The organism is Rhizobium sp. 01N48, from assembly GCF_056399145.1.
On record NZ_JBFTQT010000004.1, the window covers coordinates 53504 to 165201 of the forward strand.

General features: G+C 61.6%; 110 protein-coding genes and 1 tRNA gene (2 of these 111 running past the window's edge). 41 read left to right on the forward strand and 70 right to left on the reverse strand.

Going from position 1 to position 111698, the window contains the following annotated elements:
• Positions 1 to 1174, forward strand: partial view of a bifunctional [glutamine synthetase] adenylyltransferase/[glutamine synthetase]-adenylyl-L-tyrosine phosphorylase gene (locus AC1DOG_RS09475; protein WP_477927560.1) — the 3' end only. 1781 nt of this gene lie to the left of the window's left edge; the window shows 1174 of its 2955 coding nt (coding positions 1782-2955); its start codon lies off the left edge, out of view; its stop codon occupies positions 1172 to 1174.
• 52 nt (positions 1175 to 1226) lie between these two features.
• Here AC1DOG_RS09475 and AC1DOG_RS09480 read toward each other — a convergent pair whose 3' ends face one another.
• The 3 genes from AC1DOG_RS09480 to AC1DOG_RS09490 all read right to left on the reverse strand — a co-directional run bounded on the left by AC1DOG_RS09480 (position 1227) and on the right by AC1DOG_RS09490 (position 7651).
• On the reverse strand, positions 1227 to 3548 hold the full coding sequence (locus AC1DOG_RS09480; RefSeq protein ID WP_477927562.1) for a PAS domain-containing sensor histidine kinase: 2322 nt from the start codon (positions 3546 to 3548) through the stop codon (positions 1227 to 1229).
• A gap of 180 nt (positions 3549 to 3728) precedes the next feature.
• The gene (gene pepN, locus AC1DOG_RS09485) at positions 3729 to 6377 is read right to left on the reverse strand and encodes an aminopeptidase N (RefSeq protein ID WP_477927564.1); all 2649 of its coding nucleotides are present in this window, start codon (positions 6375 to 6377) and stop codon (positions 3729 to 3731) included.
• Between the two features lie 164 nt (positions 6378 to 6541).
• Positions 6542 to 7651: a cache domain-containing protein gene (locus AC1DOG_RS09490; protein WP_477927566.1), complete on the reverse strand. Its 1110-nt coding sequence runs from the start codon at positions 7649 to 7651 to the stop codon at positions 6542 to 6544.
• Between the two features lie 302 nt (positions 7652 to 7953).
• On the opposite strand from AC1DOG_RS09490, the gene AC1DOG_RS09495 reads away from it, so the two are divergent.
• On the forward strand, positions 7954 to 8847 hold the full coding sequence (locus AC1DOG_RS09495) for a DMT family transporter (protein ID WP_477927568.1): 894 nt from the start codon (positions 7954 to 7956) through the stop codon (positions 8845 to 8847).
• Between the two features lie 261 nt (positions 8848 to 9108).
• On the forward strand, positions 9109 to 9975 hold the full coding sequence (locus AC1DOG_RS09500; RefSeq protein ID WP_477927570.1) for a hypothetical protein: 867 nt from the start codon (positions 9109 to 9111) through the stop codon (positions 9973 to 9975).
• A 184-nt stretch (positions 9976 to 10159) separates the two neighbouring features.
• Here the strand turns inward: AC1DOG_RS09500 and AC1DOG_RS09505 are convergent, their stop codons facing one another.
• The 6 genes from AC1DOG_RS09505 to AC1DOG_RS09530 form a co-directional block, all read right to left on the reverse strand.
• Positions 10160 to 10351 (reverse strand): hypothetical protein, encoded by a 192-nt coding sequence (locus AC1DOG_RS09505; RefSeq protein ID WP_113199233.1) that lies wholly within the window; start codon positions 10349 to 10351, stop codon positions 10160 to 10162.
• 139 nt (positions 10352 to 10490) lie between these two features.
• Positions 10491 to 11372 (reverse strand): uracil-DNA glycosylase, encoded by an 882-nt coding sequence (locus AC1DOG_RS09510; RefSeq protein ID WP_477927572.1) that lies wholly within the window; start codon positions 11370 to 11372, stop codon positions 10491 to 10493.
• Between the two features lie 59 nt (positions 11373 to 11431).
• Positions 11432 to 12724, reverse strand: coding sequence for an Hsp70 family protein (locus AC1DOG_RS09515; protein WP_477927574.1), 1293 nt, complete (start codon positions 12722 to 12724; stop codon positions 11432 to 11434).
• 164 nt (positions 12725 to 12888) lie between these two features.
• On the reverse strand, positions 12889 to 16005 hold the full coding sequence (locus tag AC1DOG_RS09520; protein ID WP_477927576.1) for an efflux RND transporter permease subunit: 3117 nt from the start codon (positions 16003 to 16005) through the stop codon (positions 12889 to 12891).
• Complete coding sequence (locus AC1DOG_RS09525; RefSeq protein WP_477927578.1) at positions 16002 to 17273, reverse strand: efflux RND transporter periplasmic adaptor subunit; 1272 nt, start codon at positions 17271 to 17273, stop codon at positions 16002 to 16004. Before AC1DOG_RS09525 ends, AC1DOG_RS09520 begins: the two co-directional genes overlap by 4 nt.
• Before the next feature lie 201 nt (positions 17274 to 17474).
• On the reverse strand, positions 17475 to 18263 hold the full coding sequence (locus tag AC1DOG_RS09530) for an SDR family oxidoreductase (RefSeq protein ID WP_477927580.1): 789 nt from the start codon (positions 18261 to 18263) through the stop codon (positions 17475 to 17477).
• 255 nt (positions 18264 to 18518) lie between these two features.
• Between AC1DOG_RS09530 and AC1DOG_RS09535 the strand changes: the two genes are divergently transcribed.
• Positions 18519 to 20183 (forward strand): electron transfer flavoprotein-ubiquinone oxidoreductase, encoded by a 1665-nt coding sequence (locus AC1DOG_RS09535; RefSeq protein WP_477927582.1) that lies wholly within the window; start codon positions 18519 to 18521, stop codon positions 20181 to 20183.
• 10 nt (positions 20184 to 20193) lie between these two features.
• Positions 20194 to 20721, forward strand: coding sequence for a GNAT family N-acetyltransferase (locus AC1DOG_RS09540; protein WP_477927584.1), 528 nt, complete (start codon positions 20194 to 20196; stop codon positions 20719 to 20721).
• A gap of 32 nt (positions 20722 to 20753) precedes the next feature.
• Here AC1DOG_RS09540 and AC1DOG_RS09545 read toward each other — a convergent pair whose 3' ends face one another.
• Positions 20754 to 20975: a type II toxin-antitoxin system VapB family antitoxin gene (locus AC1DOG_RS09545; RefSeq protein ID WP_477927586.1), complete on the reverse strand. Its 222-nt coding sequence runs from the start codon at positions 20973 to 20975 to the stop codon at positions 20754 to 20756.
• A gap of 147 nt (positions 20976 to 21122) precedes the next feature.
• Here AC1DOG_RS09545 and AC1DOG_RS09550 point away from each other — a divergent pair, with 147 nt between their 5' ends.
• The gene (locus AC1DOG_RS09550) at positions 21123 to 21743 is read left to right on the forward strand and encodes a L,D-transpeptidase (protein ID WP_477927587.1); all 621 of its coding nucleotides are present in this window, start codon (positions 21123 to 21125) and stop codon (positions 21741 to 21743) included.
• Between the two features lie 41 nt (positions 21744 to 21784).
• On the opposite strand, the gene mgtE is transcribed toward AC1DOG_RS09550, so the two are convergent.
• Both mgtE and AC1DOG_RS09560 read right to left on the reverse strand, forming a co-directional pair.
• Positions 21785 to 23161 (reverse strand): magnesium transporter, encoded by a 1377-nt coding sequence (gene mgtE / locus AC1DOG_RS09555; RefSeq protein ID WP_477927589.1) that lies wholly within the window; start codon positions 23159 to 23161, stop codon positions 21785 to 21787.
• A gap of 320 nt (positions 23162 to 23481) precedes the next feature.
• Positions 23482 to 24495 (reverse strand): zinc-binding alcohol dehydrogenase family protein, encoded by a 1014-nt coding sequence (locus AC1DOG_RS09560; RefSeq protein WP_477927591.1) that lies wholly within the window; start codon positions 24493 to 24495, stop codon positions 23482 to 23484.
• A 103-nt stretch (positions 24496 to 24598) separates the two neighbouring features.
• Between AC1DOG_RS09560 and AC1DOG_RS09565 the strand changes: the two genes are divergently transcribed.
• Positions 24599 to 25006 carry a winged helix-turn-helix transcriptional regulator gene (locus tag AC1DOG_RS09565; protein ID WP_477927593.1) on the forward strand — a complete coding sequence of 136 codons (408 nt, stop codon included), beginning with the start codon at positions 24599 to 24601 and terminating at the stop codon, positions 25004 to 25006.
• Here AC1DOG_RS09565 and AC1DOG_RS09570 read toward each other — a convergent pair.
• The gene (locus AC1DOG_RS09570; protein ID WP_477927595.1) at positions 24977 to 26194 is read right to left on the reverse strand and encodes an MFS transporter; all 1218 of its coding nucleotides are present in this window, start codon (positions 26192 to 26194) and stop codon (positions 24977 to 24979) included. The genes AC1DOG_RS09565 and AC1DOG_RS09570 overlap by 30 nt on opposite strands.
• A gap of 299 nt (positions 26195 to 26493) precedes the next feature.
• Between AC1DOG_RS09570 and AC1DOG_RS09575 the strand changes: the two genes are divergently transcribed.
• Entirely contained in the window at positions 26494 to 27438 is a 945-nt protein-coding gene (locus tag AC1DOG_RS09575) for a diacylglycerol/lipid kinase family protein (RefSeq protein ID WP_113011652.1), read from the forward strand.
• On the opposite strand, the gene AC1DOG_RS09580 is transcribed toward AC1DOG_RS09575, so the two are convergent.
• Entirely contained in the window at positions 27435 to 28787 is a 1353-nt protein-coding gene (locus tag AC1DOG_RS09580; RefSeq protein ID WP_477928137.1) for a glutamine synthetase family protein, read from the reverse strand. The genes AC1DOG_RS09575 and AC1DOG_RS09580 overlap by 4 nt on opposite strands.
• A gap of 83 nt (positions 28788 to 28870) precedes the next feature.
• On the opposite strand from AC1DOG_RS09580, the gene AC1DOG_RS09585 reads away from it, so the two are divergent.
• Positions 28871 to 30238 carry an aspartate aminotransferase family protein gene (locus tag AC1DOG_RS09585; RefSeq protein WP_477927597.1) on the forward strand — a complete coding sequence of 456 codons (1368 nt, stop codon included), beginning with the start codon at positions 28871 to 28873 and terminating at the stop codon, positions 30236 to 30238.
• A 7-nt stretch (positions 30239 to 30245) separates the two neighbouring features.
• On the opposite strand, the gene AC1DOG_RS09590 is transcribed toward AC1DOG_RS09585, so the two are convergent.
• Together AC1DOG_RS09590 and AC1DOG_RS09595 are read right to left on the reverse strand one after the other, a co-directional pair.
• Entirely contained in the window at positions 30246 to 31742 is a 1497-nt protein-coding gene (locus AC1DOG_RS09590) for a glycosyltransferase family 39 protein (RefSeq protein WP_477927599.1), read from the reverse strand.
• The gene (locus tag AC1DOG_RS09595; protein WP_477928139.1) at positions 31735 to 32751 is read right to left on the reverse strand and encodes a glycosyltransferase family 2 protein; all 1017 of its coding nucleotides are present in this window, start codon (positions 32749 to 32751) and stop codon (positions 31735 to 31737) included. Before AC1DOG_RS09595 ends, AC1DOG_RS09590 begins: the two co-directional genes overlap by 8 nt.
• 69 nt (positions 32752 to 32820) lie before the next feature.
• Between AC1DOG_RS09595 and AC1DOG_RS09600 the strand changes: the two genes are divergently transcribed.
• Positions 32821 to 33783, forward strand: a complete 963-nt coding sequence (locus AC1DOG_RS09600; protein ID WP_477927601.1) for a lysylphosphatidylglycerol synthase transmembrane domain-containing protein — start codon at positions 32821 to 32823, stop codon at positions 33781 to 33783.
• A 15-nt stretch (positions 33784 to 33798) separates the two neighbouring features.
• Here the strand turns inward: AC1DOG_RS09600 and amn are convergent, their stop codons facing one another.
• The 3 genes from amn to AC1DOG_RS09615 all read right to left on the reverse strand — a co-directional run bounded on the left by amn (position 33799) and on the right by AC1DOG_RS09615 (position 36138).
• Complete coding sequence (gene amn / locus AC1DOG_RS09605; RefSeq protein ID WP_477927603.1) at positions 33799 to 35301, reverse strand: AMP nucleosidase; 1503 nt, start codon at positions 35299 to 35301, stop codon at positions 33799 to 33801.
• A 118-nt stretch (positions 35302 to 35419) separates the two neighbouring features.
• Positions 35420 to 35608 carry a hypothetical protein gene (locus AC1DOG_RS09610; protein ID WP_477927605.1) on the reverse strand — a complete coding sequence of 63 codons (189 nt, stop codon included), beginning with the start codon at positions 35606 to 35608 and terminating at the stop codon, positions 35420 to 35422.
• Between the two features lie 191 nt (positions 35609 to 35799).
• Positions 35800 to 36138, reverse strand: coding sequence for a DUF2147 domain-containing protein (locus AC1DOG_RS09615; RefSeq protein ID WP_477927607.1), 339 nt, complete (start codon positions 36136 to 36138; stop codon positions 35800 to 35802).
• 436 nt (positions 36139 to 36574) lie between these two features.
• Between AC1DOG_RS09615 and AC1DOG_RS09620 the strand changes: the two genes are divergently transcribed.
• The gene (locus AC1DOG_RS09620) at positions 36575 to 36841 is read left to right on the forward strand and encodes an SEL1-like repeat protein (protein WP_018898836.1); all 267 of its coding nucleotides are present in this window, start codon (positions 36575 to 36577) and stop codon (positions 36839 to 36841) included.
• Positions 36842 to 36972: 131 nt separating this feature from the next.
• Here the strand turns inward: AC1DOG_RS09620 and AC1DOG_RS09625 are convergent, their stop codons facing one another.
• The 3 genes from AC1DOG_RS09625 to AC1DOG_RS09635 form a co-directional block, all read right to left on the reverse strand.
• Complete coding sequence (locus AC1DOG_RS09625; RefSeq protein ID WP_477927609.1) at positions 36973 to 38085, reverse strand: pyridoxal phosphate-dependent aminotransferase; 1113 nt, start codon at positions 38083 to 38085, stop codon at positions 36973 to 36975.
• A 91-nt stretch (positions 38086 to 38176) separates the two neighbouring features.
• Positions 38177 to 38572: a hypothetical protein gene (locus tag AC1DOG_RS09630; RefSeq protein ID WP_018898834.1), complete on the reverse strand. Its 396-nt coding sequence runs from the start codon at positions 38570 to 38572 to the stop codon at positions 38177 to 38179.
• A gap of 109 nt (positions 38573 to 38681) precedes the next feature.
• The gene (locus AC1DOG_RS09635) at positions 38682 to 39083 is read right to left on the reverse strand and encodes a DUF2177 family protein (RefSeq protein ID WP_477927611.1); all 402 of its coding nucleotides are present in this window, start codon (positions 39081 to 39083) and stop codon (positions 38682 to 38684) included.
• A gap of 181 nt (positions 39084 to 39264) precedes the next feature.
• On the opposite strand from AC1DOG_RS09635, the gene AC1DOG_RS09640 reads away from it, so the two are divergent.
• Positions 39265 to 39708: a baeRF12 domain-containing protein gene (locus AC1DOG_RS09640; protein WP_477927613.1), complete on the forward strand. Its 444-nt coding sequence runs from the start codon at positions 39265 to 39267 to the stop codon at positions 39706 to 39708.
• Positions 39709 to 39767: 59 nt separating this feature from the next.
• On the opposite strand, the gene AC1DOG_RS09645 is transcribed toward AC1DOG_RS09640, so the two are convergent.
• Positions 39768 to 40100, reverse strand: a complete 333-nt coding sequence (locus tag AC1DOG_RS09645; RefSeq protein ID WP_112821053.1) for a hypothetical protein — start codon at positions 40098 to 40100, stop codon at positions 39768 to 39770.
• A 348-nt stretch (positions 40101 to 40448) separates the two neighbouring features.
• Here AC1DOG_RS09645 and AC1DOG_RS09650 point away from each other — a divergent pair, with 348 nt between their 5' ends.
• Complete coding sequence (locus AC1DOG_RS09650) at positions 40449 to 40880, forward strand: glyoxalase superfamily protein (RefSeq protein ID WP_018898830.1); 432 nt, start codon at positions 40449 to 40451, stop codon at positions 40878 to 40880.
• A gap of 66 nt (positions 40881 to 40946) precedes the next feature.
• On the opposite strand, the gene iolB is transcribed toward AC1DOG_RS09650, so the two are convergent.
• The 5 genes from iolB to AC1DOG_RS09675 form a co-directional block, all read right to left on the reverse strand.
• Positions 40947 to 41744, reverse strand: coding sequence for a 5-deoxy-glucuronate isomerase (iolB, locus tag AC1DOG_RS09655; protein ID WP_018898829.1), 798 nt, complete (start codon positions 41742 to 41744; stop codon positions 40947 to 40949).
• 185 nt (positions 41745 to 41929) lie between these two features.
• Positions 41930 to 42850: a myo-inosose-2 dehydratase gene (iolE, locus tag AC1DOG_RS09660; RefSeq protein ID WP_477927616.1), complete on the reverse strand. Its 921-nt coding sequence runs from the start codon at positions 42848 to 42850 to the stop codon at positions 41930 to 41932.
• A 205-nt stretch (positions 42851 to 43055) separates the two neighbouring features.
• Positions 43056 to 44906, reverse strand: coding sequence for a 3D-(3,5/4)-trihydroxycyclohexane-1,2-dione acylhydrolase (decyclizing) (gene iolD, locus AC1DOG_RS09665; RefSeq protein WP_477927618.1), 1851 nt, complete (start codon positions 44904 to 44906; stop codon positions 43056 to 43058).
• Positions 44907 to 45104: 198 nt separating this feature from the next.
• Positions 45105 to 47042 carry a bifunctional 5-dehydro-2-deoxygluconokinase/5-dehydro-2-deoxyphosphogluconate aldolase gene (locus tag AC1DOG_RS09670; RefSeq protein WP_477927620.1) on the reverse strand — a complete coding sequence of 646 codons (1938 nt, stop codon included), beginning with the start codon at positions 47040 to 47042 and terminating at the stop codon, positions 45105 to 45107.
• Positions 47043 to 47137: 95 nt separating this feature from the next.
• The gene (locus tag AC1DOG_RS09675; RefSeq protein ID WP_289729126.1) at positions 47138 to 48013 is read right to left on the reverse strand and encodes a MurR/RpiR family transcriptional regulator; all 876 of its coding nucleotides are present in this window, start codon (positions 48011 to 48013) and stop codon (positions 47138 to 47140) included.
• 211 nt (positions 48014 to 48224) lie between these two features.
• Here AC1DOG_RS09675 and AC1DOG_RS09680 point away from each other — a divergent pair, with 211 nt between their 5' ends.
• From AC1DOG_RS09680 to AC1DOG_RS09695, 4 genes are all read left to right on the forward strand, one after another.
• Positions 48225 to 49340 carry a Gfo/Idh/MocA family protein gene (locus AC1DOG_RS09680; protein WP_477927622.1) on the forward strand — a complete coding sequence of 372 codons (1116 nt, stop codon included), beginning with the start codon at positions 48225 to 48227 and terminating at the stop codon, positions 49338 to 49340.
• Between the two features lie 78 nt (positions 49341 to 49418).
• Complete coding sequence (locus AC1DOG_RS09685) at positions 49419 to 50636, forward strand: NAD(P)/FAD-dependent oxidoreductase (protein ID WP_477927624.1); 1218 nt, start codon at positions 49419 to 49421, stop codon at positions 50634 to 50636.
• Positions 50637 to 50717: 81 nt separating this feature from the next.
• Positions 50718 to 50807: transfer RNA gene (locus AC1DOG_RS09690), tRNA-Ser, on the forward strand.
• Between the two features lie 628 nt (positions 50808 to 51435).
• Positions 51436 to 52497 carry a porin gene (locus AC1DOG_RS09695; protein WP_477927626.1) on the forward strand — a complete coding sequence of 354 codons (1062 nt, stop codon included), beginning with the start codon at positions 51436 to 51438 and terminating at the stop codon, positions 52495 to 52497.
• Between the two features lie 122 nt (positions 52498 to 52619).
• On the opposite strand, the gene AC1DOG_RS09700 is transcribed toward AC1DOG_RS09695, so the two are convergent.
• Both AC1DOG_RS09700 and AC1DOG_RS09705 read right to left on the reverse strand, forming a co-directional pair.
• Complete coding sequence (locus AC1DOG_RS09700) at positions 52620 to 53528, reverse strand: alpha/beta fold hydrolase (RefSeq protein ID WP_477927628.1); 909 nt, start codon at positions 53526 to 53528, stop codon at positions 52620 to 52622.
• 63 nt (positions 53529 to 53591) lie between these two features.
• On the reverse strand, positions 53592 to 55667 hold the full coding sequence (locus tag AC1DOG_RS09705; protein WP_477927630.1) for a lytic transglycosylase domain-containing protein: 2076 nt from the start codon (positions 55665 to 55667) through the stop codon (positions 53592 to 53594).
• A gap of 216 nt (positions 55668 to 55883) precedes the next feature.
• On the opposite strand from AC1DOG_RS09705, the gene dapA reads away from it, so the two are divergent.
• Both dapA and smpB read left to right on the forward strand, forming a co-directional pair.
• The gene (gene dapA / locus AC1DOG_RS09710) at positions 55884 to 56768 is read left to right on the forward strand and encodes a 4-hydroxy-tetrahydrodipicolinate synthase (RefSeq protein WP_477927632.1); all 885 of its coding nucleotides are present in this window, start codon (positions 55884 to 55886) and stop codon (positions 56766 to 56768) included.
• A 112-nt stretch (positions 56769 to 56880) separates the two neighbouring features.
• Complete coding sequence (gene smpB / locus AC1DOG_RS09715) at positions 56881 to 57360, forward strand: SsrA-binding protein SmpB (protein WP_018898818.1); 480 nt, start codon at positions 56881 to 56883, stop codon at positions 57358 to 57360.
• A 69-nt stretch (positions 57361 to 57429) separates the two neighbouring features.
• Here smpB and AC1DOG_RS09720 read toward each other — a convergent pair whose 3' ends face one another.
• A complete protein-coding gene (locus AC1DOG_RS09720; protein WP_018898817.1) occupies positions 57430 to 58011 on the reverse strand; it encodes a LabA-like NYN domain-containing protein in 582 nt (193 codons plus the stop codon).
• A gap of 281 nt (positions 58012 to 58292) precedes the next feature.
• On the opposite strand from AC1DOG_RS09720, the gene rpoZ reads away from it, so the two are divergent.
• The 11 genes from rpoZ (at position 58293) to recO (ending at position 67325) form a co-directional block, all read left to right on the forward strand.
• Positions 58293 to 58691, forward strand: coding sequence for a DNA-directed RNA polymerase subunit omega (gene rpoZ, locus AC1DOG_RS09725; RefSeq protein WP_018898816.1), 399 nt, complete (start codon positions 58293 to 58295; stop codon positions 58689 to 58691).
• A 100-nt stretch (positions 58692 to 58791) separates the two neighbouring features.
• Complete coding sequence (locus tag AC1DOG_RS09730; RefSeq protein ID WP_113008428.1) at positions 58792 to 61038, forward strand: RelA/SpoT family protein; 2247 nt, start codon at positions 58792 to 58794, stop codon at positions 61036 to 61038.
• A 181-nt stretch (positions 61039 to 61219) separates the two neighbouring features.
• Entirely contained in the window at positions 61220 to 61369 is a 150-nt protein-coding gene (locus AC1DOG_RS09735; RefSeq protein ID WP_112941369.1) for a DUF3563 family protein, read from the forward strand.
• 136 nt (positions 61370 to 61505) lie between these two features.
• On the forward strand, positions 61506 to 62096 hold the full coding sequence (locus tag AC1DOG_RS09740; protein WP_026283062.1) for a DUF2062 domain-containing protein: 591 nt from the start codon (positions 61506 to 61508) through the stop codon (positions 62094 to 62096).
• Complete coding sequence (gene acpS / locus AC1DOG_RS09745; RefSeq protein WP_477927636.1) at positions 62093 to 62497, forward strand: holo-ACP synthase; 405 nt, start codon at positions 62093 to 62095, stop codon at positions 62495 to 62497. The genes AC1DOG_RS09740 and acpS overlap by 4 nt, the downstream gene beginning before the upstream one ends.
• Before the next feature lie 127 nt (positions 62498 to 62624).
• Positions 62625 to 63368 carry a signal peptidase I gene (gene lepB / locus AC1DOG_RS09750; RefSeq protein WP_112941367.1) on the forward strand — a complete coding sequence of 248 codons (744 nt, stop codon included), beginning with the start codon at positions 62625 to 62627 and terminating at the stop codon, positions 63366 to 63368.
• On the forward strand, positions 63365 to 64084 hold the full coding sequence (rnc, locus tag AC1DOG_RS09755; RefSeq protein ID WP_112941366.1) for a ribonuclease III: 720 nt from the start codon (positions 63365 to 63367) through the stop codon (positions 64082 to 64084). The genes lepB and rnc overlap by 4 nt, the downstream gene beginning before the upstream one ends.
• A gap of 8 nt (positions 64085 to 64092) precedes the next feature.
• Complete coding sequence (gene era / locus AC1DOG_RS09760; protein ID WP_018898809.1) at positions 64093 to 65034, forward strand: GTPase Era; 942 nt, start codon at positions 64093 to 64095, stop codon at positions 65032 to 65034.
• A gap of 137 nt (positions 65035 to 65171) precedes the next feature.
• Entirely contained in the window at positions 65172 to 65924 is a 753-nt protein-coding gene (locus AC1DOG_RS09765) for a Crp/Fnr family transcriptional regulator (protein ID WP_477927639.1), read from the forward strand.
• 145 nt (positions 65925 to 66069) lie between these two features.
• On the forward strand, positions 66070 to 66519 hold the full coding sequence (locus tag AC1DOG_RS09770) for a response regulator (protein WP_477928141.1): 450 nt from the start codon (positions 66070 to 66072) through the stop codon (positions 66517 to 66519).
• 65 nt (positions 66520 to 66584) lie between these two features.
• Complete coding sequence (gene recO / locus AC1DOG_RS09775) at positions 66585 to 67325, forward strand: DNA repair protein RecO (protein ID WP_477927641.1); 741 nt, start codon at positions 66585 to 66587, stop codon at positions 67323 to 67325.
• A 7-nt stretch (positions 67326 to 67332) separates the two neighbouring features.
• On the opposite strand, the gene AC1DOG_RS09780 is transcribed toward recO, so the two are convergent.
• The 3 genes from AC1DOG_RS09780 to AC1DOG_RS09790 form a co-directional block, all read right to left on the reverse strand.
• On the reverse strand, positions 67333 to 68187 hold the full coding sequence (locus AC1DOG_RS09780; protein WP_477927643.1) for an MOSC domain-containing protein: 855 nt from the start codon (positions 68185 to 68187) through the stop codon (positions 67333 to 67335).
• A 10-nt stretch (positions 68188 to 68197) separates the two neighbouring features.
• Positions 68198 to 68842, reverse strand: coding sequence for an HD domain-containing protein (locus tag AC1DOG_RS09785; RefSeq protein WP_477927645.1), 645 nt, complete (start codon positions 68840 to 68842; stop codon positions 68198 to 68200).
• Positions 68843 to 68908: 66 nt separating this feature from the next.
• Entirely contained in the window at positions 68909 to 70699 is a 1791-nt protein-coding gene (locus AC1DOG_RS09790) for a putative bifunctional diguanylate cyclase/phosphodiesterase (RefSeq protein WP_477927647.1), read from the reverse strand.
• Positions 70700 to 71152: 453 nt separating this feature from the next.
• On the opposite strand from AC1DOG_RS09790, the gene AC1DOG_RS09795 reads away from it, so the two are divergent.
• On the forward strand, positions 71153 to 71464 hold the full coding sequence (locus AC1DOG_RS09795; RefSeq protein ID WP_113008433.1) for a hypothetical protein: 312 nt from the start codon (positions 71153 to 71155) through the stop codon (positions 71462 to 71464).
• 142 nt (positions 71465 to 71606) lie between these two features.
• Complete coding sequence (locus AC1DOG_RS09800; RefSeq protein ID WP_477927650.1) at positions 71607 to 72122, forward strand: superoxide dismutase family protein; 516 nt, start codon at positions 71607 to 71609, stop codon at positions 72120 to 72122.
• Between the two features lie 54 nt (positions 72123 to 72176).
• Here the strand turns inward: AC1DOG_RS09800 and AC1DOG_RS09805 are convergent, their stop codons facing one another.
• From AC1DOG_RS09805 to AC1DOG_RS09840, 8 genes are all read right to left on the reverse strand, one after another.
• A complete protein-coding gene (locus tag AC1DOG_RS09805; protein ID WP_047513450.1) occupies positions 72177 to 72986 on the reverse strand; it encodes a mechanosensitive ion channel family protein in 810 nt (269 codons plus the stop codon).
• Between the two features lie 82 nt (positions 72987 to 73068).
• Positions 73069 to 73590, reverse strand: a complete 522-nt coding sequence (locus tag AC1DOG_RS09810; RefSeq protein WP_477927652.1) for a tyrosine phosphatase family protein — start codon at positions 73588 to 73590, stop codon at positions 73069 to 73071.
• Entirely contained in the window at positions 73587 to 74156 is a 570-nt protein-coding gene (locus AC1DOG_RS09815) for a YfbR-like 5'-deoxynucleotidase (protein ID WP_477928143.1), read from the reverse strand. The genes AC1DOG_RS09810 and AC1DOG_RS09815 overlap by 4 nt, the downstream gene beginning before the upstream one ends.
• A gap of 29 nt (positions 74157 to 74185) precedes the next feature.
• Positions 74186 to 75022, reverse strand: a complete 837-nt coding sequence (gene ygfZ, locus AC1DOG_RS09820) for a CAF17-like 4Fe-4S cluster assembly/insertion protein YgfZ (RefSeq protein WP_477927654.1) — start codon at positions 75020 to 75022, stop codon at positions 74186 to 74188.
• A 61-nt stretch (positions 75023 to 75083) separates the two neighbouring features.
• Positions 75084 to 75821 carry a hypothetical protein gene (locus AC1DOG_RS09825; RefSeq protein WP_018898796.1) on the reverse strand — a complete coding sequence of 246 codons (738 nt, stop codon included), beginning with the start codon at positions 75819 to 75821 and terminating at the stop codon, positions 75084 to 75086.
• A 13-nt stretch (positions 75822 to 75834) separates the two neighbouring features.
• The gene (locus tag AC1DOG_RS09830) at positions 75835 to 76092 is read right to left on the reverse strand and encodes a hypothetical protein (RefSeq protein ID WP_018898795.1); all 258 of its coding nucleotides are present in this window, start codon (positions 76090 to 76092) and stop codon (positions 75835 to 75837) included.
• A gap of 100 nt (positions 76093 to 76192) precedes the next feature.
• Complete coding sequence (locus tag AC1DOG_RS09835; RefSeq protein WP_477928145.1) at positions 76193 to 76624, reverse strand: TIGR02301 family protein; 432 nt, start codon at positions 76622 to 76624, stop codon at positions 76193 to 76195.
• A 73-nt stretch (positions 76625 to 76697) separates the two neighbouring features.
• Positions 76698 to 77117, reverse strand: coding sequence for an NUDIX hydrolase (locus AC1DOG_RS09840; protein WP_477927657.1), 420 nt, complete (start codon positions 77115 to 77117; stop codon positions 76698 to 76700).
• A gap of 94 nt (positions 77118 to 77211) precedes the next feature.
• Here AC1DOG_RS09840 and AC1DOG_RS09845 point away from each other — a divergent pair, with 94 nt between their 5' ends.
• The 3 genes from AC1DOG_RS09845 to AC1DOG_RS09855 all read left to right on the forward strand — a co-directional run bounded on the left by AC1DOG_RS09845 (position 77212) and on the right by AC1DOG_RS09855 (position 79019).
• A complete protein-coding gene (locus AC1DOG_RS09845; protein ID WP_018898792.1) occupies positions 77212 to 77532 on the forward strand; it encodes a YnfA family protein in 321 nt (106 codons plus the stop codon).
• 64 nt (positions 77533 to 77596) lie between these two features.
• The gene (locus tag AC1DOG_RS09850; RefSeq protein WP_477927659.1) at positions 77597 to 78361 is read left to right on the forward strand and encodes an SOS response-associated peptidase; all 765 of its coding nucleotides are present in this window, start codon (positions 77597 to 77599) and stop codon (positions 78359 to 78361) included.
• Positions 78362 to 78398: 37 nt separating this feature from the next.
• The gene (locus AC1DOG_RS09855) at positions 78399 to 79019 is read left to right on the forward strand and encodes a LysE/ArgO family amino acid transporter (protein ID WP_477927661.1); all 621 of its coding nucleotides are present in this window, start codon (positions 78399 to 78401) and stop codon (positions 79017 to 79019) included.
• On the opposite strand, the gene AC1DOG_RS09860 is transcribed toward AC1DOG_RS09855, so the two are convergent.
• From AC1DOG_RS09860 to AC1DOG_RS09880, 5 genes are all read right to left on the reverse strand, one after another.
• Positions 79020 to 79157 (reverse strand): hypothetical protein, encoded by a 138-nt coding sequence (locus tag AC1DOG_RS09860; protein ID WP_183794685.1) that lies wholly within the window; start codon positions 79155 to 79157, stop codon positions 79020 to 79022.
• Between the two features lie 159 nt (positions 79158 to 79316).
• Complete coding sequence (pssA, locus tag AC1DOG_RS09865; RefSeq protein ID WP_477927663.1) at positions 79317 to 80165, reverse strand: CDP-diacylglycerol--serine O-phosphatidyltransferase; 849 nt, start codon at positions 80163 to 80165, stop codon at positions 79317 to 79319.
• A gap of 20 nt (positions 80166 to 80185) precedes the next feature.
• Entirely contained in the window at positions 80186 to 80968 is a 783-nt protein-coding gene (locus AC1DOG_RS09870; RefSeq protein WP_477927665.1) for a phosphatidylserine decarboxylase, read from the reverse strand.
• Between the two features lie 35 nt (positions 80969 to 81003).
• Positions 81004 to 82881 (reverse strand): ABCB family ABC transporter ATP-binding protein/permease, encoded by a 1878-nt coding sequence (locus tag AC1DOG_RS09875; RefSeq protein ID WP_477927667.1) that lies wholly within the window; start codon positions 82879 to 82881, stop codon positions 81004 to 81006.
• A gap of 200 nt (positions 82882 to 83081) precedes the next feature.
• Positions 83082 to 85064 carry an Ig-like domain-containing protein gene (locus AC1DOG_RS09880; protein ID WP_477927669.1) on the reverse strand — a complete coding sequence of 661 codons (1983 nt, stop codon included), beginning with the start codon at positions 85062 to 85064 and terminating at the stop codon, positions 83082 to 83084.
• Positions 85065 to 85219: 155 nt separating this feature from the next.
• On the opposite strand from AC1DOG_RS09880, the gene AC1DOG_RS09885 reads away from it, so the two are divergent.
• On the forward strand, positions 85220 to 85843 hold the full coding sequence (locus tag AC1DOG_RS09885; protein WP_112941348.1) for an LOG family protein: 624 nt from the start codon (positions 85220 to 85222) through the stop codon (positions 85841 to 85843).
• Positions 85844 to 85854: 11 nt separating this feature from the next.
• Here the strand turns inward: AC1DOG_RS09885 and rarD are convergent, their stop codons facing one another.
• A complete protein-coding gene (rarD, locus tag AC1DOG_RS09890) occupies positions 85855 to 86769 on the reverse strand; it encodes an EamA family transporter RarD (protein ID WP_113199080.1) in 915 nt (304 codons plus the stop codon).
• Positions 86770 to 86883: 114 nt separating this feature from the next.
• Here rarD and AC1DOG_RS09895 point away from each other — a divergent pair, with 114 nt between their 5' ends.
• Positions 86884 to 87759, forward strand: a complete 876-nt coding sequence (locus AC1DOG_RS09895) for a protein-L-isoaspartate O-methyltransferase family protein (RefSeq protein ID WP_477927671.1) — start codon at positions 86884 to 86886, stop codon at positions 87757 to 87759.
• Positions 87760 to 87765: 6 nt separating this feature from the next.
• Here AC1DOG_RS09895 and cimA read toward each other — a convergent pair whose 3' ends face one another.
• From cimA to cysS, 6 genes are all read right to left on the reverse strand, one after another.
• Positions 87766 to 89379, reverse strand: coding sequence for a citramalate synthase (cimA, locus tag AC1DOG_RS09900; protein ID WP_477927673.1), 1614 nt, complete (start codon positions 89377 to 89379; stop codon positions 87766 to 87768).
• 199 nt (positions 89380 to 89578) lie between these two features.
• On the reverse strand, positions 89579 to 90535 hold the full coding sequence (gene pip, locus AC1DOG_RS09905; protein ID WP_477927675.1) for a prolyl aminopeptidase: 957 nt from the start codon (positions 90533 to 90535) through the stop codon (positions 89579 to 89581).
• Positions 90532 to 91008 (reverse strand): GFA family protein, encoded by a 477-nt coding sequence (locus tag AC1DOG_RS09910; RefSeq protein ID WP_477927677.1) that lies wholly within the window; start codon positions 91006 to 91008, stop codon positions 90532 to 90534. Before AC1DOG_RS09910 ends, pip begins: the two co-directional genes overlap by 4 nt.
• Positions 91005 to 91475, reverse strand: a complete 471-nt coding sequence (locus tag AC1DOG_RS09915) for a GFA family protein (protein ID WP_477928147.1) — start codon at positions 91473 to 91475, stop codon at positions 91005 to 91007. The genes AC1DOG_RS09910 and AC1DOG_RS09915 overlap by 4 nt, the downstream gene beginning before the upstream one ends.
• A 14-nt stretch (positions 91476 to 91489) precedes the next feature.
• Positions 91490 to 91966, reverse strand: a complete 477-nt coding sequence (locus tag AC1DOG_RS09920) for a GFA family protein (RefSeq protein WP_477927679.1) — start codon at positions 91964 to 91966, stop codon at positions 91490 to 91492.
• A 211-nt stretch (positions 91967 to 92177) separates the two neighbouring features.
• On the reverse strand, positions 92178 to 93584 hold the full coding sequence (gene cysS, locus AC1DOG_RS09925) for a cysteine--tRNA ligase (RefSeq protein ID WP_477927681.1): 1407 nt from the start codon (positions 93582 to 93584) through the stop codon (positions 92178 to 92180).
• A gap of 432 nt (positions 93585 to 94016) precedes the next feature.
• Between cysS and AC1DOG_RS09930 the strand changes: the two genes are divergently transcribed.
• Entirely contained in the window at positions 94017 to 94688 is a 672-nt protein-coding gene (locus AC1DOG_RS09930) for a glycoside hydrolase family 25 protein (protein ID WP_477928149.1), read from the forward strand.
• A 10-nt stretch (positions 94689 to 94698) separates the two neighbouring features.
• Here the strand turns inward: AC1DOG_RS09930 and AC1DOG_RS09935 are convergent, their stop codons facing one another.
• The 10 genes from AC1DOG_RS09935 to AC1DOG_RS09980 all read right to left on the reverse strand — a co-directional run bounded on the left by AC1DOG_RS09935 (position 94699) and on the right by AC1DOG_RS09980 (position 103340).
• Positions 94699 to 95439: an SDR family NAD(P)-dependent oxidoreductase gene (locus AC1DOG_RS09935; protein WP_477927683.1), complete on the reverse strand. Its 741-nt coding sequence runs from the start codon at positions 95437 to 95439 to the stop codon at positions 94699 to 94701.
• A 70-nt stretch (positions 95440 to 95509) separates the two neighbouring features.
• Positions 95510 to 97000 carry an amidophosphoribosyltransferase gene (gene purF, locus AC1DOG_RS09940; RefSeq protein WP_477927685.1) on the reverse strand — a complete coding sequence of 497 codons (1491 nt, stop codon included), beginning with the start codon at positions 96998 to 97000 and terminating at the stop codon, positions 95510 to 95512.
• Between the two features lie 146 nt (positions 97001 to 97146).
• Positions 97147 to 97773, reverse strand: coding sequence for a CvpA family protein (locus AC1DOG_RS09945; protein WP_018898772.1), 627 nt, complete (start codon positions 97771 to 97773; stop codon positions 97147 to 97149).
• A 93-nt stretch (positions 97774 to 97866) separates the two neighbouring features.
• A complete protein-coding gene (gene radA, locus AC1DOG_RS09950; protein ID WP_018898771.1) occupies positions 97867 to 99270 on the reverse strand; it encodes a DNA repair protein RadA in 1404 nt (467 codons plus the stop codon).
• A 4-nt stretch (positions 99271 to 99274) separates the two neighbouring features.
• Positions 99275 to 99589 (reverse strand): type II toxin-antitoxin system RelE/ParE family toxin, encoded by a 315-nt coding sequence (locus tag AC1DOG_RS09955; protein ID WP_477927687.1) that lies wholly within the window; start codon positions 99587 to 99589, stop codon positions 99275 to 99277.
• On the reverse strand, positions 99586 to 99840 hold the full coding sequence (locus AC1DOG_RS09960) for a type II toxin-antitoxin system ParD family antitoxin (protein WP_477927689.1): 255 nt from the start codon (positions 99838 to 99840) through the stop codon (positions 99586 to 99588). The genes AC1DOG_RS09955 and AC1DOG_RS09960 overlap by 4 nt, the downstream gene beginning before the upstream one ends.
• Before the next feature lie 52 nt (positions 99841 to 99892).
• Positions 99893 to 101062, reverse strand: a complete 1170-nt coding sequence (gene alr / locus AC1DOG_RS09965) for an alanine racemase (RefSeq protein WP_477927691.1) — start codon at positions 101060 to 101062, stop codon at positions 99893 to 99895.
• An 83-nt stretch (positions 101063 to 101145) separates the two neighbouring features.
• Entirely contained in the window at positions 101146 to 101508 is a 363-nt protein-coding gene (locus AC1DOG_RS09970; protein ID WP_477927693.1) for an HVO_A0114 family putative DNA-binding protein, read from the reverse strand.
• Entirely contained in the window at positions 101505 to 101795 is a 291-nt protein-coding gene (locus AC1DOG_RS09975; protein ID WP_112819246.1) for a toxin-antitoxin system TumE family protein, read from the reverse strand. Before AC1DOG_RS09975 ends, AC1DOG_RS09970 begins: the two co-directional genes overlap by 4 nt.
• 51 nt (positions 101796 to 101846) lie before the next feature.
• On the reverse strand, positions 101847 to 103340 hold the full coding sequence (locus tag AC1DOG_RS09980) for a replicative DNA helicase (protein WP_113008460.1): 1494 nt from the start codon (positions 103338 to 103340) through the stop codon (positions 101847 to 101849).
• A 329-nt stretch (positions 103341 to 103669) separates the two neighbouring features.
• Here AC1DOG_RS09980 and AC1DOG_RS09985 point away from each other — a divergent pair, with 329 nt between their 5' ends.
• Genes AC1DOG_RS09985 through AC1DOG_RS09995 form a run of 3 tightly spaced genes read left to right on the forward strand, consistent with a single transcriptional unit; the run spans position 103670 to position 106880 of the window.
• Positions 103670 to 104113 carry a MarR family transcriptional regulator gene (locus tag AC1DOG_RS09985; RefSeq protein ID WP_026283054.1) on the forward strand — a complete coding sequence of 148 codons (444 nt, stop codon included), beginning with the start codon at positions 103670 to 103672 and terminating at the stop codon, positions 104111 to 104113.
• Positions 104114 to 104123: 10 nt separating this feature from the next.
• Positions 104124 to 105800: an MFS transporter gene (locus AC1DOG_RS09990; protein ID WP_477927696.1), complete on the forward strand. Its 1677-nt coding sequence runs from the start codon at positions 104124 to 104126 to the stop codon at positions 105798 to 105800.
• Positions 105801 to 105815: 15 nt separating this feature from the next.
• A complete protein-coding gene (locus AC1DOG_RS09995) occupies positions 105816 to 106880 on the forward strand; it encodes an HlyD family secretion protein (RefSeq protein WP_477927698.1) in 1065 nt (354 codons plus the stop codon).
• A 75-nt stretch (positions 106881 to 106955) separates the two neighbouring features.
• On the opposite strand, the gene rplI is transcribed toward AC1DOG_RS09995, so the two are convergent.
• From rplI to AC1DOG_RS10025, 6 genes are all read right to left on the reverse strand, one after another.
• Positions 106956 to 107531, reverse strand: coding sequence for a 50S ribosomal protein L9 (rplI, locus tag AC1DOG_RS10000; protein WP_113200642.1), 576 nt, complete (start codon positions 107529 to 107531; stop codon positions 106956 to 106958).
• Between the two features lie 21 nt (positions 107532 to 107552).
• Complete coding sequence (locus AC1DOG_RS10005; RefSeq protein ID WP_477927700.1) at positions 107553 to 108539, reverse strand: YybS family protein; 987 nt, start codon at positions 108537 to 108539, stop codon at positions 107553 to 107555.
• Between the two features lie 156 nt (positions 108540 to 108695).
• The gene (gene rpsR, locus AC1DOG_RS10010; protein WP_007531286.1) at positions 108696 to 108944 is read right to left on the reverse strand and encodes a 30S ribosomal protein S18; all 249 of its coding nucleotides are present in this window, start codon (positions 108942 to 108944) and stop codon (positions 108696 to 108698) included.
• A gap of 12 nt (positions 108945 to 108956) precedes the next feature.
• Entirely contained in the window at positions 108957 to 109415 is a 459-nt protein-coding gene (rpsF, locus tag AC1DOG_RS10015; protein WP_018898759.1) for a 30S ribosomal protein S6, read from the reverse strand.
• 303 nt (positions 109416 to 109718) lie between these two features.
• Positions 109719 to 110669: an extracellular catalytic domain type 1 short-chain-length polyhydroxyalkanoate depolymerase gene (locus AC1DOG_RS10020; RefSeq protein WP_477927703.1), complete on the reverse strand. Its 951-nt coding sequence runs from the start codon at positions 110667 to 110669 to the stop codon at positions 109719 to 109721.
• A gap of 184 nt (positions 110670 to 110853) precedes the next feature.
• Positions 110854 to 111698: the 3' portion of an aldo/keto reductase gene (locus tag AC1DOG_RS10025; protein WP_113200639.1), read on the reverse strand. 199 nt of this gene lie beyond the right edge of the window; the window shows 845 of its 1044 coding nt (coding positions 200-1044); its start codon lies off the right edge, out of view — the gene reads right to left on this strand; the stop codon is at positions 110854 to 110856.

A 111698-nucleotide genomic window follows, 5' to 3' on the forward strand; every position in this document is an offset into this window, starting at 1 on the left:
CGCCGCGAGGCCACACGTCTTCGACGGCATGCTCGATCCGGGCCTGATGGCCGAGCTTCCGACGCGGGATTATCTGGCGGGACGCCTCAAGGGCTCGCTGCAGCAGGCGCGCTATTATGAGGAGGTGCTGGACCGGCTGCGCATCTTTGCCGCCGAGCAGCGCTTCCTGATCGGCATTCGTCTGCTGACGGGCTCGATCAATGGCGCGATGGCCGGACGCGCGTTTACGCACCTTGCCGATCTCATCGTCGAGGCGGCACTGAATGCCGTGCTCTCGGAGATCGAGGCGGCGCACGGCAAGTTCCCCGGCGGCCGCGTTGCCGTCGCCGGAATGGGCAAGCTCGGAAGCTTCGAGCTGACCGCGGGCTCCGATATCGATCTCATCCTGCTTTACGACTACGACGATGCGGCCGAGGAATCCGACGGCGCCAAGCCGCTGGACGCGGTTCGCTACTTCACCCGCATCACCCAGCGGCTGATCGCCGCCTTGTCGGCGCCGACGGCCGAGGGCGTTCTCTACGAGGTAGACATGCGCCTCCGCCCTTCAGGCAACAAGGGGCCGGTCGCCACCCGCATCAGCTCTTTTGCGAAATACCAGCGCGAGGAAGCCTGGACCTGGGAGCATATGGCGCTCAGCCGCGCGCGGCTGATTTGCGGCGATGCGAGCCTGATCGGTGACGTCGAGCGCGTGATCGAGGAGGTGCTGTCGACACGGCGGGATGTGCGCAAGGTGGCCAAGGATGTGGCGGAGATGCGCGCGCTGATCGAGCAGGAGAAGCCCCCCGCCAACATGTGGGACCTAAAGCTCATCCCCGGCGGTGTCGTCGATATCGAGTTCATCGCGCAGTATCTGGCGTTGATCGCGCCGGCGAAGGATGTCGCCGTCAAGGTCAATGGCATCAGCACCGGCGAAGCGTTGAAGCAGCTGGGAGCGCCGCTGATGGCATCGACCGATGTCGATAGCTGCAGCGAGGCCTTCGGGCTCTATACCGAGCTGTCGCAGCTCATCCGGCTCTGCATTGATGGCCCCTTCGATCCAAAGGATGCGCCGGCGGGTCTCATCGATCTCGTCTGCCGCGCTGGCGATTGCCCTGACATCAAGACGCTTGAGGGAGAGATGAAGCAGCTGTCGAAGACGGTGCGGAAGGCCTTTCAGGCGGTGGTGAAGGCGTAGCGCATGTCGCGCAAAAGTGTGTAGCGGTTTTGCGGCACCGACATGCGAAGCATTATGCCGCGCTGTCGGGGATCAGCAGCGAAATCACCGTGCCGATCGCTTCGCGTGAGCGGATCTTCATGCGGCCGCCATGCAGCGTCGTCAGCGAGCGCGAGATGGCGAGGCCCAGTCCGGAGCCGCCCTTGCTCTTGGCATATTGGTTCTGCACCTGTTCGAAGGGCTGCCCGATCTTGCTGAGCGCGGTCGTCGGAATGCCGATGCCGGTATCGGCGATGGTCAGCATCACGCCGACTGAGGTACGACGGGTGCGCACCGCGATCCGGCCGCCTTCGTCGGTAAACTTCACGGCGTTGGACAGCAGGTTGAGCAGGATCTGTTTCATCGCGCGGCGATCGGCGTTGAGTGTCATGCCATCGCAGATGCGTTGCTGGATCTCGATACGCTTTTCGCTGGCCGGGATTGCGGTGAAGCGCAGGCTTTCCTCGATCAGCGGCGCGAGGTCGATCGTCTCGCACTGAAGCTTCATATGGCCTGCTTCGATCTTCGACATGTCGAGAATGTCGTTGATGACGTTGAGCAGGTGACGGCCGCTGTGATGGATGTCGCGGGCATATTCGTCGTACTTTGCGGAGCCGAGCGGACCGAACATCTCGTCCTGCAGGATCTCGGAGAAGCCGAGGATGGCGTTGAGCGGCGTGCGCAGCTCGTGGGACATGTTGGCGAGGAATTCCGACTTCGCCTTGTTGGCGGCCTCGGCGCGTTCCTTTTCCGAGAGATAATTGGCGTTCGCCAGCGACAGCGCCGATTTCTGCCGTTCCAGCGTCTGGCGGGAAGAGGAGAGGTCGCCGATCGTCGCCATCAGGCGGCGTTCGGAATCGCGCAGGCGCTCCTGGTTGCGCTTCAGAAGCGTGATGTCGGTGCCGACGGAAACCATGCCGCCGTCGCGGGTGCGCCGTTCGTTGATCTGCAGCCAGCGCTCGTCGGCGAGCTGCACTTCGCTGGTGCGCGAGTAGCCATTGCCATGGGCGTCGGCGATCCGGCGTTCGATGACGGGACGGGCAGCGGCGGCGTTGACGGCGGCGCGCTCGGTGCCCGGCACCAGCACGCTGTCGGGAAGGCCGTAAGCCTGCTGGAAGTGCGTGTTGCACATCACCAGACGGTCGTTCTTGTCCCACAGCACGAAAGCTTCCGATGTGCTCTCGATCGCGTCCGCCAGCCGCTGGTCGGCTTCGGCGTAGCGCTGCGCAAGGCGGTGCTGCTCGGTCACGTCCATTGCGATGCCGATCATGTGGACTTGGCCGGCATTGGTGCGGATGACCTGTGCGCGGGCGCGCATCCAGAGATAGTGACCGGCGGCATGGCGCATGCGGAAGATCTGGTCGATCTGCTCGGCGTCGCCACGGGCAACCGAGCGGGCGATCTCGTAGATGCCGCTGTCGTCGGGGTGCATCAGACGGGCGGCGTCGCCGAAGCACATGTTGCCGTCTCCACCAGGAAGACCGAGCATCTGGTACATGGAGCGCGACCAGAAGAACTCGCGACGGTCGAAATCGAAATCCCACAGGCCGCAGCGGCCGCGCGAGAGGGCCGTCTCGACCCGCTGGTTGGACTCGACAAAGATCTCGTCGGCATGGCGGGCGCGGCGCACCTGCATATAGTAGGCGTAGAGGATGACCAGGAGGATAGAGGAGATGCCTGCAAACAGCGTCACGTTGAGCGTCAGCTCCTCGCGCCACAGCTGGCTGATGCGGTCGAGCGAGGTGGCCGCGACCACATAGCCACCGCTGTCGCCGATCAGCGTGATCTGGGCGTAGTGGGGCCGGCCGGCGATGGTGGTCTCAATCACGCCTGCGCGGTCGCCGAAGCGGCGGATCGCCGAGACCTCGGAGAAGAAATCGCCGATGCCGGCGCCGACATAGGCCGCACCGGCGGCGGACGCCGCGAAGACCTTGCCGCTCGACTGCACGAGGAGGACGAAGGCGTCGTCGTCGAGCCGGTCCTGCGGCAGGAAGCGGGCGAGGCGGGCCTGGCCTTCGGTTGCGTTACCGCTGTCGAAGATCGCGGCGGAATCGGCGAATGCCGCGGCGGCAGTGGCGGCGGCGAGCGCCGTGGAGTGGCGGGCGGCGGCCTGCATGCGGTCGTGCTCGGAGAGCATGCCGAAGAAATGCGAGGCTGCGACGACGGTCAAAAATGCAACGATAAGGATAGGAATGGCGCGCTTCAACACGGCCTCGGCATGCGTGTAATTTCGGGAAGATGATGGTCGCGAGGTCGCGGAGGACTTGCCGGTGAAGCTTTCACGCCAGGCGCGGAAGCTCTCGAAATCGACACGCAGCCGTCCTTCGGCCACGGTTGCCCGCCGCACGTTCATCATTTTTTGAGCCTTGTCCCTCGTGATTCGCTGCGCCGCTCGCCCGAACCTGACTCAATGAATCATTGGTGATTCGCCTTGTCCAGAGGAAAAGGTAAAAATCTGTTAACCGATTCTAAGTGCTGATTTTTCCAGCATGCTTGGGAGGCGGCTTCGATAGGCTCGGCCGCCTCGCTTTGCAAATCACCCCTTGAGGGTGCGCTCGACGATGTCGCGAACGTCGGTGGAGAGCGCCGGTGCTTCGGCGATCTCGGTCAGCGCCTTGCGTGCATGTTCAGCTCTTGCGGGTTCCAGCGAACGCCAGGACCGCATCGAAGTGAGGATGCGCGCCGCCAACTGTGGGTTGCGCGCGTCGATATCGAGGATCTCGCGGGCGAGGAAGCGGTAGCCCTCTCCATCCGCACGTCCGAAGCCGGTTGGGTTGCCGAAGGCAAACGTGCCGACCAGCGCGCGCACGCGGTTGGGGTTGGTGCGCTTGAACTGCGGATTGTCCATCAGCTTCAGCACGCGATCGAGCGCCTTTGCGCCCGGAATGGTCGCCTGAACGGAGAACCACTTGTCGATGACCAGCGCGTTTCCGGCAAAGCGGTCATGGAACGTGGACAGCGCTGCGGCCGCCTCGCTGCTATCGGGGAAGCGGTGCGCGAGGATCGTCAGCGCCTGCATCAGATCCGTCATGTTGTTGGCGGCGTCAAAGGCGGCCTTGGCGCGGTCAGGCGTATTCTCGGCGTAGGACAGATAGGTGAGCGCGCTGTTGCGAAGCGCACGGCGGCCGGCGCTCTTGGCGTCGGGGCTGAAATCGCCTGGCGTGGTCATGCTGTCGTAGAGTGCGGCGAAGACGCTCTTTCCGGCATCGGCGACCTGCTGCAGCACGGCGGAGCGGCCGGCGTGGATCGCGTCAGGATCGTTGTTGCCGCCGAGTTCGCGGGCGATGTCGGATTCGCTTGGAAGCGCCAGCGCCTGGGCGCGGAAGGCGGGCTCCAGCGTTTCGTCGGCGGCTGCCGCGAGCAGCGCCTCGACGAAGTCCTTCGAGGCAACGACCGGCTTGCCGTCACGCGCATCGCGRGCGGCTGCGAGCAGCGTCGGCAGTGCGAGATCGGTCAATGCCTGCCAGCGCGCGAAGTGATCGGTCTCAAAGCGGGCGAGAAGCGCCAAATCCGTGGGCGACTGATCGAAATGCAGGTTGATCGGCGCAGAGAAGCTGCGGTTGATCGATACGATCGGACGCGAGCCGATGTCCTTGAAGGTGGCCTTCTGGCTGCGCTCGGTCAGATGCAGCACGTTGTCGCCATACTCGGCGCCATCGACCGACGAAGGCTCGAGCGGCGTGCCATCTTCGGCAAAGAGCGCGATGCTGAGCGGAATGTGCATTGGCTTCTTGTCGCTCTGGCCCGGCGTTGCCGGAACCATCTGCTCGAGCGACAGCGTGAAGCTCTTGGCGCCAGCGTCATAGCTGCCGGACGCGGTGACGAGCGGCGTGCCGGCCTGGTGATACCAGAGCGAGAACTGCGTCAGGTCGCATCCGCTGGCATCCTCGAAGCACTTGACGAAATCCTCGATCGTGACGGCCTGGCCGTCATGGCGATCGAAATAGAGATCCATGCCTTTCTTGAACAGGTCCTTGCCGAGCAGCGTCGCGATCATGCGCGTGACTTCGCTGCCCTTCTCGTAGACCGTCGTCGTGTAGAAGTTGTTGATTTCGCGATAGGTGGTCGGGCGCACCGGATGCGCCAGCGGGCCGCCGTCCTCGGGGAACTGCTCGGACTTCAGATGGCGCACCTCGGCGATGCGCTTGACCGGGCGCGAGCGCATGTCGGCCGAGAATTCGTGGTCGCGATAGACCGTGAGGCCTTCCTTGAGGCAGAGCTGGAACCAGTCGCGGCAGGTGATGCGGTTGCCGGTCCAGTTGTGGAAGTATTCGTGGGCGATGATCGCTTCGATGTTGGCGTAGTCCTGGTCGGTCGCGGTCTCCGGATCGGCCAGCACGTACTTGTCGTTGAAGACGTTGAGGCCTTTGTTCTCCATGGCGCCCATGTTGAAGTCGGACACGGCGACGATCATGAAGATGTCGAGATCGTATTCGCGGCCGAACCGTTCCTCATCCCACTTCATCGAGCGCTTCAGCGCATCCATGGCGTATGCGGCACGCGCTTCCTTGCCATGCTCGACGTAGATCTTCAGCGTGACCTCGCGTTCCGACATGGTCACGAACTTGTCTTCGACGACACCGAGATCGCCGGCGACCAGCGCGAAGAGATAGCTCGGCTTCGGATGCGGATCGAACCAGGCGGCGAATGCGCGGCCCTCGTCATAGCCGGCGCCGCCGAGGAAGTTGCCGTTGGACAGCATGACCGGGTTGGCGGCCTTGTCGCCGATGATGGTGATCGTGTAGGGCGCCAGAACATCAGGGCGATCGGGGAAGTAGGTGATGCGGCGGAAGCCTTCGGCCTCGCACTGGGTGCAATAGACGCCGTTGGTGCGGTAAAGGCCCATCAGCTGGGTGTTGGCCTCGGGATTGATGATCGTGGTGATCGTCAGCTCGAAAGGCTTGGATTTCGGCAGGTTGCGGATCGTCAGGCTGTCAGGCGTTGCCGTATACTGGCTGGGCTTCATTTCCGCCTGATCGAAGAGCAGGCCGGAGAGGGCGAGTTCATCACCGTCGAGAATGAGCGGCGCCTTGGGATCGGCGCCCTTGCGGCGGTGGAAGATCAGGCGGGCATCTACCTTGGTGGCGGTCGGGTCCAGTTCAAACGTCAGATCCACACGCTCGAGTTCGAAATCGGTGGGGCGGTAATCTGCCAGATTTATGACCTGGCCGGTATCTGTGCGCATGATATTCCCTGAGACCTTTTAGACAATGCTTCGCAAACAGAGTGGGCGCTCTGCCGTAAAATTTGATTGGTACAATTACACTAAAGTCTGAATTAAAGCTAAAGCCGAAGGTGGGATGGCACATCGGCTATTTCTGGGGGGAGATACTATAGTCTCTCGCCTGGCTATCTCCGATTGAGGATCGATTTTATCGCTGTCTCATCTTCGGTTTTTTGTACAACCACCCCATACCAGCCCAATCCATCATAGTCCTCGTAGCCGAGCGTCTTCGCATAGGCGACGATGGAGCCGCTATTGTCGTAGTAGCTGCCGCGCTCCTGTCCATGTTGGACTTGCAGCGCAAAGCGGCTGAACATCAATGACGGATTGCTGCAGGCGATGATCCGACCTGCGCCGTCGAGGATCATGACCGTCGTCCGCTCCGCGACCTGAGGCGGCAGGTTGGCTTCCTTGTCGACGATCGCCTGTCCCTGGTTCTGCCAGTCGAAATAGACGCCGAGCGTGCCGATCAGTTTTCCATCGAGCTTCCCGCCTTCGCGCACGCCCGTTGCATAGACAAGCGCCGTGCGCCCGCCATGCAGCTGGCTTTTGCAGACTTCGTCCACCACGTAATCGTTGCCGGATTTACATTGGGTCGCGGCCTTGTGCCATGCCTCTTTGGCGAGCGAAACATTGAGCAGCCGCCGCTGAAACTCGGGATTTGCCGAGGCGACGATCCGTCCGCTGAGGTCGGTCAGCACAAGGTCGAGGTAGACGGTATAGAAGCGGTTGATCACACCGAGACGCTCGGCCGCGAAGCTGGCGCTATCGGTGCTTGGCTCCTGCAAGGTCTGCCAGAGTGCGGCGTCCGTGGCCCACCAGCGCACATCCGCCGTCCGCTCGAAAAGATTGCGCACGATAAGCTGCACGAGCGTCTGCGCCAGATCGGTCAGCCGCACGCCCTCGAGCTCGTTGACCAGCCCATCGGCCATTCTGCGCGAAAGGCCGATGCGGCCTAAAACATTGCTTTCGAATGTGTCGGCGATCTCGCTGGCGATCTGGGCGAGACGCTGCACCTCGTTCGCCACCACGGCAAAGCCCTTGCCGGTTTCGCCGGCGCGCGCGGCCTCGATAAGCGCGTTGATCGCAAGCAACCTGATCTGCTTGACGACGTGTGTATTGTCGGCGCTGAAGCGTTCGAGATCGGAACCGATCCCTTCTGTCACGACCCGCATGGAGCGCGGCGTTGCCGCTGGCTGCTGGCGTTCGGGTAACGTAGACGGCATCATATGCATGCCTCCTGAAACAGGTTTAAGTTGTGAATTTATGAAAAGCTATGTCTGCAATAGGAGAATCAATGCGAGTTTATGGTTCTCAAAGTGTTAACGGCGGAGACTGGTGCCGATTAATATTGGCTGTTTTCGCCGATTTTCATGGTTTTCGATGGTTTGTCGGCATGTCTGCGCTGAAACCGCGACCCGAACTTGCTTTTCCGGCGATTTAGCCTGTTCTTTCAGACCAACCGCTGGCACATTGATCGAGCATTGAGTCCGATGCGCTCTCCCAACGCTAAGTGGTTAATTCGCGAGTTTCTGACATGCGGCCGGTCTTCGAAAATCCGATGCGAGGTATTGCGTGCAAGCTCGCCTCCGTCGTCTTCTTTCTGGCGATGCAGACCTTCATCAAGCTTGCGGGCACCGGCATCCAGCCCGGCCAGGTCACTTTCTACCGGTCGTTCTTCGCCCTGTTCCCGATCATGGCGTTTCTGGCCTATCGCGGACAGTTGAAGGCGTCCTTCTATACCGCCAATCCGGTCGGCCATCTCAAGCGCGGCACGCTCGGCATCATCTCGATGGGCCTCGGCTTTTATGGCCTGCTGCATTTGCCGCTGCCCGAGGCGATCGCGCTCGGCTATGCCATGCCTCTGATCGCGGTTGTCTTCGCAGCCCTGCTTCTGGGCGAGACGGTCCGCATCTATCGCTGGACCGCGGTCTTTGTCGGCCTGATCGGCGTGGCGATCGTCTCCTGGCCCAAGCTTACTCTGTTTCGCGATGGCGGTGTCGAGACTGAGCAGGCGATCGGCGCGGTCACGGTGCTGCTGGCGTCCGTTCTCGGCGGCCTGGCGATGATCCAAGTGAGAAAGCTGGTCGAGGAAGAAAAGACCTCGACGATCGTGCTCTACTTCTCGATCACCGCATCGGTCTTTTCGCTGTTCACCGTGCCCTTCGGCTGGGACCTGCTCGATCTCGCCCCCCAACTTTTCCTGATTGCGGCCGGCTTCAGCGGCGGTATCGCGCAGATTTTTCTGACGGAAAGCTATCGGCACGCGGACGTCTCGACGATCGCGCCGTTCGAATATACCTCAATCGTCCTGGGAAGCGTTCTCGCCTACTTTGTGTTTGATGATATCCCGACGACGAGCATGTTGATCGGAACCGCCGTCATCGTCGTGGCGGGCATCTTCATCATCTACCGCGAGCATCAGTTGTAACTCGAGCGGGCGGCCGCGCGAAAAGCCAGCACGCCATAGCTCCCGCTCACGAAATCGTGGGGCTAAGTGTCGCAAAATTCATGCATTTTTTCCGCCGAGCAAGCCACCCTACAAATTTTGAGGGTGGCGTGTGACAGTTGCCTATGCTTTGTAAAAATGAACAACTTTCATTTATTTATGCATCCTGATGTTGAAAATAAGTGGCGGCTTTAGTTTGCTTGGCTTGCGAATACGAAAAGTCGAGCGCCGTCCGGGAGACAAATGCCTTTTAGTGCCGCAGACTTGATAGCTGACCCCAAGTTCATCTTGGGTATTCGATTTCACGCAGGCCGCATGCGCGGTATGTTCGATGCCGGACCAAGGCTTGCGCGCCTGCTTGCCTCGCACCAGCGGTGGCTGCTCACCCAGGTCGCCTACGCGCTCAGCATGGAGCGCGTCGATGGCGACCCAACGTCGGGGCTGACGGCCACGAAGCTGACAACCGAGATCACCGCTTTCAAGGCCGCGAGCCGCAACACCATCCGCAGCTATATCGATGAACTTGCGACCTACAGGTTCATCACCTGCATTCCCGGCGAAGAGCGCAAACGCCCACGCCGCTACGAGGTGGCCGACATCGCGCAGCAGGCGATGTTCAGCTGGGTCTGGTCCAACTTGTTGGCGCTCGACGTCCTCGACGATGGCGACAGGGCCGAGCGGTTCCAGGCAAACCCTGAGTGGATTGGTGTGATGCAGCCACGCATCGCGCGCGATTGCCTGCGCGATGCTGCCTGGCGCGAGCCGTCGGAGCGGGTTGGCGTGTTTATGTGGAACGATGCCGGCGGGCTTATCGTCGATTATCTGATGTCGAGGATCGATCCCGATGAGCAGAATCCCGACCGCTTCTTCGTCGGTCCACTCGACAGCAGGGCGTTGGCGGCCGACTTCATGATATCGCGCACACACATGCAACGCCTCTTCGCCAAGGCTGCGCAGGATGGTTGCATGGGGTGGGACGTCGATATGAAGAAGCCGTCGCTATGGATATCGCGCGCGTTCGTCGAGGAATACTGCCAGTGGCAGGCGATCAAGTTCGCCTACATCGATCAGGCGTTTCACGCGGCAAGTCAGATGTCGGGAGAGAGGTAGCCCGCTGCGGCGGCTCTGGCGTTCGCCAATGGCGCCGCGTCAGGATTCGCGATCGTAGGCTTCCGCGGCGCATACGGCTGCGCGGATATGCTCGATGGCGTCGATCTTGCAAAGAAGTGAGATGATGCGTGTCGTCATGAGAATAAGCCGATAAACGGCAGGGGCGGATGGCCGCGCCCTGCGATCAATACTGCTGGAAATCCGCGAAGATGGCAGCGGGGCGCACGATGCGACCGCTCGCGCCAGTGCCACGAGCGATCATCTGCTCGTTGGTGGCGAAGCCGTTGCGGCAGTAGCTCTGCGTGGTGCGGCCGTTGCTGTTTACGGTTCTCAATGTTTCAAATCTGCAGTGTATAGGACGACGAGTGTTGCTCATGGCCTTGGTTCCTTAGTGATTCCTCCCAAGACACAATGCTAATATTGCAGCGCACAATAGATTTCACAAGGCATAGGAATAAGCGGCAGGCATGCGTAGTGCGCATGGGTCTCGTCGCAAATCTGTCAATGTTGGCTATTTAGGAGGCAGAATTGATTTCTGTCAGTTTTGCCTGAAAAGCCAATAAATCGTTCCAGGCCAAGCGCTTATTGACCGGCGCTGTCAAAAGATCCTGCGGATGCAGCGTGGCAATGGCGGGCACGACGCGGTCGCCTGCGGCAATTTCACGCCACTGGCCGCGCAAGCCGTGAATGGTGTCGCCGTCGCCAAAAAACACCCGAGCGGCAAAATTCCCGAGCAGGAGAATCACTTTCGGCTCGGCAAGCGCGATCTGCCGCTCGATGAAGGGACGGCAAATATCCATCTCGGCGGGCGAGGCGACGCGGTTGCCCGGTGGGCGCCAAGGAATGACCTGGGTCAACAAGATGCCCGCGCGATCGAGCCCGATCGCGGACAGCATCTTGTCCAGCAGCTGGCCGGGACGCCCCGCGAAAGGTTGCCCCTCGCGGTCGTCCTCCGCGCCGGGCGCCGAGCCGATCAGCATGATGCCGCTCGCAGCATCTCCACTGGCAAAGATCGTCGAGCGCGCGCTGTGCTTGAGATTGCAGCCGTTGAAGGCTTCGAGCGCGGTCTTCAGCTCCGCGAGAGAACGCGCGCTTTCCGCGGCGAACCGCGCCTGCTGGATCGCCTCGCCGTCGGGGATCGCCGGCTGCGGTCGCTGCGCCGAGCGCTCAGGCTGGGGCGCAACGCGCTGTGCGGAAGCCGCTGGTGCGCGGGATGCCGTCTCGCGCGCCTCGGCCTGCGGGGCAGGGGCGGCGCTGCGGCGCGCCGCCTTCATCGCCTCGAATTCGGCGAAGCGATCGACGGCCTCGTCCTCCAGCAGCCACTCGACGCCGGCGTCCGCATGGAAATGCAGAAGGGCTGCGAGTTCGCCTGGAGAAAGGTCGTTGACGGAGATCATGGGCGCGACATTACCGAAGCTGAGGCCTCAATGAAAGTGCGCAGCCGCCACATCCCGGCCTATTGCACCGTCCATTGCGCGATATCGTCGCGTTCGCCGATCAGCGCCAGGCCGTGCGCGATCGAGAGCATCTCGCCGCCGGTCTCGATGCGGTCAGCGTCGAAGCGCTCGGTGAAGATGCGACGCACCGCGGGAACGAAGGAGGTGCCGCCGGTGAGGAACACCTTGTCGATCGCGCCCGCTTCCGTGTTGGTCTTTTCGAGCACATCGTCGAGCGCGCCTTCGATGCGGGCGAGATCGTCGGAGATCCAGCTCTCGAAGTCCGCACGGGCCACCATGCGCTTTCCAGCGCGGCCGAGCGGCGAGAAGTTGAACTCGGCCTCCTCAGAGGCCGACAGCGCCATCTTCGTGGCCGAGACCGCCTGGTAGAGCGGATAGCCTTCGTCGTGGTCGACGAGATCGATGAAGAGCTCCAGCTTTTCCGGCTCAAGCGCGGTTCTGACGAGCTTCTTCAAGTCCTCGTATTCGCGCGAGGTCTTGAAGATCGACAGCTGGTTCCAGCGGCTGAAGCTGGAGTAGTAGTTGGTCGGCACTTCAAGGATCTTGTCGAAGCTCTTGAAATGACTCCCCTTGCCAATTTCAGGTGCGACGACGTTTTCGATGATGCGCGCGTCGAAGTGATCGCCGGCGATTCCGACACCGGAATGACCGATCGGCGTGGCCTTCAGCTGGCCGGCGACGGTCTCGAAGCGGATCAGCGAATAGTCGGTCGTGCCGCCGCCGAAGTCGGCGACCAGCACCGTTGCGTCAGCCTTCAGGTTCTGCGCGAAGTAGAAGGCGGCTGCTACGGGTTCGTAGACATAGTGCACTTCGGGGAAGCCGAAGCGCGACAGCGCCTCGTTGTAGCGCTGCGTCGCCAGGACCGGATCGGGGCTCGCGCCGGCGAAGTGCACCGGCCGGCCGGTGACGATGCGCGCGACGTCCGATGGCCAGTTGCTGCCCGCATAATTGCTGAGGCGGCGGATGAACACCTCCATCAGGTCTTCGAAGCTGTGGCGCTTGGCGTAGATCAGCGTGCCCTGGAAGAGGGCGCTGGCGGCAAACGTCTTGATCGACTGCAGGAAGCGGCAATCGCCGGGATTGTCGATGAACTGGCGGATTGCCGCATGGCCTGCCTCGACCTTCAGCGCCGATGCGCCGAGCTTGCCATCCTTCATGAAGGACAGCGCCGTGCGCATGCTGTCGCTTTCGCCCGCTGAACTGGTGAAGCCCATGGAATGCGTGGTCTTGCCATCCGCGGTGGCCAGTACGGTGTTGGTCGTGCCAAAGTCCAAACCTAGCGCTTGAGCCATGCTCGCACCTCTCAATGTCGATCGTTGCTGGAGACTGGAGCAATTGCTCCGCCGGGGCGCCAAGGGACGCCCGAATTCAAGAGGGCGCGTGATGCCACAGCGGTCTGTCTTATTCAAGACGCGGAAGCGCAAAATGAACGGGCGCCGATGGGCGCCCGTCTCGATCATTCCGCCGCGATGGCCCGCGTGGGCTCCTCGTGTTGCTCTTCTGTCTTCTTGCGCCCAAGGCTGAGCAGCCAGTCGCTGAGCCGCCCCATTTCGACGAAGATGACGGGGGTGATGAACAGCGTCAGCGCCTGGCTGACGATGAGGCCGCCGACGACGGCGATGCCGAGCGGCTGGCGAAGCTCCGAGCTTGCGCCTGAGCCGAGCGCGATGGGGAGCGCGCCGAGCAGCGCGCAGAAGGTCGTCATCATGATCGGCCGGAAACGCCGTACGCAGGCTTCGTGAATGGCCTCGGATGAGGTCATTCCGGTGCCTGAGCGCAGGTTCTCCAGCGCCACGTCGATCATCATGATCGCGTTCTTCTTGACGATACCGATCAGCATCAACAGGCCGATCAGCGCGATGATCGACAGGTCGAAGTTCATCACCCTCAGTGCCAGAAGTGCGCCGAGTGCTGCCGCCGGCAGGCCGGAGAGGATCGTCAGCGGATGGATGAAGCTCTCGTAGAGGACACCGAGAACGACATAGATCGTCAGCACCGCCGCCAGGATGAGCAGCGGCGTGTTGCCCTGCGATTGCTCGAAGATCTGCGCCGTGCCGCCATAGGACGTGAAGACGTCCGAGGGCATGTCGATATCCTTCTTGATCTGGTCGATCGCAGCCGTTGCGTCGCCCAGCGCTTCGCCGGCGGGCAGGTTGAACGACACCGTGGTCGAGACCAGCTGGCCCGTCTGGTTGATCGTCACCGGACCGGTGGTGCGCTCCACCGTCGCGAAGTTCGACAGCGGAACGAGCGCGCCGCTCGAAGACGCCACGCGGATGTCCTGCAGCTTCTGGTCATCCCAGGGCGCGTTGGTGTCGTACTCGACGAGCACGTCGTAGCTGTCGCCGGTCGACTGGATCTGCGCCGCCGCGTAGCCGCCGAAGGATTCCTGCAGCGTCGTGCGCAGTTGATCGTCGGTAATGCCGAAGGCGGCGGCCTTTTCCGTATCGACCTTGATCTCCGCCTGCAGCGCGTTGTTCTGTGCGTCCGATGTCACGTCGGTAAAGCGCGGATCGCCGTGCATGGCCTGCTGGATCTTGTTGGCCCAGAGGTTCGTCTGGTCGGCGCTGAGTGCCTGAACCACCAGCTGATACTGGCTGGCCGTCTGGCGTCCACCGAAGCGAAGGCTCTGTTGCGGCGTGATGAACGCCTGCAGGCCGGGGATCTTGCTGATGCTGGCGCGCAGTTCGCGCAGCGTCTGGTCGAGTGGCGGCCGGTCCTTCTTGTCCTTCAGTTCGACGAACATCGTGCCGTTGTTGAGCGGGCTGCGGGCATTGCCGCCGACGATCGACATGACGTGGTTGACGGCAGGGTTCTGCTTGACGAGCGCCGCAGCCTGGTTCTGCAGATCCTTCATCGCCGGGTAGGATATATCCTGGCGGGCGCGGGTCGAGATGTTGAGGCGGCCGATATCTTCCGTCGGGAAGAAGCTCGTCGGCAGCGTCATGAACAGGTAGATGGTTAGGCSTACCGAGGCGAGGAACAGCCCGAGAATGGCCGGGCGGTGCGCCAGGCACCAGGCGACGGAGCGGTCGTAGCCGCGCAGCGTCCGCTCGAAGCCGGCATCGAACCAGCGGATGAAGAAGGGCGGCTGGCTATGGCCGCTGCCGAGCCGCGAGGCGAGCATTGGCGTGACCGTCAGCGACACGATCGCTGACGCGACGATGGCGATCGCCACGACCATGCCGAACTCGTTGAAGATGCGCCCGACCACGCCGCCCATCAGAAGGATCGGAATGAAGACCGCGATCAGCGAGACGGACATGGAGATGATCGTATAGCTGACTTCGCCCGATCCCTTGATGGCGGCCTCGAGAACCGGCATGCCATCCTCGACGTGCCGCAGGATGTTTTCGAGCATGACGATGGCGTCGTCGACCACGAGGCCGACGGCGAGCGTCAGTCCGAGCAGCGAGATGTTGTCGACGCTGTAGCCCAGCACATACATCATGCCGAAGGTGGTGATCAGCGACAGCGGCACGGCAAGGCCCGGTATGATCGTCGCTGTCAGGTGGCCGGTGAAGAGATAGATGACGAGAACGACGAGGCCGATCGTCAGGAACAGCGTGAACTTCACGTCCGAGATCGCGTCGCGGATCGGCTTGGCCGAATCGTTCATCACCTGCGTTGTCACCGACCCCGGTATCTCGGCATGCAGCGCCGGCAGCTTGGCATTGATCGCATCGACCACGGCGACCGTGTTGGCATCCGGCTGACGCTGGATCGCCAGGATGATGCTCTGCTTGCCGTCGTACCAGCTGCCGGTGTTTTGGTTCTCGACGCTATCCTCAACGTCGGCGACATCGCCGAGGTGGATCGGCGCGCCGCCGGGGTTGGCGATGACAAGCGTGCGGAACTGCTCGGCATTGGTCCGCTGCGTGTCGGCGGTGATCGTCATGCTCTGGCTGTCGTTCTGCAGCGTGCCGACGGGCACCTGGCTATTGGCAGCCTGGATCGCCTTGTTGACCGTATCGATCCCGAGGCCGCGGTTGAGCAGCTTGTTCGGATCGACCTCGACGCGCACGGCGTAGGTCTGTGCGCCAAACACCGAGACCTCGGCCACGCCGGGCAGGGTGGAGAGCGAGGGCGAGATGATGTTTTCCGCGACATCGTCGAGCTTGCTGCGCGGCATCGTATCGCTCTGCACCGCAAGCAGCATGACGGGCGCGTCGGCCGGGTTGGTCTTACGGTAGCTCGGCGGCGTCGTCATGTTGTCGGGCAGCTGCCGTGTGGCATGCGAGATCGCCGCCTGAACGTCGGCGGCGGCCGCATCGATGCTGCGGTTGAGATCGAACTGCAGCACGATGCTGGTATTGCCGAGCGAGTTGGTGGCGCTGATCTCGCTGATCCCCGGGATCGTCTCGAACTGCTTGATCAGCGGGGTCGCGACCGATGTCGCCATGGTCTTCGGCGAGGCGCCGGTCAGCGCCGCCGAGACGTTGATCGTCGGGAAATCGACCTGCGGCAGGGCTGCCACCGGCACGAGCTGGTAGCCGGCGATGCCGGCAAGCACGGCGCCGATGGCGAGAAGCGTGGTGGCGACGGGGCGCCGGATACAGAAATTTGGTATCATTCTTCCGTGCCCGCCACGATGGTTTCCGTTGACTTCGGCTGATCCGCCGAGGCGACGTTGATCGCCTTGCTATCGAATTCTTCCTTCACCGCCTGCTTGTCGACGAGCTGCGCCTGTCCCTCGATAACCACATGGTCGCCTTCCGAAAGACCGGCCGAGATCGCCGTATAGCCGCCATTGGCGCGGGCGACGGTGACGGGCGCCAACCGTACCTTTCCGTCGTTGACGACGAACGAATAGAAGCCATCGGCGCCGGGGCTCACCGCCACCGTCGGCACGACGACCTGCTGTTCGTTGTTGTTGAAATGCACGACGATGTTGACCGATTGGCCCGGCCAAAGCGCGCCCGATGCATTCTCGAATTTTGCCTTGGCGAGGATGGTGCCGGACGCGGTGTCGACGGTGTTGTCGTAGAAGCTGATATGGCCAGTGCGCGGCTTGCCCTTGCCCGATGGCGGCACGGTGGTGACGTCGACAGGGCCGGCGGCGAGCGCCAGCTTCAGCTGCCTGAGATCACGCTCCTGCAGGTGGAACTTCACATAGATCGGGTCGTATTTCGCAATCGTCACGATCGTCGCGCCTGCCGTCACGAAGGCGCCGGGGCTGACGGCGATGTCGCCAAGACGGCCGTCGAAGGGCGCCCGGATGTCGGTATGCTCGAGCAGCACCTGATCGGAGGCGAGCATCGCCTTGTCCGCCTGCACGGTGGCGACGGCGGTGTCGCGCGCGGCCTTGGCCTGGTCGTAGGTCTGCTGCGTACCGGCTTTCGATGTGAGGAGGTCCGAGGCGCGCGTGAGCGCCGTTTCGGCCTCGGCGACCGTCGCGGTATCGCGCACGATCATCGCATTGTCCTTGTCGACTGCGGCCTGGGCCGTGCGGTTGTCGAGCTTGGCGATGAGGTCGCCCTGTTTGACGGTTGAGCCATCGCTGGCGATGATCTCGGTGACCAGCCCCTGTTCCTGCGCGGCGATCGTCGTGTTGTCGTCGGCGTCAGCCCAGCCGGATGCGGTCACATCGCGCGGCAGCACCGTCTTCACCGCGGCCACAGTCTTCACCAGCGTAGGCCCGCCGCCGCCTTTGCGCCCCTTGCCCTTCTGGTCGCCGCCCTGCTGTGCTCCATCGCCCGCCGCCTGCTTGCCGCCGGAGGCATCGGCCTGCGCGGTCGGCTTCGGTCCGAATTGCGAGAGATAGGGAATGCGATCCTTATAGTGCCACACGCCGAAGCCGGCTGCGACAACAAGGCAGGTGGTGATCCAGAGTTTCTTCATGTTGATACCGGTCGGGGGCTATTGAGTATGACTTATTCAACCACTTTTATTGCGGCACGAAAAAGACACAATCCCGGCAGGGGCATCACTAAGTGGTTAGAATGGCTTAAATTTTCGTAATGTTCGAATGAGCTTCGGCCGCGCGAATGTGACGCAACCGTGGTCGGGCGCCACCGGCTGGCGCCCGATTGTCGTTTGCGATCAGAGGGATCGCGCCGCGCCGCCATCGCAGCGCACCAGGCTGCCGGTAATATAGCTCGCCTGCTGACTGCAGAGGAAGGCGGCGGTTGCCGCGAACTCCTCCACCGTCCCATATCGCCCGACCGGGATGGCCGCTTCCTTGACGACACGAACGTCTTCGATGCTTTTGCCCGTGCGCTTGGCGGCCGCGCCGTCAAGATCGTCGAGGCGGCTCGTCAGGATGCTGCCTGGGAGCAGCAGGTTGGTGGTGATGCCGAAGCGGCCAACTTCGGTCGCCAGTGTCTTGCTCCAGCCGGCGAGCGCTGGGCGCAGCGTGTTGGAAAGCGCGAGATTGCCGATCGGCTCGATTACGCCCGAGGAAGCGACCGTCAGGATGCGACCCCATCCCTGTTCCTTCATGCCGGGGAGCAGCGCGTTGGTGAGCGTGATGACCCGGAGCACCATCGAGAAGAAATAGGTCTCCAGCCGCTCGGCCGTCATGTCCTCGGTGGTGCCGGGCGTCGGGCCGCCGGTATTGTTGACCAGGATGTCCACACCGCCGAGCTTGCTCTTGACTGCCGTCGTCACCGTCTCGATGAAGTTTTCTTCCGAAAGATCGGCCCAGATCCAGTCGGCCTTGCCCTTGCCCTCGGCATTGATCGCCTTGCAGTTCGCCTCGAGCGTTTCGCCGCTGCGTCCGCACAAAAGCACGTTGGCGCCCTCGCGCGCCAGAGCGACCGCGATGCCGTGGCCAAGTCCGCGCGACGATGCCAGCACGAGCGCGCGCTTGCCCTTGATGCCCAGATCCATTTTTGAAGTCTCCTGTTGTTCGGTGCATTTATAGGGCGCGCGACGATCAAAAGGAAAGGCCGGCCGTGGCCGTACCAGCTTCATTTATTGACGTTGACGTAAGCGTCATGTAGTTCTTCTGTGAAGAGGAATATCATTGCGCGAAATGGGGTATTGGCTGTCGTTTCCCGGCTCGACAATCCAGCCATGTTTTGCCAAGAGATACCTCACACACGGGGAATATGGCCGCAAAACCGGCCGAGCGGAGAATGACGGATGACCGAAGCGACTGAACTGCCCGAACGCGAGAGCATGGAATTCGACGTCGTGATTGTCGGCGGCGGTCCTGCCGGCCTTTCGGCTGCGATCAGGCTGAAGCAGGTCAATCCCGAACTCTCCGTCGTCGTGCTGGAGAAGGGCGCTGAAGTCGGCGCCCATATCCTGTCTGGCGCTGTCGTCGATCCTGTTGGTATCGACCGCCTGCTGCCGGATTGGCGCGACGAGGCAGATCATCCGTTCAAGACCGAGGTCAAGGACGACCACTTCCTGCTGCTCGGCCCGGCCGGCTCGATCCGCCTGCCGAACTTCGCCATGCCGCCGCTGATGAGCAATCACGGCAACTACATCGTTTCCCTCGGAAACGTCTGTCGCTGGCTGGCGGGCCACGCGGAAGCATTGGGTGTCGAGATCTATCCGGGCTTTGCCGCCACCGAAGTGCTCTACAACGACCAGGGCGCTGTCATCGGTGTCGCGACCGGCGACATGGGCGTCGAGAAGAACGGCGAACCCGGCCCGAACTTCACGCGCGGCATGGAATTGCTGGGCAAATATACGCTGATCGGCGAAGGCGTGCGCGGCTCGCTCGCGAAACAGCTGATCGCCAAGTTCGACCTTCAGAAGGATCGCGAGCCGCAAAAGTTCGGCATCGGCATCAAGGAGCTCTGGCAGGTCAAGCCGGAGAACCACAAGCAGGGTCTCGTGCAGCACTCCTTCGGCTGGCCGCTCGGCATGAAGACTGGTGGCGGTTCGTTCCTCTATCATCTGGAAGACAACCTCGTGGCCGTCGGCTTCGTGGTGCACCTGAACTACAAGAACCCCTATCTCTATCCCTTCGAGGAATTCCAGCGCTTCAAGACGCATCCGGCGATCCGCACCACCTTTGAGGGCGGCAAGCGTCTGTCCTATGGTGCCCGCGCCATCACCGAAGGCGGCTACCAGTCGGTGCCGAAGCTCACCTTTCCGGGCGGCGCCTTGATCGGCTGCTCCGCCGGCTTCGTCAACGTCCCCCGCATCAAGGGCAGCCACAACGCCGTGCTTTCGGGCATGCTGGCGGCGGACAGGATCGCTGACGCGATCGCCGCAGGCCGCGCCAATGACGAGGTCATCGAGATCGAGAACGAATGGCGCGCAAGCGACATCGGCAAGGACCTGAAGAAGGTCCGCAACGTCAAACCCCTGTGGTCGAAGTTCGGCACGGCCATCGGCGTCGCACTCGGCGGCCTCGACATGTGGACCAACCAGCTCCTCGGCTTCTCCTTCTTCGGCACGCTCGGCCACGGCAAGACCGACGCCGCATCCCTGGAACCGGCTGCCAAGCACAAGCCGATCGACTACCCCAAGCCCGACGGCGTGCTCACCTTCGACCGTCTCTCCTCGGTGTTCCTGTCGAACACCAATCACGAGGAGAACGAGCCTGTGCATCTGAAGGTCAAGGACATGGCGCTGCAGAAATCGTCGGAGCACGACATCTTCGCCGGTCCCTCGACGCGCTACTGTCCTGCAGGCGTCTATGAGTGGGTCGAGAAGGACGGGCAGGAGACTTACGTCATCAACGCCCAGAACTGCGTCCACTGCAAGACCTGCGACATCAAGGACCCCAACCAGAACATCAACTGGGTTCCGCCGCAGGGCGGTGAGGGGCCGGTCTATCCGAATATGTAAGGGATGAGCCATGAGCGCTACGCTTGAGATCAGGCAGGCGCGCTTGGCAGAATTGCCGCGCCTGACCGAGATCGAACTCGACGCCTTCGCGACATTGGCGGAGGCGTTGGGCATCTCCGACGCAGCGCAAGCCTTGCCGCATGATATCTTGCGAAAGGCACTCGAAGCCGGCCTGCTGATCGTGGCCGCCGACGCCAATGATCGCCCGGTCGGTTTCCTCGCGGCGGAAGAAATCCACGACACCCTCTATGTGACCGAGCTCGATGTCAGCAGAGACTGGCAACGAAAGGGCGTCGGCCGGCGCCTGATGTCCCACGCTGTCGAAATGGCAAGGAAAACCCGGCTTTCCGCGCTGACATTGACGACGGATCGCCATGTCCCGTTCAACGCACCTTTCTACCAATCCATCGGCTTTCAAACGGTAGACGGCGAGGACATGCCGCCATTTCTGCGAGCCAAGATCGATGACGAGGTCAGCAACGGCATGGATCCGGAACGGCGCGTGGCCATGGTGCAGCCGCTTGGGCGGGCGAACTAGGCTCCTAAGCTGAAATCGCACGCTTAATTCGGTTACGATCCGGGCAAGCGCCGACGGGGGGGCGCCTTCAAGTTCGGCGCACTGCCGCCAAGCACGATCAATCGGCGCGCCGCCTCTTGCTGTATCAGTCGCGTGAGAGCTTCCTTCAGCAAGGCGGAGCGATCGATGATCCCCGTCACTTCTTGCGCACGCCTCATCAGATCGTCGTCCAGCGTCACTGTCGTTCGCATAGGATTCCCCGCATCGCTCTGCATGAGATGATGCAGCTTGGTGTGGCAGATGTCGAGAAGCGCCTCACAACCTCTTAACGAATGCGTTACCGGCGACACCCGCTTAGTAGTTCATTAACCATAATCTCATTAACGTCGGTCTCATCAACCGAACGTTAAGGAACTGCTTCGATGTCGCTTTCCCGCCGTGGTTTCGTTCTGGGCGTCTCCGCGCTTCTCGCCGGCTGCGCTTCAAGCGGTCCTGATCATCGCGCCAACTACGCGGCCATTCCGGCTGAGAAGTTTCCGCTGCCGGCCATGCCGATCGACAAGATCGATCCGGAGCTTTGTCGCCAGCAGGTCAGCTATGCCTCGAGCTATAGCCCTGGCACAATCGTCGTCGATACGCCCGCCCGCCGCCTCTACTACATTCTCGGCGATAACCAAGCGATGCGCTATGGCGTCGGCGTTGGGCGGGAAGGGCTGGCGTTTGCGGGTGGCGCCTATGTCGGGCGCAAGGCCGAATGGCCGAGCTGGACGCCGACCGAAAACATGCAGCGACGTGAAGAGCGCTATCGCAAGCTCGCCGGCGGCATGCCGGGTGGACCGAACAATCCGCTCGGTGCCCGCGCCATCTATCTCTATCGCGGCGGTAACGATACGCATTTCCGCATCCACGGCACCAACCAGCCGCAGTCGATCGGTCTTGCCATGTCGAGCGGCTGCATTCGCATGCTCAACCACGACGTCATCGATCTCTACGAGCGCGTGGCGCCCGGCGCGCAGGTCGTCGTCATCCAGGCAACGGCCTGAGCAGAAACGAGAAACGGGGCCGATCGGCCCCGTTTTCCTGTTTAAAGCAATGTGCCGCTGAGGATCAGCAGCGCCACCGAGAAGTAGATCACCAGCCCGGTCACGTCGACCAGCGTGGCGACGAAGGGCGCGGATGCGCTAGCCGGATCGAGCCGCAGCTTCTGCAGCACGAAGGGCAGCATCGAACCTGCGACCGAGCCGAATGTCACGATCCCGATCAGCGCCGCGAAGATCGTGAAGCCAACGAGAATCCAGTGCTCGCCATAGTCATAGAGCCCGATATTCTGCCACAGGACGATGCGGGCAAAACCGACGGCGCCGAGGATCGAGCCGAGCACGATGCCGGTCGGCAATTCGCGCAGCAGCACCCGCCACCAGTCCGACAGCTTCAGTTCGCCGAGCGCCAGCGCCCGGATGATGAGCGAGGTCGCCTGCGAACCGGAATTGCCGCCGGAACTCATGATCAGCGGCACGAATAGCGTCAGCACGATCGCCTTTTCCAACTCGCCCTCGAAATGCTGCATGGCGCTTGCCGTCAGCATCTCGCCGAGGAAGAGGGCGCAGAGCCAGCCGGCGCGCTTCTTCAGCATGCCGGCGAAGCTGATCGACATGTAGGGCTTTCCAAGCGCCTCCATGCCGCCGAACTTCTGCGCGTCTTCCGTCTGGTCGGCGATCATCGTGTCGATCACGTCGTCGACTGTGACAATCCCCAGCATATGTCCGTTCTCGCCGATAACAGGCAGCGCCAGCAGATTGTGCTTGCGGATCAGCCGCGCGACGTCTTCCTGCGTCATCAGCGGATCGGCCCGGACGATGCCGCCCTGTTGCGCAACGCTCAGCACCGAGGCCTGCGGCTCTCCGTTGATGAGGCGGCGCAACGTGACGACGCTCGTGAGCGCCTGTGTCTCGACGTCGAGAACATAGATTGCATAGACGGTCTCGCGCGAACGCTCGACCTTGCGGACATGCTCCAGTGTCTTCTCGACCGTCCAGGTCGCCGGCACGCTGACGAATTCCGTCGTCATGATGCTGCCGGCCGTGCGTGGCGGGTAGCCCATGAGGTGCTGCACGGCGAGACAGGTCGCGCGGTCGAGCTTGGAAAACAGGTGAGCCCGAGCGGTCTCGTCCATTTCCTGGAACAGGTCGGCGACGCGGTCGTTAGCGGTTGCGTTCAATAGCCGCGCGGCTTGCTCGACCGGCATTTCGGTCAGCATAGCTGCCGCATGGTGCAGCTCCGGGCGTCCCAGTATGCGGACAGCCTTCTGCTGCGGCAGCGTGGCGAGGATCGCCGCTGCTTCGGGAATTTCGAGCGCGTTCAGACGCTCGACGCGTTCAGCCGTGGTGATGGCACCGAGGCTGTCGCTGGCAAAGAAACGGGCGGCATGGCCTGCCCGCAGAGGGAAGCGATTGATGTTCATATAGCTCGCCTTTCCGTCGATCCGCCGCAGCGTCCGACGGGCGAGCCCGATGGATATCGGTCAGCGCACGAAGGCCGCGTACGGCAAAGGCAATCGACTACTACTGTCGCTTGGCATCGTGAGATGGCTCCGTTGATATCCGCGCGAAACGGGCGTTCCGTGCGTGATGCTGTAGGTGGTCCCAAACGCTGAAAAAGTCAAGCGGGGTAGGTGGTTGCGGCGAAAAAGCCGCGCAGGCCGCGCGGCTTTCTTCGTGAGCGTGATGAATGAGTTGCTTCTTTATGCCGAAATGCTCATCCATCGGGTCGAGCCGGCTGCTATCAGAAGCCGGCGAGCACCAGCTTTCCCTTGGTCTTCCCGCTCTCGATCATCGCATGCGCCGCCTTCAGGTTTGCCGCATTGATCACGCCGAGCGTTTCGTTCAGCGTCGTGCGGATGGTGCCGGCATCGACCAGGTCCGCGATCTTGTTCAGGAGCTTGTGCTGCTCGATCATGTCGGCGGTGTTAAAGAGCGGGCGCGTGAACATCAGCTCCCAGTGGATAGAGATCGCCTTGCGCTTGAAGGGCATGACGTCGAGCGTCTTCGGGTCGTCGATGACAGCAAAGCGGCCCTGCGGCGCAATAGCCTCGACGATATCCTGCAGGTGGTCGCTGGTGTTCGTGGTCGAGAAGACGAAGCCCGGCGCACCGATGCCAAGCGCGGCCATCTGCGCAGCGATTGGCTTCGAATGGTCGATCACATGGTGGGCGCCGAGCTCCTTCACCCAGGCCTGCGTTTCCGGCCGCGAGGCGGTCGCGATCACGGTGAGATCGGTCAAGGCACGGGCGATCTGGATGGCGATCGAGCCGACGCCACCGGCGCCGCCGATGATGAGGATGGCGTTGGCGGCACCCGGCACGGCGTCCTGCACCTTCAGGCGATCGAACAGCGCTTCATAGGCAGTAATCGAAGTCAGCGGCAGGGCGGCGGCGGCTGCGAAGTCGAGGCTTGATGGCTTGCGGCCGACGATGCGCTCATCGACCAGATGGAACTCTGCGTTGGAACCGGGGCGATTGATCGCACCCGCGTAGGCGACCTCGTCGCCGACCTTGAACAGAGTAACCTCGGGGCCGATCGCCTTGACGATGCCGGCCGCGTCCCAGCCGAGCACCTTGAACTCGCCGTCGGCGGGCGCCACGCCGATGCGGATCTTGGTATCGACGGGATTGACCGAGACGGCCTTGATCTCGACCAGGAGATCATGGCCGGTAGCCTCAGGCATCGGCAGGTCGACATCGATCAGCGACGTCTCGGCGGATATGGGTTGCGGGGCGGTATAGGCGACGGCGCGCATGAAAAACTCCTGTGTTTGTTGCACGGGTGCTAGATGCGTCTTACGTTGAGATCGCGCAAGAATGCACAAATTCTGTACGTAGTACCCAAAAGGATACCGTCAAATGTCGTTGCCGAGAGACAAGCTGACCGAGAACTTCCCCGGATGCCCCGTCGAGGCGACGTTGAGTTTTCTGGATGGCAAGTGGAAGGGCGTGATCCTCTTTCACCTGATGGAGGGCACGCTGCGCTTCAACGAACTGCGCCGCAAGCTGCCATCGGTAACGCAGCGGATGCTGACAAAGCAGCTTCGGGAATTGGAAGAATGCGGCCTGGTGTCGCGCACGGTGTTTGCCGTCGTGCCGCCGCGCGTGGATTATGCGCTGACGCCGCTCGGCAAGACATTGAAGCCTGTCATCGCGGCCTTGGCCGCATGGGGCGAGGAAAACATATCCTGCCGCCCCAGTGGCCGCCACCTCAGGGATGTGGCGGCCTGTGAAGGGTCAGCCGCGGCTGCGTCGGTCGAGGCGTAGCGAAGCCGCGAAGACGACGATGCCGAGCGCCGAAAGGATCGCGCCGACATAGCCCGTCGAAGCCGAGCCGTAGCCCCAGGCGATGACGAGGCCGCCGAGCCATGCGCCGAGCGCGTTGGCGATGTTGAATGCGGAGTGGTTGGAGGCGGCCGCCAGCGTCTGCGCGTCGGCGGCGACATCCATCAGGCGGGTCTGCAGCGCCGGACCGGCGGCAAAGCCGCAACCGATCAGGAAGACGCAAAGGCCGAGCATGAACGGGCTGGAGGCGGTGAGCGAGAATAGCGTCAGCACGACAATGTTGAAGACCAGCGAGCCGCCGATCGTACCCATGATCGACTTGTCGGCGAGCCAGGAGCCGACGACATTGCCTGCATTCATGCCGACACCGAACAGCACCATCATCACGGCCACCATGCCGGGCTGCAGCATGGCGACGCCGGTGGTCGTGTCGGCGATATAGCTGAACATCGCGAACATGCCGCCGTAGCCGACAGCCGCAATGGCGAGTGTCAGCAGCACCTGCGGGCGCTTGAAGGCGCCGAGTTCGCGCATGAAGCTCGCACCCTCGGAGACTTCATCGCGCGGTACGTAATACCAGATGAGCGCCATGGTCACGAGGCCGATCACGCCGACGGCGGTGAACGCGACGCGCCAGTCGAGCGACTGACCGAAGAAGGTGGCAACAGGGGTGCCGAGCAGCGTCGCGATCGTCAGGCCCAGCATGACGCGGCCAACCGCGCGGGCGCGCTTGTGCACCGGCACCATCGATGCGGCTACGATTGCAGCCACGCCGAAATAGGCGCCATGCGGCAGGCCGGTGATGAAGCGCAGGATGGTGAAGCTCTCGAACGACGGAGCCATGGCGCTCGTGATATTGCCGACGGCGAAGATCCCCATCAGCAGCAGAAGAAGCGAGCGGCGCGCCATCTTGGCGGCCAGCACGGCAATCACGGGAGCGCCGATGACAACGCCCAGCGCATAGGCGCTGATGACATAACCTGCCTGCGGGATGGTCACGGAAAACGTGCCGGCGACATTGGGGAGCAGGCCCATGATCGCGAACTCGCCGGTGCCGATCCCGAAGCCGCCACAGGCCAGCGCCAGCTGCACAAGCGCGACCGCCATGGGCGAGGGGGCCTCGGAGACGGGGATATCGGCGATGGAATCGTTTACGGCGACCTGGCTCAAGCGCGAGCTCCTTCGGCATGCAATGGCTTGGAACAGTCGCGCAATGAAGGGGCACTGCCGGACGGACAAGCGGAAAATGAGGGAGATGGAGCGCCTGCTCCAACGATGCATTAATTTACGATTTGTTGAAAGGCGTCATGTGCGTTTTATGCAGCGCAGCATCCCACCAGGTGCATACGTGAGCGATCTACCGGTGCGGATCGCGCATTCTACCGTCATTTAGAGCGCCATCTGCTTGAAATCGCACGCGAACGAACCATTTCTAGGCGGCGCGTCAGCCGATCAGCAACGGGAACTCGATGAAGCTTATAGGTTTTTTCAACCGCGATGGCGGCACTTTTCGCACGACCGACATGGAGGCGTACGAGAAGCATGCGGAACGGGTGTTCCGCGAAGCCGGCCATGATTTCGAGGCGATGGTCTTTCCGGGCAAGGAGATCGTCCCGGCCATGGAGCGCGCGGCGCGCCGTGACGATATCGACGGCATCGTCGCCGGCGGTGGCGACGGCACCATCTCGGCCGCATCCTCCATCGCCTGGAAGAACGGAGTGGCGCTCGGCGTGATCCCCGCCGGGACGATGAACCTGTTTGCGCGATCGCTGCGCATTCCGCTCGATATCTGGCAGGCGCTCGATGTTCTGGCCTCGGGCGAGGTCGATCATGTCGATATCGCCAGCGCCAACGATCGCCCTTTTATCCACCAATTCTCCGCCGGCCTGCATGCGCGCATGGTGCGTTATCGCAACTCCTACAGCTATCGGTCCCGGCTCGGAAAAATGCGCGCCAGCACCCGCGCGGCCTTCGGCGTCGTGCTCAATCCGCCGGAATTCGAGGTCGAGTTCGAGGCTATAGGCATCAAGGAACGCCGCAAGGTGTCAGCCGTGTCGGTATCGAACAATCCCTTCGGCGAGAACGCGCTGCTTTATGCGGATACGCTGACATCGGGCGAACTCGGCTTCTACACCGCCAAGCCCTTGAAGCCATGGGGAGTGGCGCGGCTTGCCATCGATCTCCTGCGCGGAAAGGTGCGGGAGAACGCCGACGTGATGATCATGCACCCGGCGGAAGTGCATCTGCACTTCCCGAAGGTGCATTCCAAGGCCAATTGCGTCATGGACGGCGAGCTCTTGCCACTCGCCCGCGATGTCGCGTTGAAGCTGCATCCCGGCGAACTCAAGGTTCTCGTCAGGCAGGGCCTCGCCGCCCAGGTCGATGAGGCCGAACGGCGCGAACCGACGTCTTAAAGACGCGGCAGATAGGTGCGGTAATCGAAGTCGGAAACGGTGCGGAGGTGGGTGATCGCCTCCTTCCGCTTCGTGTCACCGTAAAGCTTCTGGTAGGCCTCGCCGAAGACATCCGCGATGAAGGGTGACGCCCGAAACGTTTCGACCGCCGTCAGAAAGTCATGCGTCAGCTTCGTCGTATTGTCAGGCATATGCGACGGCGTCGTCTCCTCGCCGGGGTCGAGCTCGTTGTCGAGCCCGAGCAGCATGCCGCCTAAAATGGCCGCGAGCAGCAGATAGGGGTTGGCATCGGCACCGGCAACGCGGTGCTCGATACGGGCCGCCGGTCCGTTCTTGTCGGGAATGCGGATGGCGGTGCCGCGATGCCCGTAGCCCCAGGTGAGATCGACAGGTGCGAAGGAGCCTGGCTGGAAGCGGCGATAGGAATTGGCGAAGGGCGCGAACACCAGTTGCGCATCGCGCATGCTCTGCAGCATCCCGGCGCAGACCGATTCCAGCTTCGTCGCCTCGCCACCCTTCGCGTCGAGGATGTTGCGTCCATCCCGGTCGATGATGCTCGCATGCACATGCAGGCCGGAGCCGGCGTGGTCCGAATAGGGCTTGGCCATGCAGGTGGATTTCAGCCCGTGCTTTCGCGCCGCCTGCTCCACAATGCGCTTCAGGTATATGCAGTCGTCGGCGGCGGCCAGTGCGTCGGCGCGGTGCAAAAGGTTGATCTCGAACTGGCCGGGGCCGAATTCCGCCGTCGTAGCATCCGCCGGCAACCCCTGCGCCCTGGCGTAGGCGCGTACCGTCTGGAGATAGTTGTCGAGCGCATCGACGGCATTCATGTCGTAGAGCTGGAAGCCGTTCGGATTGCCCTGATAGGTCAGGCTTGCCGGCGGCATCGGCCGGCCGGTCTCGCGCCAGTCGGGCGCCACCAAGTAGAACTCGAGTTCCGTGGCGACAACAGGCGTCAGCCCGCGCCCGGCGTAGCGGTTGAGCACCGATTGCAGGATGGCGCGCGGGTCCATGAAGCTTGGTGTGCCGTCGAACTCATGCATGGTGGCGAGCACCTGGACTGAGCCCTCGGGCGCCCATGGCATCGGCGTCAGGCTGCGCTTGTCGGGAATGCATTGTCCGTCGGGATCGCCAACGGAAAGCGATAGCCCGGTGATGTCGTCATTGTCGTCGCCCCAGATATCCAGCGACTGCGTGGAGGAGGGAAGGCGGACTTCGCCGGCCCATACCTTCTTCTGCGCTTCGAGCGGGATCTGCTTGCCGCGCAGGTCGCCATTCATGCCGACCAGCAGGATTTCGATGCGCGGATCGCCACCCGCAGCTTTGCCGTGCATGTTGTCGCTCGCCATGATCTTGAAAATCCCCTCGGACAAGGCCAAGGTCGTAACTCATTGGGAAGAGGCTTTCAATATCCGAGGGTGTTTAGCAAATCATGTCTGATACTTACGCGCGCTCCAATCTCGCCGCCATCGATGCCGCTCATCATCTGCATCCGTTCTCCGATATGAAGAAGTTGAATGCGGACGGCACCCGCATCATTCAGCGCGGCGAAGGCGTGCACGTCTGGGATAATCACGGCCGCAAATATCTCGATGGTTTTGCCGGTCTCTGGTGCGTCAATGTCGGCTATGGCCGCAAGGAGATCACCGAGGCGGTGGCGCGGCAGATGAACGAACTGCCCTATTACAACACCTTCTTCGGTACCACGACGACGCCGACGACCCTGCTTGCCGAGAAGGTCACGGCCCATGCCGGCCCGCGCTTCAATCACGTCTTTTTCACCGGCTCCGGTTCCGAGGCCAACGACACATGGTTCCGCATGGCCCGCGTCTACTGGAGCGCCATCGGCCAGCCGTCGAAGAATATCGTGATCTCGCGCAAGAACGGCTATCACGGCTCGACCGTCGCCGGCGCCAGCCTCGGCGGCATGAAATACATGCACGAGCAGGGCCACCTGCCGATCGAGGGCATCGTCCATATCGGTCAGCCCTATTGGTATGGCGAGGGCGGCGATCTCTCTCCGGCCGAATTCGGCCTCAAGGTCGCGCGCGAGCTCGAAGCGAAGATCGATGAGCTTGGCGAGGATAACGTCGCCGCTTTCGTGGCCGAGCCTGTGCAGGGCGCGGGCGGCGTGATCATCCCGCCGGAAACCTACTGGCCGGAGATCGCCCGCATCTGCAAGGCGCGCAATATTCTGCTGGTTGCCGACGAGGTGATCTGCGGCTTCGGTCGTCTCGGCGAATGGTTCGGTCACCAGTATTTCGGTGTCGAGCCGGATCTGGCGCCGATCGCCAAGGGCCTGTCCTCAGGTTATCTCCCGATCGGCGGCGTGCTGGTCAGCGACCGCGTCGCTGACGTCCTGATCAACGAGGTCGGCGATTTCAACCACGGCTTCACTTACTCCGGCCACCCCGTCTGCGCCGCCGCCGCTTTGGAGAACCTCAGGATCATCGAGGACGAAAAGCTGGTGGATCGTGTCCGCGACGATATCGGCCCTTACTTCGCCAAGGTCTGGGGCGCGCTCGGCGATCACGATCTCGTCGGTCAGGTCCAGAGCATCGGCCTGATGGCAGCGCTGCAGCTCACAGCCGACAAGAAAACCCGCACCCGCTACGAGAAGCCCGATGCCGTCGGCACGCTCGTCCGCAATCACGCGCTCGCCCACGGCCTCATCCTGCGCGCCACCGGCGACCGAATGCTCGCATCGCCGCCGCTCATCATCAGCCACGAGGAGGTCGACGAGATGGGACGCATCGCCAAGCTTGCGCTGGACGCGGCCTGGAAAGAGCTGAAGGCCTGAGGCCCGCTTACTTCGGATAGATCCAGACGTAGCTGAACCCGACCTGATCCTCCGGCCGTCCCCGGTGATAGGGGACGGAGGTGCTCTTCACGTCGACGGCGCTGTATTGTTCGCCGAGGTTCTGCGTGATCCATTCGGCCAGCAGGGGCGGCAGTGCCTCTCCGCTGTCCTTGGTGATCCACACCATCAGGATCGGCCGGTCGGCTGTCCACTCGTAGGCGATCTTCATATTGTCGAAGAACCGCGACATCAGCGGCACATTCGACCACTGCAGATGCAGGTTTCCGGCCGGCAGCCAGCTGTCGGTCACGATGAGACCCGGCGTCTTGCTCTCCTCAGCAGCAATGTGTTTGGCAAAGCCGCTATAGGGCACGTTGTAGGCCTCGTACCGACCAAACAGGGTAGGCAGGTTCGGCCTGGCGAGCAACGCGGCGGGGATGACGATCATCAGAACCAGCGGCACGACGATGAAACGGCGGAAGTGACTATCCGCGCGATGACCGGCGGCCTGCATCTTCAGGCAGAAGAAGATCGGCATGAGGAACAGGAACGGCAGCAGCCAGCGGTCGCGCAGCGAGGTCATGCCGATCGTGACGACAAGCACCATCACCAGAAGCGCGATCGTGACGAACAGCGCTCCGAAGAACCGCGTCCATTCGGAGGATGCGCGAAAGCTATTCCAGAAGGAGCGGCCGAAGACGATCGCGTAGACGATTACCGTCGGCGCCATGATGACCAACACGAGCCGCAGGAACTTGAATGGCCCCTGCACCAGCTTCGCGAACGCGGTGTCTGGCGCTTCCTGCTTCATGATCCCAAGCGTGCGCCCGGAGGCGATGTCGAGATTGTGCAGCAGCCAGAGCCCGTGCGGTAGAAAGATCAGCACGGCAAGCACGATCGACAGCAGGAAACGCCGATCCATGATCCGCGCGCGTCCTTGCGGGTGCAGCCATACGGCTGGCATCGCGGCCACGACGACGAGCGTGAAATTGTATTTCGACAGCATCCCCAATCCAAGCGCCAGCCCCATGAAGGCGTAGGAGCCGAGCGACGGCGCCTTCAGCGTCTTGATCACGCCACAGAGAAAGAGGTTGATCGTCAGAAGCTGAATGACCGTGTGCGTAAGGTCGCGCTGCGCTTCCCAGAAGAGCTGAGGGATGGTCAGCAGCGAAAGCGTCGCGATGACAGCGTAAAGCTTGTCCTCGAGCACCTCACGGGCAAGCTTGTAGTAGGTCAGGTAGACGAGAAAGAGCACCAGGTTCTTGGTCGCGGAGACAGTCGCCAGCGACAGACCGAAGAACCAGACGACGATCGACTGCAGCCAGTTGTAAAGCGGCGGCTGCGAATCATAGCCGAGCGTCAGCCACTGCGAGACGAACGCCTGTTGCGACTCGTCAAATCTCAGGCCGTGCGGCTGCAGGAGACGAACAATGAACTGGATGCAGAAATACCCGGCGATCAGCCAGACGACGGCATCCGGCTTGCGCGCCAGAAGATTACGCATTCTCATTCCCGTCGAAGATACGCTGGACAATATAGTTGGGCGAGACGTCGTCGCGGTAGTAGGTGCGCGCGATCATCTCGGCCAGAATACCCGTGGTGATCATCTGCACCGACGACAGAAGAAGCACGACGCCGACCATCAACATCGGTCGGGCTCCGATATCATTGCCCATGATGAACTTGTCGAAGAACAGATAGATCAGGATCAGCGCCGACAAGGCGCCGAGCCCGAGACCCAGCGAGCCGAAGAAATGGCCCGGGCGCGCCTTGTAGCGCATGAAGAACATCACCGAGAGCAGATCGAGGATAACCCGGAACGTGCGCGAGATGCCGTATTTCGATTGGCCATGCGCGCGGGCATGGTGCGTGACGACCATTTCGCCGATACGCGAGCTCGGCACGACGCCGGCGACCCAGGCCGGAATGAAGCGGTGCATCTCGCCCATCAGCTTCACCTGCTTGATGACCGAGGTGCGGTAGATCTTCAGGCTGCAGCCATAGTCATGAAGCTTGACGCCGGTGATGCGGCCGATGAGGTAATTCGCGCACCAGGAAGGGATCTTGCGCAGCAAAAGCCCGTCCTGGCGGTTCTTGCGCCAGCCGACGAGAAGGTCGAGTTCGCGGCGCTCAAGCTCGGCGACCATGTGCGGGATGTCGTTCGGATCGTTCTGCAGGTCTCCGTCCATGGTGGCGATCAGGCGGCCGGTGGCCGCGTCGATGCCGGCCTGCATGGCGGCGGTCTGGCCGAAATTGCGCTGCAGCGCCACGATGCGAAGCTGCAGGCCGTCGCGGCCGATATGCTTGCGGGCATTGACGAGCGTGGCGTCCGTGCTGCCATCGTCGACCAGGATGAGCTCCCAGCGGTTGGGGTAACGCGTCATCGCCGAGCAGATGCGATCGACCAGCGGGCCAACGCTTTCTTCTTCGTTGAAGACGGGGACGACCAGCGATAGTTCGACGGGAGCAGCGGCGTCGATCGCGCCTGAAAGTGTTTCTGCCGTTGTCTGCAACACGTATTTCTCCTAAAACGCCGCCCAGTGGTGCCGCTCTTCTGTCGGCCGAAGGCAGGAAGCTAGTACATGAAGTCTCCGGTGGTTGCCAGCCGACAATCCTGGTTCGCACGCAATCGAATGCTGCTGTTCACAGTCATAATTGTCATAGTCTACGCCGGTTTCATCGAGTGGTTCTGGGGCTGGTCGACCATTCTGCTGCAATGGGCCGAGGTAGGCGCGCTGACGATCACCGCGGCCCTCGCTCTTCTTACCAGTACCTATTTCCTGCGCACCTGGCGCACCTATGATTATTTCCCGCTGGAAACGCGTGGCCGGTTCGCGGCGCTTTTCCGCGTCACGCAAGTCCATAATCTCTTGAACATCATGCTGCCGTTTCGAACCGGCGAAACCAGCTTCCCATTGCTGATGCGCACCGAATTCGGCATTCCCTTAGCGCGTGGAACGGCGGCGCTGCTCGTCATGCGGCTTCTCGATCTTCATGCGTTGTTCGCAGCAGCAGGGATCGGCTTCGCAATCGCCTCGTCGCACAAACTGGTGGCGTGGCTTCTATGGGCCGCCTTCCTGCTATTGCCGGTCGCGGCATTCGCGGCGCGCAAACCGCTCGTCCGACTTGCCGCGAAACTCCTGCCGAGGAAATTGCAGCACTTCGTCGCCGAGATCGAAAACGGTCTGCCCGCAAATGCTTCGGCCTTCGCGCGCGCTTGGGCGATGACCGTCATCAACTGGCTGGTCAAGGTGCTGGTGCTTGCCTGGGCGTTGCGGCTGATGGGCGTGGTGCCGGCGGCTGCGAGCTTCGGCGGCGCGCTTGGCGGTGAGCTGTCGTCGGTGCTGCCGATGCATGCCCCAGGTGGTGTCGGCACCTATCCGGCGGGCATCACGGCAGGCGCCGTCGCCTTCGGCGCATCAAGCAATGCCGCCGATATCGCGGCACTCGCGCGCGCAAGCATCAATGCCCATCTGCTGATCATCGTTTCCGCACTCACGGGAACGGCAATCTCCTTGCCGTTCGGTCGTCGTCGTACCTCTTGAAGCAAGCGAGGCGGCCTATTGGAATGCCGTCTCGAAGAAGCTTCTGAGTTTGCGCGAATGCAGCGTCTCTGGCGGCATGGCAGCAAGCTTCTGCACGGCTCGGATGCCGATTTGCAGATGCTGGTTGACCTGTGTGCGATAGAAGGCCGTGGCCATGCCCGGAAGCTTGAGTTCGCCATGTAGGGGCTTGTCGGAGACGCAAAGCAGCGTGCCGTAAGGCACTCTGAAGCGGAAACCGTTGGCGGCGATGGTCGCCGATTCCATGTCGAGTGCGATGGCGCGGGCTTGGCTCAGCCGCTTCACCGGTCCGCGCTGGTCGCGCAGTTCCCAGTTGCGGTTGTCGATCGTGCCCACAGTGCCGGTGCGCATGATGCGCTTGAGTTCGAAGCCCTCGTAGCCGGTGATCTCGGCCACGGCCGCCTCCAACGCCACCTGCACTTCGGCGAGCGCCGGGATAGGCACCCAGACCGGCAGGTCGTCGTCGAGAACGTGGTCTTCGCGCATATAGGCATGCGCCAGGACATAGTCGCCCAATCGCTGGCTGTTGCGCAGGCCGGCGCAATGGCCGAGCATCAGCCAGGCATGCGGGCGCAGCACCGCCACGTGATCGGTGATCGTCTTGGCGTTGGACGGGCCGACGCCGATATTGATCATGGTGATCCCGGCATGGCCCTTCTTCTTCAGGTGATAAGCCGGCATCTGCGGCAGGCGCGATAGTGTCGCGTCCGTTTCCGGCCTGCTCGATCCGGCGTGGGTGACGATATTGCCGGGCTCGACGAAGCATGTGTAACCATCGCCGCCCTCGGCCATCAGCTTGCGCGCCCAGGCGCAGAACTCGTCGATGTAGAACTGGTAGTTCGTGAACAGCACGAAGTTCTGGAAGTGCTGCGCGCCGGTCGCCGTATAGTGCGAGAGGCGGGCCAACGAATAGTCGATACGCTGCGCCGTGAAGGCCGCAAGCGGCGAGGGCTCGCCCGGCGGCGGGATATATTCGCCGTTGGCAATCTCGTCGTCGGTGGTGTTGAGGTCGGGCGTGTCGAAGAGATCGCGCATCGGCACGTCGACGAAGGCCGATGCGGACGCCTCGACATGGGCCCCTTCGCCAAAGGCGAAATGCAGCGGGATCGGCGTGCTCGATTCGGACACGACGACGGGCACATTGTGATTGCGCATCAGGTGCCCGAGCTGTTCCTTCAAATAGTGCCGGAAGAGCGATGGCCGGGTGATCGTCGTCGTGTAGATGCCCGGCGCTGTGACGTGACCGTAGGAAAGGCGCGTGTCGATATGGCCGAAGCTGGTCGTCTCAATGCTCACCTGCGGATAAAACGCCCGGTAGCGCGAGGTTATCGGCGCGCCCTGCGCCAGTTCCTTGAAGTGCTCGATCAGGAAGCTCGTGTTGCGCTCGTAAAGCTCTGTCAGCGCTTCGACGGCCTTGATGGGATCGTCGAAACTTTGCGGCTTGAAGGGGCTCGGAGACGAGACGTCGAGGGGGGCAGAAGGAGAGATTCGGTTGCTCATGAGGCATTATAGTATGTCGTTCTTAACAAGCAAACGACGCGTGCATGACCAGCATGACAAGACCTGAATGATCAGGATGACCGGCAGCCGGGGTCGGCGGTTGCCGGTCGCGGTGGCGTCAGTTGACGCTGGTGCAGATCGGGTTGGTTTTGTCGACGCAGGTATAGTTCGCGCCGAAATGCGACTGCGCGCCGCCGCCGGCATTGCGGTTGACCGCCGCCGAGAACGAGACGGCGAAGATCGCTGCGAACAGCGTGATGATGGTGAAGCGTCTTGCCATGATAAGCACTTCCGTATCCTTGCCCATGTGCCATGTTCCGAATGTCATGTGTGCGCCGGGTGCTGCTTGCGACGCAGTGCACTTTAGAATGACACCGTTTTGCCATGGTCAGGCTGAACCGATGCTGAGATCGGAATTCATCCGCCGTTCATGAAACAAGCATGGGCGGAAAGGATGGAGGAGATGCGCCCGATCGGCCGGGCGCACCGGATATTGTCTTACAGACGTGTCCAGGTCTGCGACTTGCAGAGCACTGCCAGCACGCAGCCCTTCATCTTCAGCGAGTTGCCGGAAACGGTGCCCGAGCCGCTATACGTCTTGTCGTTGCTGGGGTCGGTGATCTCGCCATTATAGGTGCCGTCCTTGCCTGACAGCGTTCCGATCTTGCGCCCGGCATATTTGCCCGTCTTCAGCGTGATGCAGTAGCTGCTGCCGCAGGACGCGATCACGGCGGTGTCGCCGGCCACCGTCTTCCAATTGCCTGCGATCGGCTCCTCGGCATGCGCAAGCGTCGCGGAAAGCGCCAAAGCGCTCGCCAGAATGAGACTGCGGATCATCTTATTCCTCCCTGATGTCCTGAGGCTGCGGACGATAGCTTACGCGAACGTAAAGGTAAATATTCGTGGTTCCGGCATGCCTGAAAGTGCCTGTTCGCGAAGACGAATTGTCGTGTGTTTTCATTTGGGCGCTGATTTCGTGGTGAACGAAGGGTTGATTTTCAAATCTGAATTTTTCCTTAAACAAATGCCGGAACCCTTAATGAGCAGGCGATCCGATGTTTAACAAAAACCCAATTTTACCAAGCGTTTGCACTTTGTTTGTCTCAAATTAATCATGCATTTTAGGCGTTTTTTGAAGGGCTTGCTGCATATTGAACCCATCAAACGAGCGGGGCAAACCCGCCGAACCGAAGAGACCAAACGCCGCGTTAGACGGCAAGGCTCCGAGGTAAAACAGGGTAAGTCGATAACAGGCTAAACAGGGATAAAACCGATGGCACGCTTTGAAATGCACAATGCTGAAACTGCCACCATGGGTGGCGAAAACAACGCCGATGTCTTCTGCGAAATGGGTCTGATGTACGCGACAGGTCGCGGATGCTCCGTTGACCTCGTTGCGGCCCACAAATGGCTGAACATCGCCGCCATCAAGGGCCACGATCGCGCCGCCGAACTGCGCGCCGATCTCGCGGCCACGATGGACAAGATGCAGCTTGTCGAGGCGCTGCGCGCGGCTCGCGAATGGATGACGGTTCACTAAGATACCGTCACCGAAAACAATTCAATAAAAACAATAACCTCGAAGAGGGGATGGCGAGGCGCTTTGCGCCTGCGCCGACATATCGAACCGCGACCGGCAGGAACAAGGCCGGCGCGGTTCTTGTCGTTTGATCAGCCGATCGACTTCAGTACCTGAGGCAGCGCCGCCTCAAACAGGTCCATATCGGCGGCCGGGCCGACGCTGACGCGAATGCAGCGGTTGAGCGGAGCGACCCCCGGCATGCGGATGAACACGCCATGCTGCATCAACCCGTCGACGATCGCCCGCGCATAGGTGCCGTCACGTCCGGCGTCGACTGCGACGAAGTTGGTGGCCGAAGGCAGTGCCTGCAGGCCGTTGGCATCGGCTATACGGGTAATCCGCTCGCGCGCGGCGTGGATCTTGGCGACTACCTCCGAGAGATAGGCCTGATCCTTCAGCGCGGCGATTGCGCCGGCGACAGCCATCCGGTTCATGCCGAAATGGTTGCGGATCTTGTCGAAGGCGAGCGCGGTCCCCGGCGTGGAGATCGCATAGCCTACGCGCGCGCCGGCAAGGCCGTAGGCCTTCGAGAAGGTGCGGGTCCTGATCACGTTGGGTAGGTCGATCAGCGATGCGATCGACGGCAGCGCGCTGGCCGGACCCGTTTCGCTGTAGGCCTCGTCGAGGATCAGCAGCGTGGTCTCAGGGATCGCGCGGGCAAAAGCCACCACGCGGTCGGCATCCCACCAGCTGCCCATCGGATTGTCGGGGTTGGCGAAGTAGATGAGCCGCGGATTTTCGCGCTTCACCGCATCCAGCAAGCCATCGAGATCTTCGCGATCATTCACATAGGGAACGGTGACCAGCCGGCCGCCGAAGCCCGCCACGYGAAAGTTGAAGGTCGGATAGCCGCCGAGCGACGTGACGATGGGTGCGCCGGGTTCGATCACCATGCGCACGATCTGCCCGAGCAACTCGTCGATACCGCCGCCGATGGCGATATTGGCCGGCGTCGTGCCGAGATGGGCGGCAAGCGCTTCCTTCAGGTCGTGGTTCTCGGGATCGCTGTACTTCCAGATATCAGCGCCTGCCTCGCGCATCGCCGTCAGAACCGATGGGGCGGGGCCGAAGCCGTTTTCATTGGCGCCGATGCGCGCCTTGACGGTCAGGCCGCGTTGACGCTCGATGGCCTCAGGGCCGACAAAGGGAACGGTGGAGGGCAGGGCGCTGACAAGCGGTGTGAAGCGCGAGAAGGCAGACATTGAAGGGCATTTCCCAAGGCTATGAAAATCGCGCCAACAATAGGCGCTGATGGTGCCATGGCAAGGACGATTATTCCCTTGGGAAGCCTATTTACATGCTGATCGTGCGGCTCGCGCTGATCGCTTCCATATTGCCGATCATGAAGTCGGCACGCACGACGCGGCGCAATACCTCGGGCTCGATCGTGTTGATGAAGCGCACATGCAAGCGCTCATTGCGCCGGGATACCTCGGCGCAGCCGATGCGGTAGGCTAGCCCGAGAATGTTGAGATAGTAGTGCTTGGGAAGACCGGTCGCCGAGGCGACGAGAAGCGTGGCGCCGCCGCGCGAGATGTCGATGATCTCGGCGCTGCGCATCGAGACACCTGTCAGGCAGGGGCGCACGGCGACGATGCGGGCCGGGCGTCGCACGTTGAATTGCTCCCACCGGGTCTCGTAAATCTCCGATTTCACCGTCGTGAGGTGCGTGTTGTTGAGCATCGACATCGCAGGCACACTCCTAAAATCAGAAAAATCCTAATCTTTCCAACGGAGCGTTACATGAATGCTTTGCGCAATCATCAACGAAGTCACTACAATTTTAGTGAATGAGAATTTAACTGAAGGCTCGGACCGCAAAAAATCCGCCAGCGGCCGTCATGGCGGTGATAAAGCCGCCCCAGGCGAGGTCGACGATGCTCATCAGCGGCGGCCAGTTCTTCAGCGTGGCGAGGTTCGTCACGTCGTAGGTCCCGTAGGCGGCAAGACCCAGGATCAGGCCGTAGATGACGGCGGTCCATAAGGACCCAGACGCGACTGCTGGAAGCACCGCGAGCACCACAACGGCGACGGCGAAGAAAAGATAGAAGATCGCGGCGATGCCGAAATTCGGCGACGGCAGCATCAGATCGCCCAGTTGATCGCGATAGAATGTCCGGGCGACGAGGCCGAGCCATATGGCATCCAACACGAGCAGGGTACCAAATGAACCGGCATAGGCGACGAGAGCTGTTTTCATAATCCTGTCCTGACGTTTGCCTCTCTTTACGTTCGCTACACGGATTGGATTGCCTATCGCGCGAATTCCACAAATCGTTGAACTCTTTACGACCCCGGGCGTTTGCCTCCTGTTCACGAGCACAAGTCTGTGCTCCCGAGTGCGAGTTTCGCGCTCAAGATAGAAGATCAAGGAGACTGATATGGCTGACATCAGAGTGCCGCGAAATTCCTGGGTTGTGGTGTGCGACGGAGGCAAGGCTCTGATTATGCAGAATGACGGCGACGTTAGCGGCGTCGATCTCAAGGTCAGGGAAACACTGGCGCAACCGAATGAGCCCGATCGCGAAATCGGCACCGACAAGCCCGGCCGGGCCCATAGCGCGGATGGCCGTGGCAGCGCGGTCGAGGAACTCAGCTGGCACGATCAGGCCGAGGCCGAATTCCTGAAGCAAATCGCGTTCAAGCTGGATGACCTGATCATCGAGAAGGACGCGACCAACATCGTGCTGGTGGCGCCGCCTCGCGCGCTCGGAACCCTTCGTTCCAACCTCAGCGTCGAGGCGCAGGCGATTATCTCGGCCGAAATTCCCAAGGATTACACGAACCTGCCGATCGACCAGATCGAGCGGCGCTTGGCGGCCTGACGATATCAGGCGAAGCCGGAGCGGGCGCAAGCCCGCTCTTTTTCTATGGGTGCCTGGTCCTAACTTTCGAAGCTCAGGCGCAACACGTGGTGCAGGAATTCCGGATTGATCAGCATGTTGAAGCTGATCGTCGCAAGGTCGCCCTCGCGCTTAACGAGCGTCGCGCCGATCTCGTCCTGGATGCCGAGAATTTCCAGGAAGAAATGGTTCGGCATCTCGATCGACGCATTCACTTCGAGCGTCGCGCCGGCGAGCGTGATGCTGCGGATCAGGCAGCGGAGTTGGGTAGCGGTGCTGAGGTGATGGCCGACGAAAATGATCTTGCCGGGGCGATCGAGCGCGAATTCCCGGTAAGCCTGCTCCGGTTCGGGATGTGCAGTATCGAGGTGCATCTGAAAGGCCATGGTCGCCTCCGCTGGTTGTCTGGTTTCAATCTAGGGCAAGTGTGCTGAATAGTTCTGAAAAAGTTCTTTAAAACTAGATGCTTATGTAGATTGCGGCGCTCAAAAGTCCCATTTTTAGGCAATATTCGTCAGTTCTGCTGGAAATTTGCGCAGGTTGACAGATGCGCGTCCCTGCCTCATACCGAAAACCGGTTCGAGACGCCTGCCGCTCGCGGATGAAAATCCATGGTGAAGATCTCCTGCAATGAACGGTCACAGCCCTTTGTGCATGCTGACTGGTGGCAATGCGAGCTCCCAACTGCCTCGAAACAGCATGCCTTTTTGAAAGGCTGAACCATGAACTATCCTTCGATCGACGATCTGAAGGCCCAGGCAAAGCGATTACGTGGCGCCATGGAATCCAGCGGCACGCCGATATCGCATAGCGCCGCCCTCGAGCTGATCGCCAGCCAGCACGGCGTCCGCGACTGGAACACACTCTCGGCGCTGGCAAGCAGGCCCAACACGACGCCGCTTGCCGCACTCACCGTCGGCGCGCGCGTCAGCGGCCGCTATCTCAACCAGCCGTTCACCGGCAAGATCCTGGCGCTTGGCGAGCAATCCGGCGGCCTGCACAAGCTAACGCTTCATTTTGACGAGCCCGTCGATGTGGTCACCTTCGAGAGCTTCTCGGCCTTTCGCCAGAGGGTCAACGCGCAGGTCGACGAAAACGGCGTTTCCCCGCGCAAGACCTCGAACGGCCTGCCGCAGCTGGTGCTCGACATCTGAGGCCGCATGGCTGAAACGAAAAAGCCGCGCTGTCGAGGCGCGGCTTTTGTCGTCATGCTTGCGGTCTCAGGCTTTGAGCAGCCATTCATGCTCCGGCGCGTTGTAGAACTTCCAGACGCGCTTCGGGCCGGCCATCACGTTGAGATAGTAGAGATCGTAGCCGTGCGTGGCGGCGCAGGGGTGATACCCCTTCGGCACCAGCGTCACGTCGCCATCTTCTAGCACCATCGCCTCGTCGAGTGACCGATCGTCTGTATAGACGCGCTGGAACCCGAAACCCTGCGGYGGGTTCAGGCGATGATAATAAGTTTCCTCGAGGAAGCTCTCGTTCGGCAGGTTGTCCTGGTCGTGCTTGTGCGGCGGGTAGGAGGAGGTATGTCCGCCCGGCGTGATCACCTCGACCACAAGCAGCGAATAGGCCGAAGCGTCATCCTCGGGCATGATGTTGTTGACGTAGCGCACATTCGTGCCCTTGCCGCGTGTCAGCGCCGGATGCGTGCCCGGCGGGATCGCCTTCGCCTCATAGGCGCCACCGCCCGGCGCCGAGCAGACCGCCAGCTCCAGATCGGTCTCGGCCGTCACCGACCATGCCGATTCCATCGGGATATAAAGCGCATGCGGCGCCCCATCGAACGGGCTCATCCGCTCGCCGAGCGTGCCGAAATCCCTGGTGCCGGCGCTGGCCTTGCCCTTGCCGCTCACCCAGACGAGGCACACTTCGCGCTCGCCGGTTTCGCCGGACACGGTCTCGCCGGGCTTCAGCCGATGCATGTCGAAGCCGACATAGGTCCAGCCGGCGCTCTCGGGCGTGACATGGGTGACGCGGCCGTGGGTGCCTGTTGGCTTGACTTTGAGGTTTGGCATTTGTTTCTCCTCGATATCGTTGTGGGTGCAGCCCCCTCATCCGACCCTTCGGGCCACCTTCTCCCCGTGGGGAGAAGGGGAGGTTGGCGCGAGCGGCCCGCTCCGAGTCTCTTCTCCCCAGCGGGGAGAAGGTGGCGGCAGCCGGATGAGGGGGCCACTTGCTCCAGCGTTTTGACCTGAGGCCTTCAAGCCTCCTTCGGAAACCCTTCCGTCTCCACCGTATACCCGGCAGCCGTCATCACCCGCATCAGTTCGGCGTGTCCGATCTCGGCCATCTTCTGCGGCGGCGCCTTGCGCGGGTCCTGTTCGGCCTCGACGACGAACCAGCCCTCATAGCCGTAATCGGCAAAACGCTTCACGATCGCCCCGAAATCGAGCGACCCGTCACCCGGCACCGTGAATGCGCCGAGCGCCACGGCGTCGAGGAAGGACTGCCGGCTGCGATCGAGACCGTCGACCACCGACTTGCGGATGTCCTTGACGTGGACGTGGTTGATGCGGGCGTGGTGGTTGTCGATGGCGCGCAGCACGTCGCCGCCGGCAAAGGCGAGGTGGCCGGCGTCGAGCAGCAGCGGAATGCCGGCGCCCGAGTTGCGCATGAAGGCGTCGAGTTCCGGCTCGGTCTCGACCGCGGCCGCCATGTGGTGGTGGTAGGAGAGCGGCATGCCCTGTTCGGCGCACCATTCGCCAAACTGCGTGACCTTGCGGGCATAGGCCTTCATCTCGTCGTCGGAGAGTTTCGGCTTGGTGGCAAGCGGCTTGGAACGGTCGCCCTGGATCGAGCGGCCGACCTCGCCATAGACGATGCAGGGCGCGTTGACCGCCTTGAACAGCTCGATCATCGGCTGGATGCGATCCTTGTTTGCCGCGAGTTCCTCATCGACAAGCGTGCCGGAAAACCATCCCCCGCACAGCGTCACGTCGGCGGCCTTCAGGATCGGCAGCATCTCGCGCGGATTATTCGGGAACCGGCGCCCCTGTTCCATTCCGGTGAAGCCGGCGCCGCGCGACTGGCGCAGGCATTCCTCGAGCGATACGTCGTCGCTGAGTTCAGGAAGGTCGTCGTTCCACCACGCGATGGGCGACATGCCAAGTTTGGCTTTCATTGTTGTTTCTCCTCGTCATTCTCTGATGTCAGCGAGCGCGGCCCCCTCATCCCCGGTGCAACAAGTTGCACCTGACCTGCCGCCACCTTCTCCCCCGCTGGGGAGAAGGGAAGATGGAGCGAGCGCCCCACCACGAATCTCTTCTCCCCAACGGGGAGAAGGTGCCGGCAGGCGGATGAGGGGGTCACTTGCTCTAAGCTTCAAATCACCCAATCCGCTGCGCTTCGCGCGCCTTCACATAGTTGGCGCGAGCCTTGTTGACCTCCTCGCGCGAACTGACCTCCGGCACAACCACATCCCACCAGTGCCCACCGGCCTCCGTCGTGATCAACGGATCCGTATCGATCACGAACACCGAGGTCCGGTCGTTCTTCTTCGAATCAATAATCGCCTGCTCAAGCTCGGCGATCGAAGACACCTTCACCGCGATCGCCCCCATGCTTTCGGCGTGCGCGCGGAAGTCGATCTCGGGCATGACCTCGTGATAGGAGTCCTTCAAGAGGTTGTTAAAGTTGGCGCCGCCGGTGCCCATCTGCAGCCGGTTGATGCAGCCGTAGCCGCGGTTATCCAAGACGACGATGTTGAGCTTCAGGCCCAGCATCACCGAGGTCGCGAGCTCGGAATTCAGCATCATGTAGGACCCATCACCGACCATGACGATGACGTCCTTGTCGGGATGCGCCATCTTGGCGCCGAGGCCGCCCGCGATCTCGTAGCCCATGCAGGAGAAGCCGTATTCCATGTGGTAACTACCCGGCACGGTGGCCGGCCACAGCTTATGCAGTTCGCCCGGCAGACCACCTGCAGCGCAAAGCGCCACCGTGTTATCGCCGCCGATCGAGCGCGCCACGGCGCCGATGACCTGCGCGTCCGATGGCAGGGCGGCATTGGTCGATGCCATCGCCTTTGCGGCAGCTTCCATCCAGATCTTCTTTTCCTTCTCGGCCTTCGCCGCCAGCGCTGCCGGAGCCTTCCAACCGGAAAGACCCTCGGAGATCGCCTTCAACCCCTCGCGCGCATCCGCCACCAGGGGAAGCCCGTCATGCTTGACGGCGTCGTAGGCGGCAATGTTGAGGCCGAGGATGGAGAGCTTCTCATTCTTGAAAAGCGCCCACGAACCGGTGGTGAAGTCCTGGCAGCGTGTACCGACGGCAATTAGCAGATCGGTCTCCTCGGCGATCGCGTTGGCGGCCGATGTGCCGGTGACCCCGACCGAGCCGAGCGCCAGCGGGTGCCGCTCGTCGATTGCCGACTTGCCTGCCTGCGTGACGACAACGGGAATGCCATGCGCATCCGCGAAATCCGTGAGTTCCTTCGTCGCCTGCGAATAGAGCACACCGCCGCCGGCGATGATCACGGGCTTTTCGGATTTCTTGATGAGCGCGATGGCGTTCGCCAGTTCGTCCGCATCGGGGCGAGGGCGCCGCGTGGTCCAGATGCGCTCCTCGAAGAAGCTCTCCGGATAGTCGAAGGCTTCCGCCTGGACATCCTGGCAAAGCGACAGCGTCACCGGACCGCAATCATAAGGATCGGTGAGCACCTGCATGGCGCGCTTCAGCGCCGAGATAATCTGTTCCGGCCGTGTGATGCGGTCGAAATAGCGCGAGACCGGGCGGAAGGCGTCGTTGGCGGAAACCGTGCCGTCGCCGAAGTCCTCGATCTGCTGCAGCACCGGATCCGGCGCGCGGTTGGCGAAGACGTCGCCTGGGAGGAAGAGCACGGGGATGCGGTTGACATGCGCCACGCCCGCCGCCGTCACCATGTTGAGCGCGCCGGGGCCGATCGATGTCGTGCAGGCCATGAAGCGCTGGCGGAAGCTCGCCTTGGCATAGGCGATCGCGGCATGCGCCATACCCTGCTCGTTGTGCGCGCGATAGGTCGTCAGCTCGCCGCGCACCTGATAGAGCGCTTCGCCGATACCCGCGACATTGCCATGGCCGAAGATCGCCCAGACGCCGCCAAAGATCGGCACCGTCTTGCCGTCGATGACGGTCATCTGCTTCTTCAGAAAGTGGGTGACGGCCTGCGCCATCGTCAATCGTACAGTCTTGCCCATGAGGCTCCTCCCGCAATTCTCGTATCCGTTTTTCCCCTCCCCAACCCCTCCCCACAAGGGGGAGGGGCTAACCTGTGGCAACCGTTTCGCTTCGCCTCAACCTTGCGTCCGTCAGAACGTTTGTTCGTGGCAGAGGCGGCGCCTCAAGTTAAAGCCCCGCCCCCTTGTGGGGAGGGGTTGGGGAGGGGTCTTTCAATCCTATCGGCCGAGCCCGCGCGTTTTCAACCACGCCTCAGTCAGTTCACGGAAGCGTCCGGCCATATCCGATATGGCCTGCTCGTCATTGATCTTGCCCGACAGCCAGGCCCGCGCCGCATCCGAAAAGATCGTCCGTCCCACGGCAAAGCCCTTGACCGACGGTGCTGCCAGCGTCGCCTCGAAGCCCTTCACCAGCTCGTCCGCCGGCGCCTCCAGCCCGAGCAGCACGATGCCGCGGCACCAGGGGTCGTTCTTGGCGATGACGGCGTCGATCTTCTTCCACGCCGCACTCGATGCCTGCGGTTCCAGCTTCCACCAGTCCGGCTTGATGCCGAGCGCATAGAGCTCTTCCATCGCCGTCGAGATGGTGTCGTCGGTGAGCGGCCCGTTCTTGCTGGCGATGATCTCGACCAGCAACTCACGGCCAACCTTGCGCGCTGCCTCGAACAGCGTCCGCAGCTTCTCCTGCTGCTCGCTCTTCAGCTCTGCCGGATCGTCGGGATGATAGAAGCACAGGCACTTGATGCAATGATCAAGTGGCCATTCGACCAGTTGCGAGCCGATATCCTGGCTGAACTCGAAACGCAGCGGCTTCGAGCCGGGCAGCTCGACCGGCCGCCCGATCCAGGCGAAGTTCTTGGTCGCCGCGTCGAAGAAGGCATCGCGCCCGAAGCGCTCGTCGATCAGCATCCCATAGCCGCTGCGGCCATCGGCGACGCGCGCTGCGGCTTCCACCGCCAGCCGCTTGAAGGCGACGATCTGCTTGTAATCGACGCCGAGTTCGTCGCAGACGCTTGTCAGCTGCGAGCGATGATCGATGGCGAGCGCCATGAGGAGCGGGATGTCGCCCTTGCGGTTCGAGGCCCAGTGAATGTGGTTGATCGCCTCGTCCTTGCGCAGCGCCCGATGCTTGCTGCCGTTCTTCAGGAAGAAATCGAGTTCCGCCCAGGTCGGATATTCCGGCGAGCAGAGCAGGCGGGAGACCGCGAATGCGCCGCAGGCATTCGCCCAGGTGGCGCAGGTCTTCAGCGGCTCATCCTTCAGCCATCCCCGCAGGAAGCCGGACATGAAGGCATCGCCGGCGCCGAGCACGTTGAACACCTCGATCGGGAAACCTTCGCCGACGATGCCGGCTTCGAGATCGTCCGAGATCGGCCCGTCATAGACAATGCAGCCCATGGCGCCGCGCTTCAGGACGATGGTCGCGGACGACAGCCGGCGGATTTCCTTCAGCGCGCCGAGCACATCGTCGGCACCGGATGCGATCAGGATTTCCTCTTCCGTGCCGATGATCAGGTCGCAATCCGGCAGCGTCTCTTTCATCTTCGAAGACACGCGGTCCGACTTCACATACCGTTCGAAGCCTTCCGCATGGCCGGCGAGGCCCCACAGGTTCGGGCGATAATCGATGTCGAAGATCACCTTGCGGCCGTTGGCCTTGGCGATACGGATCGCCTTGCGTTGCGCCGCTTCCGTGTTCGGCCGCGAGAAATGCGTTCCCGAAACCAGCACTGCGCGCGATGACTTTATATAGGCCTCGTCGATATCGCCTTCTTCGAGCGCCATGTCGGCGCAATCGGAACGATAGAAGATCATCGGCGAGACGCCTTCTGCCTCGACCGCCAGCAATACCAGCGCCGTCAGCCGCTCCTTGTCGGTCACGATGCCGTCGGTCGCGACCCCCTCGCGTGCCGATTGCTCGCGAATGAAACGGCCCATCTGCTCATCGCCGACGCGGGTGATCAAGCCCGACTTCAGGCCGAGGCGCGCCGTGCCGATTGCGATATTCGCCGGGCAGCCGCCGACAGACTTGGCGAAGGATGCGATGTTTTCGAGTTTGGAACCGATCTGCTGGCCATAGAGATCGACCGACGAGCGGCCGATGGTGATCACATCAAGCGACAGCCCCGGCTGTGTGCCCGGATTTGGTTCTGCCATCATGTCCTCCCGATCATTTTCAATCCGGCGTGGATGTCCGCCGGTGATATCAATCGATGAAACATCGGTTCCGATTTAATGTCAATTCAGAATGTTTATTCCATTTTTGCTTTTTTGGATTTTGGCTGCCCCAGCTTTCGCCGCCGCTCGGCGATCGCCACCGGCAGCGCCATGGTCAGCGCCATCGAGGCCGAAAGCGAACGGAAGCCGGCAAAGTCGGCCTCCGCCACTTCGAACCAGCAGGCGGCGCTGGTGGCGAGTGGCGAGAAGGCCGAATCGGTGATGACGACAACGGGCACGCCGCGCTCCTTCAACATCTCCGCCTGGCCGAGGCTCTCTGCGGCATAGGGCGAAAAGCTCGCCGCGATCGCCGCATCTTTCGGCGTGGCGAACTGGACGGTCTCGGCATCGACCCCATTGGGGGACGCGACAATCTGGTGGCGGATATTGAGCTTGGAGAAGGCGTAGCTCATATGCGCCGTCAGCGGATAGGAGCGGCGCTTGGCGATCAGATAGATGGTGTCGGCCGCCGCCAGAATATCGACCGCCTTGCTGAAGGTCTCTGATTGAACGGTCGCGGCCAGCCGGTTGATGGATTGACCGGCGGCCGAAATGAAGCCGGACAGCAGATTGGCATCCTCGTCCTCGCCACCCGATTGCTCCAGCGTCACCAGCCGCTCTTCGTAAGTCAGCGTCCGGTCGCGAAGCCGCTCGCGAAAAATGCTCTGCAGGTCCGAAAAGCCCTCATATCCCAGGTGATGTGCAAGCCGCACCAGCGTCGATGGCTGAACCTCGGAAGCAGACGCGATGCTTGCCGTCGTGCCGAAGGCGATCTCGTCGGGATTGGCCAGCGCAAAGGCCGCGACCTGCGCCAGCCGCTTCGGCATGGTCGCCTTGCGCTCGATGATCGTGCTGCGCAGGCTTTCGAAATCCCTGGGAACGCGAGAGGGGGCCTTGGGGTCGTTGTCCATGTGTGATCCGAAAATGAAACGTATATTCCAGTTTCCCGACCATAGATGATTTCCATTCTCCGGCATATTTGTTTTTTATTCGGGGAATATTGAGCCATTTCTAGTGTTTGATGGCTTTCATCTGCTTTTAGGCTCGCCCGCCAGTCATATCAAAATGTCTTGTCAAAATGGTCCAAGCATTCCAAAATCATGGTCGGAGCGGGAGGATTTCATGAAGTCATTGGGCGTCGGCTTGATCGGCACGGGCTATATGGGCAAGTGCCATGCGCTTGCCTGGAATGCGGTCAAGACCGTCTTCGGCGATGTCGAGCGTCCGCGCCTTGTGCATCTGGCCGAGGCGAACAAGGATCTTGCCGATGCGCGCGCCTCGGAATTCGGCTTTGAAAAGGCGACCGCCGTCTGGCGTCAGCTGATCGCCGATCCGGATGTCCATGTCGTCTCGGTCACCACCCCGAACCAGTTTCATCCCGAGATGGCGATAGCCGCCCTTGAAGCGGGCAAGCACGTCTGGTGCGAAAAGCCGATGGCGCCGGCTTTTGCGGACGCCGAGCGCATGCTGGATGCCGCAAGGCGCGCCGGCAAGGTGGCCGTGCTCGGCTATAACTATATCCAGAACCCAACCATCCGCCACATCAAGGCGCTGATCGGCGAGGGCGCCATCGGGCAGGTCAATCATATCCGCGTCGAGATGGACGAGGACTTCATGGCCGATCCGGATGCGCTCTTTTACTGGAAGAGCGAATTGTCAGCGGGCTACGGCGCGCTCGACGACTTCGCTGTCCATCCTTTGTCCTTGCTCTGGTATCTCTTCGGTCATGTCGAGGCCGTGGTGACCGACATGGCCAAGCCCTACGCCGATCGCCCCGCAAAGGACGGTGGGCGACGCCCGGTCGAGAACCACGACGCGGCCAATGTGCTGATGCGTCTTGGTGGCGGCATTTCCGCCGTGTTGATGGCCAACCGTGCCGCCTGGGGTCGAAAGGGGCGCATAGCTCTGCAGATATTCGGCTCGAAAGGCGCGATCACCTTCGACCAGGAACGCATGAACGAATTCGAGCTTTATCAGGCCGATGGCCGCGGCAGCGAGCAGGGTTTCCGCAAGATTCTGGCCGCACCCGCCCATCATCCCTATGACCGTTTCATTCCTGCGCCCGGCCACGGCCTTGGCTTCAACGATCTGAAGATTATCGAATGCCGCGAGCTCATTCGTGCGATTTCCGGTGAGCCGTCGGTGATCGTCACATTCGAAGACGGTCTTAGGATAGAAAAGTCTGTTCACGCCATGGCAGAGTCCTATCACCAGCGCCGCTGGATCGAGATCGCCTGACGGCGCTCCGCTCCGGTTGACGACGCAAGGGGCAGGGGATAGGCCTTTGCTCGATACAGTGAATGCGGGAGTGATATCGTGACGGACAGATTGGTGATTATCGGCGCAGGTCAGGCAGGCTTTGCAATGGCGGCCAAGCTGCGCGCGCTCAAGGATAACAGGTCCATCACCATTCTTGGCGCAGAAGACGTGCTGCCTTACCAGCGCCCACCGCTCACCAAGAAGTATTTGCTCGGCGAAATGAGCTTCGACCGCCTGCTGTTTCGCCCCGAGCAGTGGTTCACCGACAACGACGTCGAGATTCGCCTCTCCACATGGGTCGAACAAATCAAGCGCGACAAGAAGCAGGTCGTGCTCCAGGATGGCTCCACCATCGACTACGGCACGCTGGCGCTGACGACGGGCTCCACCCCGCGTGGCCTGCCGGCCGCGATCGGCGGCGATCTCGAAGGTGTGTATGTTGCCCGCGACAAGCGCGACGCCGATCTTCTGGCCGCCGAAATGCGCCCGGGCCGACGCGTCCTTATTATAGGCGGCGGTTATATCGGCCTCGAGGCCGCTGCCGTTGCGCGCCATTTGGGTCTTGAAGTCACCGTCATCGAGATGGCCGACCGCATTCTCCAGCGCGTCGCCGCCAAGGAGACCGCGGATATCATGCGCGTCATCCACGAAGAGCATGACGTGCAGATTCGCGAAAAAACCGGCCTCAAGCATCTGATCGGCCGCGACGGTAAGCTCGTTGGCGCCGAACTCTCCGATGGCTCGATCATCGATATCGATTTCGCCATCGTCGGCATCGGCGTTACGCCGAACGACCAGCTCGCCAAGGAATCGGGCCTCGAAGTTGCGAACGGCATCGTCGTCGATGAATTCGCGCGCACCTCTGACCCATCAATCTTCGCGGCCGGCGATTGCGCGGCGCTTCCCTGGCAGGGCGGACGCATCCGCTTGGAATCGGTGCAGAACGCCGTCGACCAGGCCGACGCGGCTGCCGCCATCATTGCCGGCGGCAATGCGCCCTATGAGCCGAAGCCATGGTTCTGGTCCGATCAATATGACGTGAAACTGCAGATCGCCGGCTTCAATCTCGGCTACGACGAAACGCTGCTCCGCCCCGGCGCGCGCGAAGGCGCACACTCCATCTGGTACTTCAAGTCAGGCAAGTTCATCGCCGTCGATGCGATCAATGATGCCAAGGCCTATGTCAGCGGCAAGAAGATGCTGGAACTCGGCATAAACCCCGACAAGTCGATCCTCGCCGACGGGTCTGCTGATCTGAAGCAATTGCTGGCTTAGAAATAAGCCGGCTTTTCTTCAGGGGCAAAGCCGAAAAAGCGCTTGCGTCCCCCAGCGAATGACTCTATCAGGCTCTCGACCGGAGAGGTGGCCGAGTGGTCGAAGGCGCTCCCCTGCTAAGGGAGTATACCCGAGAGGGTATCGTGGGTTCGAATCCCATCTTCTCCGCCATCATCCCAGTGTCCGATCCGGACACACTGTCGCCGCTCCCTAGCTCAGCGGATTTTCCAAGCAAACATTTCAGTGATTTTTGCATCGAACATATGTGTTCATGCGAGCGCGTCTTTGCGCGCGGCGGACCTTGTCATCATCGACATGACACGACGATGACAGCGCCGCGTAGAATCGCTTTGAGAATCATCCGACGCTTCACAAGCGATTCCCACCAGCCGTATTCGCCGATCTGTCACGCGGCTTATTTGTTCGCCTGCTAAAATCCTTGGCTATCCCACCGAATCCGGCCGGAAAACGGTACCAATGTGGCACATCGCCGGGTTCCGCCGTGCTGTCGGTTGGCACTAAACCCCCGCAAAACCAGCGCTTTCTTAACGAAGTATAAAGAAACGGAATGGCCGCATGTCGTATTTGTGACCTTTCAGCAACAGCGCATACGGAAGGCTGTCGTAAATCCCCCAATCGCACAAGTTGGTGATTGCGTGACAGGCCGGGTCTTGTATTTTCAACTTCGGAAGCGAGGGCGGTTGATCGTCCGACTTCTTGAAACACGGTGACGGGGCAGGGAACGCTGCCAAAACGGCGAAAACCCGGATCCGATCGAAACTTTGAATTGGAGGTCAATATGAACATCAAGAGCCTACTTCTCGGCTCCGCAGCTGCTCTGGCAGTTGTATCCGGCGCTCAGGCTGCTGACGCGATTGTTGCAGCTGAACCGGAAGCAGTAGAATACGTTCGCGTTTGCGACGCATACGGCACCGGCTACTTCTACATCCCGGGCACGGAAACCTGCCTGAAGATCAACGGTTACGTTCGTTTCCAGGTTGACGTGAACCGGGACGCTTCCGGTACGTCTGACTGGGATTCGTTCACCCGTGGTCAGGTTCAGTTCACGGCTAAGAGCGACACCGAGTACGGCCCGCTGACCGGCGTTATCGTTCTGCAGACGGACGCTGACAACGCTACGAGCCAGTCTTCCTACCTCGACTCGGCTTACATCGACATCGCCGGCTTCCGCGCTGGTCTGTTCTACAGCTGGTGGGACGATGGTCTCTCTGGCGAAACCGACTCGCTCGCTTCTGGCCCGACGCTGCACAACTCCATTCGTTACCAGTATGAGTCTGGCGACTTCTACGCCGGTATCTCGGTTGACGAACTGGAAGACAGCATCCACGGCACGCCCCTCGGTGGCGGTCTGGGTGAAAGCCCGAACAACGTTGGTATCGCTGCTGGCATCGGTGGCAAGGCTGGCGCATTCAGCTACCAGCTGATCGGCGGCTATGACACGGACACCGAAGAAGGTGCGATCCGCGGTATGGGCACCGTTGCAATCGGCCCGGGCACTCTCGGCCTCGCAGCTGCTTGGGCTTCTGGTCCGAACGCCTACTTCGAAGAGTCTGAATGGACTGTTGCTGCTGAATACGCAATCCAGGCAACCGACAAGTTCAAGATCACGCCTGCTGTCCAGTACTTTGCTAACGCCCGCAACGGCGGCTATATCACCGGCGGCACCTACACCACGACCACCGACTTCACCGACGTTGACATCTGGAAGGCTGGCGTAACGCTCGACTACCAGATCGTAGAAAACTTCTACGCCAAGGCTTCGGTACAGTGGCAGGACCGCACGGTTGCTGTTGACGACAACACCTGGTCTGGCTACTTCCGCCTGCAGCGTGCATTCTAATCTGATCTGACTTCGGTCTAATCAGGAAAGCCCGGTTCTCGCGAACCGGGCTTTTTGCATTCTTGGCGTTGCGTACGCATAGCCTTGAGGAGGCTGACTGCCAGAAGCCGCGGCTCGGTGTGCTAATGATCGGCGTGCTGGATTGCAGCGAGAAAACTCCGGATGCTTTGTAGTGCCGGCTCTAGATGCAGCAGGGGTGGATGGCCTTGGCCCGGACCTCTGACGATCGTGAGACCAGCATGCCTGTCGACCATTGCTGTGACCGTGCTTTCGGAAAGCAACATCGAATTCTCCCCGCGAACAGCCATCAGCGGTAGTTGTTCGAAGTTCTCATAGTGCGCCCAGAGATCCGGCACTGGTTTGGCGAAATCGATCGATAACAGTTGCTTGGCAATTGCCGGATCGACATCGGGCACGATCTGACCATCAGCATCGCAATAGATCGCCGTCGCCATCTCCGCCCAATCGTCTTCTGATAAGGCAGGGAAGTCAGCGCCCTGCCGCTGCTTCAGCAACGCCGCCGCTTCTTCCATATCGCGCGGCAGTCGTGCGGTGTTGAGATCGTCGCGAATCTTCATCAACCCCTCGGCCTCGATGACCGGGCCGATATCGTTGAGAACGGCCGCCGCGACCAGATCGGACTCCATCCCGGCAAGCAGGTGCAGGATCAGCCCGCCACGCGAGGTGCCGATGAAGGCGGCGCGGGCTATGCCGAGATATGTGCAGGCTTCGATGACATCGCGGGCTTCGACGGCAAGATTGTAGTTGGCCTTGTTCTCATCCCATTCGGAGAGGCTACGCCCACGGTAATCGAGCGCGATCACACGTCTTGGGATGACCGGATCCCGCGACAGGATCAGGGCCAGCTGATGAAAATCGCGGGAATTCCGTGTCAGTCCAGGGAGGCAGATCACTGGCAACCGGCCTTCCGTCGCCTGAGAGCCAGGATCATAGTCCCGCAGATGCAGCGAAAGGCCATCACTGGATATGTAAGTCCGATCCCGAAAGGCTTGGTTGCTCGTTTCGTCCATCGTCTCTGCCCGCCTTGACGAGAAGAGACTAGCCTGCGCTACGCCGCCAAGCAAACTCGGCCTTTAGGACGCGTTGCGTCCGCCGATCAGGTCCTGCTGGATGCTGACGGGCTGACCCAACCGGGCCTTGTAGATCTCATAGTTCTCAATCACCCGCTGCACGTAGTTGCGCGTCTCGGGGAAGGGGATGCGTTCGATCCAGTCGACGACGGCGTCGATCGATTTGCCGCGCGGATCGCCATAGCGGCCGATCCATTCCGGAACGCGCTTCGGCCCGGCATTGTAGGCGATGAAAGTCATGATGTAAGAGCCGCCGAAGGCGTCGATCTGTTCGCCGAGATAGTGCGCCCCAAGCGTCGCGTTATAGCCGGCATCGGCTGTCAGCTTGTCCTTGGAGTAGGTGATGTTGTGGCGCTTGGCCACGGCCATCGCCGTTCCGGGCAGGATCTGCAGCAGGCCGCGCGCATCGGCGACGGAAACCGCCGTCGGATTGAAGGCGCTCTCCTGCCGGGCGATTGCGTAAGCGAGCGCCTTGCCGGAGCCAGAGATGTTGGCGGTGCCGGGAATGACGCCGATCGGGAAGGCCAGCGCCGCGACATCGACGCCGCGCGCGTAAGCGCTCTTGCCGATCTGCAGCGACAGATGATGGTCGCCTGAACGCTCGGCCTGGGCGGAGAGGATCGCGAGTTCGCCGGGGCTTTGCATCTGCTCGCCGAGAGCGAGATAGAGAGCATTCGCCCGCCAGCCATGGCCGGCTGCGTCGAGCCGGGCGATGGCCTGCACGGCCTCGCGCGCCTGATAGCGTTGCCGATCCGCCGGGCTGGGTGAGGGGTAGCTGACATTGATCGTCTTGCGGCCAAGCTTCTCGCCCGCAAGCTGGCCGTAGAAGGTGGTCGGATAGCCCGCTGCCTTGGCGTAGAACTCGGCGGCCTTGCCGGCGCCGCCCGCTTCGGCCGAGCGTCCCATCCAGTAGTAGGCACGCGACACGGAAATCGGACCGTTGGAGAAGTCGAGGATCTTGCGGAAATGGGTCTGGGCCGTTGTCGGGTCCTGCAGCCCGCGCAGCGCGTACCAGCCGGCGTGGAATTCGGCCTCGACGATATCGGTCGGCGTCGTTGCCGCGTATTTCGAGACGATGCCGTAGGCGAGCTTGAACTGCCCCTGGTCGACCAGCCCACGGCTGACGATCCGCTGCTCGTTCCACCATTCGCCGGCGTTGACGAGTTCATCGCGGTCGCGCGGCATCTGCTGCAGAAGCTTGGCGGCCTCCGGATACTTCTCCTGCTTGCGCAGATACTCGATGCGCGCGAAGAGATAGCCGGGATCGCCGTTCCATTTGCCATCGACGCCGGCAAGAAGCGCGCCCGCGTTCGGCGCCTTGCTGGCGACGGCTTCCCACGCCTTGTAGAGCGATTGCGCCTGCCCGAGATCGCCGAAGCGCTTGGCCTGCGCAGTGCGGTTGCGATACATCAGATATTCCATGCGCGCCTTGTGGTCGGCAAGGGTCAGCAAGCCCGCGAATTCGGCCATGATCTTGTCTTCCGTTGCCTTGTCCAGCGTCTCGCCGCGCCAGACCTTGCGCATGTATTTCGCCGCCTGTTGCTGCTTGCCGGTGGCGACCAACGCGCGCGAAAGGATCATTGCGCCTGACGTCGTTTCCGGAGCGGTTTCGCCGAAGGCTGCGAGAACGGCCGAGGGCGAGGGGTTTTCGTCATAGAGCGCACGCTCGGAGTATATCCTGAGCTTTGCCAGCCCGGGCCAGCCCTTCAATTCCTGGGCAGCGGTGGCGATCTCGACCGAGGGTACGCCCTTCTGTCCGGATACGGCGATTGCCCAGGTCAGGATATGACGGTCGAGCGTGCCCTGCGCCATGCCGTCGCGGATCGAAATCGCCTGCATCGGGTCCTTGGCGGAAAGCGCGTCGAGGCCGGTCTTCAGGTCGCTGTTGACGGGGGCGATTGCCTGGCTTCGCGGTATCGCGCCTGTCGTCATCGATTCCGGCAGCGAGGTCTGCGGCATGTAGCCGATCGGACGAACGTCTGGAACGGGCGCGTCGTCGCCTGGGAGCTGCGCGGCAAATGTGCCCCATGCGGCGGCCGTCAGGCCGAGCGCGGACAGGATCAGAACAGCTCTCTTCATCAGGGATACTCGCAATGGAAACGCGTCCATACATTTGCTGGGACGCATATTAACGAAACCTTACCGAAGCCCTTCAATTTCATTCACATTTGCGATCGGAATTTGTTGCAACAAAGCTCTGTACGCTTGTCGGACCCTTTTTGGCGCACTATGGTGCGCTCCTTCGTATTCAAGGAATGCGGCCGAAGCATGGATTGCGGTCGTAAGGAGTTCTGCATGTTCCAGGGATCCATTCCCGCACTCGTCACGCCTTTCACCGATGCTGGCCTTGTCGATGAAGCGGCCTTCGCCGCCCATGTCGACTGGCAGATCAAGGAAGGCAGCAGCGGTCTCGTTCCAGTCGGAACGACCGGCGAATCCCCGACCCTGTCGCATGCCGAGCACAAACGCGTGGTCGAACTCTGTATCGAGGCCGCCGCCAAGCGCGTTCCCGTCATGGCAGGTGCCGGCTCCAACAACACCCGCGAAGCCGTCGAACTCGCTCAGCACGCCGAAAAGGCCGGCGCTGATGCGGTTCTCGTCGTCACGCCCTATTACAACAAGCCGACGCAGAAGGGCCTCTACGCCCACTTTGCCGCGGTCGCCGAAGCCATCAAGCTGCCGATCTACATCTATAACATTCCGGGCCGTTCGGTCATCGACATGTCGCCGGAAACCATGGGCGCGCTTGCGAGGGCATACGGCAACATCGTCGGCGTCAAGGATGCCACCGGCAAGATCGAGCGCGTCTCCGAGCAGCGCATCACCTGCGGCAAGGATTTCCGCCAGCTTTCCGGCGAAGACGCCACCGCGCTCGGCTTCAACGCCCATGGCGGTGTCGGCTGCATCTCGGTCACCGCCAATGTCGCTCCGCGCCTCTGTGCCGAGTTCCAGGCCGCGACGCTGGCCGGCGAGTTCGCGAAAGCGCTCGAGTATCAGGACCGCCTGATGCCGCTGCACAAGGCGATCTTCCTGGAGCCGGGCCTCTGTGGCGCCAAGTACGGCCTGTCGAAGATCCGCGGCATGAACCGCACGGTACGCTCGCCGCTCGTCTCCTCGCTGGAGGCAAGCACGGAAGCCGCACTCGACGCAGCGCTGCGCCACGCCGGCCTTCTGAACTGATAGCCTGCTGAACCGATAAAACGCGCGGCCTTCACAAAGATGGGCCGCGCCTCTACATAAAGCCGAGAAGTGCGGGCGCGGATATCGCGCCCCCGAGCAATTGGAATTTGTCATGGCCCCCAAAGGCAGCCAGCGCGTCGTCAAGAAGATCGTCGCCGAAAACCGCAAGGCGCGCTACAACTACGAGATCGTCGATACCTACGAGGCTGGCTTGGTGCTGATGGGCACCGAGGTCAAGTCGCTGCGCGAAGGCAAGGCCAACATCGCCGAATCCTATGCCTCGGACGAGGGTGGCGAGATCTGGCTGATCAATTCCTATCTTCCGGAATATCTGCAGGCCAACCGCTTCAACCACGAGCCGCGCCGTCGCCGCAAGCTCTTGCTGTCGGGTCGCGAGATCAACCGTCTGCGTGCCGGCATCAACCGCGAAGGCATGACACTCATTCCGCTGAAGATCTATTTCAACGATCGCGGCCGCGCGAAGATGGAACTGGCGCTCGCCAAGGGCAAGAAGCTGCACGATAAGCGCGAGTCTGAAAAAGAGCGCGATTGGAACCGGCAGAAGAGCCGGCTTCTCAAGGATAATGGCTGATCAAATAGCCGCCTGAATCAAAACCGCGGCAAATGCCGCGGTTTTCTTTTTGAGCATTGGTTGCTCGCGTCAGCTTTCGAAGTCGCTGGATGCCGCAGGCTCGACCGGACGGGCAGGGCGCTCGGACGGGTCGCGGCCGATTTCGCTCTTCAAAGACAACAGGTCGATGAAGTGATCCGCCTGGCGGCGCAGATCGTCGGCGATCATTGGCGGCTGCGTTGCCATCGTCGAGATGATCGAGACCTTGCGGCCCTTGCGCTGCAGCGCTTCGACCAGCGTCGTGAAATCGCCGTCGCCTGAGAAGATCACCAGGTGATCGACCGTCTCCGATTGCTCCATGGCATCGATCGCGAGCTCAATATCCATGTTGCCCTTGATCTTGCGGCGGCCCATGGAGTCGGTGAATTCCTTGGCCGGCTTGGTTACGACCTTGTAGCCGTTGTAATCCAGCCAGTCGATCAGCGGGCGGATCGAGGAATATTCCTGATCCTCGATCAGGGCCGTGTAATAGTAGGCGCGCAGCAGATATCCGCGCTTCTGGAAGGCTTTCAGAAGTTTTCTGTAGTCGATATCAAAGCCGAGACTCTTGGACGCCGCGTAGAGATTGGCGCCATCAATGAAAAGTGCAATTTTTTCTCGCGGGTCGAACATCGCGTACCAATCCACTTTGAGTAATCTAATATGCGGCTGCAGATAGCCCACGAAAACAATGGGTTATCTGAAAAATTCAGAACAATTCTTACTTTATGAACTATTCATATAAGTCAGATTTAGGGCAGGATTCGGCATATTCCAAGCAACTTTTAGTGGAAACCTCTAAAATTAGAAAGTTCCCACAGGCTCGAACGGCTCCTTCACTAAAAACTTGAATTCGCCTGCTTTTAATTGTATCGCCGTGCTAATCCCGAGATCCCGACCGTAAAGGACAGGCAATGGCCCGTGTCACAGTAGAAGATTGCATTGACAAAGTTGAGAACCGCTTCGAGCTGGTTCTGCTTGCCAGCCACCGTGCCCGGCTGATTTCCCAGGGCGCCTCGATCACCATCGATCGCGACAACGACAAGAACCCGGTCGTCGCCCTTCGCGAGATCGCCGATGAGATGCTGTCTCCCGACGACCTGAAGGAAGACCTGATCCACTCGCTGCAGAAGCACGTCGAAGTCGACGAGCCCGAGCCCGATCCGGCAAGCCTCATCACCACGGCGGCTGCTGCCGATGGCGAAGAGCAGGAAGACGCTCCGGAGACGATCACCTTCGACCAGATGTCGGAAGAAGAGCTTCTGGCAGGTATCGAAGGCCTCGTGCCGCCGGAAAAGAGCGACGATTACTAATCGTCAATCTTGCGCCATTATTGCTTCGGCATATGATTGAGTATCACGTGCGCCAATCTGTGATTGGCGCGCTTTTCTTTTGTGATGGAGTGGTTTCGGCATGATGCGGCAGTACGAGCTCGTGGAGCGGGTTCAGAAATACAAGCCCGACGCCAACGAAGCCCTGCTCAACAAAGCCTATGTCTATGCCATGCAGAAGCATGGGCAGCAGAAGCGGGCAAGCGGCGATCCCTATATCTCCCACCCGCTCGAAGTCGCCGCCATCCTCACGGACATGCATCTCGACGAGTCGACGATCGCGGTCGCTCTGTTGCATGACACGATCGAGGACACGACCGCGACCCGCGCCGAGATCGATGAACTCTTCGGCGAAGACATCGGCCGCCTGGTCGAGGGTCTCACGAAGATCAAGAAGCTCGATCTCGTCACCAAGAAGGCCAAGCAGGCCGAAAACCTGCGTAAGCTGCTGCTTGCCATTTCCGACGACGTGCGCGTGCTGCTGGTCAAGCTGGCCGACCGTCTGCACAACATGCGCACCCTCGACCACATGTCGCCGGAAAAGCGCGCCCGCATTTCCGAAGAGACGATGGATATCTACGCGCCGCTCGCCGGCCGCATGGGTATGCAGGATATGCGCGAGGAGCTGGAGGACCTGTCCTTCCGCCACATCAACCCCGAGGCCTACGACACCGTCACCAAGCGGCTTGAGGAGCTGTCGCGCCGCAACGAAGGCCTGGTCAAGAAGATCGAAACCGAACTGCGCGACCTGCTTGTCGCCAACGGCCTGACCAATGCCTACGTCAAGGGCCGCCAGAAGAAGCCGTATTCCGTCTTCCGCAAGATGCAGTCGAAGTCGCTCTCCTTTGAGCAGCTGTCGGATGTCTATGGCTTCCGCATCATCGTCGACGATATTCCCTCCTGTTACCGCGGCCTCGGCATCGTCCACACCCGTTGGCGCGTCGTCCCCGGCCGCTTCAAGGATTACATCTCGACGCCGAAGCAGAACGACTATCGTTCGCTGCACACCACCATTGTCGGCCCGTCGAGCCAGCGTATCGAGCTGCAGATCCGCACCAAGCGCATGCACGAGATCGCCGAGTTCGGTATCGCCGCCCACACGCTCTACAAGGACGGCGCCACCAACGCCGATAGCGACATCCTCTCGCGCGAATCCAACGCCTATTCCTGGCTTCGCCATACGATCGAAGCGCTGGCCGAAGGCGACAGCCCGGAAGAGTTTCTGGAGCACACCAAGCTCGAGCTGTTCCAGGACCAGGTGTTCTGTTTCACGCCGAAGGGCAAGCTGATTGCGCTTCCGCGCGGTGCGACCCCGATCGACTTTGCTTACGCCGTTCACACCAATATCGGCGATACCACGGTTGGCGCCAAGATCAACGGCCGCATCATGCCACTCGTCACCCGCCTTGCGAATGGCGACGAGGTCGAGATCATCCGCTCCGGCGTGCAGGTGCCGCCGGCGGCTTGGGAAGAGATCGTTGTGACAGGCAAGGCCCGCGCCGCCATCCGCCGCGCCACCCGCATGGCCATCCGCAAGCAATATGCCGGCCTCGGCCACCGCATTCTCGAACGCACCTTCGATCGCGCCGGCAAGGTCTTCTCCCGCGAAGCGATGAAGCCCGCGCTGCACCGCCTCGGCCAGAAGGATGTCGAGGACGCGATTGCCTCGGTCGGCCGCGGCGAGATGTCGTCGCTCGACGTGCTGCGTGCCGTCTATCCCGATCACCAGGAAGAGCGCATCACCTCGAAACCCTCGGGCGACGATGGCTGGTTCAACGTCCGCAGCGCCACCGGCATGATCTTCAAGATCCCGGATAAGGGCAAGGCAACCGAGCACGCGCCAAATGGACTTGAGGCGCTGGGCGATGCCGAGGCCGTGCCGATCCGTGGTATATCGAGCAATATCGATGTGCAGTTTGCCCCGACGGGTGCTGTCCCCGGCGACCGCATCGTCGGCATCACCAACACGACCGAAAACGCCAAGGGCATCACGATCTATCCGATCCAGTCGCCCGTGCTGCAGCGCTTCGACGAGCAACCTGATCGCTGGATCGATGTGCGCTGGGATCTCGATGAGGCCAACAAGTCGCGCTTCATGGCCCGCATTCTGGTCAATGCGCTGAACGAACCCGGCACGCTCGCAAAGCTTGCCCGCACCGTCGCCGATGTCGACGTCAACATCCGCGTCTTCAACACGGTTCGCGTCGCCACCGACTTCACGGAGATGGCGCTCGATGTCGAAGTTTGGGATCTTCGCCAGTTGAATCAATTGCTTGCGCAGTTGAATGAGCTGGATTGCGTTGCGACTGTGCGCCGGCTTTACGAGTAAAGCAGGCGCATCTGCACCTGGTTTGCACAATATGTGATCGTTTTGTGGTCAAATTGTCGCAGATGAGGGGCTAGATATGCGTTTAGCGCATGGCTGACTGAGTATTAGAGCGTTGGTAAAAAGGCGCGCCTCCGCCTATCTTCTGGTCATCAACAAGTGACCGAAAGAAAGAGGCATCCAAATGTTTACACCGATCAAGAAGTTCGCTCGTGCCCTGCGCGCTCCGAGCGCTGAAGAACGCGAAACCGCATACCTGAACGGCTCGTTCGACCGTATCGATCTCGAATACCGCCAGCGTCAGGTTGACCGTGGTCTGTTCCGTACCCGTTAATCGGTTGCTGGATTTGCAAGTGGGAAGGGGCGTTTGAGTTACGCCCCGGTAGATACTCAGTCGGCGCACATCAAATAGCGACTGAGGAGGTCTGGCGCTCTTGTCAGGCCTGTGCGGCATGCACTACATACGCGCCATGTTATTTCGTCGTCGGAAACCCGCTGGATTTCGTGAAAAGCTGCGTGAGCTGCTTTGGCCACGAAAGGGATTCCTGAGGCCTCCGCGCTATCTCGTGATGCGCGTGCTTCGCCTGAGGGCATCGCCACATGCGGTGGCTGTTGGCGTCGCGGCCGGGATCTTCGTGTCCTGGACCCCGTTCATCGGCGTCCATTTCATCATGGCCTTCGTCATCACCTATCTGTTGTCAGGCAATATGGTCGCCGCCGCTCTTGGCTGCGCGGCCTTCGGCAATCCGCTGACCTACCCCTTCATCTGGGGAACCACCTGGGAAATCGGACATCTGCTCCTGAGCCGCAAGGATACGATGCAGGGCAATGCGGTCGATCTTCCCGCACTCTTCCACGAACTGCACTTCAGCGAGCTTTGGCGCCCGGTGCTGGAGCCGATGCTGATCGGTTCGCTGCCGCCGGCAGCGGTGACCGCCGTGGCCATCTATTTCGCGACATTCTACACGGTGAGGGGCTTCCAGGGACGCCGCCGCGCCCGCCTGCTTGAGCGTGCGCGCCTACGCGTCGCTGAGCCCGTTTCGCTTGAGGAAACAGTATGATCATTGGTATCGGCAGCGATCTCATCGATATCAGGCGCGTGGAGAAGTCGCTGGAGCGATTTGGCGAGCGTTTCACCAATCGCTGCTTCACCGAGATCGAGCAGCAGAAATCCGATCGCCGCGCCAACCGCGCTGCCTCCTATGCCAAGCGCTTCGCTGCCAAGGAGGCTTGCTCCAAGGCTTTGGGCACGGGCATCGCCCAGGGTGTCTTCTGGAAAGACATGGGCGTCGTCAATCTCCCGAGCGGCAAGCCGACGATGAAGCTGACGGGCGGCGCCGGCGAGATTTTGCAGAGGATGTTGCCGGTGGGGCACCGCGCCGCCATCCATTTGACAATTACCGATGATTATCCCTTGGCTCAGGCCTTCGTCATCATCGAGGCCCTGCCGCTGAGCGACTGATCGCCGAGCAACTGACCGTTACCTGTCTGGCTTTTAATGTTCGTGGCATTGCCGCAATCAGCCGAAGCCGCTACACAGAACCGATTAAAGACTTGCGCCGTTTTGGCGCTCTGAAGGAATAGACTGCGTGTCCGAAAAAGTTCAAGCCAAGCCGAACGCCCTCTGGGAGAACATCAAGGTCATCGTCCAGGCATTGGTCTTGGCGATGGTCATCCGCACGGTCCTGTTCCAGCCATTCACCATTCCCTCGGGCTCGATGATGCCGACGCTTCTTGTTGGCGACTATATCTTCGTCAACAAGTTTTCTTACGGCTACTCGAAGTATTCCCTGCCGTTCTCTCCGAACCTGTTCAGCGGTCGTATCTTCGCAAGCGAGCCGAAGCGCGGCGACGTCGTCGTCTTCCGCTTCCCGCCGAACCCCGATGTCGATTACATCAAGCGTCTCGTTGGTCTTCCCGGCGACCATATCCAAGTCACCGATGGCGTGCTTTACGTGAACGGCAAGGCTGTTCCGAAGGTGCCGGACGGCACGTTCAACTCCGATTACGCGCAGGATCCGGGCCAGGACGTTCCGGTTTTCCGCGAAACCCTTGATAACGGTGTGACGTACGACACGCTCGACCAGTCTCCGGTATCGCGCGGCGACAACACCCGCGAGTTCATCGTTCCCGAAGGTCACTACTTCATGATGGGCGACAACCGCGACAACTCGCTCGACAGCCGCTTCGACGTCGGCTTCGTCCCGGCTGAAAACCTGGTTGGTCGTGCCAGCATCATCTTCTTCTCGCTCGGCAACGACACCTCCTTCCGCGAAATCTGGAAGTGGCCTTCCAATATGCGTTGGGACCGACTGTTCAAGGGCGTTGAATGAGCAAGTCGCCGACGCTTTCGGCGGCTGACCGAACAAAGCTCGAGGCGCTGATCGGCCATGTCTTTGCCGAGAAGGAGCGCCTCGATCGTGCGCTGACGCATGCAAGCGCCCGCACCCAGAAGGGCGCGAACTACGAACGGCTTGAATTTCTTGGCGACCGGGTCCTTGGCCTGTGTGTCGCCGAGATGCTTTTCAGGACCTTCGGCACCGCCACTGAAGGCGAACTCTCTGTCCGCCTGAACCAGTTGGTGAGCGCCGATACCTGCGCCGAAGTCGCCGACGAGCTTGGCCTGCATCTCTACATCCGCACCGGTGCCGACGTGAAGAAGCTTACCGGCAAGCGCATGATGAATGTCCGCGCCGACGTCGTCGAAAGCCTGATCGCCGCTATCTATCTCGATGCCGGCCTCGAGGTCGCGCGCCACTTCATCGTGAAGTATTGGGAAAAGCGGGCGGTGCGCGCCGATGGCGCGAGGCGCGACGCCAAGACGGAACTGCAGGAATGGTCGCATGCCAAATTCGGCGTGACGCCAAACTACCGGGTTGAAGAACGCACCGGACCGGATCATGATCCGCGCTTCACGGTGACGGTCGAAGTCGCCGGCGTGAAGCCGGAAACGGGCGTCGAGCGCTCCAAGCGAGCCGCCGAGCAGGTGGCCGCAACCAAGATGCTCGAACGCGAAGGCATTTGGCAGAAATCGTCTGCCGGAAATTGACGGGAACAATGACCGAAGAACACGACATCGCGGATAGCGCCGCTGAACCCGCTGGCCCGACGCATTCCGGCTTCGTCGCCCTGATTGGGCCGACCAATGCCGGCAAGTCGACTTTGCTGAACCGCCTGGTTGGCGCCAAGGTCTCGATCGTCAGCCACAAGGTGCAGACGACGCGCGCGGTCATCCGCGGCATCGCCACCCATGACAACGCCCAGATCGTCTTCATGGACACGCCTGGTATCTTCAAGCCGCGTCGCCGGCTCGATAGGGCCATGGTGACCTCCGCCTGGGGCGGCGCCAAGGATGCCGATATCATCATGCTCCTGATCGACAGCGAGCGTGGCCTGCGCGGCGACGCCGAGAAGATCCTTGAGAGCCTGAAGGACGTGCCCCAGCGCAAGATCCTCGCTCTCAACAAGATCGACCGCGTCAAGCGCGAGGATCTGCTGGCTCTGGCCTCCGCCGCCAACGAATACGTCGCTTTCGACCAGACCTTCATGATCTCGGCCGAAAACGGTTCGGGCTGTGACGACGTCATGGACTATCTCGCCAAGACGCTTCCCGAGGGGCCGTGGTATTATCCGGAAGACCAGATCTCCGATCTGCCGATGCGTCAGCTGGCCGCCGAAATCACCCGCGAGAAGTTGTTCCTGCGCCTGCATCAGGAGCTACCCTACGCCTCGCATGTCGAGACGGAAAAGTGGGAAGAGCGCAAGGATGGATCCGTTCGCATCGAGCAGGTGATCTACGTCGAGCGCGATAGCCAGAAGAAGATCGCTCTCGGCAAGAACGGCGAAGCGATCAAGGCAATCTCCACCGCATCGCGCAAGGAGTTGTCGGAAATCCTCGAGCAGACCGTGCACCTCTTCCTCTTCGTGAAGGTGCGCGAGAACTGGGGCGACGATCCCGAACGCTTCCGCGAAATGGGCCTGGAATTCCCGCGCCAGTAAGCGGCGCGACGACCCCGCAAGTCCCTCGTTTCCTTGGAAAAATTCAAGGGCCGATGGAACAAAGTTGCAAGTGATGAGTTCTTTAAGAGCGGCGTCCCGATTTCGGGGCGCCGCTTTTTCTGGATTATGGGACACGCATGGCGACATCACGGCCGACGCATTCGTTCAAGACACCCTGCGAACAGTGTCCCTTGCGGCCGCTGCCGCATTTCCGCGAGTTCACCGCCGACGAGCTGGGCTTCATTTCCAAGTTCAAGAAGGGTGAACTGGCGGCCGATGCAGGCGCCACGATCCTGGTCGAAGGCGCCCATAGCGCCCACCTGTTCACGGTGCTGTCCGGCTGGGGCTTTCGCTACAAGACGCTCGAAGACGGCCGGCGCCAGATCCTGAACTACATCATGCCCGGCGATCTGATCGGCCTTCAGGGCACCATCATGGGTGAGATGCAGCATTCGATCGAGGCGCTGTCGCCGGTCTCGCTCTGCGTCTTCGAGCGCGACAAGCTGATGACGCTCTACAACAAGCATCCGTCGCTGGCCTTCGACATCACCTGGATGGCGGCGCAGGAAGAGCGGATGCTCGACGAGCACCTGTTGAGCATCGGCCGGCGAACGGCGCTGGAGCGCGCCGCCTACCTAATCGCCTTCCTTTACCAGCGCGGCAAGCAGCTCAATCTCTTCAACGGCCACAGCGCCATCCCGATCACCCAGCAGCACATCGCCGACACGCTCGGCCTCTCGATCGTGCACACCAACAAGACCTTGAAAAAGCTCGCTTCGCGCAATCTGATCCGCTGGCAGGAGCGCGCCTGCGAGGTGCTGGATGGCGAAACGCTCGCCAAAATTGCTGCCTGGGATGGGCTCGACGAAAGGGTGCGCCCCTTCCTCTAAGCGGTTCTATCTATGTCTTTTTTAAATGCAAATTCCAGGGCCGGACCCTAATGTCCAGCACGAGCCATTCTTGTGTCGAGATTCGCTAATATCGACCGGGACTGAAAAAGCGGCTATGCAAGCATAGGCGGCGTGAAATTCTCGGCTGAGGCCGTGGGTTGTCAGGGGTAGAAATGCGATTTTGGGATACATGGTGCGTCGATGGCGGCGCCCGGAAGAGGGCTTTCTGATCATGGTCGCAAGACGTGTTCTGGTTCTCGAGGATAGCTTGATCATCGCGATGGAGGCGGAAGACATTCTGCGTGCCGTCGGTGTCGAGACCATCGATATTTGCAATAGCGTCGAGCAGGCCAATGAGGCGATCCAGGCCGACAGCTATGATTTCGCCCTGCTTGACGTCAATCTCGGCGAGGTCATGAGCTTCGATTTCGCCCGCCGGCTGGTCGCCGCCGAAATCCCCTTCGGCTTCGTCAGCGGCTATTCCGATACCCTGGATTTTCCAGAAGACCTGCAAAACAGGCCGCTCCTCGTCAAGCCGTTCGACGAAGATGCGATGCGGGACTTCCTGCGCCGGCTTTTCCCCTCCGAGTCCTGATAGGCTTTCATGACAGGGCTTGCGCCATGCGTTAGGATAGCGCGTGGTCGGAAGGTCGATTTTTAATGCAGTGGCAAGGTCGTGCAATCATTCTTGGCGTTCGGCGCCATGGCGAGACAAGCGTGATCACCGAGGTGATGACGCCGGATCGCGGCCGTCACCTGGGCATGGTGCGATCCGGACGTTCGCGCGCCATGCAGCCGGTGCTGCAGCCTGGGAACGAGGTCGAGGTCACCTGGCGCGCGCGTCTCGATGAGCATATGGGTGAGTTCAAGATCGAACCCCTCACGCTGCGCGCCGCGCGGCTGATGGAAACGGCGACCGCGGTTTACGGCGTCCAGGCCATGGGCGCCTTGCTCAGGCTTCTGCCGGAGCGCGATCCGCATCCGCATCTCTTCGAGGCGCTGGAAGTCATCCTCGACAATCTCGATAACCCAGCCGATGCGGGCGAATTGTTCGTTCGCTTCGAACTCGCGGTGCTCAACGATCTCGGTTTTGGGCTGGATCTCAACGAATGCGCCGCAACCGGCACCCGCTCCGATCTTGCCTATGTCTCGCCGAAGTCGGGTCGCGCTGTCAGCCGCGCAGCCGGCGCGCCCTGGGCCGACAGGATGTTCGCCTTGCCGTCGTTTCTATCCGTGGAAAAGCGACAGGCCGCCGATTTCGAAAGTCTGTCCGAAGCATTTCGCCTGACGGCCTTCTTCCTGCACCGACACGTCTACGAGCCGCGCGGCCTTGAACCGTCGACAGCCCGTGAAGGCTTCGTGCAGGCCGCGCTCAAGGCGCTGAAGCCCGCCGCTGCTTAGCCTAAATTCAGGCGCGCTTGCGCACCTTGAACGCCCATCCATCCGGCCGCTCGTCGAGCACGTTCACCGTATCGCCGATCGCAATCGCGCCCGCCGCGCGTGGCGTGACGTTCCAACCGAACAGCGGGCCGGGAACACGCCGGTCTGCCGACATGCGGATGCGTCCCATGGCCGGCATCGGGTTCGCGACCTCGCGAGAGCCCGTGTGCTGGTCCTGCGTTGTCATGATACAGCGCGCGCACGGCTTCACCAGATCGAAGCGGATGCCACCGATTTCGATGGCCGCCCAGCGATCCTCCGGCCAGGCTTCGTCCGTATCGATGACGATGTTCGGCCGGAACCGCTCCATCCCGACGCTGCCTTCACCGTGAGCCTCGATATCGGCATTGAGCGCCTTCAGCGACCCTGTCGTGGTCACCAGGATCTGGTAGCCGTCCGCGAAAGTCACCGGCGTGTCGTCGCCTGCCCACTCGGGGCTCGCGATGCGATTGGCGTCCTCGTCGAAGAACACGAACTTGAGATCCCGGCCGAACCAGCGCGAGAGCACTTGGTTGGATTGGTCGTCGGCGATTGCGGCGTTGACGACAGACTTCCAGATCGAGACATCGATGCGCTGGCTGCCATCGGGCAGGGGAACGAACAGCTCTTCACCGTTCATGCCGAGCTGGAAGCCCGTGGCTTCCTGACGAACATCGAGCCGCGCCAGATCCGTCATTTCGCGCTGGGTAATGAAGCTCCCATCCGGATTGATCAGCATCGCGCGCCGGTCGCCGGGCAGGCCGAAGGCATTGATCTCGGTGCTTTGAAGCGCGATGCCACGCGCGCTCTTGAGCGGATAGATGAAGAGATCGCTGACGCGCATGTAAGTCCTCCTAGATTTCGTCCATGAAGGCGTCGAGAAAATCCCGCAGCCTCTTGTCGCGTTCCGCCGCGAGCGCCCGACCAGCGGCCGTCTTGAACCCATCGGCCAGCTTGAACAGTTTCGTCTGGAAATGGTCGATGACATAACGCCGGTCGTCAAGCGGTCGATCGTTTCCAGCCGGGTCGAGCGGGTCGTAAAGCGACGACGCCATGCGTCCGCCGATATAGAAGCAGCGGCCCGCGCCGACCATGCCGATCGCATCCAGCCGGTCTGCATCCTGCAGTATCCTAGCTTCCAGCGTCTCTGGCTCGATATTGGCCGAGAAGCTGTGCGTCAGGATCGCATGAGCGACGGCGGCAATGTCGTCCTTCGACCATCCAAGGTCTGCCAGCACTCCAGAGGCTTTCTCGGCAGCAAGCGCGGACGCCTGGGCTCTGAGCGGCGAGCTCTTCTCCACGGCCACGCAATCATGCAGCAAAACGGCAGCGGCAAGAATGCGCCCATCTCCGCCTCCGCTTGCCTGGATGCGCATGGCGTTCTTGAAGACGCGCAGGATATGCGCGAGATCATGCGAACCATCGTCGCCTTCGTGCGAATGCGGGATAAGCGCTTCGGCGAGCGTTTCGTGGGGACGGAAGGCCTGAGCCTCTTTCATGTGCGCACCAGGAGTAGACGGAGACCGCCTCTCTTAGAGCGGGCGGTGACGAGTCGCAATGCGGTGTCACACCGCCTGGGCTTTGCCATCTGCGTGGGCGCCTGCGAGCATCTTGGGCACGTCGAAGGCGGGGCGGGGAGAGCTGATGTGATAACCCTGAATCTCGTCGCACGCTTCTTGAGCGAGCAGATCCTGCTGCTGCGCCGTTTCCACGCCCTCGACGGTGACGCGCATGCCAAGCGCATCGCCGAGCAGAATGATGGCGCGCATGATCGCGAAGGCTTCCTTGTTGTCCACGATGTCGTTGACGAAGGACTTGTCGATCTTGATCTTGTCGAAGGGGAAGCTGCTCAGATAGCTCAGCGACGAATAGCCGGTGCCGAAATCGTCCATGGAGATACGGATGCCGCGCTGGCGAAGCGCGTGCAGGATCGGCAGCGCTTCTTCGCGGTTCTCCATCAGGACGCTCTCGGTGATCTCGATTTCCAACCGCCCCGGTGAGAGCTCGGATACCGCAAGCGCTGCGGAGACATCGTCTTCCAGGTCGCTGGAGATAAATTGAATGGCCGAAACGTTGACGGCGACCTTGATATCGGTAGGCCAGGTAACGGCGTCCATGCAGGCGCGCTTGAGCACCCATCGCCCGATATCGACGATAAGCCCGACCTCTTCGGCCAAGGGAATGAACTCCAACGGTGCGATCCGGCCGCGTGTTGGGTGGTTCCAGCGAAGCAGGGCCTCGAAACCGCAGATGCGCCGTTCGGCCATATCATAGAGCGGTTGGTAGTGAAGCTCGAATTCCTCGTTGTGGATGGCCCTGCGCAGATCCGCTTCAAGCGCTCGCCTCGATTCGAGCTGCGCCTCCATCTCCGAGGTGAAGAAGCGCTCGCCGCGTCTGCCGCCGCTCTTGGCATGTGACAGTGCCACTCCGGCATGTTTCAGCAGCAGTTCGGTCTCCGTGCCGTCCTTGGGGCATATGGCGATCCCCATGGACACGCTGAGTTCGACGGCTTTGTCGCCACGGAAGAAGGGCGCCGAGAGCTCGCGCCTGATTTGGTCGGCGAGCGCCATGACATTCCACGGCTGCTCACGCCCATGTTGCAGGATGGCAAATTCGTCGGATCCCAAGCGTGCGAGAATATTGCTCTTGCCTGCAAGGGCGCGCAAACGATCGGCGACCTGCCGCAGAATCTTGTCGCCCGCCGAAACGCCGAGCGTGTTGTTGACGGACTTGAAGCGATCGAGATTGAGGTGGATGAGCGCGATCTGATCATCGGCCTTGCGCGCCGCAAGTGCCGTGTCCAGCTGTTCACGGAACCGGATGCGGTTGGGCAATCCGGTGAGGGGGTCGTGATGCGCCAGGAACGCGATGCGGTCGGCTGCCTTTCGGTCTTCGGTGATATCGGCGTGAATGGAGATGTTGCTGCCATCGGGAAGCACGGTGACGACGCTTTGAATGATACGGCCGTCATTCATCTCCCATTCGCGGCGGCGGATACGCCCCGCATCGGGCCGGCTTTCGGGGCTGGCGGCTCTGACGTCCTGCTTCTCCAGTCCGTCGATCTTCGCTATCAGTGAATTGATCGATGTCCCGGCTTGTGTGTCCTCTCCCGTCAGCCCGAACAATTGCTGGAAGCGGATGTTCGAAACGACAAGTCTCTGGCTTGAATCGAAAATGCACAGGCCAAGCGGCAGGTGGTTGAGGACGATTTCAAGAAGGCGGCTCTGTTCGGCAAGGTTCCGGTTCGCCTTGCGGTAGGTATCCAGAACGAGCTTGATCAGGCGCTGCCCGTCGGCCGTGCCGTCTTCATTCAGAGATGCCGCGCATTGGCGCTTGAAGAGCGCTTCAGCTTCCATGGACGCCGCTCTCCGTCGCACACGAAAGCGCGAACAGGCTAAAACGAACTGACTGCCTTGATGTTGAGATCCCGTGTGGCACACGCGACATGCGAAGACATTCCTGAAGCATTTAGGGCAATATAAAATTGCAATCGAAGGTTGATTTTGTGCGGTAAATCCAGCGGGCATAATCCTTTGGTCGCATTAATATTTGGTTCCCTCGAAAAAAGATATATCAATAGCGCTATATTTATTAGCTCGCGTGCACCCTCCCGCCCGGCGTCTTCCGGTGGATCGAAGCCGAGCGTCGGCAGCGATCAAAAGGTCAGATTTTGTCAATCATGGTTAATGCGGCATTAACAACTTATTGACCGGCCTCGCAAATCAGTTTAACCACCGGCTTAGTTCTGATTTTTCCCTATTCGTATTGCGTACAAACAATCATCGGTAATGCGGTGAACGGAGGTTTGTATGAACCGTATTTCGTCTGCAGTTGATACGTCCTATGCGTATCTCGGCACTCTTTCGAGATTGGATTCCAACAGTGACGGCGTGTTGAGCCGGAGTGAGCGTGCGGCTGATGAGAAGCCGGGAATCCTGTCCGTTGCGAGCCAGTCCCAGAATACCCAGGAAGCGCCTAAGCTGTCGAATGGCGTGCTTGCATTCATGATGAGCGCACGTCAGTCCGGCGCGTTGAGCTCCGGTTATGAAAGCCAGGCAAGTTCGGCCAATGTTCTCTATCAGAACACCTATGGCCAGTACGATCTCGACATCGCGTCCTGATCGCTCATTCCTGCATTGATTAAAGATGAAGCCGGCCGGTTGGTCGGCTTTTTCTTTGTCTGCTGTTACCCGGAGCACCAGCCGCTTGGAACACCCACACGCGGGATGCGTTTGTCACAGAGGGCCAAGAGGAGGGAAAACGATGAAACGACTTCTATTCATGACATTCGCGACCGTCGCGGCCTTGGCGACCGTTGCCGTCGCGCAGGACAAGCAGACCGCGCAGGCGAACTTCGTCGGCGCCGACGGCAAGGACGATGGCCGCGCCACATTGACGGCCGCCGCTGCCGGTGGCGTCTTGATCGAGCTTGAAGTGTCCGGTCTGCCGGCCAACAAGTGGGTCGCATTCCACGTCCACGAAACCGGCAAATGCGATGCCGCCAGCCATCACGAATCGGCCGGCAAGCACTTCAACCCCACCAAGGCCGAGCATGGTCTGCTCGCCGCCAAGGGCCCGCATGCCGGCGACATGCCGAACCAGTATGTCGGGCAGGACGGTGTGCTGAGAGCGCAGGTCTTCGATGGGATGGTCACGCTCGACGGCAAGGACAACGGCATTCGCGGCCGCGCCCTGATGATCCACGAAAATTCCGATGACTACCGCAGCCAGCCGGCTGGCGATGCCGGCGCTAGGCTTGCCTGCGCCGTCATCAAGTAGCATTCACCCTGCGATGGCAGAGTTAGAGGTGGCCGCCAACCTGGCGGTCGCCTCTTAAAGAATCGGTAGGCCCTTCTCGTCGAAGCTGGCCTTCACGCGGCCGAGAATCTCGCGGCGCGCATCGTCCCATTCGCCGGTCTTCGCCCAGTAGCGCAGCGTCAGCGTGATCTTGTCCGACGTCACCGCATCGATATAGGTCTTCGGCTGCGGCGATTTCTCCACGCGCGAATCGGCCTTTGCGATATCCGTCAGTGTCTTCATCGCCAGATCGACATCGTCGCCAGCGCGCACATTGATGGTGAGATCGTTTTTGCGCGTCTTCTCGCGGCTGTAATTGGTGATCGGTGTGTTCCAGAGCGTCGAATTCGGCGCCAGCAGGTAAAGTCCATCGGCGGTGCGGAACTCGGTCGCGAACAGCCCGATCTCACGCACGGTGCCGGCGACGCTGCCGGTGGCGATATATTCGCCCACCCGGAATGGCCGCAGGATCAGCAACATGATGCCCGCAGCGATGTTCTGCAGCGTGCCCTGCAACGCCAGGCCGATGGCCAAGCCTGCAGCACCAAGAGCCGCGATGATCGAGGCCGTCTGCACGCCGAACTGGCCGAGCACGGTGATGAACACCAGAATCAGCAGCGCGTAGTGCAGGACATTGGTGAAGAAACGCGCCAGCGTCTCGTCGATCCCACGAACCCGCGAGATGCCCTCGAACGCCCAGCGGCTGACGAAGCTCGCCATCAACCAACCCAGCACAAGCAGGATGAGCGCGCCGAGGATGGAGAATGAATATTGGACCGCAAGCGCGCTCGCCTGGCTCAGAGCCGTTCGGGTTGCCACGATTACGTCGGTTGCCTGTTGTTCCATGATCTCGCCAAATATCTGAAATGATTATCGGTTGACCTGCGTAGATGGGACAGAAGGCAGGCGCGTCAACCGTTTAAGTCAGTCACGCTTCGTCAAGCGCAAGCACGAAGGGCGCGTTTCCATCGGCATCGGCGCCACGGCCGATCGCCTTGATCGCCCTTATGAGTCGCCCATCGCGGCCAAGCAGTTGATCGCCGATCTCGATAATCCGCATGTTCGGCGTGGCATAGGGCGAGGCCGCGCGCAGACGCTGCGCCAGCGCCTCTTCGCTCTGGTCCGGCCTCAGCGACAAGGCCGCGATCACGGCCGCGGCCGGCGAGCGCGATACGCCCATCCAGCAATGAACGATAAGCGGCGCCGTCTGATCCCACTCCGCGGAAAAGTCGATGATCTCCCGCACATGCGTTTCATCGGGCGCCACGAGATTGCCCGTGCCCTTGAAGGCAATGTCGTTCATGTGGAGCAGCAGATGCCGGTGCGCCTGGACGACCGCCGGGCGATGGAAGCTCTGCTCCTTCGCCATCAGGCTGATCATTTCGCGGGCGCGGTGCCGCACGGCCATCTCGGCGATCCGGGCAAGCGGAGCCACGACGATCGAGGTCATGATTTCCCTCGCAGCCCGTCGATCACGGCGAAGCGCTCGCAGAAAAGCCGCTGCGACTCGATTGCCGGCAGCGGCGTCAACAAGAGCATCTCCTTGGTGATCCCGCGCGGCTGGCCGAAAAGCTTCTGCGCCTCGCTGGCACTGAACCCGGCCAGTTGCGAAGCCTCGAAATAGGCTGCGATCGTATCGGCCTTCTTGATGTTGTCCTTGAGTTCGCGGGACGCATGTGGAGGCAGTCCAAACCGCAGGTGGATCGCCGCCTCCAGCCGCTTCTCGACGGTCTTGTAGCCGCCACCGACCACGGATTTGAAGGGCGAGATCATGTCGCCGATGACATATTCCGGCGCGTCGTGAAGCAGCGCCATCAGGCACTGGTCCGGCGTCGCCTCGTTCAGCCGCCGGAAGATGTCCTCGACAACAAGACTGTGCTGCGCGACCGAAAAGGCGTGGTCGCCCGATGTCTGCCCGTTCCAGCGGGCAACACGCGCCAGGCCGTGGGCGATATCGCTCACCTCGACATCGAGAGGCGAGGGGTCGAGTAGGTCGAGCCTGCGCCCGGAAAGCATGCGCTGCCAGGCGCGGGGAGCCTTCGTCGTCAAGCGCTGGCCTCATCGGACGCAGCCGGAAAAACGAGCGCGGACCATGCGGGCAGAGCGACAGTCACGGCAACGTCGCCGGCAAGCAGCGGCGTGCCCGCCGACATCGCCTCACCGGCACGATCGATTCGGACGATGGCGAGCCCGCTATGGCCCGAGACCGAGCCGAGCGTGCCAACGGGCTTGCCATTGGCGGTGATTTCCGTGCCGGAGGCGGGAAGCGGGTCTACGCTGCTCACGGTCACGACGCGCCGGCGCGCCGTTCCCCGGTGCTGCATGCGCGAAACCACTTCCTGGCCGACATAGCAGCCCTTCTTGAACGAGAGCCCGCCATTCAGGTCCATCAGCACGTCATGCGGAAAGGCGTCCTGAAGCGCGTAATCGGAGCCGGAAACGGCAACGCCGTGCGCGGCGCGCAGCGCGTCGTAAAGCGCGACAGCGTCGCTGCCGTGCTCGCCCGGGCGGCGGAAAACGTCGATGCCCGCCTTGGCGAATCGGCTGTCCTTGAAGCCATCGGTCGACACGTCATCCCACGAGACGGTCACGCCATTGCCCTCGGCGGCAAGTGCTACGGCAGCACGAAGTTTATACATCGTCAGCCGCTTCGTCAGCGCCTCGCGTTGGCTTTCGTCGGTCTCGATGATGAAGTCGTCGCCATCGCGCCAGATCATGAAATCGAACAGGATCTTGCCCTGCGGTGTCAGCAAAGCGCCGGGGCGTGCCTCGGCTGCATCCAGCGACACGATATCGGTGGTGATCAGGTTCTGCAGAAAGGACTGGGCCTCGGCGCCGCTCACCCGGATGAGCGCGCGATCTTTCAGAAATACGGATGGCATGGGCGCACCTGTCGCGTTGTTATCGCTCAGAAGTATGTCGGCGGAGCGGGGATCGCAAGCATCAGTCGCCGGCGGTGAAGAACTTCCATTTGCCGTCGGCGGTGATGCCGAGGCGATAGAAATTGTAGCCGCCGAATTCCTGCATGTCGGCAAGATCGCCGGCGGTGACGATGCGCAAGAGCTCGACGCGCTCGGGTGGCGTCAGCTTCTTCAGGTCTTTTTCCGCGAAATAGGGCCAGACATACATCTCGTCAGGGGTGCCTTGTCCAACATGGACGAAGCCCGTCGAGATAATGTCGAGAATGATCGCCAGGATCTCGTCGCCATCGGGATCGCCGGAGAGATCCTTCAACGCGCCGATCGGATCGTCTGTTGCCTCGCCGACGCTAACCTGCGTCTGCGTCGCGCCGGTGCCGAACAGCGGCCGCAGCCGCTCCAGATCGCCGGAGGCGGCGGCTTCGACGATCTGCTCACGCATGTGGCGAACCGGTTCCGGCACCTTGCTGATGTCGTAGAGAACCTCGACCGGCTTGGAGCTGTCCTGCGCGCCAGGCGTCGTGTCGGGGCTCTGGCCCGCCGGCTTGCTGATGACGGGGCCGGGCGCGGGCACGCCTGACGATGCGTCCGGCGCGCTTGGCGGCTTGTCGGTGGATGTGCCATCGGAAGCGGTGGGGGTCTTTTGCAGCTCTGACAGCGCAAACGCCGATGGGGCGCTCATCAGGCTGCTGGCACCGAGGCTGATTGCAAGCAAAAGCGGCGCGATCGCGGGCCGCGAAGCATTGTTCATATCGGTGCGCATGGAACTCTCTGTGTTATTGCAGGGTGCGGGTCGGAGAAAACTCACCGGCCAGCATGCGTTCTCGCAACGATTCCAGCAAGGCTTCCGCGTTCTTTTCGCCGTGCAGGCGAATGGTTTCGCGAAGCGCGTGAATGATCGCCGTGTCAGCGATGATCTCGGGTTCGATACCGTCGGCCATGCCGTCGGCCCAGGCTTCGTTATGGTACTCCAGCGCCGCCTGCATCTTTTCGTGGACGATCATGTCGTCGATGTCGTTGAGGCTCGGTTCCATTAGCTTTTCCTCGAACTGCATGCCTTACTGTCTGGTTAACAACACTATCAGCCTTTTCCCAAAACGACACGTCCCCCTGTAAAAAGAGGTTAATTTATCGTTAATTTCCAAAGCGTGACGTAATTTCCGTGGCGAGTGTTGCGCCTTCGTTACGGTAGCGTTCTTCTGCCATGATCGCCGCCGGTGTGCAATCGGTATAAACGGAGGCAAAGGCGCGGTATCCGCGATTGAATGCCGCCGTCAGTTTCTCTTTCCGAGCGGGCTCATCTTTCGCTTCAGAATCAAGCAGTTGCTGCATGCGCACCCGCCATTCCTCGCCGTTCTGAGCCTTGCAGAGCGTTCTCAGATAATGCACCGACCCGAGCACCTCGGCCAACCGCCCAAGCTTGTCGTCATAGGGAACGGCGACATCCTTGGGCGCGACCGGTTCATCGGGCGCAACCGTTGTCGGCCCCTGCGCCGAGACAAATGTCGGTATCGCCGTGGAGACGCCAAGAACAACACACAACAAAACGCGGCGAAGGGGAATCATGTGCGTATTGGACACTCTGAAGGTGGCGGGGACAAGGTGCGGGGTTGCCTTTCCCCTTGCTTATTCCCCTTCCTCATTTCTGGGCGGCTGCCAGTCGTTCGGCGCACTCAAGCACACTTTGCGGCGTCGGCAGCCGGCGAATCTCATCCACCGTGAACCAGCCGACTGCCGCCGCATCGTCGGCCGCCGCGGCAACCGAATGGGCATCGGCCTCGACGCGGAAAACCGAGAGAAAGAAGTGGCTGGTCAGCCGCCCGTCCGCGCCATGCTGTTTCAGATCATAGGTGGCGAAGATCTCAGGGTTGCGGGCACGAATACCCGTCTCCTCCTCGAACTCGCGCAACGCGGTCTGATCAGGCGTTTCCCCAGGCTCCGCTCTGCCGCCGGGAAAGGCGTACATGTCCGCCGATGGCGGGTTGCGCCGGAGCACCAGCAGGAACCGTCCGTCGCGTTCGAGAATCGCGGAAGATGCAGCTGTCGGATTGGAAGTCATCAGAAATGCCGTTTGTTGCTTGCCGGTGATCGCCGTCGCGTGCCTATCTCACTCAGGAAAACAATCTGATCCAAGCGATTCGAAGGCACGTGCCGTGACTTATATCATCTACGCCGCCGCGGCCCTCTTCGAGATTGCCGGTTGCTTCGCTTTCTGGGCGTGGCTGCGCATGGCAAAGCCGATCTGGTGGCTGGCGCCCGGCATGGTGTCGCTGGCGCTGTTCGCCTGGCTCCTGACGCTGGTGCCGAGCGAAGCGGCGGGCCGCACCTTCGCGGCCTATGGCGGCATCTATATCGTTGCCTCACTGATCTGGCTCTGGCTAGTCGAACACCGCGTTCCTGACCGGTGGGATATCAGCGGCGCTATTGTCTGCCTCGCGGGCACCGCGATCATCCTCTTCGCGCCAAGAGGCTGAACCGACGTGACCATACCCTGGCCGGTCCCTTGACCCTGAAAGGGCAGGGTGCAAATAGATTGGCATGTGTGGACGCTACGCCCTGACCATATCCCCCGAGGAGCTGAAGGAAGTTCTGGCTATCCTCGACCTCGAGGATTTTCCCGCGCGCTTAAATATCGCGCCGACTCAGCCGATTCTGGTGGTCGTCTCGGGCGAGGGACAGGAGAGGGGAAGCAACCTGCCGGACCGCCGCGCGCTTCTCGTTCGCTGGGGCTTCACGCCGGGTTGGGTGAAAGACCCCAAGGCGTTTCCGCTTCTCATCAATGCGCGGTCGGAAACGGCAATCGGCAAGGCATCGTTCCGCGCTGCCATGCGCCATCGCCGCGTGCTTATTCCCGCCTCCGGCTTCTACGAATGGCATCGTCCTTCCAAACAGAGCGGCGAGAAATCGCAGGCCTATTGGATCAAGCCGCGCCATGGTGGCGTGGTCGCTTTTGCAGGGCTGATGGAAACATGGTCCTCGGCCGATGGTTCCGAAGTGGATACCGGTGCGATCCTCACCACATCAGCCAACGCCGCGATCGCCCCGATCCACGACCGCATGCCCGTGGTGATCAAGCCCGAGGACTTCGCCCGTTGGCTGGATTGCAAGACGCAGGAGCCGCGCGAGGTGGCTGATCTCATGCGGCCGGTCGAGGAGGATTTCTTCGAGGCGATCCCGGTCTCCGACAAGGTCAACAAGGTGGCCAATATGGGCGAGGACCTGCAGACCCCAGTGCCGCTGGAAAAGCCGCTGCCGCCCGCTGACAAGAAAAAGCCGGATGACGGCCAGCTCAGCTTCTTCTGATTCTGTAATCCCACCGCAGTCACATCCGGAAAATCACATGTTCTCCATTTCGGCCGCGCTCTCCGGTCTCTTCCTCGGCGCTTCCCTCATCATCGCCATCGGTGCCCAGAATGCCTTCATCCTGCGGCAGGGGCTGCTGCGCTCACATGTCTTCATCCTGTGCCTGATCTGCGCCCTGTCGGACGCGCTGCTGATTGCAGCAGGCGTCGCCGGTCTCGGCACGCTTGTCTCGCAATCGCCGACCCTCATCACCGTCGTCAGCCTCGGCGGCATGCTGTTTCTCGGCACTTACTCGTTCATGGCATTCCGGCGCGCGCTTCATCCTGGCGCCATCGAGGCGGGAACGCCGGAGCCGTTGGGGCTGAAGGCGGCGGTGGCCACGTGCCTGGCTTTCACTTTCCTCAACCCGCACGTCTATCTCGACACGGTCGTGCTGCTCGGCAGCTTGTCGGCCGCCTATCACGGCGCGGATCGCCTGGCTTATGGCCTCGGGGCCGCGGCTGCGTCATTCATCTGGTTTTTTGGTCTGGGCTACGGTGCGCGTCTGCTGCAACCGGTCTTTGCCAAACCCGCCGCATGGCGGGTTCTCGACGTGCTCATCGGCATCATCATGGCGCTTCTGGCCATCAGCCTCGGCGCCCGTGTCCTGATGTCGTGATCAGGCGATCTTCTTGGCGAGCGTCGGCTTCTTCAGCATCAGCGCCGCAGCCAGAACGGCCTTCAAGCCGAGCGGGCGGTAGTGCGCGCTGAGATCGGTCTTTGCAGGCTGTTCCACATTCGTCTTCTTCGGGGTCACGTTACTCTCCTTAACTTCTGTCCCTAGACTCTTATATTTATTGCTCTTTTGCCGGAAATAGCGACAAAATGGAGGCAAGACACATCATGATTTGTGTCGCCGAACCATAATTCGCGAGGCTTGAGCGGAACGGGATAGATTAGGATTGTCTGGAGAAACTCAGATGTGACGGCCGATATCATCTTCGCCGACACCCGGCTCTTCGATCGTCAGCGTCCCGTACTTGCGCTTCCATTTGCGGGCGCCGAACGGCAGCGTGCAGAGGTAGACCACGGCGGTGAGCGACATCACTTCCCAGGTGAAGCTCGACAGCATGGCGACATAAAGCACCACGCCAAGCATCATCGGCAGCACCAGATCACGCCGAAGCTTGGTGCCTTCCGATTTGCCCGACCAGACCGGCAGGCGGCTGATCAGCAGGAAGGCGATGAGCACCGTGTAGGCGGCCGAGATATAGCCGAAGGTCTTGTCGGTGGTCATCCCGAGGAAGCCGAGATAGACGGGCAGAAGCACCAGCATGGCGCCGGCAGGGGCAGGCACGCCGACGAAATATTCCGACTGCCAGCTCGCCTTGTTCTCGCGCTCCGACATGACGTTGAAGCGCGCCAGGCGCAGGCCGGCGGCGATCGCATAGATGAGAGCCGCGATCCAGCCTAGCGAACGCGCCTGATCCAGCGCGAAGACGTAGACGACCAGCGCCGGCGCCACACCGAAATTGACGATATCGGCCAGCGAATCCATTTGCGCGCCGAACTTCGACGTCGCCTTCATCAGCCGCGCAACGCGCCCATCGATACCATCGAGGAAGGCGGCGACGAGCACCATGCCGACAGCGAGCTCGTAGCGGTTTTCGAAAGCAAGCCGAATGCCGGTCAGACCGGCGCAGATCGCCAGGATAGTGATCAGGTTGGGAACGACCAGCCGCAACGGAATCTCGCGAAGCCGTGGCCCACGTCCCGAATCATCGGGCGGGCCATTGGGTTCGAAAGGCGGGAAGGGCGTTTCCATGATCGCGCTCCTAGTGGTTCTCAGGCGCGGCGGCTGACGACAGGGCCCTTGGCGGAGCCGAATTCGGCCAGCACCGTTTCACCCGCGATCGCCGTCTGGCCGAGCGTGACGCGCGGCTGCGCGCCCTCGGGAAGGAAGACGTCGAGGCGCGAGCCGAAGCGGATCAGGCCGAAGCGCTCGCCGGCATCCAGCGGCTCGTTGGCATTGGCCCAGCAGAGAATGCGGCGCGCCACGAGGCCGGCGATCTGCACAACGCCGATCTGGCCATGGGCGGTCTCGATGACGAGGCCGTTGCGCTCATTGTCTTCGCTGGCCTTGTCGAGCTCGGCGTTGACGAAGCTTCCGGAGCGGTAATTGACGCTGACGATGCGACCGCGCATCGGGGCGCGGTTCACATGGCAGTTGAAGACGTTCATGAAGACGGAGATGCGCAGCATCGGTGCCGAGCCGAGGTTCAACTCCGCCGGCGGCACGACCAACTGCACGGACGATACCTTGCCGTCTGCGGGCGAAATCACCAGATCGTCGTCCTGCGGCGTCATGCGCTCCGGATCACGGAAGAAATAGGCGCACCACAGCGTCAGGATCAGGCCGATCCAGAACAGCGGCTTGAAGATCCAGCCGAGAATGAGGGAGGCCACGAAGAAGGCCGCGATGAAGGGATAACCTTCCTTGTGCACCGGAACGATCGTGTTGCGTACCGTATTGAACAAGCTCATGTATGCCGCTCTCCTAGCGTTTTCGTCTCCGCTGGTTACAGGGAAACACTCCTGGGGGCAATGCCGATGCCCTCTCATGCACATCTAAGCTTGCTGATGGACGGCAAGCGTTTGTGGGCTCAGGTGGCCGGCGCCAGCCGGTTGACGACGCCGAGATCGTCGTTCTCGCGCACCTGCTTCAGATGTTCCTCGGCCTGCGTTGCCTCGCGCTGGCGGCTCCACATCGAGGCGTAGAGACCGTTCTTCAGCAAGAGCTCCGCATGAGTGCCGCGCTCGGCAATCTCGCCGGCCTTCAAGACGATGATCTCGTCCGCGCCGATCACGGTCGAAAGGCGGTGGGCGATGACCAGAGTTGTCCGGTTCTTCGAGACCACGTCGAGCGCCGTCTGGATCTCGCGTTCCGTCGTCGTGTCCAGCGCCGATGTCGCCTCGTCGAGGATGAGGATCGGCGGGGCCTTCAGGATCGTGCGCGCAATCGCCACGCGCTGCTTCTCGCCGCCCGAAAGCTTCAATCCGCGCTCGCCGACCATGGTGTTGAACCCTTCCGGCAGAAGGTCGATGAAGTGGGCGATCTGCGCGATCTCGGCCGCGGTCTTGACCTCAGCTTCGGTTGCCGACGGCCTGCCGTAGCGGATGTTGTAGGCAACCGTGTCGTTGAAGAGCACGGTATCCTGCGGCACCATGCCGATCGCGGTGCGCAGGCTCTTCTGCGTGACCCCACGCACATCCTGGCCATCGACGGTGATCGAGCCGCTCTGGATATCGTAGAAGCGATAGAGCAGCCGAGACATGGTCGATTTGCCGGCCCCTGACGGCCCGACGATCGCCACCGTCTTTCCGGCCGGCACGTCGAAGGAGATGCCCTTCAGGATCGGGCGGGCCGGGTCATAGGCGAAATGTACGTCCTTGAACGAGATCGCGCCCTGCTCGATGTTCAGCGGCTTGGCATCGGGTGCATCCTTCACCTCGGCCTGTACTTCGAGCAGGTCGAACATCTGTTCGATATCGGTCAAGCCCTGGCGGATTTCGCGGTAGACGAAGCCGATGAAGTTGAGCGGCACCGAAAGCTGCAGCAGCATGGCGTTGACGAAGACAAAGTCGCCGACGGTCTGCTCGCCGCGCTGTACGGCCAGCGCCGAGAGGATGAGCATGACGGTCGTGCCGAGGCCGAAGATCACGCCCTGGCCGAAGTTGAGCCAACCGAGCGACGTCCAGACGCTGGTCGCAGCCTTCTCGTAACGCTCCATCGAGGTATCGAAGCGCTTGGCTTCCATGTCCTCGTTGCCGAAATATTTGACCGTCTCGAAGTTCAGAAGCGAATCGATCGCCTTGGTATTGGCGTCCGTATCGCTGTCGTTCATCGTCTTGCGAATGGAGATGCGCCAGTCGCTGGCCCGGATGGTGAACCAGATATAGGCCCAGACGGTGAAGGCCGTGACCGCCAGATACGAGAAGCCGTAGCCCCACCAGAAGATGATGGCGGTGAGCAGGAACTCGATCAGCGTCGGCACGGAGTTCAGGATCGTGAAGCGCACGATCGTCTCGATGCCCTTCGTGCCGCGCTCGATGATCCGCGACAGGCCGCCCGTCTTGCGCTCCAGATGAAAGCGCAGCGACAGTTCATGCATGTGCACGAAGGTCTTGTAGGCAAGCTGGCGCACCGCGTACTGGCCGACGCTGGCAAACAGCGCGTCGCGTAGCTGGTTCAGCGCCAGCTGGATCAGCCGGGTGAGGTTATAGGCGATGACGAGCGCGATGGCGCCGACGAGGAGATCCGGCACCTTGCCTGCGAGATCAGACTTGCCGTTCAGCGCATCCGTCGACCATTTGAAGAAATAGGGGACGAGCAGCAGCACGAACTTCGATATGAGCAGGTAGACCGATGCCCAGACGACCCGCATCTTCAGATCGCCGCGCCCCGTCGGCCACATGTAGGGCCAGAGGTTGAAGAGGGTCCGCAACAGATTGGAGTCTGAAACTGTCTTGCCGTTTGCCATGCATGTCTCCGGCCCGCGTCAGGCCCTGGAAGTGTCGTGTTGTCGGCAAAGAGGGGAAGGGCGAGCGTAGGGGGCCGCCGCCTGACATGATCGCCGTCAACGCCAAATAGGGTTGCGGGCGGAGCAATACAACACAAGAAGATCAAAGGAAAAGAGAGGCCGGCAATCTATCGATGCCGGCCCCAGTAATCTTGTCTGTCCTAGAGATGCTCGCCCGACATGCGCTTGCGGTGCATCTCTTCAGCGTTGGGCAAGGCATCCTTCGGAAGGCCGAAGACCTGGCCCGGCAGAATGCGATCCGGGTTGACGATCTTGTCCTCGTTGGCGACGTAGATCGTCGTGTAGCGGACGCCCGCGCCGTAGATGCGGCGCGAGATCTGCCACAGCGTATCGCCACGGCGGATGATCACGGTTTCCTTGCTTTCCTGCAGCGGCGCCTGCTCGATGGTCGCTGGACCGGCGTCGCCGCTGGCAACCTCGTTTGCAGGGGCGGCCGGTGCCGCGGGTGCAGCCGGCGGTGCCGTCAAATCGGCCACCATCTGGCCGAGCTTGGCGAGTGCGGCGCCGACCGAGCTTGCGTCGCGCGGCAGCGATTGCAGCAGCTTAAGTGCGTCGCTTGCCTTCATCGAAGCGGTGGTGACACGCTCCTTGAAGTCGGCGGTCGCATCGGCTGCCGCACGGAAATCGACGATCGACTTCAGCGCGAACTCGTTGGCCGAGCGGGCGGCCGCGAGCTGCTCGTTGCCGGGCACCTTGCCGTCGCTGAACAGGCCGCTCAGCAGCGCGAATGCCTTGGCCGCATCGTTCTTCAGCTTGCCGAGCGCGCCTTCGTCGAGCGAGATCATTGGCGTCGCCGCGTTGCCCGTGGGCGTCCCGGACTGCGCCGCCACCGTGACCTGGTTGCCCTCGGGGCGGTTGAAGTTGACCGAAGCGCGAACCAGCACCTTGCCGGCCGCATCGACGACGTCGACGCGGATCTTGTGGTCGCCGACGGCAAGCGGCATCACGCCGTCGATGACGAAGTGGCCATCCGCGCCGGCCTTGGCTTTGCCGATCAGCTTGTCGTCGGCATAGCCGAACACGTTGGCCTGAGGCTTCGCTGTGCCGGCGACGAAGATCTTGTCGCCTTCGATTTCGACGGCATTGACCCGGACATCAGCCGGTGCGGCTGCTGTTGCCGGCGCCGTTGCCGTCTCCGATGTCGCGGGAGCCTGCGCCTGCGGCGCTGCCGATGCCTGGTCGGTCGGGGCGGCGTTGTTGGCTGCTGCCGGAGGCGTCACGCCAGGCGCGGTGATGATGCGGCTGGCAGCGCCCGGCTTGGAGACCATGGCGAGCAGCTGCGATGCATTGCCGTCCTTGGGGATCGAGATCGTGGCGATCTCTTCCGAAGTCGTCACCTTGCCGTCCTTGGCCGTCGCGCGGAGTTGCAGCTGGTGGTCGCCGGCGGCAAGCGGATTGTCGAGAACAGCGACGAAATCGCCATTGTCACCAACATCGGTACCCATCAGCACCTTGTCGCCATCGAGAATCTCAAGCTTGCTGTTCGGCTCCGCGGAGCCGGCGATGACGGTGGAGCCGTCTGGCTCGACACGCAGCACGTCGAATGTCGGCAGCTTCGGGCCTTCGGCAACCGGTGCGGCGTTGTCCTGCGTCTGAGGTGCCGCGGGCTCCGGCGCGCCCGTCAGGGCCGCTTCGGCACGTGCAATCGCGGCGGCTGCGTCGGCGATGTTTTCCGGCAGCGACTGGATGATGGAGAGCGCCTTGGCGGCGCCGGCCTTGGCCTTGTCGATCGCATCAGTGGTGATCGGGTTGGTGCCCTCGGGCGTCGCGAAATCGGCGAGTGCCTGAAGCGCTCCGATCGTCTTCGTCTTGGCGCTTGCGAAAACGTCGTCGGTCGGGCCCTTGCCGTCGGCAAACAGCGCCTTAAGTTCGCCAAGTGCCTGTCCGGCTGCCGTCGTCAGGCCGCCGAGCTTCTGCGCGGTCGCGGCATCGTCGGGTGCCGACGGACGCGACGTCTTGGCGGATTCGGTTACGGTTTTCTTGACCTCGGAGCTTGCCTGATTGATTGCGTCACCAACCTTGCCGGCATCGCCACCGATACGGGGCATGACGACAAAGACCATCAACAGAATTGCGATTACAAGCACTGCAAGGGCCAGCAAGCCGGCACGGTTTTTCATCATCAGGTCTCCCCAAGCGGCAATCTTGCCAGACTTCCTGAAATTGCTAGCGATTCCCGTTGCTTTGCACAAGCAGTCAAAGTAGCCGGGCAAATGTAAGATGTATGTTTTCCGTCATTTTTCTTGACTGGACCCAGAGAGAATAGTTGTTTGCTCCCATGACAGATCAATCTCATTCCATTCGCTCCATCTGTGTCTACTGTGGTTCGCGCCCCGGCAGCGACCCAAGCCACATGGCCGCCGGCCGTGCGCTGGGCAAGGAGATCGCTGATTACGGCCTGCGCCTGATCTATGGCGGCGGCACCAAGGGGATCATGGGGGCGGTTGCGAGCGGTACGCTCTCGAACGGCGGTCAGGTGACCGGCATCATTCCCGAATTCCTGATCGACATGGAGGCGACCCGCCACTCCCTCGGCCAGCTCAACGAGCTGATTGTAACGCCTGACATGCATGCGCGCAAACACACGATGTTTGAACGTTCGGATGCCTTCGTGGCGCTTCCCGGCGGTATCGGCACGCTGGAGGAAATCATCGAGATCATGACCTGGGCGCAGCTCGGCCGTCACGAAAAGCCGATGATCTTCGCCAACATCAACGGCTTCTGGGATCCGATGATGGAGCTCCTGCGCCACATGACCGACGAGGGCTTCATTCACACCGCCCACCGGGTGCAGCCGCTGGTGATCGACACGATCGAGGAGATTATCCCCGCGATCATGGCGCAGGCAGCGGAATTTGCCAGCGACCGCGACGGCGAGGAAGCCGTTATCTCTAAATTGTAATAAGCGGGGGCTTATCGCCCCCGACTGCCTCTCAGCATCGACCACGTATAGAGGAAAAGCCCCGCCCAGATCAGCGGGAAGGCGATCATGCGCGCGGTGCCAAGCGGCTCCTTGAAGATGAAGACGGCGATCAGGAAGATCATCGTCGGCGCGATATACTGCATGATACCTATCGTCGACAGCTTCAGAAGCTTGGCGCCGTTGGCATAGATCATCAAAGGCACGGCCGTGATCAAGCCGCAGCCGAGAAGGAGCGCCGTATCACTCCAGCCGGTACGATAGAAATGCCCGTCTCCGGTGCCGAGCTCCAGATAGAGAACATAAAAGAAGGCCGGGACGCTGAGGATCAGCACCTCGAGAAAGAACCCCTGGTTCGGTCCGAGCGGCAGCGTCTTGCGAAATAGCGCGTAGAGGCCCCAGGTAATCGTCAGCGTCAGCGAAACCCACGGAATGCCGCCGCTGTCGACGGCGAGCACCACGACGGCGAGACCCGCCAGCACGATCGCGCCGATCTGCGCCGGCCGCAGCTTTTCTTTCAGCACGACCGCGCCGAGGAAGATGCTGAAGAGCGGATTGATGAAATAGCCGAGTGCGGCATCCAGCGAATGCCCGGCGCCGATCGCCCAGACATAGGTCCCCCAGTTGACGGTGATCAGTGACGCCGTGAGTGCGGCCATCGCCAGCATGCGCGGAGAGCGCAGCGCGATGCGGATGTCCTGCGTGCGGCCGAGCACGATGAGCACGATGCCGGCCAGCGGCAGCGACCAGAGGATGCGATGCGCGATCACTTCGGCCGGCGAAATATGCGCGACCGCCTTCATGTAGATCGGCAGGAAGCCCCAGAGCAGATAGGCCGTAAGCGCGAAGGCGAAGCCACGCGGACTGTCCTCGTTTTTCACGAGGGGAATGCTTGCATCGGCAGACATTGGGTGTTTCCATTGGTTCTTATGATTGGCACCCGATTAGCGCAACGGCCGTGAATAGGCCAATTCATTTCATTGAAGCGATATTCGCTATTGCTGAATTATCAGGATCAGACCGTGGATGAAGCCGAGCTGAAAATCTGCCGCCGTGCTTACGCCGTGCAAATGCTGGCTAAAGCCGGTGTCGAACAGGACGAGGCCCTGTTAAGCGCGTTCTCCACCGTGCCGCGCGAGGATTTCCTCGGCCCGCCGCCGTGGAAGATGCGCGACTGGAAGCGCTACGTCGAGGTGCCCTCAAGCGATCCCGTCGTTCTCTACCAGGACCTGCTCTTCGCGCTCCAAGCCGATCGCCAGGTCAACAATGGCAGCCCCAGCCTGCATGCGGGCGCCTTGCACTGGTTGAAGCTGCGCAAGGGCGAGACGGTCTACCACATCGGCGCCGGCAGCGGCTATTACACCGCGATCATCGCCGAAATCGTCGGCGAGACCGGCCGTGTCGTGGCCGTCGAGTTCGATGCGGAACTGGCGCAACAGGCCAGACGCAATCTGGAGCGCTACGCAAATGTCGAGGTCATCAACGGAGACGGTCTCGATTGGCCCCGCGAGCCGGCGGATGCCATCTACGTGAACTTCGCTCTCCACCACCCGGCTGAACCCTGGATCGACAAGCTTGCGAACGGTGGGCGGCTGCTGTTTCCGCTCGGCACGCCCGCCATGGGCGCCGAAGGCCGGTTGCTCGGCGTGACCTCGCAGGCCGCCTTCTTCCTGATCGGCAGGGAGGGAGATGAATTGAGCGCCCGCTTCCTGCAGCCGGTCAATTTCGTATGGGGCGAGGGGATCTCGGGCGACCTCTCCACCTACGCCGCGCTTGATCGCGCCTTCCACGCCGGCGGGCTCAACCGCATTCACGCGCTGCGCTGGAATGCGGTCAAGACGGAGCAGGAGTGGTACTCGCAGGAGCGCTGGGGCCTTGTCACGGCCGCGCTCCATTGAGCGTTCCTATTCGGCGGCGATCTTGCCCGCCAGCTGCCGGTTCTTCATCAGCTTGTAGATGACCGAATCCATCAGTGCCTGGAACGAGGCGTCGATGATGTTCTCCGACACGCCGACCGTCCACCAGCGCACGCCGTCGCTGTCGGTGGATTCGATCAGAACCCGGGTGATCGCTTCCGTGCCGCCATTGAGGATACGCACCTTGAAGTCGGCCAGAACCAGGTCGTCGATTTCGTGCTGGTATTTGCCGAAATCCTTGCGCAGCGCCAGGTCGAGCGCGTTGACCGGTCCATCGCCTTCAGCCACCGACATCACCGTGTGGCCGTCGATGCCGAGCTTCACTACCGCTTCCGAGACGATCTTCACCTGCCCGTGCGAATCGAAGCGCCGCTCGACCATCACCCGGAAGCCCTCGACCGAGAAGAATTCTGGGATGGTGCCGAGCGTGCGGCGGGCCAAGAGCTCGAAGCTGGCATCCGCACCTTCATAGGCATAGCCCGATGCCTCGCGCTCCTTGACTAGCGAGATCAACCGGTCGAGCTTCGGATCGTCCTTGCCGACCTCGATGCCGCGCCGCTTCAGCGCGTTGATGAAGTTCGCCTTGCCGCCCTGGTCCGACACCATGACCTTGCGGAAGTTGCCGACGCTCTCGGGCGTCACATGCTCGTAGGTGCGCGGGTCCTTCAGAAGCGCCGAGGCATGGATGCCGGCCTTGGTCGCGAAAGCGGAGGCGCCGACATAGGGCATCTGGTGATCGGGCGAGCGGTTCAGAAGCTCGTCGAAGGCATGCGACAGCCGCGTCAGGTTGAGAAGACGTTCCGGGTCGATGGCGGTCGTGAAGCGCGAGGAGTAAGTCTCCTTCAGCGCCAGCGTCGGGATCAGCGTCACCAGATTGGCATTGCCGCAGCGCTCGCCGATGCCGTTGAGCGTCCCCTGGATTTGCCGCACGCCGGCCTCGACCGCGGCAAGCGAATTGGCGACCGCCTGGCCGGTATCATTGTGCGCATGAATGCCAAGACAGTGCCCGGGAACGCCTGATGCGATTACCGCCTCGACGATTTCGCGGACCTCGGGCGGCTGCGTGCCGCCATTGGTGTCGCAGAGCACGACCCATCGCGCGCCGGCATCGTGGGCCGCCCTGGCGCAGGCCAGCGCATACTCAGGATTGGCCTTGTAGCCATCGAAGAAATGCTCGCAATCGACCATCGCCTCCTTAGCCGCCGCGACCACGGCCTTGACGCTCTCGGAGATGCTCTCGAGGTTCTCCTCGTTAGAACAGCCGAGCGCGACCTTGACGTGATAGTCCCAGCTCTTGGCAACCAGACAGACCGCATCGCTCTTCGCCTGCAACAGGCTGGTGAGCCCCGGATCGTTGGAAGCCGAAACGCCGGCGCGCTTGGTCATCCCGAAGGCGACGAAGGAGGCGTTGCGGGTGCGCTTCTCGTTGAAGAAAGCCGTATCCGTGGGGTTCGCACCCGGATAACCGCCTTCGACGTAATCCAGCCCGAACTCGTCGAGCATGGTGGCGATGGCGATCTTGTCCTCGACGGAAAAATCGATGCCCGGCGTCTGCTGTCCGTCGCGCAGCGTGGTGTCGAAGAGATAGATGCGGTCTTTCATTGCCAAGCCTCCCAGGCCTCGAATGCTTTCATGTGGGGCCACCCCCCTCTGTCCTGCCGGACATCTCCCCCACAAGGGGGGAGATCGATTTGTGGCAAGCGGGTGAGCCCAGCCAATCTCCCCACCTGTGGGGGAGATGCCCGGCAGGGCAGAGGGGGGCGTACACCCACCAGCGCCAGCTCACTCGCTCCGAAGTGCCTTACTTCCCCGCAAACATATCCGTCGCCCGGATCAGCCTGTCGAGGATCCCCGGCTCCGAATAAGCATGCCCCGCGCCCTCGATCAGGTGGAAATCCGCCTTCGGCCAGGCCTTGTGCAGCGCCCAGGCATATTTGGCCGGGCAGGGCATGTCGTAGCGACCGTGGACGATGAGACCGGGAATGTCCTTCAGCTTGTGCGCATCGCGCAGAAGCTGACCTTCGTCCATCCAGCCGGCATTGACGAAGAAGTGGTTCTCGATGCGCGCGAAGGCATAGGCGAACTCGGCGTCCTCGAACTTGCCGCTGGTCGAGGGCTCTGGCATCAGCGTGATCGTCTCGCCTTCCCAGATGCTCCAGGCCTTGGCCGCTTCGAGCCGCACCGCCTTGTCCTCATGCGTCAGCCGGCGATGATAGGCGTGCATCATCTCATGCCGCTCGTTCTCAGGGATCGGCGCGATGAAGCGTTCCCATTTGTCCGGGAACATTTCGGAGACGCCGAACTGATAGTACCAGTCGAGCTCGGCCTTCGTCAGCGTGTAAATCCCGCGCACGATCAGCTCCGACACGCGCTCGGGATATTTCTCGGCATAGGCGAGCGCCAGCGTCGATCCCCAGGAGCCGCCGAAAACCTGCCACTTCTCGGCGCCGGCCATCTCGCGCAGCCGCTCGATATCTGAAACGAGGTGCCAGGTGGTGTTGGCGTTGAGATCGGCATGCGGCGTCGAGCGGCCGCAGCCGCGCTGGTCGAACAGCGTCACGTCATAGAGCGCGGGATCGAACAGCCGGCGATGGCTCGGCGCGATGCCGCCGCCGGGGCCGCCATGCAGGAAGACGGCTGGCTTCGCGCCCGGCGTGCCCGAACGCTCCCAATAGATCACATGCCCGTCGCCGACATCGAGATGGCCCGATGCATAGGGTTCGATTTCGGGATAGAGCGTTCTCAGAACTTCGGTCATATTTTTACGCCTTGGGCTGGCCAGATACTGGTGTCGTGATCGGGATGCTGGAAGGAGATGATTGCCTCCTGCCGCGCGTAGAAATCGGGGTCGGTATGAACAGGCTGGTCGAAGATCGTCTCGACCCAGGGGATGCGCGCCTCGTAGTTCACCTGGACCTGCGGTGCGAGATCGCTGCGATCGTCGAAGGTGCCGATCGCAAGCTCAAGCCCGCCGGGATGCCGGTAGATCATCGGCGTGCCGCAATCCTTGCAGAAACCGCGCTCGATATTGATGGACGACTGGAAATAGCTCGGCGCGCCCCGCGTCCACTCCATGCCTTCCTCCGGCGTCGTCACCAGCGCCGAGAAGAACCCGCCAAACTGCTTCTGGCACATGCGGCAATGGCAGATCGACGGTCGCCCGAGCTTGCCCGAGATACGAAAACGCACTGCGCCACATTGGCATCCGCCGGTTCGGATGGGTTCGCTCATGATGATGCTCCAGATGGCCATTCGGCCGTGTCGTGGTCGGGGTGTTGGTGATTGCTCGCGGCGATCGCATTCTCGCGATCGGGCGTCTCTTCGTCGGGTTCTGTGGGCAGGCTGTCGAGGTCGTGAAACCAGCGCATCTTGCGCCCGGTATTCGATTGCGCCACTGGCTTGACCGCCTGCGGATCATCGAGCGTGCCGAGAACGAGGTTGATGGTATCGGCCTCCGGCGTGTCGTAGAACAGCGGCGTCCCGCAGGTCGCGCAAAAGCCGCGACGGACGAGATCTGAGGATTGGAACCACGCCGGCTCCCCGCGCGTCAGCACAAACTCGGACCGTTTCGCGGCCGCCAGCGGCATGAAGTAGTTGCCGGAAGCCTTCTGGCACATGCGGCAATGGCACAGATGCGGATAGCCGAGTTCGCCCGCCGCGCGATAACGAACCGCGCCGCACTGGCATCCCCCACTCATCGCCGCTGTTGTGCTCACGGACGCTTTTCCTCGGGCCAGGTTGCGGTGTCGTGGTCGGGGTGCTGGTAGGAAACGAGATCGAGCACGAAGGGTGCCGCCTCGGCATCTTCCTCGGTCACACGAACCGGCAGTTCGTGCAGGTGGTCGACGAAGTCGATCTTGCGCTCGGTGCCGAACTGGATGACGGGCGGCAGCGTCGAGGGATCATCAAACGCACCGGCGGCAATCGCGATCCCATCCGGCGCCTCATAGGTCAGCGGCGTGCCGCAATCGGCGCAAAAGCCGCGTTCGACGACGTTCGACGACTGAAACCGCTTCCGCTCGCCCCGCGTCCATTCAAGCTCCGCGCCACGCACCGACACCAGCGGCGCATAATAGGCACCGAACGCCTTCTGGCACATGCGGCAATGACAGATCGAGGAGTCCTTGAGCGTCCCCCGGACCCGGAAACGGATCGCGCCGCACTGGCAGCCGCCGGAGTAGGTCGTCATTCGCAAATCCTCCATTGCGCGGGATACAAAGACCCCTCCCAACCCTCCCCACAAGGGGGAGGGCTAACCCGGGGCGAGGCCTCGCTCCGAGAGATCGCATGCACCGTGATCAGGTTGAGGCGAGCGGTCGCGGCGCTGTAGCCCCGCCCCCTTGTGGGGAGGGGTTGGGGAGGGGCATTCGCCACAAGCTCCGACGCCGAGACCTCCGCTGTCACCGCTTCACCTCCCACGTCGTCACCCGCTCGCCGGTTGCCGCGTCCTTGCCGTCCTTCAGCTGCACGCCCTCGGCCATCAACGTGTCGCGGATTTTGTCGGCCTCGGCGAAGTTCTTGGCCTTCAGCAGTTCCAGTCGCGCCTTCACGCGCCGGTCGATCTCGATCGCCACCGCCTCGTCGATCTCCGCCATCTCGGGCAGAAGCCCGAGCAGGGAGGCACTGGCGGCGTAGGTCGGCAGCAGCGATTTGTCGGCGTTGGCTTCCTGTGCCAGCGCATGCAGCGCCTGCACGGCAGCCACCGTGTTGAGGTCGTCGCGAAGCGCGTTCAAGACCGCCTCAGACGGTGCGGCGTCGCCGGCGTCCGCCGCCGGCCACTTTGCCAGCAGGCGTTCGGCCTCTTCCAGGCGCTTGATCGAGAAATCGATCGGCTCGCGGTAATGCGTCATCAGCATGGCAAGCCGCAGCACAGCGCCCGGCCATTTGCGACCGCCGAATTTCTCCGTTGCCAGCAATTCGTTGATGGTGATGAAGTTGCCCTCCGACTTCGACATCTTGCGGCCTTCGACCTGCACGAAGCCGTTGTGCATCCACACATTCGCCATCATCTCGGTGCCATGCGCGCAGCGCGACTGGGCAATCTCGTTTTCATGGTGCGGGAAGATCAGGTCGAGCCCGCCGCCATGGATATCGAAGACGTCGCCGAGATAGCGCTGGCTCATCGCCGAGCACTCGATATGCCAGCCTGGACGCCCGCGGCCCCAGGGGCTTTCCCAGCCGGGCTCGCTGTCGCTGGAGGCCTTCCAGAGAACGAAGTCGCCGGGGTTCTTCTTGTGCGCGTCGACGGCGATACGGGCGCCCGCCTGCTGCTCGTCGAGCGGGCGCTTGGAAAGCTGCCCGTAGTCAGCCATCGACTTGGTGTCGAACAACACCTCGCCTTCGGCCTCATAGGCGTGACCTCGCGCAATCAGCCGCCCGATGATCTCGATCATCTGGGCGATATTATCGGTCGCGCGCGGCTCCACGGATGGCTCAAGGCAGCCGAGTGCCGCTACGTCCTCGTGGAACTGCCGCGCCGTCTTCTCGGTCACGGCGTGGATCGCGTCGTTGAGCGAAAGGCTCGGATGATCGCGCAGCGCCCGGGCATTGATCTTGTCGTCGACGTCGGTGATGTTGCGCGCATAGGTGACGTGGTCGTCGCCATAGACATGCTTCAGCAGCCGGAAGAGAACGTCGAAGACGATGACGGGGCGGGCGTTGCCGATATGGGCGAAGTCATAGACGGTCGGGCCGCAGACATACATGCGCACATTGTCGGCGTCGATCGGTGCGAAAACCGTCCGTTCGCGCGTGATCGTGTTGTACAGCTTGAGTTCCGGCGTCTTCGATCCCGACTGGCCGTCCATGTCTATTCTCCCAAAATGCCATAATCCGAAAAACAACGTGTCGCGACCGGCGGGCCGGGGCGTTTGTCATCTTGGCGTATTGGGAGACGAAAACGGCCAGGCCAGCGAGCGCGCTAGCGAATAATCTTCCGGCAGATGATGCAGGTAACCGTCTTCATGGCGGGTTTTATGGCCCGGCTTCGGGCGTTGGTCAAGGGGGGTGAGACGCGGTCGGGCTGAGCGCGAGCAATCGATCCAGCGAATCGATTGCAGCGTCGAACGCCCGGAGCGCAAGCGAAGGGCCGGGCGGTCACGACATCGCTCAAGCCCGCCCTATATCAGGCAACAACGAAGGGCAAAGCGGAGCCACAATTGAAGCGATTAAACCAGGCATTGCTTGCCGCCATCCTTCTGGCTGTCGCTTCAGCCGCCTATCTGGCATACGATCGCGCCATGGCCCCGTTTTCACCTCCCTCGCTCACCGATTATCCGATCCAGGGCATCGACATCAGCCACCATCAGGGCGCGATTGATTGGACAGCGCTGGCGACGCAGCCGAATGTCCGCTTTGCGATCATGAAGGCGACGGAAGGTGGCGATCACCGCGATACCCGCTTTGCTGAGAACTGGCAGGCGGCGAAGAATGCGGGCATCGTTGGGGGCGCCTACCACTTCTTCACCTTCTGCCGACCCGGCCGCGATCAGGCGCAGAACGTGCTGGCGACAGTCCCTTCCGAACCGGGAACGCTGCCGCTTGCCATTGATCTCGAATTCACCGGCAATTGCGGCAAGGTGCCGACACGCGAAGAACTGAGCGGCGAACTCAACGCGTTCTTTGGTGAGTTGAACGGCGCCTATCCCGGCAAGCCGATCTTCTACCTCGATCAGCCCTTCTTCGATCAATATCTAAGGGGGCACGAGGAGATGTTTCCCGCGCACCATCTCTGGCTGCGAAGCATCGCTGAGGAGCCGTCGGTGGGCGATTGTGGGAGATGGTCGATCTGGCAGTTCGCCGATACCGGCAGCGTTGCCGGCATCCAGGGGGCTGTCGATCTCAACGCGCTCTGCCCGACCGAGCCCGACCTATCGGGCCTCTTCCAAGCAGCAGCGCAAGTGTCGCGCTAGCCGAAACGGCTTAGCCGGGCATCTGGTAGCCGACGAGCTTATTCTCGCGCACGATAAACAGCTTGCCTGTTTCGGTGTAGTCGGGGGCCAGAAGCGGCATCATCGCCTTTGCAACCTGGGAAGGATGCGGCAGCGTTTCGGGATCTTCGCCCGGCACCGCCTGCGCGCGCATCGCGGTGCGCGTGGCGCCGGGATCGACGCTGGTCACGCGAAGAGGCGTGCTCTGCGTTTCACCAGCCCATGTGCGCGCCAAGGCCTCGACCGCAGCCTTGGACGCAGAATAGGCGCCCCAGAATGGACGACAGCGATGGGCGGCAGCGGAAGACAGGATAACGGCGCGGCCGGCTTCGGAGCGCGTCAGCAGCGGATCGACCGAGCGGATCAGCCGCCACGTCGCCGTCACGTTGATGGTCATTACCTTCTCGAACACCTTCGCCTCGATATGGCCGATCGGCGAGATCACGCCGAGCACGCCGGCATTGGCGACGAGAATGTCGAGCTTGCCCCAGCGTTCGAAGATCGAGGCGCCGAGCGCATCGATGGCGTTCATGTCGGCGAGGTCGAAGGGAACGAGCGTCGCCGAGCCACCGACTGCCTTGATCGCATCATCGAGATCCTCGAGGCCGCCGACCGTGCGGGCGCAGGCGACGACATGGGCGCCCGCCTTGGCAAGTTCGAGTGCAGTGGAATAGCCGATCCCGCGCGATGCGCCGGTGACGAGTGCGACCTTGCCGGTGAGATTGACGCTCATTTTAGCCTTATCCGTATGCGCGGGGAGGCGAGGGGCGCGATCGGCCCCTCGATCGAAAGGTCAGTCGAAATCAGCCGTTGCTGGCCATCACGGCGAGCTTGCGGACATTGCTCGTGCTGTCGTTGTCGAGCAGGCGCGTCGGGTAGTCGCCGGTGAAGTAGTGATCGGTGAATTGCGGATTGGCCGCATCGCGGTTCTCGCCGCCAACGGCGCGGTAAAGGCCGTCGATCGACAGGAACTCGAGCGAGTCGGCGCCGATATAGTCGCACATAGCCTGCAGGCTCGAATACTGGTTGGCGAGCAGCTTGTCGGCATCAGGCGTGTCGATGCCGTAGAAGTCCGGGAAGTAGATCATCGGGCTGGCGACGCGGATATGCACTTCCTTGGCGCCGGCATCGCGGATCATCTGCACGATCTTCAGCGAGGTCGTGCCGCGAACGATCGAATCGTCGACCAGGACGACGCGCTTGCCTTCGATCATCGCGCGGTTGGCCGAATGCTTCAGCTTCACGCCGAAGGCGCGAATCTGCTGCGTCGGCTCGATGAAGGTGCGGCCGACATAGTGGTTGCGGATGATGCCGTATTCAAACGGAATGCCGCTTGCCTGGGCAAAGCCGAGCGCTGCCGGCGTGCCGCCATCCGGCACCGGCACAACGACGTCGGCCACGACGGGGGCTTCCTTGGCGAGGTTGATGCCCATGTTCTTGCGCGCCGTGTAGACGCTACGGCCGCCGACGACGGAATCGGGGCGGGCGAAGTAGACATATTCGAACAGGCAGAGGCGTTCCGGCTTCGGCTGATCGGCCTTGCGGCTGTCGATGGTGATCGAGCCGTCGGGCTGGATTTCGCAGATGATGACTTCGCCGTTCTCGACGTCGCGAATATATTTCGCGCCGATGATGTCGAGCGCACAGGTCTCGGAACAGAAGATCGGCTTGCCGTCGAGCTCGCCCATCACGAGGGGACGGATACCGATCGGGTCGCGCGCGGCGATCAGCTTCGTGCGGGTCATCGCCAGCATCGAGTAGCCGCCTTCCATCTGGCGGATGGCGTCGATGAAGCGGTCGGAGGACGAGGTCTGCTTGGAGCGGGCGATCAGGTGCAGCACCACTTCGGTGTCCGACGTCGCCTGGAAGATGGCGCCATCGGCGATCAGCATGCGCCGCATCGTCAGGCCGTTGGTGAAATTGCCATTATGGGCAACGGCGATGCCGCCGACTTCCAGTTCGGCAAACAGCGGCTGCACGTTGCGCAGCGCCACTTCCCCCGTCGTGGAGTAGCGTGTGTGGCCGATCGAGATGAAGCCCGGAAGCTTTGCCAGCGTTGCCGGATCCGTATAGTGGTCGCCGACGAGGCCCATGCGCTTTTCGGTATGGAACTGCTTGCCGTCGAATGTGACGATACCGGCCGCCTCCTGTCCACGATGCTGCAGGGCATGCAGCCCGAGCGCTGTCAGCGTTGCGCCATCGGGATGGCCGAGAACGCCGAAGACACCGCATTCCTCATGCAGCGTATCGCCATCGAGTTCGTCGTTGAGCGTGGAGGAATGGGACTGGTTCATTGCTGCGGGCCTTTGCTCTCACAAGAATGGTATGGCACTTCCGAAAACGGCGTAAGCCCGGCGGAGCGTGTGCCCGGCCGGACCTTTATTCGCGTCCCCCTCAAATGGCAACTGCCACAGGCTGGGTCAAGCTGTTGAACACTGCGTCAATTAGACGGCTGCTGTGCACCATTGGCAGGGGCGGGCGCGGCATCCTCGGCCGGCGCCTGATCGGAAGCCGGCGCATTGTCGCCTTCCGCATTGCCGCCCTGCGGCTGTAGTTTCTCCATCACGCTCGCGCGGATCACCTGGGCGAATTCAGCAGGCAGAACCGACTGCAGCTTCGTCACCATCGAATCCAGGAACGGCTTGGACTTGGCGTTGTTGACCCAGTTCGGGCGGTGATCGACATCGACGAGCCAGTTCCAGAAAGCGGTGGCGACGACGAGCAGAAGTATGCCTCTTGCGGCTCCAAACAGGAAGCCCAAAGTACGGTCGAGCGCGCCGATGCGGCTGTCGATGATGAAATCGGCGATCTTCATGGTGATGAAGGAAATGACGATCAGCGCGATCAGGAACACGACCGCGGCCGAGCCGACGAGCGCGATGCGGTCATCGTCGGTATACTTCTTCGCGTAGGGCACGAGATAGGGGTAGAAATAGTAGGCCGCGGCAGCCGAGCCGCCCCAGCTTGCGATCGAGAGCACTTCGCGGGAGAAGCCGCGCACCATGGCGAGCACGGCGGAAAAAAGCACGACGCCGATGACAATACCGTCGAAAATCGTAATGGGCATATAAATCCAACTCCAGGACGGCCGCCAATTCGCAGCTCAGTCGCGCCTCATTGCGTGCATCCTATATCATCACCTGTTGCGGCGATGAAAGGATCAAACCTCTTCTTCCACACGTCTCAAAGCGCCCTTCGAGCCGGCGATCCGGGCGACCAGATCCGGCAGGCTTTCGATCTCGCTCCAGCGCCCGCCCGTGCCCTTCGGCAGTTCGGCGGACCCCGATGGAAGCAGCGCTGCAGAAAATCCGAGCTTCTCGGCTTCTTTGAGGCGCTGGTTCGTGTGCGCAACCGGCCGGACGGCGCCCGACAGGCTGACTTCGCCGAAATAGACACAATCAGCCGGAAGGGCAATACCGGCAAGCGACGAAACCAATGCGGACGCGACCGCCACATCCGCTGCCGGCTCTGAAATCCGGTAGCCGCCGGCGATGTTGAGATAGACGTCGTGCTGCCCGAGCTTCACCCCGCAATGCGCCTCGAGCACGGCGAGGATCATCGACAGACGCGCCGAATCCCACCCGACGATCGCGCGTCGCGGCGTGCCGAGCGACGTCGGCGCCACCAGCGCCTGCACTTCGACGAGGATCGGCCGCGTGCCCTCGATACCGGCAAACACGGCAGCCCCCGGCGATTTCTCGTTACGCTCGCCGAGGAAGAGCTCGGACGGGTTCGCCACTTCGCGCAGGCCCTTGTCCGACATCTCGAACACGCCGATCTCGTCGGTCGGCCCGAAGCGGTTCTTCACCGTACGCAGGATGCGGTAGTGGTGACCCCGGTCGCCCTCGAAGTAGAGAACGGCGTCGACCATGTGCTCGACCACGCGCGGACCGGCGATCTGCCCGTCCTTGGTGACATGGCCGACGAGCACCATGGCGGCACCCGTCTGCTTGGCGAACTTGATCATCGCCTGAACGCCGGTGCGCACCTGCGTCACGGTGCCCGGCGCGGATTCGGCAAGATCGCTCCACAGCGTCTGGATGGAATCGATGATGACGAGATCGGGCCGCTTGCCTTCGGCCAGCGTCGCCAGGATATCCTCGACATTGGTCTCGGCGGCGAGCAGCACATCCGTATCCGCTGCACCAAGGCGCTGCGCCCTGAGTCGCACCTGCGCGACCGCCTCTTCGCCCGAGACATAGATGATCCGATGCCCGCGTCGCGACAGTGCGGCCGCGCCCTGCATGAGCAAGGTGGACTTGCCGATACCTGGATCGCCGCCGATCAGTACCGCCGAACCGCGCACGAAACCGCCGCCCAGCGCGCGGTCGAGCTCCGAAATGCCGGTATGGATGCGCGGCGCTTCCTCGATCTCGCCCGACAGGGCGGTCAGCGCTACTGGGCGGCCTTTCTTCGGCGTCTTCGCCGGCCCACCGCCGATCCCGCCCATCGGGTCTTCCTCGACGATGGTGTTCCACGCGCCGCAACCCTCGCATTTGCCGGCCCAGCGGCTGTGGATGGTGCCGCAGCCCTGGCAGATGAATTGTGTTCTTGCTTTCGCCATGAGGTCAGTCGTTGCTTTCGCTGAAGTCGTCGGGGGTTATCAACTGGCGCCCGTGGACGACGCGCAGGACGTAAAGGGTGGAATCGGTGACGCGGAAATAGATGCAGCGGCCTCTAAAGGGCATCGCGCGCAGTCCCGGCCGCACCCAGCTGCGGGACACGCCAGAGTTCCCGGATCGCGCCATCTCTTTGATTTTTGTGTCGATGTCGTTAAGCAATTTAACGGCCGCCGAAGGGTTTTGCTCGGCGACGTAGTTGTAAATTGCGGTTAGGTCATTGATCGCGTCGGGAGAAAGCTCGAACCGTCTCCGATGTATCACGTCCGCTCCCGCGCTTTGCTTATGATGTAATCCGTGAGGCTGTCGTCTTCCGAGAAGCTCACGCCTTCGCCACGCGCAATCTGGCGTTCGGCGTTGTCGATCGCCCGTCTCAATTCCGTAAGCCTGCCTTCTTCGCTTCCCAAGAGCCGAAGGCCGGCGGCAACGACAGCGTCCGCGTCCTTGTAAAGGCCGGCTTTCACCTGGTCGGCGATGAAGTCACGCTGTTCCTGGTCGAGATGGATCTCGGTCATTTCGATCTCCTTTTGTTCTCGTATAGCACAGGAGAATATCGCTTTCCAAGCCCTAGCTGTCGTCCTCGCTCAGATACCGGCGCTCATGGCGCAACCCCATGCTGGTCAGCACTTCATAGCCGATCGTACCCGCCGCCCGCGCGACCTCGTCCACCGAAATGTTCTTCCCGAAGAGTTCGACATAGTTGCCGGCGCTCACCGCGTTCTCGGGCAGATCGGTGATGTCGAAGATCGTCATATCCATGGTCACGCGTCCGGCAATCGGCACCTTGCGTCCGGCAATAAAGCCGTGGCCGCCCTGGGGCGCCACCTGGCGCAGGGGGACGCCACCGCCGGATTGGCTGCGCAGATACCCATCGGCGTAACCGGCAGAGACGATGGCGAGGCGGCTATCGCGGGTGAGTTCCAGCGCGCGGCCATAGCCGACGCCATCGCCGGCCTTGGCATCACGCACCTGAATGACGCGCGCCTCGGCCGTCACGACTGGCCGCATCGGATTGGCCATGCCGTTGACCGCCGCGCCGCCATAAAGCGCGATCCCGGGGCGCGTCAGATCGAAGTGATAGTCGTTGCCGAGGAAGATGCCGGCGGAGGCCGAAAGGCTTGAATCGATACCTTCATAGGCGGCGCTAACCTTGCGGAATGATTCAAGCTGTTGCCGGTTCATCGCCGAGCTCGGCTCGTCGCCGCAGGCAAGGTGGCTCATGACCAGCACGGGCGCGAAACTCGCCGGACGCGAGACGTCGTCGGCGAGCGCGATCGCCTCGTTCATATCGAGGCCGAGGCGGTTGAAGCCGGTATCGACATGCAGCGCGCAAGGGTAATCGCCGTATTCGGCCAGCACCGCCATCCAGAAGGCAAGCTGTTCCTCGGACGAGATGACCGGCACGAGATCGTTCTCGAAAAAGCGGCGTTCGGTCCCCGGCCAGATGCCTGCGAGCACGAAGATGCGGGCATCAGGCGCATAGAGCCTGAGCGTCACGCCTTCATCGACGGTGGCCACGAAGAAATCCCGCGCGCCCGCCAGATAAAGCGCCTCTCCGGCGTCCTCCATCCCGGTGCCATAGGCATCGGCCTTGACCACGGCCGCCGTGCGCGCGTTGCCGGAACGCCGCGCCATGTCACGCCAGTTTTCGGTCAGCGCGGCCAGATCCACCGTCAGGCGCAAACCCGCGGAGGCAAAACGGTCTTCTTCTTCGTAGTCGTCGGCAAAATCGGTCATGTTTCACATCTGCAGTGGAGGCGGAGGGAGGTCTCCGCACATTGTAAGGGTGGGATGATTACAAGGAAGAGACGCCACTTTGCTTACGCAACGCTGCGAAGGTCGAAGTCGGCATGGATCACTTCATAGGGCACATGGATACGCCCTTCTTCGTTGACCTCGATCAGTCCCCATTCGATCAGCGCGGCCGCATCCTCGTGGACCCGTTTGACGTCACGGGACAGCGCGGCGGCCAGGCCGCGATAGGTCGAAGGGCCAATCGCCTGCAGGCGCTCGATCAATGTCCAGCGTTTGGGCGTGAGCACCGAGAAGAGCTGTTCGGGTGATGAGAAGGTGAACAGGTGAGGTTGCGCTTCGCCGCTATTCCAGGCTTTGACGAACCCATCGATCGCGTTGCCGATCGCGGCGTCATCGTCTCTTTGAATTCGGATCGTTGCGGTGGTCATCTGCGCCGGCTCCTTCTGATGTCCACGTCTCGTCGAAAATCTTCGAGAAGTTTTTCGACGGTCGAGAACGCGTATGCCTCTTCACTGCCATCGAGGTGCTTGTGGTCGCCCTTGCCTCGCTCGTTGTCATACCCGACGACGCGTTGTCCGGGATAGCCATAGAAGAGGCTGTATTTGTAGTCGTGGGCGCTACCCGGCACCGGCCGCGCTACTTTCCAGACGACCAACTCCTGGATGGCCCCGTCCGACAACACGGACTTCGAGCGGTAAAGCAGTTGCGCCCTCATGTTGGCGATAATGCCAACATGAGGGCGCGGTGTCAAATTAGGTTCGGACCCTTACTGCTCTTCGTAATGCGTGAAGCTCGGCTCGGCCAGATCGGCGAAGCGGGTGAACTCCGACTGGAAGGCGAGCTTGACGGTGCCGGTCGGTCCGTGGCGCTGCTTGGCGATGATCACGTCGGCCGTGCCCTTCACCTTGTCGAACAGCGCTTCCCACTCCGGATATTTCGGATCGTGGATGTCGCGCGGCTCGAGGTTCTTGACGTAATATTCCTCGCGAAACACGAAGAGCACGACGTCGGCGTCCTGCTCGATCGAGCCCGATTCACGAAGGTCGGAGAGCTGCGGGCGCTTGTCCTCGCGGCTTTCGACCTGACGCGACAGCTGCGACAGCGCGATGATCGGCACGTTCAGTTCCTTGCCGAGCGCCTTGAGGCCCGTCGTGATCTGGGTGATTTCCTGCACGCGGTTGTCGCCCTTGCCGGCGCCCGTCATCAGCTGGATGTAGTCCACCACGAGGCAATCGAGGCCGCGCTGGCGCTTCAGGCGGCGCGCGCGGGCAGAGAGCTGTGCGATCGAGATACCACCGGTCTGGTCGATATAGAGCGGCACCTTCTGCATCATCATCGAGCAGGCGACGAGCTTTTCGAAGTCGGCATCGTTGATGTCACCACGGCGGATCTTCGACGAGGAAACCTCGGTCTGCTCGGAGATGATACGGGTGGCCAGCTGTTCGGACGACATTTCGAGCGAGTAGAAGCCGACGACGCCGCCTTGTTTCGCCTTCATACTGCCGTCGGACTGCACTTCGCCTTCATAAGCGGCGGCGATGTTGTAGGCGATATTGGTCGCAAGCGAGGTCTTGCCCATGCCCGGGCGTCCGGCAAGCACGATCAAGTCGGACCGCTGCAGACCGCCCATCTTGCTATCGAGCGACATGATGCCGGTCGAGATACCGGAAAGGCCGCCATCGCGCTCCTTGGCGACAGCCGCCATGTCGATCGCCAGCGCTACCGCGTCGTTGAACGCCTGGAAGCCACCGTCGTAGCGCCCGTTTTCGGCAAGCTCGAACAGGCGGCGCTCGGTGTCTTCGATCTGCGCCTGTGGCGGCATGTCGAGCGGCGCGTCATAGGCGATGTTGACGACGTCCTCGCCGATGGTGATCAGCGCCCGGCGCAGCGCCAGATCGTAGATCGCGCGGCCGTAGTCCTCGGCGTTGATGATGGTGACGGCTTCGCGCGCCAGGCGGGCGAGGTACTCGGAGACCGTCATGTCGCCGACCTTCTCGTCGGCCTTCAGGAAGGTCTTGATCGTCACGGGATTGGCGATCTTGCCCATGCGGATGATATCGCCCGCAACCTCGAAGATCTTGCGATGCAGCGGCTCGTAAAGATGCGGCGGCTTGAGGAAGTCCGACACCCGGTAATAGGCGTCGTTGTTCATCAGGATCGCGCCGAGAAGCGCCTGCTCGGCCTCGATGTTGTTGGGTGCTTCGCGGTAGTGCTGCTCCGGCTGGGCAACAGCGGCGATCTTTCGGGCGGCGTCGTTCATCTTGATCCGTTCTGTCTTATTCAGCTTCGGGTTTGCAATTCACCAACGGCAAAATCAAGTGCTGAACATGGCGAGCGGCCAAAACGCTTTGGCTTTGGCACGTTGTTCGACTTCTCCACAGCGCATCTTGCCATCACGCGAAAATACCGGCGGTGTAGCCTTCCGGACACGGTACAAAGCGACTCACGCGAATCAACGCGTTCGTGGTATTTTAGGCATTGATAGGGGAGTGTGCATTGAGACTCTCGTCATCACCGCTTGAAAAACGCGGAAAATGACTGTAGGTATAAAACAAATAATAAGCACGCTAATTAAATGGACTGATAAATATGACAAATGCGCCTCTCGGACGAGAGTTGATTGAAGATTTGGCTGCTTTCAACCGGAAGCTTAGAGCGGTTTTCGACAAGATCGTCCGGGAACGGAACATGACGCTGCCGCGGGCGCGGGTGTTTTTCACGCTGAACAAGAAGGACGGCATCAACCAGCGGGAGCTTGCCGATCGGCTGGAGCTGGAAACGCCGACATTGGTCCGTATTCTGGACGCGATGGAAGGGCAGGGCTTTGTCGAGCGCCGGGTCGCGGGCTCCGATCGCCGCGCCAAGGAGATCTACATTACCGAGACAGGCAAGGTCGTCGCCGGCGAGATCGACGACATCGCCGTCAGCGTGCGTGCCCAGGTGATCGCAGGTATTCCCGAACGCGATCTGAGGACTACCTTGGATACGATACGGGCCATGCAGGCGAATTTGCAGGGCATTCGCGGAGTGTGAGGAAATAGTAATGAGCCTCGTCCAGGCGTCCAGCGACAGTGTTGCGCCAAAAGCCGCGGACGAGGCGGCGGCACAGGAACCGCAGCCTGCGCCCCCGCCCGTCGTGGCGATGGCCGGCTGGAAGAAGCCCTTCTACATGGCCGCCTCGGTCCTGCTCTTCGTCACGCAGGGTCTCGGCATGAACCTCGTGAATGCCAATATCTACCAGCTCCAGGGGTCGTTTTCGGCGACGACCGCTGAGGTCTCGTGGCTGTCGGCGGCCTATATGGCGCCATATGCCAGCCTGTCGATCGCGCTGTTCAAGATCCGCACGCAATATGGCCTGAGACGTTTCGCCGAGTTCAGCATCATCTGCTTCGTCTTTGCCGCGGTGCTGAACCTTCTCGTGACCGACCTGCACTCCGCCATCGTCGTGCGGGCGCTAAGCGGCATCGCGGCGGCCCCGATCTCCACGCTCGGCTTTCTCTACATGCTCGAGCTGTTCCCACCGGAGCGCAAGCTGACGACAGGCATCAGCCTTGCGCTGATGTGCACGCTATTTGCCGCGCCGATCGCACGTATCATCTCGCCGCCGCTGCTTGATCTCGGCGGTTACCACGCGCTCTATACGCTGGAGATGGGGCTGGCGCTGCTGGCCTTCGCCATCATTTACACCATGCCCTTGACCTCACCGCCACGCGCGGTCGTCATCCAGCGCATGGATATTCTGAGTTATCTCCTGCTGGCCGTCGGTTTCGGCTGCCTAGCGGTCGTCCTCACGCTCGGGCGTCTCTACTGGTGGTTAGAAGCGCCGTGGATCGGCGTTCTGCTTGCGGTCGCCGCCGGTTGCCTGGCGCTCGTGGTGGCGATCGAGCTGCCGCGCGAAAATCCGATGCTCGATATCCGCTGGGTGCTGTCTGGCCCCAATCTCAGGATGGCGGGCGTCCTGCTGATGTTCCGCTTCGTCTCGTCAGAACAATCCTCGACCGCTGCCAATTTCTATCAGCAGCTTGGCCTGCTCAACGATCAGACGACGAAGCTGTACGCGATCGTTCTGGTCGCCTCGGTGCTCGGCGGATTGTTCTGCACGCTCTTGATGACCACGCGCTACGTCAGCACCGCGCACCTGATATCGCTGGTGCTCATCGCGGCGGGCGCCTATCTCGACAGCCAGTCCACAAGCCTCACAAGGCCGGAGCAGATGTATCTCAGCCAAGCCTTGGTCTCGGCGGGCGCGGCAATGTTCCTGCCGCCGGTGATGGCGAGCGGCTTCAAGGCGGCCATGGCCCGTGGAATGCCCTTCATCGTCAACTTCCTGGCGATCTTCCTCTTCACCCAGAGTATCGGCTCGCTCTTCGGCTCGGCCATGCTCGGCACTTTCGTCACCATCCGCGAGAAGTTCCACTCGAACGTGCTGGTCGAGCATATCCTGCTGCAGGATCCGCTGGTGGCCCAACGCGTCTCGCAGCTGTCCGCCGGTTACGGCAAGGTCATCACCGACCAGACATTGCTCAATGCCGAAGGGCTGGCATTGCTGTCGCAGCAGGTCACGCGGGAAGCCTATACGCTCGCCTACAACGACACCTTCCTCGCAATTTGCGTGGCATCTCTACTCGGTCTCCTGGTCATGCTTCTTCATCAGGCATGGCTGCGCCTATCTGAGCGCCGGACCGCCGAGCCGAATGCTTCCGCAGCCGTTCAATCCTGATCACGAGTTCACCGCATGTCGAAATTCTTCCGGTCGCCCGCCAGTCTCATCGCCATTATCGCCGGTATCGCGGGCGTCCTGCTCGTGCTTTACGCCTGGCGGCTGCCGCCCTTCGTCACATCGGTCGAAACGACCGATAACGCCTATATCAGGGGCTACGTGACGATCATGAGCCCGCAGGTGAATGGCTACATCGTCGATGTTCCGGTGAAGGACTACCAGCAGGTCAAGCAGGGAGACGTGCTGGCCAAGATCGACGACCGCATCTACACGCAAAAGCTGGCTCAGGCCCGCTCGGCACTTGAGGGGCAAAAAGCGTCGCTTGAAAACTCCCGCCAGTCGGAGCTGTCGGCAAAAGCGACCATCGCTTCGAGCCAGGCGCAGATCGATAGCGCCAACGCCTCGCTGAAGCGCGCGCAGCTCGCCTGGGACCGTATCAGCAACCTCAACGACAGGGGTATCGCTTCGGCCAGCGAATCCGAGCAGGCGCAGGCGACGCTTGAGGAAGCGAAGGCGGCGTTGAACCAGGCGCAGTCGGCGCTCGAAGTGTCGAAGCAGAATCTGGCGACCATCATCGTCAATCGCTCGCTGCTGGAGGCCAACGTGGCAAGCGCGGAAGCGACCGTGCATCTCGCAGAGATCGATCTCCAGAACACGTCGATCCTGGCGCCGCGCGACGGCCATCTCGGCGAGATCGGCGTTCGCCTCGGCCAGTACGTCGCGGTAGGCACGCAATTGATGGCGGTGGTGCCGGAAGAAGTCTGGGTCGTCGCCAATTTCAAGGAGACGCAGCTTGAGGGCATGCAGGTCGGTCAGCCCGTCTCGATCGTGGTCGATGCCCTGGGCCGTCAGCGGCTCACCGGTCGCATCGAGCGCTTTTCGCCCGCTGCCGGCTCCGAATTCGCTGTGATCAAGGCGGATAACGCCACCGGCAATTTCGTCAAGATCGCCCAGCGCGTCGGCGTTCGCATCAGCATAGATCCCGGCCAGCCGGCCGCCAAGAACCTCGGTCCGGGTCTCTCGGTCGTCGTCAGCGTCGACAAGAGCGCCGAGCCCGAGCAGAAGACGGCGGCCAATTAGTCTTCAAGATAGCGGACAGCAAAAAGCCGGGCGCGAGGCCCGGCTTTCGCATTCGGGAGATTGCTCTCCTGAACCTTATTCGTCTTCGGCGTTGCCGTCGGCTTCCGGATCGAAGAAGTCTTCCGGACGCAGAGCGTCTTCATCAACGCCGTAGATGGCGTCGACAGACGTCAGGGTTTCGCCCTGCTTCTGGCGCTCGGCTTCTTCGGCCGAACGAGCAACGTTGATCTCGACGTTGATTTCGACTTCGGCATGCAGCTGCAGTTCGACCTGGTGCAGACCGATCGTCTTGATCGGGGTGTTCAGGTGAACCTGGCTGCGGCTGATGTTGAAGCCTTCAGCAGCGAGAATTTCGACGATGTCGCGAGCAGCGACCGAGCCGTACATCTGGCCGGTTTCGCCAGCCGAACGAACGACGACGAAGGACTTGCCTTCGAGAGCGTCGGCAACGGTCTGTGCTTCCGACTTGCGCTCGAGGTTGCGGGCTTCAAGCGTTGCGCGCTCGGACTCGAAGCGCTTCTTGTTGGCTTCGTTCGAACGAAGAGCCTTGCCGAGCGGCAGCAGGTAGTTACGTGCGAAGCCGTCGCGAACCTTTACGGTTTCGCCCATCTGGCCGAGCTTGGAGATGCGTTCGAGAAGAATGACGTCCATGTCAGTTTTCCTTTCGTGTTCTTAGAGTTTCGAATCTGTCTGTTTGGGGGCATCAGCATCCTTGTTCGGGGTGAGCGCGATCGCCTTGCGGGTATCGCGGAGCCCCAGAACGAGGATGAAAAAGGCTGGCAGCATCAACATGAGAGATGCCAGGTAGCAGAGGATAAGCGCCGGCAGACGCCATTCCTTGCCGCGCGTGCGAAAATGCAGCGCCGCGAAACCGGAGAGAAGGAAGCCGGCACCGAACGTGCCGACGACGGTTGCTCCGACCATCGCCGGGATGCCGCCCAGAAAGGTTGCGGCAAGCCCGAGAAGGAAGATGAAGATCGTGTTGCGGTTCATCCGGAGCGAGGAGGGGATATCCTCGCGCGGACGAAGGCCGCCGCCGGATGCAGCAACGATGCGCGTCGCGATGTAATAGGCCGCAAACAGCATCACCACCCACATGCCGCCCTGGATGGCCGGCAGAAGCAGGAGAACGAGCGACTTGGTCTGCGCGATCACAGCCGCGTCGGGCGTGAAATCGGTCTGCTGCTGCGCCACCGAAGTGAAAAGCACATCGACCAGACGGTCGATCAGTTCGGGGCCGTAGCCGATCATCACGCCGACGACGATGACGGCGAACGTCACGAGGCCACAGAGATGCAGCAGGATATCCGACAGCGGATACCACGCCATCAGATGATCGGGGCCGCCGAGTTCGGAAGCGGGGCGCGCGAGATTGGCGAGGTGGCTGATCCAGCCTGCCGGCAGCAGCGTGACCAGCGTCATCATCAGCGCGAAGGACGGCGAGATGGCGATCGCGCCGAGGACGGCGGCGGTAACGACGGCCGAGATCGCCGCCATGTTGCCCCAGCCGAGGCCGACAAGAAGAATGGGAAGCGCGGAAGCCGCGTAGAGAACAGCACTGAAAGAAGACGGCTGCCGGCCAGCGCCCAGCACCAGAAGTGCGGCGACGAACCCGGCGAGGGCTCCAACGCCCAGCATTTTTGCATTCAGTGGTTTCACGGTCGCTGTCCTGCTTCATCAAGCAGTTAGAGGGCGTTTCCTGAATCAGTTTCAGAAAGGCCTCAACATGGGTTTTAGGGGTTCCGATCCGCGCCCATCGCGAAAGGGAGAAGGGAAGGCATTGCTGCCTTCCCTCGATTTGGTCTCGTCAGCTAATTAAGCGACGACGTACGGCAGCAGACCGAGGAAACGAGCGCGCTTGATCGCCTGAGCGAGTTCGCGCTGCTTCTTCTGCGAAACAGCCGTGATACGGGAAGGAACGATCTTGCCGCGCTCGGAAATGTAGCGCTGCAGGAGACGAACGTCCTTGTAGTCGATGCGCGGAGCGTTTGCGCCGGAGAAAGGGCAAGTCTTGCGACGACGGTGGAAGGGACGACGTACCGGTGCGGAGGAAGATTCAGACATTCTCAGTTCTCCTTATGCACGGTCTTCGCGCGGGGCGCGATCAGGACGCGGGCCACGCTGGAAGTCGCCATCACGACGCGGCGGACGATCGCCGAATTCGCGACGCGGGCCACGATCGGCGCCATCACGCGGGCCGCGGTCGTCGCGGTCGCGCTTCTGCATCATAGCAGACGGGCCTTCTTCGTGAGCTTCAACAGCGATGGTCATGTAGCGAAGGACGTCTTCGCTGATGCGCATCTGACGTTCCATTTCCTGCACGGCAGCAGCCGGGGCGTCGATGTCGACGAGAACGTAGTGAGCCTTGCGGTTCTTCTTGATGCGGTAGGTCAGGGACTTGAGGCCCCAGTTTTCTACGCGCCCGACCTTACCGCCGTTAGCTTCGAGTACGCCCTTGTACTGTTCTACGAGGGCTTCTACCTGCTGAGCGGAAATATCCTGTCGGGCAAGGAATACATGTTCATAAAGAGCCATGACAGCTTTGCCTTTCTTGCGTTTATTCAACCCGATATTCGGCGGCTAAGCCTCAACGACTGCTCCTGATTGGGCAAATCCCCAAAAGGGCGGCCCAGGCAAGAAAAGCGTTCCGAGACGGTCGAGAGCGGAGACACGGGAGGCTGGAACGCTTCCGTTCCGAACGATTTCCCGTGGGAAACCGGCCCTCCGTTCAGCCACCAGCCAGAAGACCGGGTTTTGCGAACAGGGCGGCTTATACGGATTTCTGACGAAAACGCAAGGCCGCCCCGGAAAACATATCGCCACCGGCGAAAAACGGGTTTACCGCGGCGGTTGCGACAGGAAGAAGTCGGCGATCGAGCGGCTGGCATCGATTTGCCGGCTGGTCACGCCAACGAACAGACGTCGCGCATATTGCACGCCGCCGGGCCAAGTATGGCCGCCGCCGGTAACCGTCAGGACCTCAACGGCGCCCGATGGTCGGCATCCGTCGTATCGCGTGGCGACGACGCGCGTGCTATCGGGTCGAGCGGTCGGAGCGAGCGGTGCCGATTTCCCTGGCAGAGCGCATCCATTGGTTCTGGCCCAGAACGCCGCCGTGTCGCGGACCGACAAGACCTTGCCTCCTTCGCCCGCGCCCCCGAAATCGGCGACATCACCGCCCTTGAACGGCATGATTGGATCGGCCGTGCCGTCGATCTGCAATACGGCGACCGGACGTTCGGGGCGGCATTTCGCGGCTATGTCGCTTGGCAGTGTTCCAGCAACCGGCGCAATCGCGGCGATCCGTCGGGACAGGTCGCAACCGAGCCGTTCGGCAAAGAGTGCGCCGTTCGAAATGCCCGTCGCGTAGACGCGTTTGCTGTCGATGCCATAGCTCCGCTGCACCTGATCGATCAGCGCGGAGACGAAGCCGACGTCGTTTTGAGGATTGCGGATCGTCGAACGTCCGTCGTTCCAGTGCTTGTCGATACCGTTGGGATAGGCAACGATGAAGCGTCTGCTGTCGGCGACGGCATCAAGGCCGCTCAGCCGCCGCATGGCCGGTCCCTGCTGGCCGCCGCCGTGAAAGGCAAGTACCAGGGGAAAGCCACCTGGCGGGCGCGGGCCATCAGGCACATGCAGGGTGAAGCTGCGAACGGTGCTCCCGACCGTCACCTGACCAGAAGGATCCGCCGCTGCGGCAGCGGACGCAACGGCGACACCGGCCAGAAGCGCGGCAAATCCAAGAATGACTCTGTGAGTGAGGGACCTGTAAAGCGAACCAATCATCTGAGTTTCCATAAAGTATTGAAACATAAGCAATATGAAATGATCGCAGACCAAAATTCTGGCGCTGCGGTCAGTACCATCAGGCAAAAACGAAGTGAGCCGCCATTGCGGATAAACAATGACGGCTCCTGTTAAATTCGGGTGATTTCGGACATTCGCGACAGACTGCCGCGGCGGGCCGATATCAGATCGGCATCGGATATTCGCGATGCACCTTGTCGATCTCGGCGAGGATCTCGCTCGACAGCTTGACGCCGGCCGCGTCTATATCGGTCGTCAGCTGCGCCATCGTCGTCGCGCCGATGATCGCAGACGTCATGAAGCGGCGTGTCAGGCAGAACGCGATGGCCATGGCCGACGGATCGAGCCCGTGGCGCTTGGCGATCTCGACGTAAGCCTTGGTCGGCGCTTCCTGCAGCGGCTGCAGGCGTCCGCCGATGTCGCCGTTGATCGAGCCGCGCGAGCCACCAGGCACGGCGCCGCCGATATACTTGCCGCTGAGGATGCCGCCGGCGAGCGGCGAGTAGGCGAGCAGGCCCACGTCCTCATGGTGCGACATCTCGGCCATGTCGAGATCGTAGTGGCGATAGAGCAGGTTGTACTCGTTCTGGATGCTGACGACGCGCGGCAGGCCGAGCTGCTCGGCGATCGTAAGATACTTCTGCGTACCCCAGGTCGTCTCGTTGGAGAGGCCGATCGTCCGGATCTTGCCTTCCTTCACCAGCTCGCCCGCCGTCTCGAGGATATCGGTGATGTTGGCGACGGCCTTGGCGCGATCCTGCTTGAAGGGGTCGTAGTGCCAGTTCTGGCGGAAGTGGAAATGACCGCGAACCGGCCAATGGATCTGGTAGAGATCGATATAGTCGGTCTTCAGTCGCTTCAGGCTGGCCTCGATCGCCAGTCGCATATTCTTGGCGTCGGCGCCTTCGCCGCCACGGATATAGGAACGACCGGGGCCGGCAACCTTGGAGGCGAGGACGATATCCTTGCGCTTGCCCGTCTTCTCAAGCCAGGTGCCGATATAATCCT

What these genes read in the sequence shown, in the direction of transcription:
- AC1DOG_RS09480 (WP_477927562.1), bottom strand. Translation starts at nt 3,548, where the DNA reads ATGATGAACGTGCGGCGGGCAACCGTGGCCGAAGGACGGCTGCGTGTC.
- AC1DOG_RS09490 (WP_477927566.1), bottom strand. Translation starts at nt 7,651, where the DNA reads ATGCATATGATGCCGTCTACGTTACCCGAACGCCAGCAGCCAGCGGCA.
- AC1DOG_RS09495 (WP_477927568.1), top strand. Translation starts at nt 7,954, where the DNA reads ATGCGGCCGGTCTTCGAAAATCCGATGCGAGGTATTGCGTGCAAGCTC.
- AC1DOG_RS09500 (WP_477927570.1), top strand. Translation starts at nt 9,109, where the DNA reads ATGCCTTTTAGTGCCGCAGACTTGATAGCTGACCCCAAGTTCATCTTG.
- AC1DOG_RS09505 (WP_113199233.1), bottom strand. Translation starts at nt 10,351, where the DNA reads ATGAGCAACACTCGTCGTCCTATACACTGCAGATTTGAAACATTGAGA.
- AC1DOG_RS09510 (WP_477927572.1), bottom strand. Translation starts at nt 11,372, where the DNA reads ATGATCTCCGTCAACGACCTTTCTCCAGGCGAACTCGCAGCCCTTCTG.
- AC1DOG_RS09515 (WP_477927574.1), bottom strand. Translation starts at nt 12,724, where the DNA reads ATGGCTCAAGCGCTAGGTTTGGACTTTGGCACGACCAACACCGTACTG.
- AC1DOG_RS09525 (WP_477927578.1), bottom strand. Translation starts at nt 17,273, where the DNA reads ATGAAGAAACTCTGGATCACCACCTGCCTTGTTGTCGCAGCCGGCTTC.
- AC1DOG_RS09530 (WP_477927580.1), bottom strand. Translation starts at nt 18,263, where the DNA reads ATGGATCTGGGCATCAAGGGCAAGCGCGCGCTCGTGCTGGCATCGTCG.
- AC1DOG_RS09535 (WP_477927582.1), top strand. Translation starts at nt 18,519, where the DNA reads ATGACCGAAGCGACTGAACTGCCCGAACGCGAGAGCATGGAATTCGAC.
- AC1DOG_RS09540 (WP_477927584.1), top strand. Translation starts at nt 20,194, where the DNA reads ATGAGCGCTACGCTTGAGATCAGGCAGGCGCGCTTGGCAGAATTGCCG.
- AC1DOG_RS09545 (WP_477927586.1), bottom strand. Translation starts at nt 20,975, where the DNA reads ATGCAGAGCGATGCGGGGAATCCTATGCGAACGACAGTGACGCTGGAC.
- AC1DOG_RS09550 (WP_477927587.1), top strand. Translation starts at nt 21,123, where the DNA reads ATGTCGCTTTCCCGCCGTGGTTTCGTTCTGGGCGTCTCCGCGCTTCTC.
- mgtE (WP_477927589.1), bottom strand. Translation starts at nt 23,161, where the DNA reads ATGAACATCAATCGCTTCCCTCTGCGGGCAGGCCATGCCGCCCGTTTC.
- AC1DOG_RS09560 (WP_477927591.1), bottom strand. Translation starts at nt 24,495, where the DNA reads ATGCGCGCCGTCGCCTATACCGCCCCGCAACCCATATCCGCCGAGACG.
- AC1DOG_RS09565 (WP_477927593.1), top strand. Translation starts at nt 24,599, where the DNA reads ATGTCGTTGCCGAGAGACAAGCTGACCGAGAACTTCCCCGGATGCCCC.
- AC1DOG_RS09575 (WP_113011652.1), top strand. Translation starts at nt 26,494, where the DNA reads ATGAAGCTTATAGGTTTTTTCAACCGCGATGGCGGCACTTTTCGCACG.
- AC1DOG_RS09580 (WP_477928137.1), bottom strand. Translation starts at nt 28,787, where the DNA reads ATGGCGAGCGACAACATGCACGGCAAAGCTGCGGGTGGCGATCCGCGC.
- AC1DOG_RS09585 (WP_477927597.1), top strand. Translation starts at nt 28,871, where the DNA reads ATGTCTGATACTTACGCGCGCTCCAATCTCGCCGCCATCGATGCCGCT.
- AC1DOG_RS09590 (WP_477927599.1), bottom strand. Translation starts at nt 31,742, where the DNA reads ATGCGTAATCTTCTGGCGCGCAAGCCGGATGCCGTCGTCTGGCTGATC.
- AC1DOG_RS09600 (WP_477927601.1), top strand. Translation starts at nt 32,821, where the DNA reads ATGAAGTCTCCGGTGGTTGCCAGCCGACAATCCTGGTTCGCACGCAAT.
- amn (WP_477927603.1), bottom strand. Translation starts at nt 35,301, where the DNA reads ATGAGCAACCGAATCTCTCCTTCTGCCCCCCTCGACGTCTCGTCTCCG.
- AC1DOG_RS09610 (WP_477927605.1), bottom strand. Translation starts at nt 35,608, where the DNA reads ATGGGCAAGGATACGGAAGTGCTTATCATGGCAAGACGCTTCACCATC.
- AC1DOG_RS09615 (WP_477927607.1), bottom strand. Translation starts at nt 36,138, where the DNA reads ATGATCCGCAGTCTCATTCTGGCGAGCGCTTTGGCGCTTTCCGCGACG.
- AC1DOG_RS09620 (WP_018898836.1), top strand. Translation starts at nt 36,575, where the DNA reads ATGGCACGCTTTGAAATGCACAATGCTGAAACTGCCACCATGGGTGGC.
- AC1DOG_RS09630 (WP_018898834.1), bottom strand. Translation starts at nt 38,572, where the DNA reads ATGTCGATGCTCAACAACACGCACCTCACGACGGTGAAATCGGAGATT.
- AC1DOG_RS09635 (WP_477927611.1), bottom strand. Translation starts at nt 39,083, where the DNA reads ATGAAAACAGCTCTCGTCGCCTATGCCGGTTCATTTGGTACCCTGCTC.
- AC1DOG_RS09640 (WP_477927613.1), top strand. Translation starts at nt 39,265, where the DNA reads ATGGCTGACATCAGAGTGCCGCGAAATTCCTGGGTTGTGGTGTGCGAC.
- AC1DOG_RS09645 (WP_112821053.1), bottom strand. Translation starts at nt 40,100, where the DNA reads ATGCACCTCGATACTGCACATCCCGAACCGGAGCAGGCTTACCGGGAA.
- AC1DOG_RS09650 (WP_018898830.1), top strand. Translation starts at nt 40,449, where the DNA reads ATGAACTATCCTTCGATCGACGATCTGAAGGCCCAGGCAAAGCGATTA.
- iolE (WP_477927616.1), bottom strand. Translation starts at nt 42,850, where the DNA reads ATGAAAGCCAAACTTGGCATGTCGCCCATCGCGTGGTGGAACGACGAC.
- iolD (WP_477927618.1), bottom strand. Translation starts at nt 44,906, where the DNA reads ATGGGCAAGACTGTACGATTGACGATGGCGCAGGCCGTCACCCACTTT.
- AC1DOG_RS09670 (WP_477927620.1), bottom strand. Translation starts at nt 47,042, where the DNA reads ATGGCAGAACCAAATCCGGGCACACAGCCGGGGCTGTCGCTTGATGTG.
- AC1DOG_RS09675 (WP_289729126.1), bottom strand. Translation starts at nt 48,013, where the DNA reads ATGGACAACGACCCCAAGGCCCCCTCTCGCGTTCCCAGGGATTTCGAA.
- AC1DOG_RS09680 (WP_477927622.1), top strand. Translation starts at nt 48,225, where the DNA reads ATGAAGTCATTGGGCGTCGGCTTGATCGGCACGGGCTATATGGGCAAG.
- AC1DOG_RS09695 (WP_477927626.1), top strand. Translation starts at nt 51,436, where the DNA reads ATGAACATCAAGAGCCTACTTCTCGGCTCCGCAGCTGCTCTGGCAGTT.
- AC1DOG_RS09700 (WP_477927628.1), bottom strand. Translation starts at nt 53,528, where the DNA reads ATGGACGAAACGAGCAACCAAGCCTTTCGGGATCGGACTTACATATCC.
- AC1DOG_RS09705 (WP_477927630.1), bottom strand. Translation starts at nt 55,667, where the DNA reads ATGAAGAGAGCTGTTCTGATCCTGTCCGCGCTCGGCCTGACGGCCGCC.
- dapA (WP_477927632.1), top strand. Translation starts at nt 55,884, where the DNA reads ATGTTCCAGGGATCCATTCCCGCACTCGTCACGCCTTTCACCGATGCT.
- smpB (WP_018898818.1), top strand. Translation starts at nt 56,881, where the DNA reads ATGGCCCCCAAAGGCAGCCAGCGCGTCGTCAAGAAGATCGTCGCCGAA.
- AC1DOG_RS09720 (WP_018898817.1), bottom strand. Translation starts at nt 58,011, where the DNA reads ATGTTCGACCCGCGAGAAAAAATTGCACTTTTCATTGATGGCGCCAAT.
- rpoZ (WP_018898816.1), top strand. Translation starts at nt 58,293, where the DNA reads ATGGCCCGTGTCACAGTAGAAGATTGCATTGACAAAGTTGAGAACCGC.
- AC1DOG_RS09730 (WP_113008428.1), top strand. Translation starts at nt 58,792, where the DNA reads ATGATGCGGCAGTACGAGCTCGTGGAGCGGGTTCAGAAATACAAGCCC.
- AC1DOG_RS09735 (WP_112941369.1), top strand. Translation starts at nt 61,220, where the DNA reads ATGTTTACACCGATCAAGAAGTTCGCTCGTGCCCTGCGCGCTCCGAGC.
- AC1DOG_RS09740 (WP_026283062.1), top strand. Translation starts at nt 61,506, where the DNA reads ATGTTATTTCGTCGTCGGAAACCCGCTGGATTTCGTGAAAAGCTGCGT.
- acpS (WP_477927636.1), top strand. Translation starts at nt 62,093, where the DNA reads ATGATCATTGGTATCGGCAGCGATCTCATCGATATCAGGCGCGTGGAG.
- rnc (WP_112941366.1), top strand. Translation starts at nt 63,365, where the DNA reads ATGAGCAAGTCGCCGACGCTTTCGGCGGCTGACCGAACAAAGCTCGAG.
- era (WP_018898809.1), top strand. Translation starts at nt 64,093, where the DNA reads ATGACCGAAGAACACGACATCGCGGATAGCGCCGCTGAACCCGCTGGC.
- AC1DOG_RS09765 (WP_477927639.1), top strand. Translation starts at nt 65,172, where the DNA reads ATGGCGACATCACGGCCGACGCATTCGTTCAAGACACCCTGCGAACAG.
- recO (WP_477927641.1), top strand. Translation starts at nt 66,585, where the DNA reads ATGCAGTGGCAAGGTCGTGCAATCATTCTTGGCGTTCGGCGCCATGGC.
- AC1DOG_RS09780 (WP_477927643.1), bottom strand. Translation starts at nt 68,187, where the DNA reads ATGCGCGTCAGCGATCTCTTCATCTATCCGCTCAAGAGCGCGCGTGGC.
- AC1DOG_RS09785 (WP_477927645.1), bottom strand. Translation starts at nt 68,842, where the DNA reads ATGAAAGAGGCTCAGGCCTTCCGTCCCCACGAAACGCTCGCCGAAGCG.
- AC1DOG_RS09790 (WP_477927647.1), bottom strand. Translation starts at nt 70,699, where the DNA reads ATGGAAGCTGAAGCGCTCTTCAAGCGCCAATGCGCGGCATCTCTGAAT.
- AC1DOG_RS09795 (WP_113008433.1), top strand. Translation starts at nt 71,153, where the DNA reads ATGAACCGTATTTCGTCTGCAGTTGATACGTCCTATGCGTATCTCGGC.
- AC1DOG_RS09800 (WP_477927650.1), top strand. Translation starts at nt 71,607, where the DNA reads ATGAAACGACTTCTATTCATGACATTCGCGACCGTCGCGGCCTTGGCG.
- AC1DOG_RS09805 (WP_047513450.1), bottom strand. Translation starts at nt 72,986, where the DNA reads ATGGAACAACAGGCAACCGACGTAATCGTGGCAACCCGAACGGCTCTG.
- AC1DOG_RS09810 (WP_477927652.1), bottom strand. Translation starts at nt 73,590, where the DNA reads ATGACCTCGATCGTCGTGGCTCCGCTTGCCCGGATCGCCGAGATGGCC.
- AC1DOG_RS09815 (WP_477928143.1), bottom strand. Translation starts at nt 74,156, where the DNA reads ATGCTTTCCGGGCGCAGGCTCGACCTACTCGACCCCTCGCCTCTCGAT.
- ygfZ (WP_477927654.1), bottom strand. Translation starts at nt 75,022, where the DNA reads ATGCCATCCGTATTTCTGAAAGATCGCGCGCTCATCCGGGTGAGCGGC.
- AC1DOG_RS09825 (WP_018898796.1), bottom strand. Translation starts at nt 75,821, where the DNA reads ATGCGCACCGATATGAACAATGCTTCGCGGCCCGCGATCGCGCCGCTT.
- AC1DOG_RS09830 (WP_018898795.1), bottom strand. Translation starts at nt 76,092, where the DNA reads ATGGAACCGAGCCTCAACGACATCGACGACATGATCGTCCACGAAAAG.
- AC1DOG_RS09835 (WP_477928145.1), bottom strand. Translation starts at nt 76,624, where the DNA reads ATGATTCCCCTTCGCCGCGTTTTGTTGTGTGTTGTTCTTGGCGTCTCC.
- AC1DOG_RS09840 (WP_477927657.1), bottom strand. Translation starts at nt 77,117, where the DNA reads ATGACTTCCAATCCGACAGCTGCATCTTCCGCGATTCTCGAACGCGAC.
- AC1DOG_RS09850 (WP_477927659.1), top strand. Translation starts at nt 77,597, where the DNA reads ATGTGTGGACGCTACGCCCTGACCATATCCCCCGAGGAGCTGAAGGAA.
- AC1DOG_RS09855 (WP_477927661.1), top strand. Translation starts at nt 78,399, where the DNA reads ATGTTCTCCATTTCGGCCGCGCTCTCCGGTCTCTTCCTCGGCGCTTCC.
- pssA (WP_477927663.1), bottom strand. Translation starts at nt 80,165, where the DNA reads ATGGAAACGCCCTTCCCGCCTTTCGAACCCAATGGCCCGCCCGATGAT.
- AC1DOG_RS09870 (WP_477927665.1), bottom strand. Translation starts at nt 80,968, where the DNA reads ATGTGCATGAGAGGGCATCGGCATTGCCCCCAGGAGTGTTTCCCTGTA.
- AC1DOG_RS09875 (WP_477927667.1), bottom strand. Translation starts at nt 82,881, where the DNA reads ATGGCAAACGGCAAGACAGTTTCAGACTCCAATCTGTTGCGGACCCTC.
- AC1DOG_RS09880 (WP_477927669.1), bottom strand. Translation starts at nt 85,064, where the DNA reads ATGATGAAAAACCGTGCCGGCTTGCTGGCCCTTGCAGTGCTTGTAATC.
- AC1DOG_RS09885 (WP_112941348.1), top strand. Translation starts at nt 85,220, where the DNA reads ATGACAGATCAATCTCATTCCATTCGCTCCATCTGTGTCTACTGTGGT.
- rarD (WP_113199080.1), bottom strand. Translation starts at nt 86,769, where the DNA reads ATGTCTGCCGATGCAAGCATTCCCCTCGTGAAAAACGAGGACAGTCCG.
- cimA (WP_477927673.1), bottom strand. Translation starts at nt 89,379, where the DNA reads ATGAAAGACCGCATCTATCTCTTCGACACCACGCTGCGCGACGGACAG.
- pip (WP_477927675.1), bottom strand. Translation starts at nt 90,535, where the DNA reads ATGACCGAAGTTCTGAGAACGCTCTATCCCGAAATCGAACCCTATGCA.
- AC1DOG_RS09910 (WP_477927677.1), bottom strand. Translation starts at nt 91,008, where the DNA reads ATGAGCGAACCCATCCGAACCGGCGGATGCCAATGTGGCGCAGTGCGT.
- AC1DOG_RS09915 (WP_477928147.1), bottom strand. Translation starts at nt 91,475, where the DNA reads ATGAGTGGGGGATGCCAGTGCGGCGCGGTTCGTTATCGCGCGGCGGGC.
- AC1DOG_RS09920 (WP_477927679.1), bottom strand. Translation starts at nt 91,966, where the DNA reads ATGACGACCTACTCCGGCGGCTGCCAGTGCGGCGCGATCCGTTTCCGG.
- cysS (WP_477927681.1), bottom strand. Translation starts at nt 93,584, where the DNA reads ATGGACGGCCAGTCGGGATCGAAGACGCCGGAACTCAAGCTGTACAAC.
- AC1DOG_RS09930 (WP_477928149.1), top strand. Translation starts at nt 94,017, where the DNA reads ATGGCCCCGTTTTCACCTCCCTCGCTCACCGATTATCCGATCCAGGGC.
- AC1DOG_RS09935 (WP_477927683.1), bottom strand. Translation starts at nt 95,439, where the DNA reads ATGAGCGTCAATCTCACCGGCAAGGTCGCACTCGTCACCGGCGCATCG.
- purF (WP_477927685.1), bottom strand. Translation starts at nt 97,000, where the DNA reads ATGAACCAGTCCCATTCCTCCACGCTCAACGACGAACTCGATGGCGAT.
- AC1DOG_RS09945 (WP_018898772.1), bottom strand. Translation starts at nt 97,773, where the DNA reads ATGCCCATTACGATTTTCGACGGTATTGTCATCGGCGTCGTGCTTTTT.
- radA (WP_018898771.1), bottom strand. Translation starts at nt 99,270, where the DNA reads ATGGCGAAAGCAAGAACACAATTCATCTGCCAGGGCTGCGGCACCATC.
- AC1DOG_RS09960 (WP_477927689.1), bottom strand. Translation starts at nt 99,840, where the DNA reads ATGACCGAGATCCATCTCGACCAGGAACAGCGTGACTTCATCGCCGAC.
- alr (WP_477927691.1), bottom strand. Translation starts at nt 101,062, where the DNA reads ATGACCGATTTTGCCGACGACTACGAAGAAGAAGACCGTTTTGCCTCC.
- AC1DOG_RS09970 (WP_477927693.1), bottom strand. Translation starts at nt 101,508, where the DNA reads ATGACCACCGCAACGATCCGAATTCAAAGAGACGATGACGCCGCGATC.
- AC1DOG_RS09975 (WP_112819246.1), bottom strand. Translation starts at nt 101,795, where the DNA reads ATGAGGGCGCAACTGCTTTACCGCTCGAAGTCCGTGTTGTCGGACGGG.
- AC1DOG_RS09980 (WP_113008460.1), bottom strand. Translation starts at nt 103,340, where the DNA reads ATGAACGACGCCGCCCGAAAGATCGCCGCTGTTGCCCAGCCGGAGCAG.
- AC1DOG_RS09985 (WP_026283054.1), top strand. Translation starts at nt 103,670, where the DNA reads ATGACAAATGCGCCTCTCGGACGAGAGTTGATTGAAGATTTGGCTGCT.
- AC1DOG_RS09990 (WP_477927696.1), top strand. Translation starts at nt 104,124, where the DNA reads ATGAGCCTCGTCCAGGCGTCCAGCGACAGTGTTGCGCCAAAAGCCGCG.
- AC1DOG_RS09995 (WP_477927698.1), top strand. Translation starts at nt 105,816, where the DNA reads ATGTCGAAATTCTTCCGGTCGCCCGCCAGTCTCATCGCCATTATCGCC.
- rplI (WP_113200642.1), bottom strand. Translation starts at nt 107,531, where the DNA reads ATGGACGTCATTCTTCTCGAACGCATCTCCAAGCTCGGCCAGATGGGC.
- rpsR (WP_007531286.1), bottom strand. Translation starts at nt 108,944, where the DNA reads ATGTCTGAATCTTCCTCCGCACCGGTACGTCGTCCCTTCCACCGTCGT.
- rpsF (WP_018898759.1), bottom strand. Translation starts at nt 109,415, where the DNA reads ATGGCTCTTTATGAACATGTATTCCTTGCCCGACAGGATATTTCCGCT.
- AC1DOG_RS10020 (WP_477927703.1), bottom strand. Translation starts at nt 110,669, where the DNA reads ATGATTGGTTCGCTTTACAGGTCCCTCACTCACAGAGTCATTCTTGGA.